102 protein-coding genes, 1 tRNA gene and 3 rRNA genes (2 of these 106 only partly in view) are annotated in these 115,343 nt (G+C 70.2%); 22 read left to right on the top strand and 84 right to left on the bottom strand.

Annotation, left to right across the window (positions count from 1 at the left end):
- On the bottom strand, positions 1-659 hold the 5' portion of the coding sequence (locus tag ABC304_RS14765) for a PHP domain-containing protein (RefSeq protein ID WP_412931752.1). The gene continues 337 nt to the left of window position 1, outside the view; 659 of the gene's 996 nt are visible here — the first part of the coding sequence; its start codon is at positions 657-659; its stop codon lies off the left edge, out of view.
- Positions 660-671: 12 nt separating this feature from the next.
- Complete coding sequence (trpD, locus tag ABC304_RS14770; RefSeq protein ID WP_412931755.1) at positions 672-1,742, bottom strand: anthranilate phosphoribosyltransferase; 1,071 nt, start codon at positions 1,740-1,742, stop codon at positions 672-674.
- Between the two features lie 179 nt (positions 1,743-1,921).
- On the opposite strand from trpD, the gene ctaE reads away from it, so the two are divergent.
- The 5 genes from ctaE to ABC304_RS14795 all read left to right on the top strand — a co-directional run bounded on the left by ctaE (position 1,922) and on the right by ABC304_RS14795 (position 6,945).
- Positions 1,922-2,566, top strand: coding sequence for an aa3-type cytochrome oxidase subunit III (gene ctaE, locus ABC304_RS14775; protein ID WP_412931757.1), 645 nt, complete (start codon positions 1,922-1,924; stop codon positions 2,564-2,566).
- A gap of 14 nt (positions 2,567-2,580) precedes the next feature.
- Positions 2,581-3,381 carry a cytochrome bc1 complex diheme cytochrome c subunit gene (gene qcrC, locus ABC304_RS14780; RefSeq protein WP_412931759.1) on the top strand — a complete coding sequence of 267 codons (801 nt, stop codon included), beginning with the start codon at positions 2,581-2,583 and terminating at the stop codon, positions 3,379-3,381.
- Between the two features lie 40 nt (positions 3,382-3,421).
- Positions 3,422-4,501: a cytochrome bc1 complex Rieske iron-sulfur subunit gene (gene qcrA, locus ABC304_RS14785; protein ID WP_127095270.1), complete on the top strand. Its 1,080-nt coding sequence runs from the start codon at positions 3,422-3,424 to the stop codon at positions 4,499-4,501.
- 26 nt (positions 4,502-4,527) lie between these two features.
- Complete coding sequence (qcrB, locus tag ABC304_RS14790; protein ID WP_412931761.1) at positions 4,528-6,327, top strand: cytochrome bc1 complex cytochrome b subunit; 1,800 nt, start codon at positions 4,528-4,530, stop codon at positions 6,325-6,327.
- Between the two features lie 171 nt (positions 6,328-6,498).
- Complete coding sequence (locus tag ABC304_RS14795; protein ID WP_412931764.1) at positions 6,499-6,945, top strand: rhodanese-like domain-containing protein; 447 nt, start codon at positions 6,499-6,501, stop codon at positions 6,943-6,945.
- A 66-nt stretch (positions 6,946-7,011) separates the two neighbouring features.
- Here ABC304_RS14795 and ABC304_RS14800 read toward each other — a convergent pair whose 3' ends face one another.
- From ABC304_RS14800 to ABC304_RS14825, 6 genes are all read right to left on the bottom strand, one after another.
- Positions 7,012-7,809, bottom strand: a complete 798-nt coding sequence (locus tag ABC304_RS14800) for a PP2C family protein-serine/threonine phosphatase (protein ID WP_412931766.1) — start codon at positions 7,807-7,809, stop codon at positions 7,012-7,014.
- A 4-nt stretch (positions 7,810-7,813) separates the two neighbouring features.
- On the bottom strand, positions 7,814-8,248 hold the full coding sequence (gene ctaF, locus ABC304_RS14805) for an aa3-type cytochrome oxidase subunit IV (RefSeq protein WP_412931768.1): 435 nt from the start codon (positions 8,246-8,248) through the stop codon (positions 7,814-7,816).
- Entirely contained in the window at positions 8,249-10,012 is a 1,764-nt protein-coding gene (ctaD, locus tag ABC304_RS14810; RefSeq protein WP_412931770.1) for an aa3-type cytochrome oxidase subunit I, read from the bottom strand.
- Entirely contained in the window at positions 10,012-10,908 is an 897-nt protein-coding gene (gene ctaC / locus ABC304_RS14815; RefSeq protein ID WP_412931772.1) for an aa3-type cytochrome oxidase subunit II, read from the bottom strand. The genes ctaD and ctaC overlap by 1 nt, the downstream gene beginning before the upstream one ends.
- A 158-nt stretch (positions 10,909-11,066) precedes the next feature.
- Entirely contained in the window at positions 11,067-11,432 is a 366-nt protein-coding gene (locus ABC304_RS14820) for a HesB/IscA family protein (RefSeq protein ID WP_412931774.1), read from the bottom strand.
- A gap of 85 nt (positions 11,433-11,517) precedes the next feature.
- Entirely contained in the window at positions 11,518-12,912 is a 1,395-nt protein-coding gene (locus tag ABC304_RS14825) for a dipeptidase (RefSeq protein ID WP_412931775.1), read from the bottom strand.
- 48 nt (positions 12,913-12,960) lie between these two features.
- Between ABC304_RS14825 and ABC304_RS14830 the strand changes: the two genes are divergently transcribed.
- Positions 12,961-13,554, top strand: coding sequence for a DUF3043 domain-containing protein (locus tag ABC304_RS14830; RefSeq protein ID WP_412931777.1), 594 nt, complete (start codon positions 12,961-12,963; stop codon positions 13,552-13,554).
- Here the strand turns inward: ABC304_RS14830 and ABC304_RS14835 are convergent.
- The 5 genes from ABC304_RS14835 to dnaE all read right to left on the bottom strand — a co-directional run bounded on the left by ABC304_RS14835 (position 13,529) and on the right by dnaE (position 21,339).
- Positions 13,529-14,569, bottom strand: a complete 1,041-nt coding sequence (locus tag ABC304_RS14835) for a quinone-dependent dihydroorotate dehydrogenase (protein WP_412931778.1) — start codon at positions 14,567-14,569, stop codon at positions 13,529-13,531. The two genes, ABC304_RS14830 and ABC304_RS14835, sit on opposite strands and share 26 nt — an antisense overlap.
- Positions 14,570-14,579: 10 nt before the next feature.
- The gene (nrdR, locus tag ABC304_RS14840) at positions 14,580-15,104 is read right to left on the bottom strand and encodes a transcriptional regulator NrdR (protein ID WP_412931780.1); all 525 of its coding nucleotides are present in this window, start codon (positions 15,102-15,104) and stop codon (positions 14,580-14,582) included.
- Positions 15,105-15,116: 12 nt separating this feature from the next.
- Positions 15,117-16,418, bottom strand: a complete 1,302-nt coding sequence (hisD, locus tag ABC304_RS14845) for a histidinol dehydrogenase (RefSeq protein ID WP_412931782.1) — start codon at positions 16,416-16,418, stop codon at positions 15,117-15,119.
- Between the two features lie 66 nt (positions 16,419-16,484).
- Positions 16,485-17,795 carry a hypothetical protein gene (locus tag ABC304_RS14850; RefSeq protein WP_412931784.1) on the bottom strand — a complete coding sequence of 437 codons (1,311 nt, stop codon included), beginning with the start codon at positions 17,793-17,795 and terminating at the stop codon, positions 16,485-16,487.
- A gap of 73 nt (positions 17,796-17,868) precedes the next feature.
- Positions 17,869-21,339, bottom strand: a complete 3,471-nt coding sequence (gene dnaE / locus ABC304_RS14855; protein WP_412932961.1) for a DNA polymerase III subunit alpha — start codon at positions 21,337-21,339, stop codon at positions 17,869-17,871.
- 175 nt (positions 21,340-21,514) lie between these two features.
- On the opposite strand from dnaE, the gene ABC304_RS14860 reads away from it, so the two are divergent.
- Positions 21,515-21,988 carry an NUDIX hydrolase gene (locus tag ABC304_RS14860; protein ID WP_412931785.1) on the top strand — a complete coding sequence of 158 codons (474 nt, stop codon included), beginning with the start codon at positions 21,515-21,517 and terminating at the stop codon, positions 21,986-21,988.
- A gap of 4 nt (positions 21,989-21,992) precedes the next feature.
- On the opposite strand, the gene ABC304_RS14865 is transcribed toward ABC304_RS14860, so the two are convergent.
- From ABC304_RS14865 to murC, 10 genes are all read right to left on the bottom strand, one after another.
- Positions 21,993-22,568, bottom strand: coding sequence for a GNAT family N-acetyltransferase (locus tag ABC304_RS14865; protein ID WP_412931786.1), 576 nt, complete (start codon positions 22,566-22,568; stop codon positions 21,993-21,995).
- A 54-nt stretch (positions 22,569-22,622) separates the two neighbouring features.
- On the bottom strand, positions 22,623-23,543 hold the full coding sequence (locus tag ABC304_RS14870) for an RluA family pseudouridine synthase (RefSeq protein WP_412931788.1): 921 nt from the start codon (positions 23,541-23,543) through the stop codon (positions 22,623-22,625).
- Between the two features lies 1 nt (position 23,544).
- Positions 23,545-24,102, bottom strand: a complete 558-nt coding sequence (locus ABC304_RS14875) for a signal peptidase II (RefSeq protein ID WP_412931790.1) — start codon at positions 24,100-24,102, stop codon at positions 23,545-23,547.
- 9 nt (positions 24,103-24,111) lie between these two features.
- Entirely contained in the window at positions 24,112-24,741 is a 630-nt protein-coding gene (locus tag ABC304_RS14880; protein ID WP_412931792.1) for a DivIVA domain-containing protein, read from the bottom strand.
- 94 nt (positions 24,742-24,835) lie between these two features.
- Positions 24,836-25,138: a YggT family protein gene (locus ABC304_RS14885; protein ID WP_127095252.1), complete on the bottom strand. Its 303-nt coding sequence runs from the start codon at positions 25,136-25,138 to the stop codon at positions 24,836-24,838.
- Between the two features lie 9 nt (positions 25,139-25,147).
- Positions 25,148-25,609 (bottom strand): cell division protein SepF, encoded by a 462-nt coding sequence (locus ABC304_RS14890; protein ID WP_412931794.1) that lies wholly within the window; start codon positions 25,607-25,609, stop codon positions 25,148-25,150.
- Positions 25,610-25,640: 31 nt separating this feature from the next.
- Positions 25,641-26,330: a YggS family pyridoxal phosphate-dependent enzyme gene (locus ABC304_RS14895; protein ID WP_412931797.1), complete on the bottom strand. Its 690-nt coding sequence runs from the start codon at positions 26,328-26,330 to the stop codon at positions 25,641-25,643.
- A 9-nt stretch (positions 26,331-26,339) separates the two neighbouring features.
- On the bottom strand, positions 26,340-27,488 hold the full coding sequence (ftsZ, locus tag ABC304_RS14900; RefSeq protein ID WP_127095249.1) for a cell division protein FtsZ: 1,149 nt from the start codon (positions 27,486-27,488) through the stop codon (positions 26,340-26,342).
- A 223-nt stretch (positions 27,489-27,711) separates the two neighbouring features.
- Positions 27,712-28,656, bottom strand: coding sequence for a cell division protein FtsQ/DivIB (locus ABC304_RS14905; RefSeq protein ID WP_412931799.1), 945 nt, complete (start codon positions 28,654-28,656; stop codon positions 27,712-27,714).
- A 54-nt stretch (positions 28,657-28,710) separates the two neighbouring features.
- Positions 28,711-30,114 carry a UDP-N-acetylmuramate--L-alanine ligase gene (murC, locus tag ABC304_RS14910; RefSeq protein WP_412931801.1) on the bottom strand — a complete coding sequence of 468 codons (1,404 nt, stop codon included), beginning with the start codon at positions 30,112-30,114 and terminating at the stop codon, positions 28,711-28,713.
- Between the two features lie 105 nt (positions 30,115-30,219).
- On the opposite strand from murC, the gene ABC304_RS14915 reads away from it, so the two are divergent.
- Positions 30,220-30,627 carry a GntR family transcriptional regulator gene (locus tag ABC304_RS14915; RefSeq protein ID WP_412931803.1) on the top strand — a complete coding sequence of 136 codons (408 nt, stop codon included), beginning with the start codon at positions 30,220-30,222 and terminating at the stop codon, positions 30,625-30,627.
- Between the two features lie 8 nt (positions 30,628-30,635).
- Here ABC304_RS14915 and ABC304_RS14920 read toward each other — a convergent pair whose 3' ends face one another.
- From ABC304_RS14920 to ABC304_RS14965, 10 genes are all read right to left on the bottom strand, one after another.
- Entirely contained in the window at positions 30,636-31,748 is a 1,113-nt protein-coding gene (locus ABC304_RS14920; protein ID WP_412931804.1) for a UDP-N-acetylglucosamine--N-acetylmuramyl-(pentapeptide) pyrophosphoryl-undecaprenol N-acetylglucosamine transferase, read from the bottom strand.
- Complete coding sequence (ftsW, locus tag ABC304_RS14925) at positions 31,745-33,013, bottom strand: putative lipid II flippase FtsW (RefSeq protein WP_412931805.1); 1,269 nt, start codon at positions 33,011-33,013, stop codon at positions 31,745-31,747. The genes ABC304_RS14920 and ftsW overlap by 4 nt, the downstream gene beginning before the upstream one ends.
- Positions 32,964-34,529, bottom strand: a complete 1,566-nt coding sequence (gene murD, locus ABC304_RS14930; protein WP_412931807.1) for a UDP-N-acetylmuramoyl-L-alanine--D-glutamate ligase — start codon at positions 34,527-34,529, stop codon at positions 32,964-32,966. The genes ftsW and murD overlap by 50 nt, the downstream gene beginning before the upstream one ends.
- Complete coding sequence (gene mraY / locus ABC304_RS14935) at positions 34,526-35,632, bottom strand: phospho-N-acetylmuramoyl-pentapeptide-transferase (RefSeq protein ID WP_412931808.1); 1,107 nt, start codon at positions 35,630-35,632, stop codon at positions 34,526-34,528. Before mraY ends, murD begins: the two co-directional genes overlap by 4 nt.
- The gene (locus ABC304_RS14940; protein ID WP_412931810.1) at positions 35,629-37,044 is read right to left on the bottom strand and encodes a UDP-N-acetylmuramoyl-tripeptide--D-alanyl-D-alanine ligase; all 1,416 of its coding nucleotides are present in this window, start codon (positions 37,042-37,044) and stop codon (positions 35,629-35,631) included. The genes mraY and ABC304_RS14940 overlap by 4 nt, the downstream gene beginning before the upstream one ends.
- A gap of 27 nt (positions 37,045-37,071) precedes the next feature.
- The gene (locus tag ABC304_RS14945) at positions 37,072-38,856 is read right to left on the bottom strand and encodes a peptidoglycan D,D-transpeptidase FtsI family protein (protein ID WP_412931813.1); all 1,785 of its coding nucleotides are present in this window, start codon (positions 38,854-38,856) and stop codon (positions 37,072-37,074) included.
- 4 nt (positions 38,857-38,860) lie between these two features.
- Entirely contained in the window at positions 38,861-39,451 is a 591-nt protein-coding gene (gene ftsL / locus ABC304_RS14950) for a cell division protein FtsL (protein ID WP_412931816.1), read from the bottom strand.
- Positions 39,448-40,401 (bottom strand): 16S rRNA (cytosine(1402)-N(4))-methyltransferase RsmH, encoded by a 954-nt coding sequence (gene rsmH, locus ABC304_RS14955; protein ID WP_412931818.1) that lies wholly within the window; start codon positions 40,399-40,401, stop codon positions 39,448-39,450. The genes ftsL and rsmH overlap by 4 nt, the downstream gene beginning before the upstream one ends.
- A 102-nt stretch (positions 40,402-40,503) precedes the next feature.
- Positions 40,504-40,935 carry a division/cell wall cluster transcriptional repressor MraZ gene (mraZ, locus tag ABC304_RS14960; RefSeq protein ID WP_412932963.1) on the bottom strand — a complete coding sequence of 144 codons (432 nt, stop codon included), beginning with the start codon at positions 40,933-40,935 and terminating at the stop codon, positions 40,504-40,506.
- A 213-nt stretch (positions 40,936-41,148) separates the two neighbouring features.
- Positions 41,149-41,520 (bottom strand): DUF3040 domain-containing protein, encoded by a 372-nt coding sequence (locus ABC304_RS14965; RefSeq protein WP_412931820.1) that lies wholly within the window; start codon positions 41,518-41,520, stop codon positions 41,149-41,151.
- Between the two features lie 66 nt (positions 41,521-41,586).
- Here ABC304_RS14965 and ABC304_RS14970 point away from each other — a divergent pair, with 66 nt between their 5' ends.
- On the top strand, positions 41,587-42,681 hold the full coding sequence (locus ABC304_RS14970; protein ID WP_412931822.1) for a polyprenyl synthetase family protein: 1,095 nt from the start codon (positions 41,587-41,589) through the stop codon (positions 42,679-42,681).
- Between the two features lie 9 nt (positions 42,682-42,690).
- Here the strand turns inward: ABC304_RS14970 and ABC304_RS14975 are convergent, their stop codons facing one another.
- On the bottom strand, positions 42,691-43,041 hold the full coding sequence (locus ABC304_RS14975; RefSeq protein WP_412931824.1) for an Rv2175c family DNA-binding protein: 351 nt from the start codon (positions 43,039-43,041) through the stop codon (positions 42,691-42,693).
- 258 nt (positions 43,042-43,299) lie between these two features.
- Between ABC304_RS14975 and ABC304_RS14980 the strand changes: the two genes are divergently transcribed.
- A complete protein-coding gene (locus ABC304_RS14980; protein WP_412932965.1) occupies positions 43,300-44,484 on the top strand; it encodes a LysM peptidoglycan-binding domain-containing protein in 1,185 nt (394 codons plus the stop codon).
- 83 nt (positions 44,485-44,567) lie between these two features.
- Complete coding sequence (gene pknB, locus ABC304_RS14985) at positions 44,568-46,517, top strand: Stk1 family PASTA domain-containing Ser/Thr kinase (RefSeq protein WP_412931826.1); 1,950 nt, start codon at positions 44,568-44,570, stop codon at positions 46,515-46,517.
- 65 nt (positions 46,518-46,582) lie between these two features.
- Here the strand turns inward: pknB and ABC304_RS14990 are convergent, their stop codons facing one another.
- The 3 genes from ABC304_RS14990 to ABC304_RS15000 all read right to left on the bottom strand — a co-directional run bounded on the left by ABC304_RS14990 (position 46,583) and on the right by ABC304_RS15000 (position 49,686).
- Positions 46,583-47,920 carry a class II 3-deoxy-7-phosphoheptulonate synthase gene (locus ABC304_RS14990; protein ID WP_127095235.1) on the bottom strand — a complete coding sequence of 446 codons (1,338 nt, stop codon included), beginning with the start codon at positions 47,918-47,920 and terminating at the stop codon, positions 46,583-46,585.
- A 62-nt stretch (positions 47,921-47,982) separates the two neighbouring features.
- Positions 47,983-48,672 (bottom strand): lysophospholipid acyltransferase family protein, encoded by a 690-nt coding sequence (locus tag ABC304_RS14995; RefSeq protein WP_412931827.1) that lies wholly within the window; start codon positions 48,670-48,672, stop codon positions 47,983-47,985.
- Positions 48,673-48,675: 3 nt separating this feature from the next.
- Positions 48,676-49,686: an ROK family protein gene (locus tag ABC304_RS15000; RefSeq protein WP_412931829.1), complete on the bottom strand. Its 1,011-nt coding sequence runs from the start codon at positions 49,684-49,686 to the stop codon at positions 48,676-48,678.
- 178 nt (positions 49,687-49,864) lie between these two features.
- Here ABC304_RS15000 and ABC304_RS15005 point away from each other — a divergent pair, with 178 nt between their 5' ends.
- Positions 49,865-51,691 carry an AMP-dependent synthetase/ligase gene (locus ABC304_RS15005; protein ID WP_412931831.1) on the top strand — a complete coding sequence of 609 codons (1,827 nt, stop codon included), beginning with the start codon at positions 49,865-49,867 and terminating at the stop codon, positions 51,689-51,691.
- 121 nt (positions 51,692-51,812) lie between these two features.
- On the opposite strand, the gene def is transcribed toward ABC304_RS15005, so the two are convergent.
- From def to ABC304_RS15020, 3 genes are read right to left on the bottom strand one after another with little or no spacing between them, the layout of a single operon-like run.
- Positions 51,813-52,304, bottom strand: a complete 492-nt coding sequence (def, locus tag ABC304_RS15010) for a peptide deformylase (protein ID WP_412931833.1) — start codon at positions 52,302-52,304, stop codon at positions 51,813-51,815.
- An 8-nt stretch (positions 52,305-52,312) separates the two neighbouring features.
- Entirely contained in the window at positions 52,313-54,325 is a 2,013-nt protein-coding gene (locus ABC304_RS15015; RefSeq protein WP_412931835.1) for a MinD/ParA family ATP-binding protein, read from the bottom strand.
- Between the two features lie 47 nt (positions 54,326-54,372).
- Positions 54,373-57,780, bottom strand: a complete 3,408-nt coding sequence (locus ABC304_RS15020; RefSeq protein WP_412931838.1) for a pyruvate carboxylase — start codon at positions 57,778-57,780, stop codon at positions 54,373-54,375.
- Between the two features lie 73 nt (positions 57,781-57,853).
- On the opposite strand from ABC304_RS15020, the gene ABC304_RS15025 reads away from it, so the two are divergent.
- On the top strand, positions 57,854-58,663 hold the full coding sequence (locus ABC304_RS15025) for a ParA family protein (protein WP_412931840.1): 810 nt from the start codon (positions 57,854-57,856) through the stop codon (positions 58,661-58,663).
- 120 nt (positions 58,664-58,783) lie between these two features.
- Here ABC304_RS15025 and ABC304_RS15030 read toward each other — a convergent pair whose 3' ends face one another.
- The 3 genes from ABC304_RS15030 to ABC304_RS15040 all read right to left on the bottom strand — a co-directional run bounded on the left by ABC304_RS15030 (position 58,784) and on the right by ABC304_RS15040 (position 60,603).
- Positions 58,784-59,329 (bottom strand): MerR family transcriptional regulator, encoded by a 546-nt coding sequence (locus tag ABC304_RS15030; protein ID WP_412931842.1) that lies wholly within the window; start codon positions 59,327-59,329, stop codon positions 58,784-58,786.
- 93 nt (positions 59,330-59,422) lie between these two features.
- Entirely contained in the window at positions 59,423-60,106 is a 684-nt protein-coding gene (gene ftsR / locus ABC304_RS15035; protein ID WP_412931844.1) for a transcriptional regulator FtsR, read from the bottom strand.
- Entirely contained in the window at positions 60,106-60,603 is a 498-nt protein-coding gene (locus ABC304_RS15040) for an FHA domain-containing protein (protein ID WP_412931845.1), read from the bottom strand. Before ABC304_RS15040 ends, ftsR begins: the two co-directional genes overlap by 1 nt.
- Before the next feature lie 252 nt (positions 60,604-60,855).
- Here ABC304_RS15040 and ABC304_RS15045 point away from each other — a divergent pair, with 252 nt between their 5' ends.
- Together ABC304_RS15045 and lpdA are read left to right on the top strand one after the other, a co-directional pair.
- Entirely contained in the window at positions 60,856-61,515 is a 660-nt protein-coding gene (locus ABC304_RS15045; RefSeq protein WP_412931847.1) for a copper resistance CopC family protein, read from the top strand.
- A 61-nt stretch (positions 61,516-61,576) separates the two neighbouring features.
- Complete coding sequence (gene lpdA / locus ABC304_RS15050) at positions 61,577-62,977, top strand: dihydrolipoyl dehydrogenase (RefSeq protein WP_412931849.1); 1,401 nt, start codon at positions 61,577-61,579, stop codon at positions 62,975-62,977.
- 79 nt (positions 62,978-63,056) lie between these two features.
- Here lpdA and ABC304_RS15055 read toward each other — a convergent pair whose 3' ends face one another.
- From ABC304_RS15055 to ABC304_RS15065, 3 genes are all read right to left on the bottom strand, one after another.
- Complete coding sequence (locus ABC304_RS15055; RefSeq protein WP_412931852.1) at positions 63,057-63,713, bottom strand: CYTH domain-containing protein; 657 nt, start codon at positions 63,711-63,713, stop codon at positions 63,057-63,059.
- Positions 63,700-63,933: a response regulator gene (locus ABC304_RS15060; RefSeq protein ID WP_412931855.1), complete on the bottom strand. Its 234-nt coding sequence runs from the start codon at positions 63,931-63,933 to the stop codon at positions 63,700-63,702. Before ABC304_RS15060 ends, ABC304_RS15055 begins: the two co-directional genes overlap by 14 nt.
- Positions 63,934-64,014: 81 nt before the next feature.
- Positions 64,015-66,489: a glycogen/starch/alpha-glucan phosphorylase gene (locus ABC304_RS15065; protein WP_412932966.1), complete on the bottom strand. Its 2,475-nt coding sequence runs from the start codon at positions 66,487-66,489 to the stop codon at positions 64,015-64,017.
- A gap of 199 nt (positions 66,490-66,688) precedes the next feature.
- Here ABC304_RS15065 and ABC304_RS15070 point away from each other — a divergent pair, with 199 nt between their 5' ends.
- Positions 66,689-67,420, top strand: a complete 732-nt coding sequence (locus tag ABC304_RS15070; RefSeq protein WP_412931856.1) for a glutamine amidotransferase — start codon at positions 66,689-66,691, stop codon at positions 67,418-67,420.
- Between the two features lie 24 nt (positions 67,421-67,444).
- Here ABC304_RS15070 and ABC304_RS15075 read toward each other — a convergent pair whose 3' ends face one another.
- The 3 genes from ABC304_RS15075 to ABC304_RS15085 all read right to left on the bottom strand — a co-directional run bounded on the left by ABC304_RS15075 (position 67,445) and on the right by ABC304_RS15085 (position 69,502).
- Positions 67,445-67,939: a prepilin peptidase gene (locus ABC304_RS15075; RefSeq protein WP_412931857.1), complete on the bottom strand. Its 495-nt coding sequence runs from the start codon at positions 67,937-67,939 to the stop codon at positions 67,445-67,447.
- An 86-nt stretch (positions 67,940-68,025) separates the two neighbouring features.
- Positions 68,026-69,096, bottom strand: a complete 1,071-nt coding sequence (locus tag ABC304_RS15080) for a YihY/virulence factor BrkB family protein (protein ID WP_412931859.1) — start codon at positions 69,094-69,096, stop codon at positions 68,026-68,028.
- Between the two features lie 109 nt (positions 69,097-69,205).
- Positions 69,206-69,502, bottom strand: a complete 297-nt coding sequence (locus ABC304_RS15085) for a DUF1905 domain-containing protein (protein WP_412931860.1) — start codon at positions 69,500-69,502, stop codon at positions 69,206-69,208.
- A gap of 50 nt (positions 69,503-69,552) precedes the next feature.
- Between ABC304_RS15085 and ABC304_RS15090 the strand changes: the two genes are divergently transcribed.
- A complete protein-coding gene (locus ABC304_RS15090) occupies positions 69,553-70,716 on the top strand; it encodes a serine hydrolase domain-containing protein (RefSeq protein ID WP_412931861.1) in 1,164 nt (387 codons plus the stop codon).
- A 65-nt stretch (positions 70,717-70,781) separates the two neighbouring features.
- Here ABC304_RS15090 and ABC304_RS15095 read toward each other — a convergent pair whose 3' ends face one another.
- Positions 70,782-71,768, bottom strand: a complete 987-nt coding sequence (locus ABC304_RS15095) for an aldo/keto reductase (protein ID WP_412931863.1) — start codon at positions 71,766-71,768, stop codon at positions 70,782-70,784.
- Positions 71,769-71,932: 164 nt separating this feature from the next.
- On the opposite strand from ABC304_RS15095, the gene ABC304_RS15100 reads away from it, so the two are divergent.
- Complete coding sequence (locus ABC304_RS15100) at positions 71,933-72,958, top strand: NADPH:quinone reductase (RefSeq protein ID WP_412931865.1); 1,026 nt, start codon at positions 71,933-71,935, stop codon at positions 72,956-72,958.
- A gap of 44 nt (positions 72,959-73,002) precedes the next feature.
- On the opposite strand, the gene ABC304_RS15105 is transcribed toward ABC304_RS15100, so the two are convergent.
- Positions 73,003-73,818, bottom strand: coding sequence for a shikimate 5-dehydrogenase (locus ABC304_RS15105; protein WP_412931867.1), 816 nt, complete (start codon positions 73,816-73,818; stop codon positions 73,003-73,005).
- A 76-nt stretch (positions 73,819-73,894) separates the two neighbouring features.
- Positions 73,895-73,968 (bottom strand) — tRNA-Pro (locus ABC304_RS15110).
- Positions 73,969-74,111: 143 nt separating this feature from the next.
- On the opposite strand from ABC304_RS15110, the gene ABC304_RS15115 reads away from it, so the two are divergent.
- A complete protein-coding gene (locus tag ABC304_RS15115) occupies positions 74,112-74,696 on the top strand; it encodes a GNAT family N-acetyltransferase (RefSeq protein WP_412931869.1) in 585 nt (194 codons plus the stop codon).
- Between the two features lie 159 nt (positions 74,697-74,855).
- Here the strand turns inward: ABC304_RS15115 and ABC304_RS15120 are convergent, their stop codons facing one another.
- A complete protein-coding gene (locus ABC304_RS15120; RefSeq protein WP_412931872.1) occupies positions 74,856-76,244 on the bottom strand; it encodes an HNH endonuclease signature motif containing protein in 1,389 nt (462 codons plus the stop codon).
- 199 nt (positions 76,245-76,443) lie between these two features.
- Here ABC304_RS15120 and ABC304_RS15125 point away from each other — a divergent pair, with 199 nt between their 5' ends.
- Positions 76,444-76,830 carry an RNA-binding S4 domain-containing protein gene (locus ABC304_RS15125; RefSeq protein WP_412931874.1) on the top strand — a complete coding sequence of 129 codons (387 nt, stop codon included), beginning with the start codon at positions 76,444-76,446 and terminating at the stop codon, positions 76,828-76,830.
- Between the two features lie 154 nt (positions 76,831-76,984).
- Here the strand turns inward: ABC304_RS15125 and ABC304_RS15130 are convergent, their stop codons facing one another.
- From ABC304_RS15130 to tyrS, 22 genes are all read right to left on the bottom strand, one after another.
- Positions 76,985-77,890: an NUDIX domain-containing protein gene (locus ABC304_RS15130; RefSeq protein WP_412931877.1), complete on the bottom strand. Its 906-nt coding sequence runs from the start codon at positions 77,888-77,890 to the stop codon at positions 76,985-76,987.
- A gap of 145 nt (positions 77,891-78,035) precedes the next feature.
- Positions 78,036-79,559, bottom strand: a complete 1,524-nt coding sequence (gene der, locus ABC304_RS15135) for a ribosome biogenesis GTPase Der (protein ID WP_412931880.1) — start codon at positions 79,557-79,559, stop codon at positions 78,036-78,038.
- On the bottom strand, positions 79,549-80,313 hold the full coding sequence (gene cmk, locus ABC304_RS15140) for a (d)CMP kinase (protein ID WP_412931882.1): 765 nt from the start codon (positions 80,311-80,313) through the stop codon (positions 79,549-79,551). Before cmk ends, der begins: the two co-directional genes overlap by 11 nt.
- Entirely contained in the window at positions 80,306-81,424 is a 1,119-nt protein-coding gene (locus tag ABC304_RS15145; protein ID WP_412931884.1) for a prephenate dehydrogenase, read from the bottom strand. The genes cmk and ABC304_RS15145 overlap by 8 nt, the downstream gene beginning before the upstream one ends.
- Positions 81,421-82,227: a pseudouridine synthase gene (locus ABC304_RS15150; protein ID WP_412931886.1), complete on the bottom strand. Its 807-nt coding sequence runs from the start codon at positions 82,225-82,227 to the stop codon at positions 81,421-81,423. The genes ABC304_RS15145 and ABC304_RS15150 overlap by 4 nt, the downstream gene beginning before the upstream one ends.
- Positions 82,224-82,862, bottom strand: coding sequence for an SMC-Scp complex subunit ScpB (scpB, locus tag ABC304_RS15155; protein WP_412931888.1), 639 nt, complete (start codon positions 82,860-82,862; stop codon positions 82,224-82,226). Before scpB ends, ABC304_RS15150 begins: the two co-directional genes overlap by 4 nt.
- Positions 82,852-83,697, bottom strand: a complete 846-nt coding sequence (locus ABC304_RS15160; protein ID WP_412931890.1) for a segregation and condensation protein A — start codon at positions 83,695-83,697, stop codon at positions 82,852-82,854. Before ABC304_RS15160 ends, scpB begins: the two co-directional genes overlap by 11 nt.
- On the bottom strand, positions 83,681-84,514 hold the full coding sequence (locus tag ABC304_RS15165; RefSeq protein WP_412932968.1) for a ParA family protein: 834 nt from the start codon (positions 84,512-84,514) through the stop codon (positions 83,681-83,683). Before ABC304_RS15165 ends, ABC304_RS15160 begins: the two co-directional genes overlap by 17 nt.
- A 169-nt stretch (positions 84,515-84,683) precedes the next feature.
- Entirely contained in the window at positions 84,684-85,607 is a 924-nt protein-coding gene (gene xerD / locus ABC304_RS15170; RefSeq protein WP_412931892.1) for a site-specific tyrosine recombinase XerD, read from the bottom strand.
- A gap of 8 nt (positions 85,608-85,615) precedes the next feature.
- Positions 85,616-86,224, bottom strand: coding sequence for an NUDIX domain-containing protein (locus ABC304_RS15175; protein ID WP_412931893.1), 609 nt, complete (start codon positions 86,222-86,224; stop codon positions 85,616-85,618).
- The gene (pyrG, locus tag ABC304_RS15180) at positions 86,221-87,936 is read right to left on the bottom strand and encodes a CTP synthase (RefSeq protein WP_412932970.1); all 1,716 of its coding nucleotides are present in this window, start codon (positions 87,934-87,936) and stop codon (positions 86,221-86,223) included. Before pyrG ends, ABC304_RS15175 begins: the two co-directional genes overlap by 4 nt.
- 47 nt (positions 87,937-87,983) lie before the next feature.
- Entirely contained in the window at positions 87,984-89,681 is a 1,698-nt protein-coding gene (gene recN / locus ABC304_RS15185) for a DNA repair protein RecN (protein ID WP_412931897.1), read from the bottom strand.
- Positions 89,678-90,625: an NAD kinase gene (locus ABC304_RS15190; RefSeq protein ID WP_412931900.1), complete on the bottom strand. Its 948-nt coding sequence runs from the start codon at positions 90,623-90,625 to the stop codon at positions 89,678-89,680. Before ABC304_RS15190 ends, recN begins: the two co-directional genes overlap by 4 nt.
- Complete coding sequence (locus ABC304_RS15195; protein WP_412931903.1) at positions 90,622-91,431, bottom strand: TlyA family RNA methyltransferase; 810 nt, start codon at positions 91,429-91,431, stop codon at positions 90,622-90,624. The genes ABC304_RS15190 and ABC304_RS15195 overlap by 4 nt, the downstream gene beginning before the upstream one ends.
- The gene (locus ABC304_RS15200) at positions 91,428-91,577 is read right to left on the bottom strand and encodes a hypothetical protein (RefSeq protein ID WP_412931905.1); all 150 of its coding nucleotides are present in this window, start codon (positions 91,575-91,577) and stop codon (positions 91,428-91,430) included. Before ABC304_RS15200 ends, ABC304_RS15195 begins: the two co-directional genes overlap by 4 nt.
- 17 nt (positions 91,578-91,594) lie before the next feature.
- Positions 91,595-92,638, bottom strand: coding sequence for an HAD-IIA family hydrolase (locus ABC304_RS15205; RefSeq protein ID WP_412931907.1), 1,044 nt, complete (start codon positions 92,636-92,638; stop codon positions 91,595-91,597).
- Positions 92,638-93,414 carry a hypothetical protein gene (locus tag ABC304_RS15210; protein WP_412931910.1) on the bottom strand — a complete coding sequence of 259 codons (777 nt, stop codon included), beginning with the start codon at positions 93,412-93,414 and terminating at the stop codon, positions 92,638-92,640. The genes ABC304_RS15205 and ABC304_RS15210 overlap by 1 nt, the downstream gene beginning before the upstream one ends.
- Before the next feature lie 1,130 nt (positions 93,415-94,544).
- Positions 94,545-94,661, bottom strand: a 5S ribosomal RNA gene (rrf, locus tag ABC304_RS15215).
- 103 nt (positions 94,662-94,764) lie between these two features.
- A 23S ribosomal RNA gene (locus tag ABC304_RS15220) occupies positions 94,765-97,874 on the bottom strand.
- A gap of 437 nt (positions 97,875-98,311) precedes the next feature.
- Positions 98,312-99,834, bottom strand: a 16S ribosomal RNA gene (locus ABC304_RS15225).
- Together the 16S, 23S and 5S rRNA genes form the textbook arrangement of a ribosomal RNA operon.
- Before the next feature lie 461 nt (positions 99,835-100,295).
- Complete coding sequence (locus ABC304_RS15230; protein ID WP_412931912.1) at positions 100,296-101,159, bottom strand: DUF4184 family protein; 864 nt, start codon at positions 101,157-101,159, stop codon at positions 100,296-100,298.
- Positions 101,160-101,164: 5 nt separating this feature from the next.
- Positions 101,165-102,469 (bottom strand): tyrosine--tRNA ligase, encoded by a 1,305-nt coding sequence (tyrS, locus tag ABC304_RS15235; protein ID WP_412931914.1) that lies wholly within the window; start codon positions 102,467-102,469, stop codon positions 101,165-101,167.
- 178 nt (positions 102,470-102,647) lie between these two features.
- Here tyrS and ABC304_RS15240 point away from each other — a divergent pair, with 178 nt between their 5' ends.
- Both ABC304_RS15240 and ABC304_RS15245 read left to right on the top strand, forming a co-directional pair.
- Positions 102,648-103,259 (top strand): DNA-binding protein, encoded by a 612-nt coding sequence (locus ABC304_RS15240; RefSeq protein ID WP_412931916.1) that lies wholly within the window; start codon positions 102,648-102,650, stop codon positions 103,257-103,259.
- Positions 103,260-103,263: 4 nt separating this feature from the next.
- The gene (locus tag ABC304_RS15245) at positions 103,264-103,872 is read left to right on the top strand and encodes a hypothetical protein (RefSeq protein WP_412931918.1); all 609 of its coding nucleotides are present in this window, start codon (positions 103,264-103,266) and stop codon (positions 103,870-103,872) included.
- 6 nt (positions 103,873-103,878) lie between these two features.
- Here the strand turns inward: ABC304_RS15245 and argH are convergent, their stop codons facing one another.
- The 9 genes from argH to pheT all read right to left on the bottom strand — a co-directional run.
- A complete protein-coding gene (argH, locus tag ABC304_RS15250; RefSeq protein WP_412931921.1) occupies positions 103,879-105,309 on the bottom strand; it encodes an argininosuccinate lyase in 1,431 nt (476 codons plus the stop codon).
- Between the two features lie 11 nt (positions 105,310-105,320).
- Positions 105,321-106,430 (bottom strand): heparan-alpha-glucosaminide N-acetyltransferase domain-containing protein, encoded by a 1,110-nt coding sequence (locus tag ABC304_RS15255; RefSeq protein WP_412931923.1) that lies wholly within the window; start codon positions 106,428-106,430, stop codon positions 105,321-105,323.
- Positions 106,431-106,449: 19 nt separating this feature from the next.
- The gene (argF, locus tag ABC304_RS15260; protein ID WP_412931925.1) at positions 106,450-107,373 is read right to left on the bottom strand and encodes an ornithine carbamoyltransferase; all 924 of its coding nucleotides are present in this window, start codon (positions 107,371-107,373) and stop codon (positions 106,450-106,452) included.
- Positions 107,370-108,623, bottom strand: coding sequence for an acetylornithine transaminase (locus ABC304_RS15265; RefSeq protein ID WP_412931927.1), 1,254 nt, complete (start codon positions 108,621-108,623; stop codon positions 107,370-107,372). The genes argF and ABC304_RS15265 overlap by 4 nt, the downstream gene beginning before the upstream one ends.
- Positions 108,616-109,524: an acetylglutamate kinase gene (argB, locus tag ABC304_RS15270; protein ID WP_412931928.1), complete on the bottom strand. Its 909-nt coding sequence runs from the start codon at positions 109,522-109,524 to the stop codon at positions 108,616-108,618. Before argB ends, ABC304_RS15265 begins: the two co-directional genes overlap by 8 nt.
- Positions 109,521-110,678: a bifunctional glutamate N-acetyltransferase/amino-acid acetyltransferase ArgJ gene (argJ, locus tag ABC304_RS15275; RefSeq protein ID WP_412931930.1), complete on the bottom strand. Its 1,158-nt coding sequence runs from the start codon at positions 110,676-110,678 to the stop codon at positions 109,521-109,523. Before argJ ends, argB begins: the two co-directional genes overlap by 4 nt.
- On the bottom strand, positions 110,675-111,733 hold the full coding sequence (argC, locus tag ABC304_RS15280) for an N-acetyl-gamma-glutamyl-phosphate reductase (protein ID WP_412931931.1): 1,059 nt from the start codon (positions 111,731-111,733) through the stop codon (positions 110,675-110,677). Before argC ends, argJ begins: the two co-directional genes overlap by 4 nt.
- A gap of 240 nt (positions 111,734-111,973) precedes the next feature.
- Positions 111,974-113,002, bottom strand: coding sequence for an NAD-dependent epimerase/dehydratase family protein (locus ABC304_RS15285; RefSeq protein WP_412931933.1), 1,029 nt, complete (start codon positions 113,000-113,002; stop codon positions 111,974-111,976).
- A gap of 43 nt (positions 113,003-113,045) precedes the next feature.
- A protein-coding gene (gene pheT, locus ABC304_RS15290; protein WP_412931935.1) for a phenylalanine--tRNA ligase subunit beta crosses the window boundary here: on the bottom strand, positions 113,046-115,343 show its 3' portion. It continues 213 nt past the right edge of the window; 2,298 of the gene's 2,511 nt are visible here — the last part of the coding sequence; its start codon lies beyond the right edge, outside the window — the gene reads right to left on this strand; it ends in the stop codon at positions 113,046-113,048.

The raw sequence follows: 115,343 nt of genomic DNA on the forward strand, positions 1-115,343 counted from the left end.
AGCACATCCATCCGCCCGCTCGAGACGGCGGCGACCAGTCGCCGCGTCATCGGCGCGCGCTCCATGCGCAGCTTCGAGTGGGCCGAGGCCACGACGACGTCGAGCTCGCGCAGCAGATCGGGCTCCTGATCGAGACCGCCGTCCTCGAGGATGTCGACCTCGATGCCCGACAGCAGGGTGAAGCCGTCGCCGCTCATCGCGGCCACCACCTTCAGCTGCGCGCGCAGCCGTTCGGGTGAGAGGCCGTTGGCCACACGCAGTCGGGGGGAGTGGTCGGTGAGCGCGAGGTACTCGTGACCCAGCGCCCGGCCGGCGTCGACCATCAGGTCGATCGAGGTGAGGCCGTCCGACCACTCGCTGTGGGAGTGGAGGTCACCGCGCAGCTGTTTCCTCAGCTGCGACGCGCGCTGCCCGCCGGCCCGCTCGCGCAGGTCCTCGAGGTAGGAGGGGGTCTTCCCGGCCAGCGCCTCCTGGATGACGGCGAAGGTCGAATCGCCGATGCCCTTCCGCCGGCGGAGCGAGGCGGCATCGCGGACCTCGGCGTCGGTGAGACCGCTGATCGCGTCGGACGCGGCGCGGAACGCCTTCGACTTGTACCGCGACGAGCGTTCGCGCTCGAGCAGCGTGGCGATCTCGTCCAGCGCCTCCCGGGGGTCCATCGCCGTTTCCGCTCAGACCGTGGCGCCGGCGAGCTCGGCGCTCACCTGCACCCACTCGTCGAGCTTCGCGACGGCTGCACCGCCGTCGACGGCTGCGGCCGCGGCATCCTGCGCCTCTGCGAGACGCTCCAGGATCGGGCGCTGCACCTGCGTGGCATCCTGCGACAGCCGGTACGCGACGATGCCGGCGGCGGCGTTGAGGAGCACGATGTCGCGCACGGCGCCGGTCTCCCCCTCGAGCATCCGTCGCACGATCGCCGCGTTGTGCGCCGGCTCGCCGCCGAGAAGCTCGTCGATGTCGGCCAGCCGGATGCCGAGGTCGCGGGGGTCGAGGTCGTGCTCGTGGATGTCGCCGCGGCTGACCTCCCACAGGCGGCTGTGACCGGTCGTCGTCAGCTCGTCGAGGCCGTCGTCGCCGCGGAACACGAGCGCCGTCGCCCCGCGGGTGCGGAACACACCGGTGATGAGCGGGACGCGGTCGAGGTGCGCGACGCCCACGGCGTTCGCCTCGGCGCGCGCCGGATTGCACAGGGGCCCGAGGAAGTTGAACACCGTCGGCACGCCGAGCTCGGACCGCGTTGGCCCCGCGTGACGGAAGCCCGGGTGGAAGGCCGATGCGAAGGCGAACGTGATCCCGGTGCGCGCGAGCACCTCGGCGACGGCCTCGGGCGACAGCGACAGGTCGAGCCCGAGCGCCGCGAGCACGTCGGAGGCGCCGGACGACGAGCTGGCCGCCTTGTTCCCGTGCTTCACGACGGGGATTCCGGATGCCGCGGCCACCACCGCCGCCATGGTGGAGACGTTCACCGTGCCGAAGCGGTCGCCGCCGGTGCCGACGATGTCGAGCACGTTGGCGTCCACGCGGAGCGGCAGGGCGGCCTCGAGGATGGCGTCGCGGAAGCCGACGATCTCATCGACCGTCTCGCCCTTCGCGCGCAGCGCGATGAGGAAGCCGGCGAGCTGCGACGGAGTCGCCGAGCCCCGCATCACCTGACGCATCGCCCACGTCGACTCGGAGACGCTGAGGTCGCGGCCCGAGAGTAGATCGGTGAGGATGTCCGGCCAGGTGTGAAGGTCCGCCATGCCTTCCGATCGTAGTGCGGAGAGGCCGGGGCGACCGGCCGCGGTCGTGCTCAGCCGACGCACATGAGGCGTTGCGAGCACTCGTAGGGGACTCCTAGCGCACACCGAGGCCGAACTAGGCCGACGTGAAGCTAAATCGTTGTCCGGGGATGGAAGCCACTGTCTGTACCTGAGTCATAATGGGGACTGTGACGACCACAACAGCGGCCTATTCCCAGGCGATGCGCTCCGTCAAGCGGCCCGATCCGGTCGCTGTGGGAACCATCGTGTGGCTCGGAAGCGAGGTGATGTTCTTCGCGGGTCTCTTCGCGATCTACTTCACCCTTCGCAGCACCTCGCCCGAGCTCTGGGCGCAGGAGACCGAGCTCCTCAACGTTCCCTACGCCACCGTGAACACCATCATCCTGGTGCTCTCCTCGGTGACGTGCCAGATGGGCGTCTTCGCCGCCGAGCGCTTCCAGCCGTACACGGTGAAGTCGAAGTCGTTCTTCCAGCGCTGGGGCATGGTCGAGTGGTTCTTCCTCACCTTCGCCCTGGGCGCGATTTTCGTCTCCGGACAGGTGTGGGAGTACGCGCAGCTCGTCGCCGAGGGCATGCCGATCAGCGCCAACTCGTACGCCTCCGCGTTCTACATCACGACGGGCTTCCACGCCCTCCACGTGACCGGTGGTCTCATCGCCTTCCTCCTGGTCATCGGCCGGGCGTACGCGGTGAAGAACTTCGGCCGTAAGGAGATGACCACCTCGATCGTCGTGTCGTATTACTGGCACTTCGTCGACGTGGTCTGGATCGCCCTGTTCCTCGTCATCTACTTCCTGAAATGAGCGGAGCTGCCCGAATGGCACGCGAGAAGAAGCATCGTCCGACCGGTCGCCGGAGCCCCTGGGCTGCGGCGGCGCTGATCGGCATCGGCCTGCTCCTCACGGGCGGCGTGTACGCCGGAGCGTCGGCAGCCATGGCGTCGACCACCGAGCCGGCGGCCGCCAGCGCGCTCACCGTCGAAGACGGCCAGAAGCTCTTCCAGGCGAACTGCGCCACCTGCCATGGTCTGAACCTGCAGGGTTCCGAGAACGGCCCCTCGCTCTACGGCGTAGGCGAGCTGTCGGTCCACTTCCAGGTCAGCACGGGACGCATGCCCCTGCAGCAGAGCGGACCGCAGGCACCGCAGAAGCCGCCGCAGTTCACCGAGGACCAGGTCGCGGCGATCGCGGCGTACGTCCAGTCCACGGCTCCCGGCCCGACCTACCCGGCGGACGAGGTCCTCGACGGACAGGGCGATTCGGCGCACGGTGCCGAGCTGTTCCGCATCAACTGCGCGATGTGCCACAACGTCGCCGGCGCCGGTGGGGCGCTCACCGAGGGCAAATACGCCCCCAACCTTCACACGGTGTCGCCGCTCAACATGTATGCCGCCATGGTCACGGGCCCGCAGAACATGCCGGTCTTCAACGACATGAACCTCACCCCGGAGGAGAAGCGCGACGTCATCTCCTACCTGGTCTACCTGCAGCAGAACGAGTCCCCCGGCGGATTCGACCTCGGCTCCCTCGGACCGGTGTCCGAAGGTCTCTTCATCTGGATCTTCGGAATCGGCACCCTGATCGCACTGACCGTCTGGGTCACGGCGAAATCCAATTGATCTTCCCTGACGCGATACGCACGGATTGACGAGGAGCACCATGGCACACGAAGTCGACGCGCTCGAGCACGAGAGGCCTTCCTGGAAGCCCTCTCCGGGGCTCACCGTCGCGGTCATCGATCCGGTGCAGCCCCCTGAGCTTCCGCCGCACCGCGAGCGTGCGACGGACAAGGACCCGGCGGTCATGAAGCGCGCCGTCCGCACGGTCTACACGCTCTTCTACCTGTCGGTCGCGGCCAGCATCTGGGCGGTCGCCGCCTACATGATCTTCCCGATTGAGAGCGGGCGGATCGTCGACATCCGCAGCAACAACCTCTTCATCGGCCTCGGCATCGGCACGGCGCTCCTGGCGCTCGGCCTCGGCGCCATCCACTGGTCGAAGGCGGTGATGTCCGACAAGGAGTACATCGAGCCCCGTCACGCCACGCGTGGCAAGGACAGCACCCGCGAGGCGGCTGTCGCCGTGTTCGAGATCGCCGACAAGGAGTCCGGCTTCGGACGCCGCGTCATGATCCGCAACTCGCTGTTCGCAGCCCTCGCGGCCTCGATCATCCCCGGCGTGACGCTCTTCCGCGGCCTCGCCCCGCAGAACACCGCGGCGAACCCCATCGCGGGCCAGCCGGTGCCGCTGCTCAGCCAGACCATGTGGACCGAGGGCGCGTACCTCACCCACGACCCGTCGGGTGAGCGCATCCGCGCCGCAGACGTGACGCTCGGCTCCGCCGTGCACGTCATCCCCGAGGAGCTGGCGTCGCTGACCCACGAAGAGGGCTACCTGGAGGAGAAGGCCAAGGCCATCGTCCTGCTGATGCGCCTTCTCCCCGAAGACCTCAACGAAGCGCCTGAGAAGGCCGACTGGTCCTATCAGGGCATCGTCGCCTACTCCAAGGTCTGCACGCACGTCGGATGCCCCGTGGCTCTGTACGAGCAGCAGACCCACCACCTGCTGTGCCCCTGCCACCAGTCGCAGTTCGACGTGGCGAACGGCGCGGCGGTCATCTTCGGCCCGGCGGCGCGTCCGCTGCCGCAGCTGCCCATCACCATCGACGCAGACGGGTACCTCGTCGCCAAGAGCGACTTCCTCGAACCCGTCGGCCCGAGCTTCTGGGAGCGGCATTGAGCACCTCGACTCACCCCACGGAGAACGTGACCACGGAGCCTGCGCTCCCTGACTCGCGTTCCACCGACCGGCCGCTCGGCGGCCGCTTCGTCGCAGGTGCGGCGAACTACCTCGACGAGCGCACGAGCATGTCGGGCATCGTCAAGGAGCTCGGTCGGAAGATCTTCCCCGACCACTGGTCCTTCATGCTCGGCGAGATCGCGCTGTGGAGCTTCGTCGCCGTGCTGCTGTCCGGCACGTTCCTGACGTTCTTCTTCCAGGCGTCGATGGTTCCGACCCACTACAGCGGCGCGTACATCCCGATGCGCGGTGTCGAGATGTCGGCCGCACTGGACTCGTCGCTGCGACTGTCGTTCGACATCCGCGGCGGACTCCTGGTCCGTCAGATCCACCACTGGGCCGCGCTCGTCTTCGTCGCCGGCATCGGCGTCCACATGCTCCGCATCTTCTTCACCGGGGCATTCCGCAAGCCGCGCGAGGTCAACTGGGTGATCGGCTTCATCCTGTTCATCCTCGCGATGGCGGAGGGCTTCACCGGATACTCGCTGCCTGACGACCTGCTGTCCGGCAACGGCCTGCGCATCATCGACGGCATGGTCAAGGGCATCCCGCTGATCGGCACCTGGATCTCGTTCCTGCTCTTCGGCGGCGAGTTCCCTGGCGACCAGATCGTCGGCCGCCTGTACACGCTGCACATCCTGCTGCTGCCCGCAATCCTGGTCGCTCTGCTCGCGCTGCACCTGATGCTCATGATCATCAACAAGCACACGCAGTTCGCCGGGCCCGCCCGTCGCAACGACAACGTCGTGGGCTACCCGATCCTGCCGGTCTACGCATCGAAGATGGGCGGCTTCTTCTTCATCACGTTCGGTGTGATCGTCCTGGTCGCGTCGCTGTTCACGATCAACCCGATCTGGAACTACGGGCCGTACGACCCCTCCCCCGTGTCCGCCGGAACCCAGCCCGACTGGTACATCGGCTTCGCGGACGGCGCGCTCCGTCTGGTGCCGCCGCACCTCGAGACGGTGCTGTTCAACAACACGTGGTCGTGGAACATCATCATCCCGCTGGCCGGCCTCGGACTGTTCATCGTGCTCGTGATGATCTACCCCTTCATCGAGGCGTGGATCACGGGCGACAAGCGCGAGCACCACATCGCGCAGCGTCCGCGCCAGGCGGCCACCCGCACGGCCATCGGCGCCGCCGGCGTCACGTTCTACGCCGTGCTGTGGGCGGCGGCATCGTCCGACATCATCGCGACGCACTTCCAGCTGACCATGGAGGGCGTCATCCACACCCTGCAGGCCCTGCTGTTCGTGGGACCGGTCGTGGCGTACTTCGTCGCCAAGCGCATGTGCATCGCCCTCCAGAAGAAGGACCGCGAGATCGCCCTGCACGGCTACGAGTCCGGTCGCATCGTCCGCCTCCCCGGCGGTGAGTACATCGAGGTCCACCAGCCCGTCGACGAGTACGAGCGCTGGCGCCTCATCGGCTTCGAGACGAACGAGCCGCTCGTGGTGCGTCCGAACTCGCGCGGCCAGATCCCCTGGCACGAGAACATCCGCGCCTCGCTGTCGCGCTGGTTCTTCGAGGACCGCCTCACGCCGATCACCCAGAGCGAGCTCGACGCCGCAGTGGCCCACCAGCACCACGAGCTGGAGCACATCGCCGCCGACGAGGCCGAGGAGCTGCAGGGTGCGCACGCCCGCGCCGGCGTCCCCGGCGCGCCGCTCACGCCGATCGACGACGGCCACTCCTCGGAGACCGCCGTCCGCCCGTCCAACGTCATCATCCCCGATGACAAGGACGGCAAGAAGAAGTCCTGAGGCACAGCCTCGAGCAACGGGAACGCCCGGGTGGATGACCACCCGGGCGTTCCCGTTTCCGCCATCGTGTCTCGGCTGCCGCGGCGCCGACGACCCGACACGGCAGGAATCCTTCGGAGTGTGACGCCCGACGGCAGGGCACGCGACGGAGGGCGACCATACGCTCGTGGCATGACCACTGACCTCCCGACCAGCGGCGCTGTGGCGAACCCGACCGTGGACGCCGCCGCGTACTTCTCCGCCAAGCTCGCGTGCGAGACCGACCCGTCGGACGTCTATGAGGCGCAGGAGACCGGCGAGAGGTTCATCCTCGTCGACGTCCGCGGATCCGACGCCTGGGCGCAGGGACGCATCCCCGGTGCCGTTCACATCCCGTACCGGGAGATCGCCGAACGGGCTGCCCTCGACATCCCGCTCGACATGCCCGTGGTCGTCTACTGCTGGAGCCCGGGATGCAACGCCGGCGCGAAGGGAGCGCTCGCGTTCGCGCACGCCGGCTACGCGGTGCGCGAGATGATCGGCGGCTTCGAGTACTGGGCGCGGGAGGGCTACCCGACGGAGGATGCGGACGGCGCGCTCCCCCGCACACGCGACCGACTCGTCGCACTCGTGCGCTGACGCGTGGCGCTCATGCGCTGAGCGCGTCGCCTCACGCGCCCGGCAACCGCCGCCGCGTCGAGGAGCCTACGCGGTCCGATCGAGGTCGTCCGGCTCCTCGCAGAAGCGAGCGGATGCCGCTCCCGAGAACCGGGCGCGATCGCTCAGGGTCTCCCCCGCCTGCACGTCGACGATGACCGCCGTGATGTTGTCCGCCGAGCCCGCGTCATCGGCCAGGCGCACCAGCTCCGTCGCAGCGTCGGCGGGCGACGTCGCTGCGCGGAGCACGTCGGCCACGAGGTCCTCCGGTACGTAGTCCGTGACACCGTCGCTGCACAGGAGCCAGCGATCGCCCTCCTGCGCGTCATGCGACTCGATTCGGACGATGTCCCGCTCGTTGCCGCTGTACGACGCGGTGATGATGTTCCGTCGGGGATGCGACCAGGCGTTCTCAGGCGCGACGATCCCGCGATCCACGAGCTCCTGGACGTAGGAGTCGTCGCGCGTCATCCTGCGGCAGTCGCCGCCGCGGAGGCGATAGGCACGTGAGTCGCCGACGTGTGCGAGCAGCAGTCGCTCCGGCTCCACATCCACGAAGACACCCGTCAGCGTCGTCGCCATACCCGCCAGAGCACTGTCGCGGGCCGTGTGCGCCCGCAGGTCCCAGTTGGCGAGGCGGATGCGCGTGTGCAGCCGCTCCTCGCCGATCTCGCGCTGCACGCCCGCGACGAGGCGGTGCACGAGTGCCGCGGACGCGAGGTCGCCGGCGGGACCGCCACCGACCCCGTCGGCGACGGCGGCTCCCCAGGATGCCGTGAAGGCGGCATCCTGGTTCACCGACCGTCGGGGTCCGACCTCCGAGACGGAGGCTCCGGTGAGCCTCATGGGATCAGCGCGCGAAGTATCCGCGGTAGTACTCGTAGACCCAGCCGACGATGGCGACGGCGAAGATGCCGAGGCCGATCGGGAACATCCACGTACCGACGGCCAGCCCGATCATGCCGATGGCCGCCGAGAAGGCGAGGATGATAGGCCACCACGACCAGGGGCTGAACTCGCCCAGCTCGGGGTCGCCGTCATCGATGTCGGCGGTCAGGATGTCGGCCGGGAGCTCGCCGCCCTGCGCGGCGTGGACGCGCTGCACGTAGAAGGCGATGAGCGAGCCCATGAGGGCCGTGAACAGCAGCGCCACGCTGCCGACCCACTCGATGCCGTGCCACCACTCCGGCTGCGGGTGCGCCACGATGTTCCACACCGTGTAGGCGACGAAGACCAGGAAGAAGAACCCGGTGAGCAGCCACCAGAGAGCCACATTGGTGCGCACTTACTTCACCTTTCCTTCGGCGAGGTCGGCCACCGGGGCGTCGGGAGCGTCCTTCGCCGGTCCCACGCCGACCGGCACGCCGGCCTCGGGGTGGTTCAGGTCGAATGCGGGCCGCTCGCTGCGGATGCGCGGGATCGACGTGAAGTTGTGACGCGGCGGCGGGCAGGACGTGGCCCACTCGAGCGACGCGCCGTAGCCCCACGGGTCGTTGACCGTCACCTTGGGCGCCTTGCGGGCGGTCACCCAGACGTTGAACAGGAACGGGATCATCGACGCGCCCAGGATGATGGAGCCGATCGTCGACAGCTGGTTCTGCCAGGTGAAGCCGTCGGCCGCGGAGTAGTCCGCGTAGCGACGCACCATGCCGTCGACGCCCAGCCAGTGCTGCACGAGGAAGGTCATGTGGAAGCCGATGAACAGCATCCAGAAGTGCACCATTCCGAGACGCTCATTGAGCATGCGTCCGGTGAACTTCGGCCACCAGAAGTAGAAGCCGGCGAACATCGCGAACACGACCGTGCCGAACACCACGTAGTGGAAGTGGGCCACGACGAAATACGAGTCGGACAGGTGGAAGTCCAGCGGCGGCGAGGCGAGGATGATGCCCGTCAGGCCACCGAACACGAAGGTGATGAGGAAGCCGATCGACCAGACCATCGGCGTCTCGAACGTCACGGAGCCGCGCCACATGGTGCCGACCCAGTTGAAGATCTTCACACCGGTCGGAACGGCGATGAGCATCGTCATGAGCGCGAAGAACGGCAGCAGCACGGCGCCGGTCACGTACATGTGGTGCGCCCACACGGCGACCGACAGGGCGGCGATCGCGATGGTGGCATAGACGAGCGTCTTGTATCCGAAGATCGGCTTGCGGCTGAACACCGGGAAGATCTCCGACACGATGCCGAAGAACGGCAGGGCGATGATGTAGACCTCGGGGTGGCCGAAGAACCAGAACAGGTGCTGCCAGAGCAGCACGCCGCCGTTCGCCGGGTCGTAGATGTGGGCGCCGAGCACGCGGTCGGCCGCGGCGGCCAGGATGGCGGCGGCCAGCACCGGGAAGGCCATCAGCACGAGGATGCTGGTGATGAGCGTGTTCCACGTGAAGATCGGCATGCGCCACATCGTCATGCCGGGGGCACGCATGGTGATGATCGTGGTGATGAAGTTCACGGCGCCGAGGATGGTGCCGAATCCGCTCATGCCGAGGCCCAGCATCCACAGGTTTCCACCCGCGCCCGGTGAGAAGCTCGCCCCCGCCAGCGGCTGATACGCGAACCAGCCGAACGCGGCCGCGCCCTGCGGGGTGAGGAAGCCGGACACGGCGATGGTGGAGCCGAAGAGGAACAGCCAGAAGGCGAACGCGTTGAGGCGCGGGAACGCGACGTCGGGCGCACCGATCTGCAGCGGCATGATCACGTTGGCGAAGCCGGCGAACAGCGGCGTCGCGAACATCAGCAGCATGATCGTGCCGTGCATCGTGAACAGCTGGTTGTACTGCTCCTTGGTGGGCACGACCTGCATGCCGGGCTCGAAGAGCTCGGCACGGATGATCAGCGCCATGACGCCACCGAGCATGAAGAAGACCACCGAGGCGATCAGGTACATGTAGCCGATGGTCTTGTGGTCAGTGGAGGTGATCCACTTGACGATCAGGTTTCCCTTGTCCTCGACCCGCGTCGAGGTCAGCAGCGCCGCCTGACGAGGGGGCAGTGTCAACGGACGGCCGGAGGACTTCTCCTGAAGCGGAAGCGTCGTCGCCATCACTCACCTTCTTCGCTGGTCGTGGCCCCGGTGCCGGGCAGGTTGCCCAGCCGGTCGTAGGCCTGTGAGATGTCTCCGGTGTTGCCTGCGGCGCGGAGGGACGCCAGGTAGTCGTCGTACTCGGACTCGCTGACGACCTTCACGTTGAAGAGCATCGCCGAGTGGAACTCGCCGCAGAGCTCGGCGCACTTGCCGGCGTACGTGCCCTCGCGGGTCGGGGTGAAGGACCAGTAGTTCTCGCGCCCGATGTACATGTCCTTCTTGTACAGGAAGTCGATGATCCAGAACGAGTGGATCACGTCGCGCGACTGGAGGTTGATCTTCACCGTCTTGTTGACGGGGAGGTACAGGGTCGGCAGGGCCGCCTGGTCGACGTCGCCGTTGGCGGTCGGGACGGCCTGGACGCCCATGGTCCACACGGCGTCCTCGTTGTCGGCGTCTTCGCCGTTGTACTGGAAGTCCCAGGCCCACTGCTTGCCGATGGCCGTGATCGACACGTCGGGGTTCTCGGTCTGCGTCTCGAGGATCGTCTGGTCACGCGCGGTGAACGCGAAGAATCCGATGACGAGGATGAGCGGCACGATCGTGTAGAAGATCTCGATCGGCATGTTGTAGCGCAGCTGCACGGGGAGCCCGGACTGGCCCTTGCGGCGACGGTACGCGAACGCGGCGAAGAGGATGAGTCCCCACGTGATCACGCCGACGGCGAGCAGGACGATCCAGGAGTTGACCCACAGACCCGACACCATCGCTGTGTGGTTCGTGGCCTGGGATCCGTCTTCCTGGAAGCCCGGCAGGAAGCCGTTGAGCTCCGTCGGGGTGCACCCGGCGAGGACGACGGCCGTTGCGATCCCGACGGGGAGAACAGCCCAGCGGATGCGGCGTTTCGACGGCACAGTGCACCTTTCCGGAGGTGAGAGAGACGCCCGCAAGTCTACGGCAAGCGCTCAGTGTATTCAGGCCAAGCGCCCAGCCGGACTCTCGACGTCGAGACGGAAACGGCCGGGTGCGCCCGCCCCTCAGGACGCGCGACCCGGCCGGCGATCCACGTGGATCAGTGGAAGCTGTCGCCGCAGGCGCAGCTGCCCGCGGCGTTCGGGTTGTCGATCGTGAAGCCCTGCTCCGAGATCGTGTCCTTGAAGTCGATGGTGGCGCCGTCGAGGTACGGCACGCTCATCTCGTCGACGACGACCTCGACACCGTCGAAGTCCACGGCGACGTCGCCGTCGAGGAAGCGCTCGTCGAAGTACAGCTGGTAGATCAGGCCCGAGCAACCGCCCGGCTGCACGGCGACGCGCAGGCGGAGGTCGTCGCGACCCTCCTGGCCGAGCAGGCTCTTCACCTTGCCGGCGGCGGCATCACTGAGCAGCACGCCGTGTGCGCGCGCGGTCTGGTCGGTCGACAGTGCGGTGTCGGTCATGGCTCTCCTTGCGAGGATCCTGGTGCGGACGGCGGTGCCGTCGTCACGATTCTACGCCCCGGTCGCCCGGGCGGCCCCGAATGGCTCAGAGCGTGCGCGCGTCGAGGTCGGCCAGCAGCAGCGCCTCGGAGACGACCGCCGCGCGGAACGTGTCGAGGTGCAGCGACTCGTTGGGACTGTGCGCGCGGGAGTGCGGGTCCTCCACCCCGGTGACGAGGATCTGCGCCCCCGGGAACTCCCGGACGAGATCGGAGATGAACGGGATGGACCCGCCCACGCCGATGTCCACGGGCTCCACGCCGTAGCCGGCGTGCAGGGCGTCGCGGACGGCGGACACCGCCCAGCCGGAGGTGTCGACGAGGAAGCCGTCGCCGAGGTCGAGGTCGCTGAACTCGAGCTGCGCGCCGAACGGGGCGTGGGCGCGCAGGTGCGTCTCCATGGCCTCGTACGCCTCGCGGGCGCTCTGCCCCGGGGCGACGCGGGCGCTGACGACCACGGACATGCTCGGCGCGAGGGTGTTGGATGCTGCGGCCACCGTCGTCGCGTCGATGCCGATCACCGTGATCGCCGGCTTGTTCCAGATACGGCTCAGGATGCTGCCGCCGCCGATCGGCTGCACACCCTCCGGGAGGCCGGCCTCCTCACGGAGCGTGGCCTCCGTGTACTCGGGAGTCGCGGCATCCCGCTCCGTCATGCCGGCGACGGCGACAGAGCCGTCCTCGTTCCAGAGGCTGTCGAGCAGACGGATCGTCGCGAGCATCGCATCGGGCACGGCACCGCCGAACATGCCGGAGTGCGAGGCGTGGTCGAGCGTGCGCACGGTGAGCGTGAAGCGCGCGTTGCCGCGGAGCGAGACGGTCACCGCCGGCGTGCGCGAATCCCAGTTGCCCGAGTCGGCGACGACGATCACGTCGGAGCGCAACGCGTCGGCGTTGTCCGCGAGGAATGCGGCGAAGGAGCGCGAGCCGTACTCCTCCTCGCCCTCGATGAAGAGTGCGACACCCAGGTCGAAGTCGTCGCCGAGCGCCTCGCGCAGCGCACGCACGGCGGCGACGTGCGCCATGACGCCCGCCTTGTCGTCTGCGGCGCCGCGGCCGTACAGCCGGCCGTCGCGGACGGTGGGCTCGAAGGGCGGCGTGTCCCACAGCGACTCGTCTCCGGGGGGCTGCACGTCGTGGTGTGCGTAGAGCAGCACGGTCGGGCGGCCGTTGCGCGCGGCCCGGGTCGCGAGGATCGCGGGCTGCCCCTGCTCGTCGGTGCCGGGGATCGCGGCGGTCTTGATCTCGACGCTCTCGAAGACGCCGGTGTCGCGCACGAGGGCCGCGATCGCCTCGGCGCTGCGGCCCAGCTGCGTCTGGTCGAAGGAGGGCCACGCGATGGAGGGGATCCTCACCAGCGCCCCGAGATCGGCGAGTGCTGCGGGGATGCCGGAGGTGGCGGCATCCCGCACGGATTCGGTTCGGGACAGGTCGGAGCTCATGCGGGTAATCTTAGGAGACCCCCTTCCGCACTCCCGAGGATGAGAACCGTGGCCAAGACCCCCGCAGCCCCCGCGCCCAGCGACGCCCCCTCGGAGGGCACCGCCCTGAACGGCGTCGCCGTCGGCGGATCGGGAAAGGGTCGTGCGACGCCGAGCCGCGCGGAGCAAGAGGCGGCCCGCCGTCGCCCGCTCGTCGCCGACACCAAGGAGGCGAAGGCCCGCGCACGCTCCGAGATGGCGGCGCAGCGCGAGAAGGCCCGTCTGGGCATGGCGGCCGGCGATGACAAGTTCCTCCCCGTGCGCGACAAGGGTCCGCAGCGCCGGTTCATCCGCGACCTGGTCGATTCCGGCTGGCACCTCGGCGAGGCGGTCATGCCGGCGATGGTGCTCGTGATCGTCGCGACGTTCATCCCGTACCCGCCGGTGCAGTACTACGCCTTCATCGTGCTGTGGATCTTCATCCTGTTCGTCATCGGCGACATGATCATCACGTCGATCCGTGCCAAGCGCGCCGCACGGGCGAAGTTCGGCGAAGAGCGCACCGAGCGGGGCCTCGGATGGTATGCCGCGATGCGCACCATCCAGATGCGCTTCATGCGCCTGCCGAAGCCGCAGGTCAAGCGCGGCGGTCGCCCCGCCTGACGGCCAGGCCGCGGTTGATCTGCCGCGCCCACAGCGGACCGCGGTAGAGGAACGCCGTGTAGCCCTGGACGAGGTCGGCGCCCGCGGCGAGCCGCTCGCGGACGTCGTCGGCCGTGTCCACACCGCCGACCGAGATGACGCAGAACTCCGCCGGCACGACGCCGCGCACCAGCCGCAGCACCTCGAGCGCGCGAGCGCGCAGCGGCGCTCCCGACAGTCCCCCCGCGCCGGCGGCCTCCACCACCGACGCATCGGTGCGCAGGCCGGTGCGCGACAGCGTCGTGTTGGTCGCCACGAGGCCGGCGAGCCCCACCTCGACGGCGAGTCGGGCGATCTCCTCGACCTCGTCGTCGGGCAGATCAGGGGCGATCTTCACCAGCAGCGGCGTGCGGCCCGCGGCATCCCGCACCGCCTCCAGCAGAGGACGCAGGGTCTGCACCGCCTGCAGGCCGCGAAGTCCCGGGGTGTTCGGGGAGGACACGTTGACCACGAGGTAGTCCGCGAGTGGCGCGAGCAGCGCGGCGCTGCGCAGGTAGTCCGCGGTCGCGTCGGCGACGTCGACCACACGGCTCTTGCCGATGTTTACGCCGACGATCGCGCGTCGAGGCCGGCGTCGCAGGCGGGCGAGGCGACCGTGGGCGGCCTCCGCTCCCCCGTTGTTGAAGCCCATCCGGTTGATGACAGCGCGGTCGGGGATGAGGCGGAACAGGCGAGGGCGCGGGTTGCCCTCCTGCGGCACGGCGGTGATGGTGCCCACCTCCACATGACCGAAGCCCAGAGCGTCGAGGCCGCGCACGGCCGTGACGTCCTTGTCGAACCCCGCGGCCACGCCGAACGGCGAGTCGAAGACGAGACCCAGAGCCTCGGTGCGCAGCGACAGCGCCGGAGAGGTGACGGCGCGGGCGATCCAGGACAGGGGCGGCACGCCGAGCGCGCGGATGACGATCACCGCCGCGTGATGGGCGGTCTCGGGGTCGAGGCGCGCGAGGACGGTGCGGAAGAGGAGGGGATACATCCCCGCCAGATTACCGGGACGGGGAGGCGTCGAACGTCTCGGCGGCGGGCGCCTCGTCGTCGGTGCGGGAGGCCCGCGGACCGCCGGCGTGATGGTCGGCGCGCAGCTGGCCGATGGCGCTCTCGAAGTCTTCCAGCGAGTCGAATGCCTGGTAGACGCTCGCGAAGCGGAGATACGCGACCTCGTCGAGCTCGCGGAGAGGACCGAGGATGGCCAGGCCGATCTCGTTGGTCTCGATCTGCGAGGCGCCCGTCTGCCGGACGGCCTCCTCCACCTTCTGCGCGAGCACGGCGAGGTCGGCGTCGGTCACGGGACGACCCTGGCAGGCCTTCCGGACACCGGACATGACCTTCTCCCGGCTGAAGGGCTCGATGACGCCGGACCGCTTGATGATGTTCAGGCTCGCGGTCTCGATGGTGGAGAACCGGCCCCCGCACTCGGGGCACTGCCGACGACGACGGATGCTGAGCCCGTCGTCGCTGGTACGGGAATCGATGACGCGGGAATCCGGATGGCGGCAGAACGGGCAGTGCATGGCAGGGAAAGACTACGCCTCGAAGCGCGCCTCGACGGCTTCGCCGTGCGCGGGCAGGGCCTCGGCGTCGGCGAGGGCGACGATCCGCTCGCGCACCTCCGCCAGCGCTGCGCGGTCGTAGTCGATGACCTGCTGGGGGCGGAGGAAGGTGCTGGCGGACAGGCCGGCGGCGTAGCGCGCCTGCCCTCCGGTGGGGAGGACGTGATTGCTTCCGGCGAGGTAGTCGCCCAGGCTGACCGGCGAGGACTCCCCCACGAAGACGGCACCGGCGTGGACGAAGTCCTCCGGGCGTGGTTCGGCGAGGTGCAGCTCGAGGTGCTCGGGGGCGTAGGCGTTGCTCACGGCGGTCGCGGCGGCGACGTCGTCGACGAGGATCACCGCGGACTGCGGTCCGGAGAGCGCGACCCCGACGCGTGCGCTGTGCCGGGTGCGCGGTGCGCGCTCGGCGAGCTCCCGTGCGACGTCGCCGGCGAGACGCTCGCTCGTGGTCACGAGGACGGCGGCGGCCTGCTCGTCGTGCTCCGCCTGGCTGATGAGGTCGGCCGCCACGAGGCGGGCGTCGGCCGAGTCGTCGGCGACGATGAGGATCTCGGTGGCGCCGGCCTCGGAGTCCGTGCCGACGAGCCCGGCCACGGCGCGCTTGGCGGCAGCGACGAAGTTGTTGCCGGGACCGGTGACGACGTCGACCGGCTCGAGGTCGAGGGCGGGCACGCCGTGGGCGAAGGCCCCGACCGCGCCGGCGCCGCCCATGGCGTAGACCTCCGTCACGCCGAGCAGGTGCGCCGCAGCGAGGATCACGGGGTGCACCCGGCCACCCTGGTCGGTCTGGGGCGGCGAGGCGAGGGCGACCTCCGACACGCCCGCGACCTGCGCGGGGACGACGTTCATCACGACGCTCGAGGGGTAGACGGCCTTGCCGCCGGGCACGTAGACGCCGACGCGGCGCACGGGCTGCCAGCGCTGCACGACGCGGGCCCCGGGAGCCAGCTCCGTCGTGCGCTCCGGGGGGATCTGCGCCGCCGATGCCGCGCGCACGCGGGTGATCGCCTCGTCGAGCGCCTCGCGCACCAGCGGATCGAGGCCTGCCAGGGCTTCCTCGAGGTGCGTTGCGGGCACGCGGATCGCGTGGCCGTGCACGCCGTCGAAGCGGTCGGCCTGATCGCGGAGGGCATCCTCACCGCGCTCGGCGACCTCGTGGACGATCGCCGCGGCCGCCGTCACGGCCGCCTCCCGCGCCGCCGTGGCGCGCGGGACAGTGGCGAGGAGCTCGGCCGTGGTTAGGTCGCGACCGCGGAGGTCGATGGTGCGGAGCATCCCTCCAGGCTACCGGCCGTGGCCGGCCGGCCGATCCGCTGTAGGGCGTCCCGACCGGCCGGATGATCAGCCGCGGGTGACGCCGCTGACGTCGTGCAGGTAGCCGACGCGACCGTCTTCATGTCGGATCACGAAGACGGAGCCGCGGTCCTCGATGACGAGGGCCCACGCCATCGGGCCGACCCGGAAGATCGGCAGGCCGCGCTCGTCGAGCACCTCCCGCTCCACCGGCGACAGGGCCCAGAACGCCTGGTAGGACGGCGCCTGCGGCTCGGCCTCGGCGGGCTCGTAGGTGCCGCGCCGCTGCTGCGGGGTCCAGGTGTCGTCGACGGAAGCGTCCGACACCGCTACGCCGCGCGCGGGCATGGTGTCGTCGGCGAGCGGCGGGTAGGCGCCGGTCTCCTGATCGTCCGCGAACGAAGACGAGCGTTGGTAACCCGGCACCTGTGCGCCGGTGTCGTGGTCTGCCTGCTCCTGCGCGTAGACGCTGTCCTGGCGGTCGCTCTGCGGGTATCCGGCGTAGCCGCTGCCGGGCTGCGCGCCATCCTGGAACGGGGCGTCCTGGTGGTGGGCGGCGCCGCCCTGGTACGGGGAAGCGGCCTGATAGGGGCCGTCATGACCGGCGTCACGGTCGTCGTGCACCGCATCGAAGACCGACGTGTGGTCGTCCGGCGCGGCCACGTTCTCGTGCCCGTCAGCCGTGGAGGCGACCGGCGGAGCGGCCTTCTCCCGCGGCGCCGGCGTGGGCCGGGGCGTGATGGCGCGGATCGGGCGCGCGTTGCGGTGGGCCGGGATCTCCGGGCGGTCGCGGAAGTCCTCCTTCAGCACGGGGATGACAGGAGCCATCACCGTCAGGACCACGCCGGCGGTCAGGAAGACGAACTCGACCCAGATGACCCACGAGCCGATCCACACCCCGCTCTCGGCGAGGGCGATGAAGCCGTTCCAGATCGAGGCGAGCCAGAGCACCGACGCGACCGAGAAGGCGACCGAGGCGAACTGGTCGATGCCCAGCGAACCGACCCGGCGGATGCCCTGGGGCGAGAAGCGGCGCAGCACGATGAGGAAGACCGCGACCGTCGGGACGCCGATCCGCAGCACCCAGTCGATGCCGCTCTCCCAGACGGAGCCGCCGTCGATCGATCGGCTGTACAGCGGGAAGAAGGACGCCACGAACGCGACCAGCCACACGCCCGCGAGGGCGACCTCCCGAATGGAGAACGGACCGACGCCGTACTGCGGCTGCGGCCCGGACGCGGTCGCCGCTGCGTTGTGCTCCCCGGCCGCGGTGCGGTCCTGGTCGACGGGCGTGCCCGACTCGTCCCGCACGTCGACCTCGGCCTGCGCCGGGTCGTCGTTCCACTGATGGTCGCTCACGGTGTTCCTCTCCGGTCGCGCTGCCGCGACTCGCGTTGGCATATTACCCAGCCGACATGAGACATCTATGAGATCAGCCGAGGCACTGCGGGCCGAGCAGGCCCTTCAGCTCGCCGTAGAGGTCAGCTGTGACGCGCACCGGCATCGGCACCTCGAACACCTTGGCGCTCGACCCCTTGAACAGCCGCAGGGTCACCTCCGTATCGCCGCGATGACGGGCGAGCACCTCGGCCAGCTCGCCGACCACGGACTCGGTGGCGCGCTGCTCGGGCATGACCAGCACGAGCGGGCCCGAGGCATCCATGGATCCCAGATCCGGCGAGAACGCCGACACCGCGTGCAGGTTGAGGCCGTCGTCGCGCCGGGAGACCCGGCCGCGGACGACGAGGATCGAATCCGCCTGCAGCGCCCCGGCGAACTCCGTGTAGGTCTTGCCCATGAACATGACGGTGACCTCGCCGTCGAAGTCCTCGACGGTGATCATGCCGTAGGGGTTGCCGCTCTGCTTCGCGACCCGGTGCTGCACGCTCGTGACCAGTCCGGCGACGGTCACCTGATCGCCGTCGGAGACGTCGTCGGAGGCCAGGAGATCGTGGATGCTGGTCGACGCGTGCTTGGCGAGCGGCACCTCGAGCCCCGCGAGTGGGTGGTCGGACACGTACAGGCCGAGCATCTCGCGCTCGAACGCCAGCTTGTCCTTCTTGGTCCACTCAGGCCGGTCGGGCACCTTGGCGGGCGCGATCTCCTGGATGTCGTCGTAGAGGCTGTCGAAGTCGAAGCCGATCGCCCCGGTCGCCTCCTTGCGCTTCGTGTCGACCGCCGCCTCCGCGGCGTCCTCGTGGATCTCCAGCAATGCGCGGCGCGTCGCGCCGAAGGAGTCGAACGCTCCGGCCTTGATGAGCGACTCGACGGTGCGCTTGTTGGCCGCCGCCGCGGGCACCTTCGCGAGGTAGTCGTGGAACGACGTGAACGGCGTCTTCTGCCGGGCCTCGACGATGCCGTCGACCACGTTCGCGCCGACGTTGCGGACCGCTCCGAGGCCGAAGCGGATGTCTTCGCCGACGGCGGCGAAGTAGCGGATGGACTCGCCGACGTCGGGCGGCAGCACCTTGATGCCCATGCGCCGGCACTCGTTGAGGTAGACCGCGAGCTTGTCCTTCGCGTCGCCGACGCTGGTCAGGAGCGCCGCCATGTACTCGGCCGGGTAGTGCGCCTTGAGGTACGCCGTCCAGTAGGAGATGAGCCCGTACGCCGCGGAGTGCGCCTTGTTGAAGGCGTAGTCGGAGAACGGCACGAGGATGTCCCAGAGCGTCTTGATCGCCGCTTCCGAGTAGCCGTTGGCCTTCATGCCGCCCTCGAACCCCGCGTACTGCTTGTCGAGCTCGGACTTCTTCTTCTTGCCCATCGCGCGACGCATGATGTCGGCCTGACCGAGGGAGAACCCGGCGACGCGCTGCGCGATCGCCATCACCTGCTCCTGGTAGATGATGAGGCCGTAGGTCGTGTCGAGGATGTCCGACAGCGCCTCCCCCAGCTCGGGGTGGATGGGCGTGATGTCCTGCTGGCCGGTCTTGCGCAGCGCGTAGTTGATGTGCGAATTCGCGCCCATGGGGCCGGGCCGGTACAGCGCGATGAGCGCCGAGATGTCCTCGAAGTTGTCGGGGCGCATGAGGCGCATCAGGCTGCGGAGCGGGCCGCCGTCGAGCTGGAACACCCCGAGCGAGTCGCCCCGGGTGAGGAGGTCGTAGGCGCCCCGATCGTCGAGCGGAAGCTCCTCCAGCACGAGCGGGTGCCCGCGGTTCGCTGAGATGTTGTCGAGCGCGTCGTTGATGATCGTGAGGTTGCGCAGCCCCAGGAAGTCCATCTTGATGAGCCCGAGCGACTCGCACGACGGGTAGTCGAACTGCGTGACGATCTGCCCGTCCTGCTCGCGGCGCATGATCGGGATGATGTCGATCAGCGGCTCGCTGGACATGATGACGCCGGCGGCGTGCACACCCCACTGGCGCTTCAGGTTCTCCAGCCCGACGGCCGTGTCGAACACGGTCTTGGCCTCGGGGTCGGTCTCGATGAGGGCGCGGAACTCAGACGCCTCCTTGAAGCGCGGGTGGTCCTTGTCGAACATGCCCTCCAGCGGCATGTCCTTGCCCATCACCGCGGGCGGCATCGCCTTGGTGAGCTTCTCCCCCATGCTGAACGGGAAGCCGAGCACGCGGCCGGCGTCCTTGAGGGCCTGCTTCGCCTTGATCGTGCCGTACGTGACGATCTGCGCGACGCGCTCGTCGCCGTACTTCTCGGTGACGTACTGGATGACCTCGCCGCGGCGCCGGTCGTCGAAGTCGACGTCGAAGTCGGGCATGGAGACGCGGTCTGGGTTGAGGAAGCGCTCGAAGATGAGCCCGTGCTGCAGCGGGTCGAGGTCGGTGATGCGCATCGCGTACGCGGCCATCGAGCCGGCGCCCGAGCCTCGCCCGGGACCGACGCGGATGCCGTTGTCCTTCGCCCAGTTGATGAAGTCGGCCACGACGAGGAAGTAGCCGGGAAAGCCCATCTGCGCGATGACGCCCGACTCGTACTCCGCCTGCCGCCGCACCTCGGCGGGGATGCCGTCCGGGTAGCGGAACTCGAGGCCCTTCTCGACCTCCTTGATGAACCACGACTCCTCGGTCTCCCCGGCGGGCACCGGGAAGCGCGGCATGTAGTTGGCGCTCGTGTTGAACTCGACCTCGCACCGCTCCGCGATGAGCAGCGTGTTGTCGCAGGCCTCGGGGTGGTCGCGGAAGACCTGCCGCATCTCCGCCGCCGACTTCACGTAATACCCGTCGCCGTCGAACTTGAAGCGCTTCGGGTCGTCGAGGGTGGACCCCGACTGCACGCACAGCAGGGCCGCGTGGCTGGTCGCGTCGTGCTGGTGCGTGTAGTGCAGGTCGTTCGTGCCGACGAGCGGGATGCCGAGGTCCTTCGAGATGCGCAGCAGGTCGCCCATCACGCGCCGCTCGATGCTCAGCCCGTGATCCATGATCTCGGCGAAGTAGTTGTCCTTGCCGAAGATGTCCTGGAACTCCGCGGCCGCGGCCCGCGCCGCGTCGTACTGCCCCAGCCGCAGGCGGGTCTGCACCTCGCCCGACGGGCAGCCGGTCGTGGCGATCAGGCCGCCCGAGTAGTTCTGCAGCAGCTCGCGATCCATGCGCGGCTTGAAGTAGTAGCCCTCCATGCTCGCCCGGCTGGAGAGGCGGAAGAGGTTGTGCATGCCCTCCGTCGTCTCGGACAGGAGCGTCATGTGCGTGTAGGCGCCGGAGCCCGACACGTCGTCGCCGGACTGCTCGGGCGTGCCCCATCGGACGCGCGCCTTGTCGGACCGGTGGGTTCCCGGCGTGACGTAGGCCTCGATGCCGATGATCGGCTTGATGCCGGCGGCGGTGGCCGCGCGGTAGAACTCGAAGGCCGCGAACGTGTTCCCGTGGTCGGTCACGGCGATGGCCGGCATCTCGAGCCGCACCGCCTCGGCGACCATGGGCTGGATGCGGGCGGCCCCATCGAGCATCGAGTACTCGCTGTGGACATGGAGGTGAACGAAGGAGTCGGATGCCACGGGTCGAGTCTACGAAGGGACCCGGACATCGACCCCGGTCGGAGACCGGAGTGGTGCTGTCGCGGGACGGACTCGCCTCACCCTCGACCTGAGGGTGCAGGTTGCCGGGGCGCCGTATCGTGAGGGCATGCCGACTCCTGACTTCGTCCTGGCGCTGCGCGAGAAGATCGGCCACGAGCCCCTGTTCCTGGCGGGTGTCAGCGCGGTCGTCCTGCATGAGGGGCGGGTGCTGCTCGGCCGACGCAGCGACGACGGTGCGCTCACGCCGATCACGGGCATCATCGACCCGGGTGAGGAGCCCGCCGATGCGGCAGCCCGCGAGGCCCTCGAGGAGGCGGGCGTCGTCATCCGCGTCGACCGGCTCGTCTGGGTGCACCAGATCCCCCGCGTCACCTACGCCAACGGGGACCAGAGCGACTACCTCGACCTGACCTTCCGCTGCTCCTGGGTCTCCGGCGAGCCGTATCCCGTGGACGGCGAGATGACCGAGGTGGGCTGGTACGACCTCGACGCCCTCCCTCCGCTCGGTGACGAGATGGAGCGTCGGATCGCCCGCGCCGTCGCCGACGAGGAGTCGGCGCACTTCGAAGGCGGCCGCTGACCGCTCACCGCAGGTCGAGGCGCATCAGGACGCGGGGGAACTCGCCGCGGGTCGAATCCGTGTCGGCCGCCTTCGTGAATCCCGCGGCTTCGAACATGCGGCGCGTGCCCACGAAGGCCGAGATCGCGTCGACGCGCCGGTCGCCGGTGTCGACGGGATATCCCTCCAGCGCCGGCGCGCCCGACTCGCGTGCGAACGCGACCGCCCCGTCCAGGAGCGCGTGCGCGATCCCCTGCTTCCGGTGGCCGCCCCGCACCTTGAAGCACCACACACTCCACACCGGCAGGTCGTCGACGGTGGGGATGACGCGCCCGTGGGTGAAGGCGTGCAGCTCCGCGCGGGGCGCGACGCCGGCCCATCCCACCGGCATCTCGCCGTCGTAGGCCACGACGCCCGGTGCGGGTGTGCGCGCACAGAGCCCGGCCACGTACTCCGCCTGATCCTGGCCCGTCATCGCGCGCCGCTCGGGATACGGCAGGCGGTACGACAGGCACCAGCATGACTGCTTGGTGCGGTCCTTGGGGCTCAGCAGGGTCGCGACGTCGTCGAAGACGTCGGCGGGACGCACGTCGAAGGCCATGCGATCACTGTGCCCGAGGCATCCGACACCGACAAGGGCTGACGCACGCGGTCGTCATTCTCCGCGCAGCACCTCGAGCGCGTGCGCGAGGTCGGCGGGATACGGCGACTCGAACGCCACGCGCTCTCCACCGGACGGGTGTGCGAACGCCAGCCGATGCGCGTGCAGCCACTGCCGGGTCAGTCCGAGGCGCGCCGACATCGTCGGGTCGGCCCCGTACAGCGGATCACCCACGCACGGATGCCGGTGGGCGGCCATGTGCACGCGGATCTGGTGCGTGCGGCCCGTCTCGAGGTGGATCTCCAGCAGCGACGCTCCGGGGAACGCCTCGAGCGTCTCGTAGTGCGTGACGGAATCCTTGCCGTCGGGCGTCACCGCGAACTTCCACGAGGAGGACGGATGCCGTCCGATGGGCGCGTCGATGGTGCCCGAGAGCGGATCGGGGTGGCCCTGCACGACGGCGTGGTAGATCTTCTCCACCTCGCGCTCCTTGAAGGCGCGCTTGAGGACGGTGTACGCGTGCTCGGTCTTCGCCACCACCATGAGCCCGCTGGTCCCCACATCGAGGCGATGCACGACGCCCTGGCGTTCGGGGGCACCGGTGGTGGCCACACGCACGCCGCCCGCGGCCAGCGCGCCGAGGACCGTCGGACCCTCCCAGCCGACGGAGGGGTGCGCCGCGACACCGGAGGGCTTGTCGACCACGACGATGTCGTCGTCCTCGTAGACGATGCCGAGGTCGGGGACGGCGAGGGGGATGATCTCGGCCTGGCGGCGTGCCTCCCACTCGATGTCGAGCCAGCCGCCGCCGGTCACGCGATCGGATTTGCCCACCACGCGTCCGTCCAGTCGGACGCCACCCGCCTCCGCGACCTCCGCCGCGAAGGTGCGGGAGAAGCCGAGCATCTTGGCCAGGGCCGCATCGACGCGCGTGCCGTCGAGACCGTCGGGGACGGCGAGTGTGCGCCGGTCCACGTCAGTGCTCGGTGACGTCGGCGTCGACGTCGTCGTCCACGCGCTTCGGCTCGCGAGTGCCGTCGAGATGGCGTCCGGTGAACACCAGCAGCGCCACGCCGATCATCATCGTCACGATGAAGATGTCGGCCACGTTGTATATCGCGGGCATCATCCACGGGGTGCTGATGAAGTCCACGACGTGGCCGACGCCGAAGCCGGGCGCGCGCAGCAGCCGGTCGGCCAGGTTGCCGAGCACACCGCCGAGGAGGAGGCCGAGCAGAACCGCCCACACCCGCGACCGCACCCGCGTGATCGCGAGGAACACGATCACGACGGCGACCGCGGCCAGCGCGATCGAGAACACCCAGGTGACCTCCGAGCCGAGCGAGAACGCGGCACCGGAGTTGCGGATGAGATAGAACACCAGCACGTCGCCCAGGATCTTCACCGGCTCCTCCGGGGGAAGGCCGTCGATCGCGAGATGCTTCGTGAACTGGTCGGCGGCCAGCACGATCGCCGCGAGAACCGCGATGATCGTGCCGGCCGCCGCCTTGCCGAGGGGGGTCCGGCTCGTCAAAAGACCGCCTTACAGACCGATGGACGAGACCGGAGTGGCGCCCGAGGAGGTGTTGGTCGTCTCCAGGTCGCGGAGCTTGCCCTCCATCCAGCTGCGCAGCTGCGTGCGGTAGTCGCGCTCGAACTGGCGGAGCTCGGTGATGCGGGTCTCGAGGATCGCGCGCTCCTTGTCGAGGCGTGCGATCTCGTCGCGGCCCTTGGCCTCGGCGTCGGCCAGGATGCTGGCGGCCTGAGCCTGGGCGTCGGAGATGAGCTGGTCGCGCTTGGAGACACCTTCGGCGACATGCTCGTCGTGCAGGCGCTGCGCCAGCTCGATGATGCCGGCGCTGGCGGCGGCGGGAGGCGTGCCGTCCGAGCCGGTCGAGGCGGCCGGAGCGGGAGCGGACTCGATGACCGGAGCGGGCTCTTCGGATGCGGCGGGCACCGGTGCCGGCGTCTCCGTGCTCTCAGCGGCGGCCGGGGCATCGCCGGACTCGAGCGCGGCGAGCTTCGCCTTCAGCTCGTCGTTCTCCGCGATGGTCTTGCGCCACTCCACGACGATCTCGTCGAGGAAGTCGTCCACCTCGTCGGGGTCGAACCCCTCCTTGAACCGGACGTGCTGGAACTGCTTGGTGACGACGTCATCGGGGGTCAATGCCATTGTTGTTTCCTCTTTCGACAGTTCAGGTCGCAGGCCGACATCGGGGGGACCGACCGCGGAACGGCCACCGTATCAGGCCAGCATAGTAGGCGCCTCAGGCCCGTGCGAGGGAGCCCGTGATGCCCAGCAGCACGAAGCAGAGCAGCATCGTGAGCGCGAATGCGAAGTCGATCGCGATCGCTCCGACACGCAGCGGCGGGATGAATCGGCGCAGCGTGCGGATGGGCGGGTCGGTCACCGTGTAGACGACCTCGGCCGCCACGAGCCCGGCGCCGCGAGGGCGCCACTCCCGATTCAGCATCGGCATCCAGTCCAGGATCAGACGAACAAGGAGGACCAGGACGTAGATGAGGAGGAGCGCGTTGAGGATCGAGGCGATGAGGCCGAGGATGTTCACCCGTTAAGGCTACGGTGTCGCGAAGGCGACAGCCTCCGGATCCGCTTGGGCGACGCCGCCCTCGCCCGACACGGCGACGTTCTCGGGCGACAGCAGGAACACCTTGCTGGTCACCCGCTCGATGCGGCCGTAGAGGCCGAGCGACAGACCACTGGCGAAGTCGATGAGACGGCGGGCGTCGGCATCGCTCATCTGCGAGAGGTTGATGATGACGGGGATGCCGTCGCGGAAGTTCTCGGCGATGACCTGGGCGTCGCGGTACTGCTTGGGGTGGACGGTCAGGATCTCGCTGACCGCGGACGGCGCCGGCTGACGCACGACCGTGGGACGGTGGAGCGGAGTCACGGGAGCGACCTCTTTCACGGCCTGGGGCTTGCTGCGGTTCGCGGGCTGCGGAGCGGGCTCCTCATAGATCTCCTCCTCGTCGGCGAGACCCAGGTACACCATGGTCTTCTTGAGCGGGTTCGACATCGGATGCTCCGTTCGTTCGTCTGTTTCGAGGTTAGCCGCGGGGTGGCCGCGGGCCGGTGATTGCGGAACCGATCCGCAGGTGTGTCGCGCCGGCGGCGATCGCCTCCGCGAAATCCGCCGTCATGCCGGCGGAGATCCAGGTTGCGTCCGGCACCACGGAGCGCACGCGCCGGGAGTATCCGGCGAGTCGTTCGAAGGCATCGGCCGGGTCTTCATCGAGCGGTGCGACGGCCATGACGCCGCGCACCCGGAGGCTGCGGCATCCCGTCGCGTGCTCGGCGAGCCGCTCAAGATCGGCCGGAGCCACCCCTCCGCGGCCGGCGTCGTCCGTCAGGTTGACCTGGAGGAAGACGTCGAGCGGATCCGCGCCGTCATCGGGTGCCGCCGCATCGAGGGCGTCGACGATCCGCGCGCGGTCCACCGAGTGCACAGCGGATGCCGCGGCGCGGATGGCACGCGCCTTGTTGGCCTGCGCCTGTCCGACGAAATGCCAGCGGAGGCCGGCGTCGGGGAGCTCCGCGCGCTTCGCGCTGAGCTCCTGCTGACGGTTCTCGCCGACGTCGCGCACGCCGAGGCGCACGAGGTCTTCGACGAGGGACGTCGGGTGGAACTTGGTGACCACGATCCTGGTGATGTCGCGGGGGTCCCGGCCGGCCCGCCGGGCCGCGTCCGCGATGCGGGCGTCGACGTCGGCGAGCCGGTCGGGCAGGTCCGGGGTCACGCGTGCGACCTACTTCAGGAAGTCGGGGATGTCGAGGTCGTCGTCGCCGAAAGCCGAGTCGTACCCCGAGTCGGAGGCGGCGACCGAGACGGTCTCCTTCTCCGGCTTCTCGGCGACGTACTCGCGGGCGACCTCGGGCGCGGGGATCGCGGGCACGACGGGGGCCGTCAGCGGACGCGACGCCGTGACCGGGTCGAGACGGAGCGTCGGCTCGCCGCTGTCGAAGCCGGCGGCTATGACCGTGACGCGCACCTCGTCGCCGAGCGTGTCGTCGATGACCGTGCCGAAGATGATGTTGGCCTCGGGGTGCGCGGCCTCCTTCACCAGCTGCGCTGCGTCGTTGATCTCGAAGATGCCGAGGTTGGACCCGCCCTGGATCGACAGCAGCACGCCGTGCGCACCCTCGATCGACGCCTCGAGCAGCGGCGACTCGACCGCCAGCTCGGCCGCCTTGATCGCACGGTCCGCCCCCCGGGCGGAGCCGATGCCCATGAGCGCGGAGCCCGCACCCTGCATGACGGACTTCACGTCGGCGAAGTCGAGGTTGATGAGACCCGGCGTGGTGATGAGGTCGGTGATGCCCTGCACACCGGCGAGCAGCACCTGGTCGGCGGTGGCGAACGCCTCGATCATCGAGATACCGCGGTCGCTGATCTCCAGCAGACGGTCGTTCGGCACCACGATGAGGGTGTCGACCTCTTCCTTCAGCTTCGCCACACCGATCTCGGCCTGGCTCTGCCGGCGGCGCCCCTCGAAGGAGAACGGCTTGGTGACGACACCGATGGTCAGTGCTCCGATCGACTTGGCGATCTTCGCGACCACGGGTGCTCCGCCCGTGCCCGTGCCGCCGCCCTCGCCCGCGGTGACGAAGACCATGTCGGCACCGCGAAGGGCCTCCTCGATCTCCTCCGCGTGATCCTCGGCGGCACGACGGCCGACCTCCGGATCGGCGCCCGCGCCGAGGCCGCGCGTGAGTTCGCGCCCCACGTCGAGCTTGACGTCTGCGTCGCTCATCAGCAGCGCCTGCGCGTCGGTGTTCACCGCGATGAACTCGACCCCTCGCAGGCCGAGCTCGATCATGCGGTTGACGGCGTTCACGCCGCCGCCGCCCACGCCGACCACCTTGATGACGGCGAGGTAGTTCTGGTTCTGGCTCATGCCGGCCTCCGTGCCCTGGACCTGATAACCTTCAACCTCTAGTAGAGGTGTAAAGTATTGCTCGGTATGCAATTCCTGACTCGAAACTAGGTCGCCCCGCCGCACGGTCCCGCAGGCGCGCGGGCGTGTCGGCGATCTCGCGCCGAATCTTTTCGGCGGCCGCGTCCGCGGCCTTCTTCGCCGCTCCGGGCGGCGTGCGGAGAGGTGCGGACGCGCGCCTCGGTCAGCGGACGACGATCGCCTCGGGTGACGATATGTCGTACGACGACACCGACCCGATCGGGAACGCCGCCATGGCCTGCTGCAGCACGACGGCCTTACGGGCGGAGTCCGCCGTGCCGCCCCACACGACCTGCGCGCCCCGGGAACCGAGGGTGAGCGTGACGTCGTCGGCGGTCGTGGCGGCGACCGCCGTCACCTGTGAGCGGATGGTGTCGGGCAGCGCCCGCATGACCGTCGCCGCGGCCGTGAACGCCGACGACGAGAGCCCGCCCGTGATGTCGAGCACGGGCTGACCGGCGGGCGCGCTCGTCGAGGTCGAGAGCACGACGCCCGCGGCGTCGACGACGGTCCACCCGCCACGGGATCGGATGGCGCCGACCGGGGTGCGCTCGACGATGCGCACGACGAGGTCGTGCGGCGGACGTGCCTCGAGCGCGTAGCTCTCCACGAGCGGGAACGCGACGAGCGCCGCCTTCACGGCGCTTCCGTCCACCGAGGCGAGAGGCGTGCCGATCTCGCCCGCGAGCGCCTGCTCGACGGCGGCCGGGTCGAGCTGCGACGTTCCCACCACCTCGATCCGCTCGACGGCGAACAGCGGACTGTAGGCGGCTCCCACCGTCACTGCGACGAGCACGACGACGGATGCCGCGGCCGCCAGCCACGCGGCGCGCCGACGTCGGCGGCGCTGCGTGAAGCGGCGCATCTCGGCGCGAAGGGCCTTGCGTCGCGCGCGCGCCGCGCGCCACACGTCGCGCAGGCCGATGTCGTCGGCGGGTGCATCGGCCGTCGGGTCCGCCGGAGGCCGGGTCATCTGGGGAGAGGCATCCGCCGCGGAGCGGGCGCCCTGGCCCGTGGATGCGTCCTTCGCGACGAGCAGGAGCGGGACGGGTGGCGTCAGCTCCCGAGGGGCGGTGTCCGGGGCGCTCCGGCCCACGCGGGTCGTCACGTCATCCGGGCGCTCAGGCGCCGGAGTCGGGATCGGGGCGGGCCGACGCACGGGTCACTCCCCCGCGTCTGCGGTCGCGAGCGCCTCGAGCACCTGCGGGATGATCAGGTTCACATTGCCGCAGCCGAGGGTGATGACGTAGTCGCCCTCGCGCGCCACCGCGGCGGTGTAGCGCGCGGCCTCATCCCAGTCGGGGACGTAGTGCACGTGGCCGGGGTCGGCGAACGCGGAGCTGACGAGCTCACCCGTCACGCCGGGGATCGGGTCCTCGCGCGCGCCGTACACGTCGAGCACGACGGTGTGGTCGGCGTAGTGCTCCAGCACGCCGGCGAACTCGGACGCCATGAGCTGCGTGCGGGAGTAGGTGTGCGGCTGGTGCAGCGCGATGAGCCGGCCGTCGCCGACCACGGTGCGCGCCGCCGCCAGCGCGGCAGCCACCTCGGTCGGGTGGTGCGCGTAGTCGTCGAACACGCTGACCCCGCGGACGACGTCGTGCAGCTCGAAGCGCCGGGCGGTGCCGGCGAAGCCCTCGACCGCGCGCAGCGCGGGCTCGACGTCGTAGCCGAGGCTCACGAGCACCGCCACGGCCCCGGCGGCGTTGACCGCGTTGTGCGCACCGGGCACGGCCAGCTGCGCGGAGAAGGAGCGCCCTTCGTGCTCGAGCGCGAAGGACACGGGGCCGTCGGTGCGGATGTCCCGCAGACGCAGGGTCGCAGCATCCGATTCGCCGAAGGTGATGACGTTCGGATGCGTGAGCAGGGCCGTCACACGCTGCGCTCCGGGGTCGTCGGCCGAGATGACGACGGCCTCGCGCGCCTCGTTCGCGAATCGCGCGAAGGCCGCGACGAAGCTGTCCTCGCTGCCGTAATGGTCGAGGTGGTCGGGATCGACGTTGGTCACGAGCGCGATCGAGGTGTCGTACAGCAGGAACGTGCCGTCGGACTCGTCCGCCTCGATGACGAAGAGGGGGTCCGCTCCGGTGTCGCTGGAAGCTCCCAGTGACGTGATGACGCCGCCGTTGACGAAGCTCGGATCGGCGCCGAGCGCCTGCAGCGCCGTGACGATCATCCCGGTCGAGGTCGTCTTGCCGTGGGCACCGGCGACGGAGACCAGCCTCCGCCCGCCGATGAGCCAGTGCAGCGCCTGGGAACGGTGGATGACCGGCATCCCGCGTTCCTTCGCCAGCACGAACTCCGGGTTCTCGGGCCAGATGGCGCCGGTGTGGATCACCGTGTCGGCGTCGCCGAGGTTCGCGGCGTCATGGCCGACGTGCACCGTTGCGCCCAGAGCCTCGAGCCGGCGGAGGCCCGGGCTGTCGGCACGGTCGGATCCGGACACGCGGATGCCGCGGGCCAGGAACATGCGCGCGAGTCCGGACATGCCCGACCCGCCGATGCCGATGAAGTGGGCCGCCTCGATCCGCTCGGGGATCGGCAGGGTGAGGTCGGGTGTGATCATGACCCTCCGATCCTAGGTCGGCCTCCTGCGCCGGACCCCCCGGCGCGCCCGGGTCGTCGAGCCCGCCCGTTTGACACCCGGTCCGGGGGCGGCGACGATGGCGCCGTGCCCGACACCACCGACGTCCCCGGACTCCGCATCGACCCCGCCTCGTCGCTCCCGCCGTACGAGCAGGTGCGGACCGGCGTCGTCGACGCCATCGGCGCGGGCCGGCTCGTGGCCGGGGCGCGTCTGCCCGCCGTGCGCCGTCTCGCCGAGGAGCTGGGCGTCGCCCCCGGAACCGTCGCCCGCGCCTACAAGGAGCTGGAGGCGGCGGGCTTCGTGCAGACGCTCGGCCGCAACGGCACCGTCGTCTCACCGCAGGGCGACCCCGCGCGTCAGCGGGCGCAGCGCGCGGCGGCGGCCTTCGCCGCGGAGATGCGGTCGCTGCGCATCGGCGACGACGACGCGCGCGCCCTCGTGGATGCGGCGCTCCGGGGCGGCGCGACGGACCTCGGCAGAGCACGCGCGTGAGGTCCTGACTACCGCGCCGGTGCCAGCGCCAGGTCGATGAGAGCCACCACGTTCTCGGCGCCCGATCGCTCGCCGGCGGTGGCCGCGGCATCCGTCATCCGCTTCCGCGCCGCCGCATCGGCCAGCAGCGGGACGATCTCCGAGCGCACGCGGTCGCCCGTGAACTCCGCGTCGAGGATGACACGGGCCGCTCCCGCCTTCACCGCGGACCGCGCGTTGAGCGCCTGCTCGCCGTTGCCGACGGCGTACGGGACATAGACCGCCGGGATGCCGAGGGCGCTGATCTCGCTCACCGTGGCCGCCCCGGCTCGCGAGACGATGAGGTCCGCGAGCGCGTACGCGAGGTCCATGCGGTCGACGTACCGGCGCATCGCGTAGCCCTCCGCCTCCGGGTCGACGAGCTCGGAGCGCTCCCCCGTCACGTGGAGCAGCTGCCATCCGGCATCGCGCACGGCGCGCCACGCCTCGCCTCCCGCCACGGGCCCGAAGGCGGCGTTCAGGCGCGCCGCCCCGAGGGAGCCGCCGAACACGAGGAGCGTGGGCAGGTCGGCGCGCAGGCCGAAGTGCGCGGCGGCCTCCGCGCGAAGGGCGTCACGGTCGAGGTCAACCACCTCGCGGCGCAGCGGCATGCCCACGACCTGCGCACGTGCCAGCGGCGTGCCGTCGAAGGCCACCCCGACGGCGGCGGCCGTCCGCGCGCCGAGCACGTTCGCGAGACCCGGTTTCGCGTTGGCCTCGTGCACCACGACGGGCACCCGCGCCCGGCGGGCGGCGACGTACGCCGGCGCCGAAGCGTAGCCGCCGAAGCCGACGACGACGTCGACGCCGCGCGTGGCGATGTGGCCGCGCACCTGCCCGATGGCGCGTCGGAAGCGGGTGGGGAAGGCGGCGGCGGCGCGATCCGGGCGGCGCGGGAAGGGCACCTTGTCGACGAAGAGCAGTTCGTAGCCGCGCTCGGGCACGAGCCGGGCCTCGAGCCCCTCGCGCGTGCCCAGCACAAGGATCTCGGCCTCGGGCTCCCGCGCGCGGAGCGCGTCGGCGACGGCCAGGAGCGGGTTGACGTGACCGGCGGTTCCGCCGCCGGCGAGCAGGTACGTGCGGGTCGTGTCGGAAGAACTCACCCGGAGATCTTCGCACGCGGCACGCGCGCGGCCGTCGGCGCTCGCAGCTCCCGGGCCCCGGTCTTCGCCGGGAGCGAGCGCGCGAACGACAGCAGCACCCCGGAGGCCAGCAGCACCGACAGCAGCGACGTGCCTCCCTGCGACATGAACGGCAGGGGGACGCCGAGCACGGGGAACAGCCGCAGCACCACGCCGATGTTGATGAGGGCCTGGCCGACGATCCACATCGTGATGCCGCCCGAGACGATGCGCACGAACGGGTCGTCGGTCTTGCGGATGACGTGGAAGGCCCCGATCGCGAAGAGGGCGAAGAGCGCGAGCACCACGGCACATCCGATCAGCCCCAGCTCCTCCCCCACGATGGCGAAGATGTAGTCGTTCGCGGCGGCCGGGAGCCAGTCGTACTTCTCCTTGGAGTTGCCGAGACCCAGGCCGAAGACGCCGCCGTTGGCGAGACCCCAGATGCCGTGCAGCGGCTGATAGCAGTCGTTGAAGTAGTCGTCGAGGCAGTTCGGGTTGAGGAAGCTGAGGATCCGGCGCATGCGGTCGGGGCTGTTGACGGCGAAGAGGAACGCGCCGAATCCCGCCGCGATCAGCGGAAGGATGAAGATCCGGAGCTTGACGCCCGAGAAGAACAGCGCGCCGAGCACGACGATGGCGAGGATCATGGCCGTGCCCATGTCGTGGCCGGCCATGACCGTGGCGATGACGAGCACCGAGACGGGCACCAGCGGGATGAACACGTGGCGCCACAGTCCGAGCAGCGTGCGCTTGCGGAAGAGGACGTAGCCGATCCACAGCGCGAGGGTGATCTTGAGGAACTCGGCAGGCTGGAACTGCAGGCCGGCGATCTGCACCCAGTTGCGGTTTCCGTTGGCCTCGACGCCGAGCCCGGGCACGAACACCAGCATCTGGAACGCCGTCGCGCCGATGAGCGAGGGCCAGGCGATGCGCTTCCAGAAGGCGATCGGCAGCCGACTCGCGATGAACATCAGCGGGATGCCGATGACGGCGAAGACCGCCTGCTTGATGACGGCCTCGTACGGCGGCTGTCCGGCGGCGGTCGCTGTGGCCGTGGTCGCCGACAGGACCATCACCAGCCCGAACCCCGTCAGCAGCAGCGCCGTGGAGGCGATGAGGAGGAACTCGCTCGGCACCGGAGCGAACACGCGGCCGAGCGAGACCCGAGCGGCGAGACCGCCGCGCGCCGGGGCCTCAGGTGGGAGAGCCGGGGGTCGAGTCCGGGTCTGCGTCGTGCCGGCCATCGGCTGCCCTCTCGATCCACTGCTTCACCGCGTCGGCGAATCGCCGTCCGCGGTCGGCGTAGGACGAGAACTGATCGAAGGATGCCGCGGCGGGGGCCAGCAGGACGACATCCCCGTCACGGGCGATTCCGGCAGCCAGTTCGACGGCCCGCGCCATGATGCTCCCAGTCTCGACGCCGTCCACCTCGAAGACCGGCACCGAGGGCGCGTGTCGCGCGAACGCTGCCAGCACCTCGGCGCGATCGGCGCCGAGGACGACGGCCGCCTTCGCCCGCGCTCCGCGTCCGGCGACGAGATCAGCGATGTCGACGCCCTTCAGCAGACCGCCCACGAGCCACACGGCGCCCGGGTAGGCGGCAAGCGACGACGCCGCGGCGTGCGGATTCGTCGCCTTCGAGTCGTCGACCCACGTGACGCCGTCGGCGACGGCGACGATCTCGATGCGGTGCGGGTCGAGCCGGAAATCGTCCAGCGCGGCGCGGATCGCCGCCGGGCTGACGCCCACGGCCCGGGCGAGCGCGCTCGCGGCGAGCACGTTGGCCACGATGTGCGGAGCGCCGAGCCCGTGGGCGGCGAGGTCCTCTACCGTGGTCAGCTCGAGGGCGCTCGTGCGGCGCTCCTCCAGGAAGGCGCGGTCCACGAGGATCCCGTCGACGACCCCCAGATCGCTCGGTCCGGGGATGCCGAGGTCGAACCCGACGGCGCGGGCGCCCTCGATCACCTCGGCGTCCTCCACCATCATCCGCGTGGCGGCGTCGGCCTTGTTGTAGACGCAGGCGATGCGGGTGTTCGTGTAGACGCCGGCCTTGGCATCCCGGTACGCCTCGAACGATCCGTGCCACTCCAGGTGGTCGTCGGCGAGGTTGAGGCAGACGCTGGCCTCGGGAGACAGCGGCTCGGGCCCGGTCTGCAGCGACAGATACCAGAGCTGGTGGCTCGACAGCTCCACCACGAGCACGTCGAACCCCTGCGGGTCGCGGACGGCGTCGAGCACGGGCACCCCGATGTTGCCGACGGGCGCCGCGCGCAGGCCGGCCGCGACCATCATCGAGGCCGCCAGGCGCGTCGTGGTGGTCTTGCCGTTCGTGCCGGTGATGAGCACCCACGGCGCGGTGGAGCGGTCGTCGCGCACGACCTTGTCGCGCACGCGCCAGGCCAGCTCGATGTCGCCCCAGAGGGCGATGCCTGCGGCGCGCGTCCATTCGATGAGCGGATGCTGCGGCGAGAACCCCGGGGAGGCCACGACGACCTCGGGGGCGAAGGCGCGCAGCTCGTGGGGCACGCTGTCGAGCGGACCCGTCCACAGGCGCGCGCCGATGACCGGCAGGAGGCTCGCGTACTCCTCGGACGCGGACTCCGAGACCACGAGCACGTCGGCGCCGAGCTCGGTGAGCGTGTCGGCGACCGAGAACCCGGTGACCGAGAGACCGAGGACGGCGACGCGCAGTCCGGCCCAGTCCGCGTGCCAGCTGGTCAGGCCGTCCAGGCGGCTCGCATCGGATGCCGGAGTGCTCATGTGCGCGCGAGCCATTCGACGTAGAACAGGCCGACACCGGTGACCGCCAGCATCCCGGCGATGATCCACATGCGCACGACGATCGTGATCTCCAGCCACCCCCGCATCTCGAGGTGATGGTGGAACGGGCTCATGAGGAAGAGCCTCTTGCCGCGCGTGAGGCGGAAGTAGGTGCGCTGCAGCACCACCGAGCCGGGGCCGATGATGTAGACGCCGGCGACCAGCACGCCGAGCAGCTCGGTGTGGGTGAGGATCGACATCGACGCGATGACGCCGCCGATCGCCATCGAGCCCACGTCGCCCATGAAGACCTTCGCCTTCGGCGCGTTCCACCAGAGGAACCCGACCAGCGAGGCGGAGAAGGCTGCCGCGACGATCGCGAGGTCGAACGGGTCGCGGACGGCGTAGCAGGCCTGGAGCGTCGTGTTCGTGCGCTCGCCGGTGCAGACCTGGTTGAACTGCCAGAAGGCGATGAGGCTGTAGGCGCCGGTGACGAAGATGCCCGCCCCCGCGGCCAGCCCGTCGAGACCGTCGGTGACATTCGTGCTGTTGGACCAGGCCACGCCGATGAACGACACCCACGCGAGGTAGAGCAGCCAGCCGAGGATCGGGCCGAGCGCCATGAGCGACAGCACCGAGATGTCGCGGAAGAGCGAGATGTACGGCGATGCGGGCGTATAGCCCATCATGTTGGGGAAGTTCAGCGCCACCACCGCGAACGGGATCGTGACGATCACCTGCCCGACCACCTTGGGCCAGCCCGACAGGCCGAGGCTGCGCTGCCGGTGGACCTTCATGAAGTCGTCGATGAAGCCGACCGTGCCGAAGCCGACCATCATCCACACGACCAGCCATCCGGAGATGGTCGGCGGATTGTTGCCGGTGAAGCTGCCGACGAGATAGCCCACCAGGGTTCCCGCGATGAAGATGGTGCCGCCCATGGTGGGCGTTCCGCGCTTCTCCCCGTGCGAGGGGTTGCGGATGTCCTCCGGCGTCCGGATCACCTGACCCCAGCCCCACGTGCGGAAGAGCCGCACGAAGACCGGAGTGAGGAAGAGGGTGAAGGCCAGGGAGATCGCTGCTGCCGTCAGAAGTGATCTCACGAGAAGAATTCTCCCAGACGATCTCCGAGGAAGCGGAGTCCCGCGGAGTTGGACGACTTCACCAGCACGCGGTCCCCGTCCCGGAGCTCGCCCGTCAGGTAGTCGTACGCCTCGTCGGCGTCGGCGAAGAAGACGGCCTCGCCGTCCCACGAGCCCTGGCTGATGGCCTCGAGGAACATCCGGCGCGCGGCGGCGCCGACGACCACGATGCGCTGGATGCCCAGGCGCACCGCGAGCAGGCCGACCCGATCGTGCTCCTCGCCGTCCCACTCGCCGAGCTCGCTCATCGCGCCGAGCACCGCGACGGTGCGCTCGTGGGGGCCGGTGATCTGCGCGAGGGTGCGCAGGGCCGCGGACATCGAGTCGGGGCTGGCGTTGTAGGCGTCGTTGATGATGCGCACGCGCTCGGAGCCCAGGGGCTCCATACGCCAGCGCTCCGCCAGCGGCAGCTGCTCGAGCCGGGCGACGGCCGCGTCGGGGGCGACGCCGAGCACGGTGGCCGTGGCCAGTGCTGCCAGCGCGTTCATCACGTGGTGCTCGCCGAGCACGCGCAGGTGCAGCGCGTGCGGCACGCCGTCGATGACGACCGTGCAGCGGGTGCCGTCGGCGGTGACCTCGACGTCGTCGGCGCGGACGTCGGCGGAGGGGCCGCGCCCGAACCACCGGACGGACATGCCGCGCTCGGCGGCGATGGAGGCCATGCCCGCGACACGCGGGTCGTCGGCGTTGAGCACCGCCGTGCCGCCGCGGCGCGTCGCCTCGACGAGCTCGGACTTCGCCTTGCGCGTCGCGTCGATGCCGCCGAAGCCGCCGGCGTGCGCCATGCCCACCATCAGCACGACGCCGATGTCGGGCTCGACGAGGCCGGCGAGGTGCGCGATCGCCCCCGGGGCGCTGGCGCCGAACTCGCTGACGAGGAAGCGGGTGCCGTCGCCGACGCGCAGCATCGTGAGCGGGGCGCCGACCTCGTTGTTGAAGGAGGCGCGCGGTGCGACCGTCTCCCCTTCTTCGAGAAGGATGCGGGCGAGCATGTTCTTGGTCGTCGTCTTGCCGTTGGAGCCGGTGATGCCGACGATGCGGAGGTCGCCGTGCGCGCGCACGCGCGCCACGACCACACGGGCGAGGTCGGCGAGGGCGGTCACGACGTCGGGGACGACGATCTGGGAGACGGATGCTTCGGCCACCACCCGCTCGACGATGGCCGCGGCCGCGCCGGCGTCGGCCGCGACCGGCACGAAGAGGTGGCCGTCGGTGGTCTCGCCGGGCTTGGCGACGAAGAGATCGCCGGGGCCGATGTTGCGGGAGTCGGTGTCGACCGTGCCGCGGACGACCGTGTCGGGCGTGTCCGCTCCGCCGAGGTGGAGCTCTCCGCCGATGGCGGAGGCGAGTTCAGTGAGTGTGAGGGCGATCATGGGTTCTCCGGCCGCGCGTGGCGGGGCTCACCCGAACGCGGGGAGCTGGGGACCCTCCGACGTCGCCGGCATCACGCGATAGGTCTTCACGACCTGCGTGATCGCCTTCTGGAACGCGGAGGCGTTGGCCGTAGACGACCTTACAACAGTGGGCTCATCGAGGGTGACGGCGACGAGGTACTGCGGGTCGTCGGCGGGGACGAAGCCGATCATGGTCGTGAAGTAGAGCCCCGCCTTGTAGCCGCCCTTGCCGTCGGACTTCTCACCCGTGCCGGTCTTGACCGCGATGCGGTAGCCGGGCACGCCGATCTCCTGGCCGTAGTTGGCCTGGGTGGCGACGTTCTCGAGCATCTCGCGCATCTGCTTCGAGCTCTCGGGGCTGATGACCTGCACGGGGTCGGGCAGGTCGGGGGTGACGACCGTGCCGTCGGGCTTGGTGCACGACTCGACCAGCGACAGCGGCATGCGCTTGCCGTCGTTCGCGATGGCGCCGTACGCGCCCAGCAGCTCGGGGACGGTCGTGGTCACAGCCTGCCCGAAGGTGGTGTTGTACGCGGTCTGCGCGCCCCACTCGTCGGCCGGGTAGAGCGTGCCGGTGGCCTGCCCCTCGTAGTCGACGGCGCTGCCCTCGCCGATGCCGAAGTTCTTCAGGTAGTCGTAGCGGGCCTGCGTGGACATCCGCTCGCTGAAGGTCGAGATACCCACGTTCGAGGAGTCGATGAGCACGCCGGTCAGCGTGTAGTTCAGGTCGGCGTGCGCGTGGCCGTCGCGGACGCGGGCGCCGTTGGCGAAGGTCACCTGATCGGGCGCCATCACCGTGGAGGTCGGCGTCTGCCCGGCGCCGTCTACGAGGGCTGCGGCCGTGAGCGACTTGAAGGTGGACCCGGGCTCGAATGTGTCGGTGAAGATGTGGCTGTAGCGGTCGGCGGGGGCGGACGCGGACACGTTGTTCGGGTCCATCGCCGGCCATTCCGCGGCGGCGCGGATCTTACCGGTCTTCACCTCGACGACGGTGATGGTCGCCCGCTGGGCCCCCATGTCCTGGCCCTGCTCGGCGGCGAGCTGCTGCAGGTACCAGTTGAGGTCCTTGTTGATGGTCAGCTGGAGAGTGCCGCCGTCAACCGCGGGATCCGTGACCTCCGTGCCGGGGATGACGACGCCGTCCTTGCCCTGCTGGAACTTCTGCACGCCGTCGGAGGCCGCGAGGCAGGCATCCTGCGTCTTCTCGATGCCGCCGAGCGCTTCTCCGTCCGACCCCATGAAGCCCACGAGGTTGCCCGCCACCGCGCCGTCGGGGTAGGTGCGGGCGGGATGCGGCGTGAAGTAGATGAACGGCAGCTTCAGGTCGACGAGCTGGCGGTACATCTCGGTGGAGATGCCCTTCTTGAGCGACGCGTACTGCGAGTCGGGGTTGGCCGCCAGCGCGTCCTCGACGATCGCGGTGACCTCCTCCGCGGTCTGACCAGTCACGGAGGCGATCTTGGCGGCGGTGTCGGCGACGGGCACGGTGACCTTGGTGCCGCTCGCATCCGTGCGCTCGAAGTTCTTGACGTTCAGGGGGCTCAGCTGCGCGTCGTAGAGCAGGATGCTGCCGGCGAGCTCCTGGCCGGACTCGTCGACGATCTCGCCCCGCGTGCCGTACAGGGTGTGGGAGTTCCCGAGGCCGAGGGCGATCGAGTCCTCGACGTGCTCGTCGGCGTTGACGACCTGGATGTCGACCAGCCGCACGATGAAGGCGACGAGGACGACCAGGACGATGAAGAGGGCGGTGACGGTGCGGCGGCGCGGGCTGCGTGTGGCTCGGGTCGTCATGATGTCAGTGTGTGGCCGGAGTCGGCAGTCCGTCGGTCAGTGCGGGCGGCGTGTTCGCGACACCGTCGCCGCTCACCTCCGGCGTCACGACCGGCACGCCGCCGATCGTCGCGTCGGGCGCGGTGATCAGAGGGGTGTCGGCGATCAGCTCGTTCGGCACCGCGCCGCGCCCGATGGCGTCGATCGAGGAGGTGGCGGCGGCCGCCTCCCCCGCGCCGAGCACGCTGGCGTCGCTGAGGCGGAGGTAGCTGGGCGACTCGTCGATCACCATGCCGAGGGCGGCCGCGTTGGCCGCCAGGTACTGCGGAGAGCTCAGCCCGGCGACGTCGTCGGCGAGGATCTGCCGCTGCCACGTCACCTCGCGCTGCTGCTGGGTGAGGGTGGACACCTCGTAGGAGCCCTGGGTGGTGAGGATCGAGAGCACCATCTGCGCCCCGCCGATGAGGAGGGCGCCGGTCAGCGCGACGACGGCGTAGGCCACGCGCGGGCGCCGGCGGACCGCGGGCGCGTCGACGGCCTGCAGCCGCCGGGCGGGCGCGCTCCGCCCCGGTGCGGGCCGCAGGGCGGGGGTCGAGAAGGCGTTCGCGGTGGTCACATCGACTCCTTGATGCGCTCGGCCGCACGCAGCCGGACAGGCGCGGCGCGCGGATTGCGCGCCACTTCTTCTTCGGAGGCCGTCTCGGCCCCCTTCACGAGCAGGCGGAAGCGGGGGGCGTGCTCGGGGAGCTCGACCGGGAGCCCCGCCGGCGCGGTGGATGCCGCGGCATCCTGCAGCACGCGCTTGACCAGACGGTCCTCGAGCGACTGGTACGACATCACGACGATGCGTCCGCCGACGCGCAGCTGCGCCAGCGCGGCGGGCACCGTGCGCTCGAGCACGGCGAGCTCGCCGTTGACCTCGATGCGCAGCGCCTGGAACACGCGCTTGGCGGGGTGCCCCGCCTGCTTCAGCGCGGCGGGCGTGGCGGCCTGGAGGATGTCGACGAGGCGGCCGGAGCGCAGCAGCGGCTCCTGGGCGCGCGCGGCGATGATGGCGCGGGCGTAGCGGCCGGCGAGGCGCTCCTCGCCGTAGCGCTCGAAGATGCGACGGAGGTCTCCTTCGCCGTAGGTGGCCAGCACGTCCGCTGCGGTGGGCCCCGTCGTCTGGTCCATCCGCATGTCGAGCGGCGCGTCCTTCGCGTAGGCGAACCCGCGGTCGGCGACGTCCAGCTGCAGCGACGACACACCGAGGTCGAAGAGGATGCCGTCCACGGGGCCTGCGCCGGCCTCCTCGACGGCGGCGGCGATGCCGTCGTAGACCGTGTGCACGAACGTGGTCCGGTCGGCGTACGGAGCGAGGCGCTCCTCGGCGATGCGGAGCGCGTCCTGGTCGCGGTCGAGCCCGATGACGTGGAGCCCGGGGAAGCGCTGCAGCAGCGCCTCCGTGTGACCGCCCATGCCGAGCGTGCCGTCGACCAGCACGGCGCCGTCGTGGGCGATCGCCGGCGCGAGCAGCTCGATGCAGCGCTCGAGGAGGACCGGGGTGTGGATGTCTCGGATGTCCATGATGTCGGGGCCCTGGTGCCCTCTGCTCCGATCCCCCTCCGTTTCGACCTGGCGCCGGGGAAGTGCGTCAGGGCAGAAACGGCTGGAGATCGCAGCCGAGGGTCAGAACAGTCCCGGGATCACCTCCTGCTCCATCTCGGAGTAGGAGTCCTCGTTGCTCTCGGCGTAGGCGGCCCACGCGTCGGAGTTCCAGATCTCGGCGTGCGCACCGACGCCGGTGACGACGAGGTCGCGGTCGAGTCCCGCGTAGGTGCGGAGGTGAGGGGGGACGGTGATGCGGTTCTGGCTGTCGGGCTTCTCGGCGCTCGCACCCGACAGGAACATGCGGAGGAAGTCGCGCGCCTGCTTGTTGGAGAGCGGCGCCTCGCGGATGCGCTCGTGGACGCGCTCGAACTCCTCGGTGCTGAACACGTAGAGGCAGCGCTCCTGGCCGCGCGTGATGACGACGCCCGATCCCAGATCGTCGCGGAACTTGGACGGGAGGATGACGCGGCCCTTGTCGTCGAGCCTGGGAGTGTGCGTGCCCAACAGCATCGCGGTCACCCCCTTCGTCTCGGCCCTCCGGGTTCGTGCTCGCCACTTTACTCCACTTTCCTCCACTTCCCTACGGCGGACGCGACGGAAACGCGCTTTTCCGCGCACGACGCGCCCAGCGGGCGCAGGGAAAAGAAAAGAGCACCGACCCGCAGGGTCGGTGCTCTCGTGTCAGCGGATCGGACTCAGTCCGACGCGCGAAGGTTCAGGTGCTCAGCGGTCGCCGCCCTGACGACGGTCCCAGCGCTCGTTCATGCGATCCATGAAGGACGTGGAGGATGCCGGCGCCTTGACCGGACGGCCCGGCTCGGCCTGGGCACGCGGGGTGCCCTTGGTCGGGGTCACGGCGAGGATCACGCCGCCCAGCATGACCGCGAACGCGATGACGCCGACGACCACGAGGGGAACGGAGACGCCGACGATGAGACCGCCGAGTCCGAGGAGGACGAGGATCGTGCCGTAGACGATGTTGCGGTAGCTCAGCGTGCGGCCATCGCGCGGCGCGCTCACGACATCCGCGTCGTTGCGCAGGAGATGGCGTTCCATCTCGTCAAGCAGACGCTGCTCCTGTTCGGAGAGTGGCATGCTTCCCCCTCTTTACGTTCGTTCCCGGCTGATTCTACCCGCGCCGTCGATCACTAGGCTAGGCCCGTGGACCCCTCTCCGGACCCGATCGAAGCTGTTTCCCAGCGACTGGACACCTTCCTCATCGCCCGCCGCCGGGAATCGGAGGAATGGGGTCCGGAAGCCGCCGTTCTCACCGACGCCGGCGCGGCCTCCCTCCGCGGTGGAAAGCGCCTTCGCGCGCGGTTCTGCATCGCCGGGTGGAGGGCTGTGGAGGAATCCTCGAACGTCCCCGCGGCGCTCGATCCGGCCGTGCTCTCCGTCGCCGCGTCGCTGGAGGTGTTCCACGCCGCCGCCCTCGTCCACGACGACCTCATCGACAACTCCGACACCCGCCGCGGGCGCCCCTCCTCGCACCGTGCCCTCGAGGCGCACCATGTCGCGCACGGGTGGGTCGGAGACGCTGCGGCGTTCGGCAGGTCGGGCGCCATCCTCCTCGGCGACCTGCTCGTGGCATGGAGCGACGATCTGGCGGAGGAGGGCTTCTCAGAGGTGGACGCCGCGGCGGCCGCCGCCGCCCGCGCCGAGTACGGCGCCATGCGCCGCGGGGTGACCGTGGGCCAGTTCCTCGACGTGGCGGAGGAGTCCGCCTTCCGCTCCGAGTCCGACGATCGACACGCCGAGCGCGCGCTGCGCGTGGCCTCGCTCAAATCGGCGCGGTACAGCATCCAGCAGCCCCTCACCATCGGCGCCGCGCTCGCCGGCGCCGACGACGCCCAGCTGGCCGCACTGTCGGGCTTCGGGCATCCGCTCGGTATGGCCTTCCAGCTGCGCGACGACGTGCTCGGCGTCTTCGGCGACGAGGCGGTGACCGGCAAGCCCAGCGGCGACGACCTGCGGGAGGGCAAGCGCACGGTGCTGATCGCCTACGCCCGCGAACGTCTCCCCGCCTCGGCGGTGCGCACCGTCGACGAGCTCATCGGCGACCCGACCCTCGACGCCGGTCAGATCACCGCCTTGCAGAACACGATCATCGACTCGGGCGCGCTCGAGCGCGTCGAGGCCCTCATCGCCGACTACGCCCGGCAGGCCGAGCGCGCGCTGTCCGGGGCGCGGCTCGGCAATGCGGCCGTCGGGCAGCTGCGCGATCTCGCGCGAGCCGCCGTCGCCCGCACCGCCTGAGACGGGGCGTCAGGCCAGGGTCGCCGCGACCCGCCGGACCTCGGTCTTGCGACCGGCCAGCAGCGCCTCGATCGGCGCCGCTCCGGTGAGCTCCTCGTCCTGGAGCAGCCAGTCGATGACCTCGTCGTCGCTGAAGCCGGCGTCCTGCAGCACGATGATCGTCCCGCGCAGCGACGTCAGCGGATGCCCGTCGACCAGGAAGATCGACGGCACGCGGAAGACGCCATGCCGGCGGCTGCCGATCAGGTGATGCTCGTCGAGCAGGCGCTTCACCCGCCCGAGCGGCTCGTCCAGAGCGGCGACGAGTTCGGGCATCGTCAGCCATTCGGTGTGGATGCTGGGCACGTTCTTCCCGGTCACGTTGCCACTATGCCATCTCCGCCTGTGGGCTCGACCGCGTGTCGTTCCCACGAAGCCGAGTGTGCTTGTGTAACAGAAGTCTCATAATTCACATGCGTCACTTTCGTTGACACCCGTCACGCCGCCGTGCCACGGTGTCCGGAGCCTACGAGAGGAAGTCCCGTGCGCCAGCCCATCGGACCCGAACCGATTCAGACGGTGCACCCGGCACCACGACGCCTGCCGACCGCCGGGCTGCCCGCCGTCGTCGCCGGGTCGATCGCGGGATCGCTCGCGCTGACGCTCGCCGCCGTGCCCGCGCACGCCGCCGATGCGCCCCGCGACAGCGAGCGACGGATGCCGCGCCTGGCGGCCGAGCCCGCCGACGCGACGTTCCGCGCTCCCGCCGTCCGCGCCGCCCTGATGGGCGCCGAGGCCGGCGATTACGTCGTGCAGCCCGGCGACACCATCAGCGCGATCGCCGCGCGCTTCGGCGTCAAGATCGCCGACGTCTTCGCCCTCAACGGCCTGGGATGGTCGTCGGTCATCCACCCCGGCCAGCACCTGCGCGTCACCGCGAGCGCGCCGGCGGCGGCCGCGGCACCCGCGCCCGCCGCTCCTGCTCCTGCTCCCGCTCCTGCCCCGTCGGGCTCCGTCACCGTCGCCGCCGGAGACACGATCAGCGCCATCGCGCGACGCGCGGGTGTCAGCACGCAGGCCGTGCTCGACGCGAACGGCCTCGACTGGTCGTCGGTGATCATGCCGGGCCAGAAGCTCGCCCTCCCCGGCAGCGCCCCGGCCGCGGCGGCGGCGCCTGCCGCGCCGGTCGCCGCTCCCGCACCGGCGCCGGCACCGCCCGCCGCGGGGTACACGATCGTGGCCGGCGACACGATCAGCGGCATCGCGCAGCGCCACGGCGTCAGCATCCGCGCGATCCTCGCGGCCAACGGCCTGGGCGCGGACTCGATCATCTACCCCGGCCAGACGCTGGCCATCCCCGACGCCGCCGCGGTGGCCGCGCTGGCGGCGGTGCCCGCGGCATCCTCCACCCCCCTCGATCTCGACGAGGAGCAGGCGGCCAACGCCCGCACCATCATCGGCATCGGCCGGCAGCTCGGCGTGCCCGACCGCGGCATCGCGATCGCCCTCGGCACGGCGATGCAGGAATCCTGGCTGCGCAACCTCGACTGGGGCGACCGCGACTCGCTGGGCCTCTTCCAGCAGCGGCCGAGCACCGGATGGGGCACCGCCGCGGAGGTCACCGACCCGGGGTACGCCACACGCGTGTTCTTCGGCGGCGCCTCGGACCCGAACGGCTACGACACCCGCGGGCTGCTCGACATCCCGGGCTGGGAGTCGATGTCGTTCGCCGACGCGGCGCAGGCCGTGCAGATCTCCGCCTATCCCGACCGCTACGCGCAGTGGGAGCAGCCCGCGACGACGTGGCTGTCGGTCCTCGGATGAGCACGATCCACCGCGGTCTCGACCTGGTCACGGTGGGTGAGCCGCTCCCCGGTGCGGCCCTCCCCCGTCCGTAGACTCGGGGCGTGAGCACGAGTCAGCAGGCCGACCCGCTGATCGGCCGTCTCGTCGACGGCCGGTACCGGGTGCGCGCGCGCATCGCGCGCGGCGGCATGGCGACCGTGTACGTCGCGACCGACCTCCGGCTCGAGCGCCGCATCGCCCTCAAGGTGATGCACGGCCACCTGAGCGACGACAGCGTGTTCCAGAGCCGCTTCATCCAGGAGGCCCGCGCGGCCGCGCGCCTGGCCGACCCGCACGTGGTGAACGTGTTCGACCAGGGCCAGGACGGCGACATGGCGTACCTCGTCATGGAGTACCTGCCGGGCATCACACTCCGCGAGCTCATGCGCGAGCAGCGCCGCCTGAACATCACGCAGACGATCACGATCATGGACGCCGTGCTGTCGGGTCTGGCCGCCGCCCACCGCGGCGGGATCATCCACCGCGACGTGAAGCCCGAGAACGTGCTGCTGGCCGAGGACGGCCGCATCAAGATCGGCGACTTCGGGCTCGCCCGGGCGACCACCGCCAACACGGCCACGGGCGCACAGCTGCTGGGCACGATCGCCTACCTCGCGCCCGAGCTCGTCACGCGCGGCACCGCGGACGCCCGCAGCGACATCTACGCGCTCGGCATCATGCTCTACGAGATGCTCGTCGGCGAGCAGCCGTACAAGGGCGAGCAGCCGATGCAGATCGCCTTCCAGCACGCCACCGACTCCGTGCCGCGGCCCAGCGTCAAGAACCCCGGGGTTCCGGAGCCGCTCGACGAGCTCGTCCTCTGGGCGACCGAGACGACGCCGGACGACCGCCCCTCCGACGCGGCCGAGATGCTGCAGCGCCTCCGCGAGATCGAGCGCGAGCTCGGCGTCGCCCCGCAGGTCGCCCGCACGCTGACGCCGTCGCGCCGACGGGTCGCCGACGACGTGCGCGACTCCGGCGAGCTCACCCGCGTGCTCCCCCCGAGCGTGACCGCGCCGATCGCCGCCGCCGAGGAGGCCGACAACGCCTCGCGCCTGCGCACGGTCGCGCGTCGCCGCGCCGCCAAGGGCGGCTGGCTCCTCGCGCTGGTGCTGCTGCTGGCGGTCGCCGCCGGCGGGGCGGGGTGGTACTTCGGCTCCGGGCCGGGCTCGATGGTGTCCGTGGCGGCAGTGGCAGGGACGCCGTCCTTCGCCGAGGCGGAGGCGGCGCTCGTCGCGCAGGGCCTCACCGCGCAGCAGCGGGACGTCTACAGCCTCGACGTGGGCGCCGGCACGGTGGTCGGCAGCGATCCGGAGGCGGGCACCCGCGTGGACAAGGGCGCGAGCGTGGCCGTACTCGTCTCGCAGGGACCTCAGCCGCGCGACATCCCCGCTCTGGCCGGTCTCAGCGCGGATCAGGCGCGCAGCACGCTGAGGGGTCTCAACATCGTCGTGACCGATCCGGATCAGCAGTCCTTCACCGACGCGGAGAAGGGCGCGGTGCTGTCCGCCTCGGTCGCTCCGCGCGACGGCGCCGAGGCGATCGACTGCACGAACGGCTGCAGCGTGCACGAGGGCGACACGGCCTCGCTGTCGGTCTCGGCCGGCCCGCTGCCCGACGTGAGCGGCAAGAGCGTCCAGGACGCCACCGCCGCGTTGCAGGAGGTCGGACTCTCCGTGGCCGGCACATACGAGGAGTTCAACGACGACCTCGACGCCGGAGCGGTCATCTACATCGCGAACCGCGAGGGCGGCGGCAACTGGGTGCCCGGCGAGTCGGTGACCCTCGCCGTCTCGAAGGGTCCGGAGCCCGTCGAGGTGCCCTCCGTGGTCGGGCTGACGCGCGACCAGGCGAAGAAGAAGCTGTCCGACCTGGGCTTCACCTACCAGTACCTCGCCACCTGGGACCTGTTCCTCGACTCCGCCACCCGGGTGGAGGCGCAGGTGCCCGCGGCCGGTCAGCTCGTGCGCGCGGGGTCCGAGGTCTCCCTCCGCTTCCAGGTCTCGGGCTGACCCCGACACCCACCTGCAGAGACGAGTAGAGCGGATGCCGCGGCATCCGCTCTACTCGTTCCGGCTCAGCGCTTCTCGAGCTCCTCGGCCACGAGGAACGCGAGCTCGAGGCTCTGCATGTGGTTGAGGCGCGGGTCGCACAGGCTCTCGTAGCGGGTCGCGAGGGAGGCCTCGTCGATGTGCTCCGAACCGCCGAGGCACTCGGTGACGTCGTCGCCGGTGAGCTCGACGTGGATGCCGCCGGGGAACGTGCCCGCGTCGCGGTGCGCGTCGAAGAACCCGCGCACCTCGTCGACGACGTCGTCGAAGCGGCGCGTCTTGTAGCCGGTGGGCGTCGTGATGCCGTTGCCGTGCATGGGGTCGGTGACCCACAGCGGCGTCGCTCCGGAGTCGCGGACGGCCTCCAGCAACGGGGGCAGCGCGTCGCGGATCTTGCCGGCGCCCATGCGCGTGATGAACGTGAGGCGTCCGGGCTCGCGGGTCGGATCGAGCTTGTCGATGAGCGCCAGCGCCGTCTCGGGCGTCGTGGTGGGGCCGAGCTTGACGCCGATGGGGTTGCGGATCTTCGAGAAGTAGTCGATGTGCGCGCCGTCGAGGTCGCGCGTACGCTCCCCGATCCACAGGAAGTGCGCGGACGTGTTGTACGGCGTCAGCGTACGGGAGTCGATGCGCGTCATCGGGCGCTCGTAGTCCATCAGCAGACCCTCGTGGCCGGTGTAGAACTCGACGCGGCGCAGCTCGTCGAAGTCGGCTCCGGCCGCCTCCATGAACTTGATGGCGCGGTCGATCTCCGACGCGAGACGCTCGTACTGCTGGTTGGCCGGATTCTTGGCGAAGCCCTGGTTCCAGCTGTGCACCTCGCGGAGGTCGGCGAAGCCACCCTGCGTGAAGGCGCGGATCAGGTTGATCGTCGACGCGGCGGTGTGGTACCCCTTCAGCAGGCGCGCCGGATCGGGTCGCCGGGAGCCTTCGGTGAAGTCGTAGCCGTTGACGATGTCGCCGCGGTAGGCGGGCAGCGTGACGTCGCCGCGCGTCTCGGTGTCGCTCGAGCGCGGCTTGGCGAACTGCCCGGCCATGCGGCCCATCTTCACCACGGGCATCGAGGCGCCGTACGTGAGGACGACGGCCATCTGCAGCACGGTCTTGATGCGGTTGCGGATCTGCTCGGCCGTGGCGCCGGCGAACGTCTCGGCGCAGTCTCCGCCCTGCAGCAGGAACGCCTGCCCGGAGGCCGCACGGGCGAGCCGCTCGCGGAGGTTGTCGACCTCTCCGGCGAACACCAGCGGCGGCAGCGTCGCGATCTCGGCGGAGACCGCCGAGACGGCGTCGGCGTCGGCCCACGCGGGCTGCTGCTTGATGGGCAGGGTCCGCCAGTGGTCGAGGGGGTCGAGCTGCTGAAGCATCCCTCGATTCTAGCCGGGGCGGGGTGACGGCGATGCCGTGTGACGGATGCCGCGGGCCGCCGTCAGCGCGGCGGGGCGGGGAGCCTGTCCTTCACGGTCGACGCGTAGACGTCCTCGTACTCCTGCTCGCCCAGTCGCTGCAGCGCGACGGTGATCTCGTCGGTCACCGAACGCAGGATATAGCGGTCGCCCTCCATCCCCGCGAAGCGCGAGAAGTCGAGCGGTTCGCCGATGACCACACCCACGCGGACGATGCGCGGGAGGGTGTGGCCGATGGGGAGCATCGTGTCGGTGTCGACCATGACGACGGGCACCACCGGCACCCGCGCCTCGAGCGCCATGCGCGCCAGGCCCGTGCGGCCGCGGTAGAGCTTGCCGTCGGGGCTGCGCGTGCCCTCCGGGTAGATGCCGAGGAGGTCGCCGCGCCCGAGCACCTGGAGGCCGGTGTTGAGGGAGGCCTCCGACGCCTTGCCGCCCGAGCGGTCGATCGGGATCTGGCCGGTCGCCTTCATGAACATCCGCGTCGCCCAGCCCTTGAGTCCCTTGCCGGTGAAGTAGTCGCTCTTGGCGAGGAACGACATCCTCCGATCGATCAGGAGCGGGAGGAAGACCGAGTCCATGACCGAGAGGTGGTTGCTGGCGAGGATCGCCGCCCCCGTCTCGGGCACGTTCCGGCGCCCCACGATCCACGGCCGCCAGATCGCCTTGACGATCGGTCCGATGACGACGTATTTCATCAGCCAGTAGAACATCGGCTAGATCCTTGCCGTGGGGGTGGACGCCGTCAAGGCGGATGCCGTCAGGGCGGATGCCGTCGGAGCGGATGCTGTCGAGGCGGATGCGCCTGCGAGGTCGGCGGCGCCGATGACCCCGGCGTCGTTGCCGAGGCGCGCGATGGCGAAGCGCGCCACCTCGCGGTCGCCGTAGCCCGGGAGAGACGTCTCGTAGGCGAGGCGCACAGGTCCGAGGAGGTCCTCGCCGAGCTCGGCGACGCCTCCCCCGATGACGTAGAGCTCGGGATCGAGGGTCGCGGTGAAACCGCCGCACGCCTCACCCAGCGCGGTGGCCACCCGCCGCAGCGCCTCCGTGGCGCCCGGGTCCCCGGCCAGCACCAGCCGCGAGATCGCCGGGCCGGAGATCTGACCGGTCTGGGCGCGCAGGGCCGCGAGGCCCGCGCCGATGCCGCCGCCGTCGGCGATCTCCTCGGCCTGCCGCTGCAGCGCGCGACCCGAGGCGTACATCTCCAGGCATCCGCTCTGTCCGCAGCCGCACAGGAGGCCGTCGCGGATGAAGCGCACGTGGCCAAGCTCGGCGGCGATGCCGTGCCCGCCCCGGTAGAGCCTGCCGTCGAGCACCACCGCGCCCCCGACGCCGGTACCCATGGTCAGCATCACCATGTCGCTCACGTCACGCCCGGCCCCGAAGCGGAACTCCGCCCATCCGGCCGCGTTCGCGTCGTTGTCGATGGTGACCGGCAGCGGGATGCGCTCCTCGAGGATCGCGCGGAGCGGCTCGTTGCGCCACGCGATGTTCGGCGCGTGGATGATGGTCGTCCCGGCCTTGTCGACGAAGCCCGCCGCGGCGACGCCGACGGCGTCCACCTCGTGCGCGGCGCTCAGATGCGTCGCCATGTTCACGACCGCATCCGCGAGCTCGCGCACGTCGACGGGCGTCTCGATTCGGAGCTTCTCGAGGATGCGTCCGTCCGCATCCACCACGGCGCCGGCGATCTTCGTGCCGCCGATGTCGATCCCGATCCTGTGCACCGTGCTCCCCTTCGATCGCGCACCCGCGTGGGCCGCTTCCCCTCGGCCGCGCCCGCGTCGGCGCCTCGAAGTCTAGTGGCGCGCGGCATTCCGCAACCGGCATCCGACTCCGGGGAGCCGGAAGCGGCCCCGGTAGACTCGGTGCACAGAGTCGTCCACCGGTACCGAAGGAGCTGCCGTGATCCAGTTCGAAGTCCCCGCCGTCGTCCCCGCCGATCCGAGCGCGAACGTCGCCGATCTGCTCGTCGAGCGGGTCAGGGCCACGCCCGATCTCGCCCTCTTCGCCGTCCCCGAGGGGGCCGGATGGAAGGACGTCTCCGCCGCTGAGTTCCAGCGCCAGGTGATCGCCCTGGCCAAGGGGTTCGTCGCCGCGGGCCTCGAGCCGGGTGACAAGGTGGCCTTCATCGCCCGCACCACGTACCAGTGGACGCTGGTCGACTTCGCCCTCTTCTACGCCGGGGCGGTCATGGTGCCGGTCTACGAGACCAGCTCCCCCAGCCAGATCCAGTGGATCCTGTCGGACTCCGGTGCGATCGCCTGCATCGTGGAGAGCACGGCCCACTCGGCGAGCCTCGACGAGGTGCGCGCCGACCTGCCTCTCATCGGCAAGGTGTGGGAGATGCACCGCGGCGACCTCGACAAGCTCGCCGCCGGCGGCGCCGGGGTGGCGGACGCGGAGATCGAGCGCCGGCGCTCGATCGCGAACTCGTCCGACATCGCCACGCTCATCTACACGAGCGGGTCGACCGGGCGGCCCAAGGGATGCGTGCTCACCCACGGCAACTTCGTCGAGCTGGCGCGCAACTCCGCGAAGGCGCTCAGCGAGGTCGTCACGATGCCGGGGGCCTCGACGCTCCTGTTCATCACGACCGCGCACGTGTTCGCCCGCTTCATCTCCCTCCTCGACGTGCACGCCGGAGTGAAGACTGGGCACCAGCCCGACACCAAGCAGCTTCTGCCCGCACTCGGCTCGTTCCAGCCCACGTTCCTGCTGGCCGTCCCCCGTGTCTTCGAGAAGGTCTACAACTCCGCCGAGCAGAAGGCGGAGGCCGGCGGCAAGGGCAAGATCTTCCGTGCGGCGGCCCGCACCGCGATCGAGCACTCGCGCCTCCAGCAGGAGGGCGCGAAGATCCCGCTCGGCACGCGCATCAAGTTCGCCGTCTTCGATCACCTGGTCTACGCCAAGCTCCGCGCGGCGATGGGCGGCAGGGTCGTCTACGCGGTGTCGGGCTCCGCGCCGCTCGGTGCGCGCCTCGGGCACTTCTTCCACAGCCTCGGCGTGGTGATCCTCGAGGGGTACGGCCTCACCGAGACCACGGCCCCCGCGACGGTGAACCTGGCCCGCAAGTCGAAGATCGGCTCGGTGGGTCCTGTGCTGCCCGGCGTCGGCGTGCGTCTGGATGACGACGGCGAAATCCAGGTGCGCGGCATCAACGTGTTCAAGGAGTACTGGCGCAACCCGGAGGCGACCGCGGAGGCCTTCGACGGCGACTGGTTCAAGACCGGCGACCTCGGGTCCTTCGACCAGGAGGGCTTCCTGTCGATCACGGGCCGGAAGAAGGAGATCATCGTCACGGCCGGCGGCAAGAACGTCGCCCCGGCGGCGCTCGAGGACCCCATCCGCTCCAACCCCATCGTCGGCCAGGTCGTCGTCGTCGGAGACCAGAAGCCCTTCATCTCGGCGCTGGTCACCCTCGACACCGAGATGCTCCCCGCGTGGCTGTCGAACAACGGGCTGCCCGCCGACCTGTCACTGGCGGCCGCAGCGACCGACGACGCGGTGCGGGCCGAGGTGCAGCGCGCCATCGACATCGCCAACAAGGGCGTCTCGCGGGCCGAGTCGATCCGCAAATTCGTGATCCTCCCGACCGAGTGGACGGAGGCGAGCGGCCACCTCACCCCGAAGATGAGCATCAAGCGCAACGTCATCATGTCCGACTTCGCCGACGACGTCGCCCAGCTCTACGCCGAGCCGGTCAACACGACCAACGTCTCGGTCGGCTGACGCCCGAGCGACCTCTGACGACGAGAGACCCGGATGCCGCGGCATCCGGGTCTCTCGTCGTCTTCCGCTCTTCTCAGGCTGCGGCATCCGTCGCGGCCGGACCGGTCGGGGTGGTGGCCGGTCAGAACCAGTCGGACTCCCGGATCTGACGCATGGCGACGCGCCGGTCCTCCGGCGAGAGGCGCTCGAGGTAGAGGCGCCCGTCGAGGTGGTCGGTCTCGTGCTGCAGCGCCTGGGCGAGCAGACCGTCGCCCTCGAGGACGATCTCCTGCCCGTCGAGGTCGATGCCGACCACCTTGGCGTGCGGATGACGGATCGCGTCGTGCCACAGCCCGGGCACCGACAGGCAGCCCTCGCCGACGGTCTCGGGCTCGCCCGACACCTCCACCAGCGTGGGATTGATGATGTACCCGATGTCGCCGTCGATGTTGTAGCTGAACGCGCGGAGGCCGACACCGATCTGCGGGGCGGCGACGCCGGCGCGCCCGGGAAGCTCGACGGTGTCGAGGAGGTCGCGGATGAGCGCGCGCACCCCGTCGTCGATGTGCTCGATGGGAGCACTGACGGCGCGGAGGACGGGGTCGCCGAAGACCCGGATGGGACGGACCGACATACCGGCGACTACGCGGCCGCGGGGAGGGCGCGCAGGCCCTCGACGACGGCTGCCGCCAGCTGGCGCGCGGCGAGGCGCGTCTCGGGCTGGAGGTCTCGGAACGTGATGGCACTTCCGGCGGCGATCAGCGGGTCGTAGGGCACACGCACCACGGCACGCACGCGCGTGCGGAAGTGCGCCTCGAGCTCGTCCGGTCGCACCATGGGCGCACCGGGCCGACCGCTGTTCAGCACGACGACGGCCGTGCGCACCTGCTCCGCGTAGCCGTTGGTCTCCAGCCACGTCAGGGTCTCGGAGGCGAGGCGCGCCTCGTCGACGCTGAGACCGGCGACCACGACGATCTGGTCGGCGACCTCGAGGGTCGCCCCCATCACGGAGTGTACGATGCCGGTGCCCGTGTCAGTCAGCACGATGGAGTAGTAGTGCGCGGCGAGCGAGGCGACGTCCTGGTAGTCCGTGTCGCTGAGCGCCTCGGACACGCGGGGGTCGGAGTCGGATGCCAGGACGTCCAGGCGCGTCTCGTCGCGCGAGACGACGGCCGAGATGTCGTTGTACCCGCGGACGGTGCTGCGCACCCGCACCAGGTCGCGAATCGTCTTGCCGCTCGCCTTCGCGATGCGCTCGGCGAGCGTGCCGCGGTCGGGGTTGGCGTCGATCGCGATGATGCGGTCGTCGCGGGCGTCTGCCAGCGCCATGCCCAGCAGGGTCGTGACGGTCGTCTTGCCGACGCCGCCCTTGCGCGAGAGCACCGGCACGAAGCGCGCGTTGCCGCTGAGCGGCACGGCGATGCGGCGGTCGAGCTCCTTGCGGCGGCGCGCGGCGCGGCCGTCGCCGAGGTTGATGCGCTTGCCCGTCAGCCGGTAGATGAAGTGGCGCCAGGCCCCCTCCGGCTCCGGCCGCACGATCATCGACGGATCGAGCAGGCGATCGGCCGTGAGGAGGTCGGACGACTCCCGGCCGACCTCGAACTCCCCCAGGCGCTTGGAGGTCAGGGCGACGTCGGGGCGGGTGGTGACGCGCTCGAGCGCCTGCGTGCGATCGGCGGGCTCCGGCGCGGGACGGCGAATCGCGCGCGCGGGCGCGGGGGCGTCCGGCACCTCGGCGGGCTCCGGCGCGGTCGCCTCGGGCGCGGGCACGGATGCCGGCTCGGGCTCGCGTGCAGCCTCGGTCTCCGCATGCTCCGCGGTGACGGTCTCTGCGGGCTCCGCGGCGGCGGCCTGCGAGGCGACGGGCTCCGCCGGCGTCTGCGCCGCGGCCGGGGTCGGCTCGGCCGCGGGCGTCTCCGACGCGGCCGGGGCGTCCGCGACCGAAGGGCTCGGCGCGGCGGACGCCGGCTGCTCGGCACGGGCCGGCTCCGCCTCGCGCGGGGGCAGCGGCACCGCGCCTGTGCGGACGGCGCGACGGCTGGTCATGTAGGGCGACGCAGGCCTCGTCGGCGAGGCGGTCGCCGCGCTCGATACCGCTGCGGCGGTCGCGGCGACGGCGGCAGCGGCCGCGGCATCCATCTCCTCGCGCACACGGGCGTCGAAGGCGGCACTCAGCGCTGCAGCGTCCGCCACGGCGCTGTCCGCCGGAGCCGATCCGTCACCGGCGATATCGGCGTCGTCGACGACCTCGACGTCCACGATCTCAGCATCGGAAGCCGTTGCGGTCTCGTTCTGCTCGGCCGCGACCGGACGGGAGTCATCCGGATCGTCGTCGTCCTCGAAGTCGACGATGACGACGTCCTCGACCGTCGCCTCCGAGTCGGCGGACTCCTCGCGTGTGGTCTCCGGGTCGGCCGGCACCGACAGTTCGGCGCCGTTCAGCTCGTCGTCGATGCGAGCGGGGTCGAGCTCGTCGTCGACCACGTCATCGTCGAGGAGGTCGTCGTCGTGGGCGGCCGGAACGATCACGCTGATCTGCTCCGTGGCGGGTCCGCCGAGGATGTCCAGCCGGGCGACATCGAGGTTCCCGGAGTCGTCGAGGACGCCGTGTTCGGTGCTGTCTTCCGGCTGCTGGTCATTGCGATCGGGCGTCACTGCGGCATCTCCAAGCGGGGGGTGGGCTTACGTCACCCCGTCCCAGGTTACTGGGAGGGGCGGATGACGACCAAAAGGTCGCCCGCCTCCACCTGCTGGCTCCCCGTGATCGCGAGCCGCTCGACGACGCCGTCGACGGTGGCGGTGATGGCCGCCTCCATCTTCATCGCCTCGATCGACGCGATGGGCTGACCGGCCTTGACCGATGCCCCCGCCTCCACCTTCACGGTCACCACGCCGGCGAACGGAGCAGCCACCTGGCCCGCCTTCGAGGTGTCGGCCCGCTCGGCCTGACGCGCCTCGACCTTGATGCCGCGGTCGCGCACGTACACCGGGCGGAGCTGACCGTTGAGGATGGTCATGACCGTCCGGATGCCCTTGGCGTCGGCCTCGCCGATCGCCTCGAGACCCACGTAGAGCTGCACGCCGGGGTCGATCTCGGCGACGTGCTCCTCCCCCGGCGTGAGCCCGTAGAGGTAGTCCGGCGTCCCCAGCGAAGAGAGGTCGCCGTAGGTCTCGCGGTTCTTCTCGAACTCCTTGGCCGGACCGGGGAACAGCAGGCGGTTGAGCGTGCGGCGACGCTGTGCCGCGTCGCCGTCGAGACCCGCGCGCTCCTCCTCGGTGAGCGGGGGCACCTCGATGGAGACCTCGCGTCCGGCGAGCACCTTCGAGCGGAACGGCTCCGGCCAGCCGCCCGGCAGGTCGCCCAGCTCGCCCGCCATGAAGCCCACCACCGAGTCGGGGATGTCGTAGTTCTGCGGGTTCTCCGCGAAGTCGGCGGGATCGGCCTTGGCGGCGACGAGGGCGAGGGCGAGGTCGCCCACGACCTTCGACGACGGCGTCACCTTCGGGATGCGGCCGAGGATGCGGTCGGCGGCCGCGTACATGTCCTCGATGAGCTCGAAGTCGTCGGCCATGCCGAGGGCTATGGCCTGCTGCCGCAGGTTGGAGAGCTGACCGCCCGGGATCTCGTGGTGGTACACGCGGCCCGTGGGGCTGGGCAGCCCGGACTCGAACGGGCGGTAGAGGTGCCGCACGCCCTCCCAGTACGGCTCGAGGTCGCTGACGGCCTGCAGGTCGATGCCGGTGTCGCGATCGGTGTGCGCAAGAGCGGCGACGAGAGCCGACAGCGAGGGCTGGCTGGTCGTTCCCGACAGCGGCGCGGCTGCAGCATCCACCGCATCCACGCCGGCGGCGCTCGCGGCCAGCAGCGTCGCCAGCTGGCCGCCCGCCGTGTCGTGGGTGTGCAGGTGCACGGGCACGTCGAACCGCTCGCGGAGCGCCGTGACGAGCTTCGCGGCCGCCGCGGGGCGCAGGAGTCCCGCCATGTCCTTGATGGCCAGGATGTGGGCGCCCGAGGCGACGATGGCGTCAGCCAGTCCGAGGTAGTAGTCGAGCGTGTACAGCCGCTCGGCGGGGTCCAGCAGATCGCCGGTGTAGCAGAACGCGACCTCCGCGACGGCCGTGCCGGTCTCCAGCACCGCGGAGATCGCCGGGCGCATCTGGTCGACGTCGTTGAGGGCGTCGAAGATGCGAAAGACGTCGACGCCGGTCGCCGCCGCCTCGCGGACGAACGCGTCGGTGACCTCCACGGGGCGGGGCGTGTAGCCGACGGTGTTGCGACCGCGCAGCAGCATCTGGATCGGGATGTTGGGGATCGACTCGCGGATCGCGGCGAGCCGCTCCCAGGGGTCCTCCGCGAGGAAGCGCAGCGCGACGTCGTAGGTCGCGCCGCCCCAGGCCTCGATCGACAGGAGCTGCGGCGTCATCCGCGCCACGTGCGGACCGACGCGCACGAGGTCGCGGGTGCGCACGCGGGTCGCGAGCAGCGACTGGTGGGCGTCGCGGAACGTCGTCTCGGTGACCGCGAGCGCGGTCTGCGCGCGCAGGGAGGCGGCGAACCCGGCGGGACCGAGGTCGTGGAGACGCTCCAGCGTGCCGGCGGGCGGCGGCGCGGCCAGGTCGCAGGAAGGCAGCTTGCTGCCCGGCGACACCGACAGGGGCTTCTCGCCGTACGGCTGGTTGACCGTCACGTCGGCGAGCCAGTTGAGCAGCTTCGTCGCACGGTCGCGCGACGGGTTGCTCGTGAGCAGCTGCGGGCGCTCCTCGATGAACGCGGTGCTGAGGTCTCCGGCGACGAAGGACGGGTCGTCCAGCACGCCCCGGAGGAACGGGATGTTCGTCGAGACGCCGCGGATGCGGAATTCCGCCAGGGCGCGCTTGGCGCGGGCGACGGCCGCGGGGAAGTCGCGACCACGGCACGTGAGCTTCGCGAGCATGGAGTCGAAGTGCGGACTGATCTGCGAGCCGGCCGCCGTGGTACCGCCGTCGAGGCGGATGCCGGCGCCGCCGGGCGAGCGGTAGGTCGTGATGCGGCCCGTGTCGGGCCGGAAGCCATGCGACGGGTCCTCCGTCGTGATGCGGCACTGCAGCGCGGCGCCCCGCAGGACGATGCGGTCCTGCGACAGCCCGAGCTCGTCGAGCGACTCCCCCGCGGCGATCCGCATCTGCGACTGGACGAGGTCGACATCGGTCACCTCCTCGGTGACGGTGTGCTCGACCTGGATGCGCGGGTTCATCTCGATGAACACGTGCTGGCCGGCGCGCTCGCCCGCGGTGTCGACGAGGAACTCGACCGTGCCCGCGTTGACGTAGCCGATGGACTCGGCGAACGCGACCGCGTCGCGATGGATGCGTCGGCGCAGCTCCTCGTCGAGGTTCGGCGCCGGGGCGATCTCGACGACCTTCTGATGACGGCGCTGCACGGAGCAGTCGCGCTCGAAGAGATGGACCGTGTGACCCGTCGCGTCGGCGAGGATCTGCACCTCGATGTGGCGCGGGCGCACGACCGCCTGCTCGAGGAACACCCGCGGGTCGCCGAACGCCGCGCCGGCCTCCCGCATCGCCTCGGCGATGGCCGGCGGCAGCTCCTCGGGGGTCGCGACGCGGCGCATGCCGCGACCGCCGCCGCCGGCGACGGCCTTCACGAAGATGGGGAAGCCGATGTCGCCCGCCTCTGCGACGAGCGTGTCGACGTCGTCGGAGGCGGGCGTCGAGGCCAGCACCGGCACGCCTGCGGCGATCGCGTGCTCCTTGGCCGTCACCTTGTTGCCGGCCATCTCCAGCGCGCGCGCCGGAGGCCCGATGAAGGTGATGCCGTTCTCCGCGGCGCGGGCGGCGAGGTCGGGATTCTCCGAGAGGAATCCGTAGCCCGGGTAGATCGCGTCGGCGCCCGACTCGACGGCGACGCGGATGATCTCCTCGACGTCCAGGTAGGCCCGGACGGGATGGCCCTGCTCCCCGATCGTGTAGGACTCGTCCGCCTTCTGGCGATGAAGCGACCCGCGGTCCTCGTAGGGGAAGACCGCGACGGTCTTGGCCCCCAGCTCATATGCCGCACGGAATGCGCGGATGGCGATCTCTCCGCGGTTCGCGACCAGGATCTTTCGGAACATGTGAACCTCGCAGAGGGACCGGGCGGTAGGCCTGAGTGTGCACACAGCCTAGGGGACGGTAACGTAGAGCCTCGTGCACGTACTCTCCGTCAGCTCGCTCAAGGGCGGGGTCGGTAAGACGACCGTGACTTTGGGGCTCGCCTCCGCCGCATTCGCCCGCGGCGTCCGTACCCTGGTCGTCGACCTCGACCCCCAGTCCGATGTCTCGACGGGCATGGACATCCAGGTGGCCGGTCGCCTGAATGTCGCCGACGTCCTGGCCAATCCTAAGGAGAAGGTCGTCCACCAGGCGATCACCTCCAGCGGATGGGCGAAGGTCCACCCCGGCACCATCGACGTGATGATCGGCAGCCCCTCCGCGATCAACTTCGACGGCCCGCACCCGAGCGTGCGCGACGTCTGGAAGCTCGAGGAGGCGCTCGCGACCATCGAGGCCGACTACGACCTCGTGCTCGTCGACTGCGCCCCGTCCCTGAACGCGCTGACCCGTACGGCGTGGGCCGCCAGCGATCGCGTGATCGTCGTGACGGAGCCCGGGCTGTTCTCCGTCGCCGCCGCCGACCGCGCCCTGCGCGCGATCGAGGAGATCCGGCGCGGCCTCTCCCCCCGTCTCCAGCCGCTCGGCATCGTCGTGAACCGCGTGCGGCCGCAGTCGATCGAGCACCAGTTCCGCATCAAGGAGCTGCGCGACATGTTCGGGCCGCTCGTCCTCTCCCCGCAGCTGCCCGAGCGCACCTCGCTGCAGCAGGCGCAGGGCGCCGCGAAGCCGCTCCACATCTGGCCGGGCGACTCGGCTCAGGAGCTGGCGGCAGACTTCGACGCCCTCCTCGACCGCGTGATGCGCACCGGTCGCATCCCGGTTCCGGGCGAAGCACGCGCCTGACCGCGCCTGACGGCGCCAGCCGGGTGCCCGCGCGGGCACCGCGCCGTGCGCGACCGCGCGAACGCGGACACCCCCGAGGGCGAATCGTCCAGTGCGCTGAACGCTCGCTGAGCGGCGGCGTCAGGCCGAGCGCACCGCGCGGCGGGCGGCGAGCTCGTCGACCGCTTCCGGCACCTGTGCGTCGAAGTCGACGAGGGTCGACTCGACCTCGCGGAGGACCTTGCCCACGGCGATGCCGAAGACGCCCTGACCGCGGCTGACGAGGTCGATGACCTCGTCGTTGGACGTGCAGAGGTAGACCGATGCCCCGTCGCTCATGAGAGTCGTGCCGGCGAGATCACGGATGCCCGCGGCGCGGAGCTGATCGACGGCCACACGGATCTGCTGCAGCGAGATCCCGGTGTCGAGGAGTCGCTTGACGAGCTTCAGGACGAGGATGTCGCGGAAGCCGTAGAGGCGCTGGGAACCGGAGCCACTGGCACCGCGGACGGTGGGCTCCACGAGCTCCGTGCGGGCCCAGTAGTCGAGCTGGCGGTAGGTGATGCCGGCGGCGCGTGCGGCCTGAGCACCTCGGTAGCCCACTTCGTCGTCCATCGCGGGCAAGCCGTCGGTGAAGAGGAGATCGGCGGCGAACGGTGTGTCGCCGGCCGCTTCGGGAGCGGTCATGCGCGTCCTCCTCATCGGTTCGGGTAGTGCCCACGCTAGATCAGCCCGGGCGGCCGGGCAACGACATCGGGTCGTCGGCGTCGGCGTGTCGCGCTAGGACAGCAGTCGCTCGAGCGAGGCGCGCACGTAGATGCCGCGCAGCTCGTCCAGACGTTTGGCCAGTTCAGGGCCCAGATCGCTCGCGCGCGCACGAGACGCGGCATCCGTCCGCCGCAGCAGCGCCGAGAGCGCGGATTCGATCAGCGCGACTTCGCGCTCGGCGCTCTGACGGAGGGTGCGCACGTGGCGCGGCTCGATCCCATGGCGATCGAGGGCGACGAGGGCACGCAGGATCGCGACGGACTGATCGGTGTAGGCGTCGGCGCCGAGCACCCCCGTGCTGACGGCGTCGTTGAGCAGCTGCGGCGAGGCGCCCGCCGCGGTCAGGAGCTCCTCGCGGCGGTATCGACGCGGCGCGGGCACGATCGAGGGCACGGCCGTGGGCGGAGCGGGATCGCGCCCCGCGTCGACGTCGGCGAGGTAGTCGCGGATGACGAGGAGCGGCAGGTAGTGGTCGCGCTGCAGGGTGAGCGCGAGACGCAGACGGTCGACGTCGGCCTGCGAGAACTTTCGGTAGCCCGACTCGGTGCGCGTCGGCGTGACGATGCCCTGGACCTCGAGGAAGCGGAGCTTGCTCGAGGTGAGGGAGGGGAACTCCGGGGTCAGCCGGGCCAGCACCTGGCCGATGCTGAGAAGACCCGCGGACGACGAACGTTCGCGGGCGGAGGCCGCCGGCATCAGCCTTCCGCGTGCAGCGGGAGGTCGGCGGGCGAGACGAAAAAGTTGAGTCGGAACTTGCCGATGCGCACCTCGGCGCCGTTGACGAGCGACGCGCGATCGACGCGCTCCCCGTTCACGTAGGTGCCGTTCAGCGACCGCTGGTCGACGATCTCGAACGCGGCTCCGTCGCGGGTGATCTCGGCGTGACGACGCGAGACGGTGACGTCGTCGAAGAAGATGTCGGCCTCCGGGTGACGGCCCACGGTCGTCACGTCGGTGTCGAGCAGGTACCGGGCGCCGGCCGTCGGGCCGGAGCGCACGAGGAGCAGCGCGGCCTGCGAGGGCAGGGCGCCGATCGCCTCGATCTCCGCCTCGTTGAGGTCGGCGCCGAACGGCACGAACGACAGGTCGGAGTCGTGCCCGAACGTCTGCGTGACATCGGTGGGCGCGTCGGGAGAGCCTGCGTCGGCGCCTCGCCGGATGTCCTCCGGTCCGGGTGTGCGGTTGTCCTCCACGGCGTACCTCCTTCGCATCCAGACTAGCCGATCGCCCACCCTCCCCACTGCGGCGTGGGCGGGTGCGCGAGGCTCCGAGTCCGGACGTTCCCTCTGATGTCCACGTGTGTCGCGCCGGGTGCTCCGCGACGGCCACGTGACGAGCCTGTCGAGTAATCGAACCTACTGAAGCCGGAGCCGCCGTGTCGAGTGCAGAGCGGCCGCCTTCTTCGCGCCCGGCTCGCGACGAGGGGGCGCCGGTAGCCTGAACGGATGCCGCACCGCTCCCCCGCCCGTCGCCCGCGTCTTCTCGCCGTCGCCGCGGCGCTCCTCGTGCTCACCGGGATGGTCGGCGGCGTGCTCGTCGCCGCTCCCGCCAGCGCGCACGACGAGCTCGTCTCCACGGATCCCGCGGCCGGTGCGACCCTCGACGCCGCCCCCGAGCAGCTCACCCTGACCTTCAGCGGAGAGCTGCTGGCCGATCCGGGGGCGACCGAGGTGCAGATCACGGATGCCGCGGGCACCTCCCTCGTCTCCGGCGCCCCCGCGGTCGCCGGCACGACGGTGACGCAGGCGGTCGACACCGCCGCAGCGTCTGCCGGAGGCGCCGTCACCGTGCTGTGGCGGGTCGTCTCCAGCGACGGGCACCCGATCTCCGGCGAACTCGACTTCACCGTGGCCGCGGCCGCACCCGCTCCCAGCCCGACGGCCTCCGCATCGGCGACCGCTGCAGCGAGTCCCGCGCCGAGCGCCACCGAAGGGGTGGAGGCGGCACCTGCGCCGTCGGCGACGACGGTCGACGCCGTGGGCGACTCCGAGGGCACGCCCGCATGGCCGTGGGTCGTGGGCGGCATCGTCCTCGTGGCGGCGGTCGGTGCGCTCGTGGCCGTGCTCGTCGGGCGGGCGCGCGGGCAGTCCCCGACCTCGCGCTGACCGCGTTCCGACGCCGTCCCGGGCCGATTCCGGCACCCCTCCCGAGCACTAGGCTGGAAGCATGCCTCACTACGACGTCGCTATCCTCGGCGCCGGCCCCGGCGGTTATGTCGCGGCCGTTCGCAGCGCCCAGCTCGGTCTTTCCGTCGCCATCATCGAAGAGAAGTACTGGGGCGGTGTGTGCCTGAACGTCGGCTGCATCCCCTCCAAGGCGCTGCTGCGCAACGCCGACCTCGCCCACGTCTTCCACGACCAGGCGGATCTCTTCGGCATCTCCGGCGACGTCCACTTCGACTTCGGCGTCGCGTGGGATCGCAGCCGCAAGGTGGCGGACACCCACGTCAAGGGCATCCACTACCTGATGAAGAAGAACAAGGTCACCGAGTACGAGGGCCGCGGGACGTTCGCCGACGCGAACACCATCGACGTCGTCAAGACCGACGGATCCTCGGAGCGCGTCACCTTCGACAACGCGATCATCTCGACCGGCTCGACGGTCCGTCTGCTCCCGGGCGTCACCCTGAGCGAGAACGTCGTGACCTACGAGGAGCAGATCCTCAACCGCGACCTCCCCGAGTCCATCGTCATCGTCGGCGCCGGCGCCATCGGCATGGAGTTCGCCTTCGTGATGGTGAACTACGGCGTCAAGGTCACCATCATCGAGTTCCTCGACCGCGCACTCCCCAACGAGGACGCCGACGTGTCGAAGGAGATCGCCCGCCAGTACAAGAAGTACGGCGTCGAGATCCTGACCTCCACCAAGGTGGAGACGGTCACCGACCACGGTGACCACGTCACCGTGACCTACACGCCCAACGGCGGCGGCGAGACCAAGTCCGTCGACACCGACCGCGTGCTGATGTCGATCGGCTTCGCCGCGAACGTCGACGGCTACGGCCTCGACAAGACGGGTGTCGCCCTCACCGACCGCGGCGCCATCGCGATCGACGACCACATGCGTACGAACGTCCCGCACATGTACGCGATCGGCGACGTCACCGCGAAGCTGCAGCTCGCCCATGTGGCCGAGGCGCAGGGTGTCGTGGCGGCCGAGACCATCGGCAAGGCCGAGACCATGACGCTCGGCGACTACCGGATGATGCCGCGTGCGACATTCTGCTCGCCGCAGATCGCGTCCTTCGGCCTCACCGAGCAGCAGGCGCGCGACGCCGGCTACGACGTCAAGGTCGCCAAGTTTCCGTTCAGCGCCAACGGCAAGGCGAACGGGCTCGGCGAGCCGATCGGCTTCGTCAAGCTGATCGCCGACGGCGAGCACTTCGAGCTGCTGGGCGGACACCTCATCGGACCCGACGTGTCGGAGCTCCTCCCCGAACTGACGCTCGCGCAGAAGTGGGACCTGACCGCCCTGGAGACCGCGCGCAACGTGCACACGCACCCGACGCTCTCCGAGGCCGTGCAGGAGGCGTTCCACGGCCTCGCCGGCCACATGATCAACCTCTGATCACCACTGCGCCCCGCTGACCGGGGCGCAGACATCGAACGCCCCGGCCGTCCATCGGACAGCCGGGGCGTTCTCGTTCTCAGCGCCCGAGGGTGCGGCCGAGCTTGGACGAGGGTCCGGCCGGTCGCCCGCCCACCGCGGTGATCGCCCTCTCGATGGCGGCGAAGAGCTCCTCGCGCTCGCCGGGGTCGGCGGGCGCGGCCGGGCCGAGCTCGACCTCCCACTCGCGCCACTCCCGCACGGTGTCGCCGCGCAGATCGGTGCCGCGCACGTGATCGTCGACGAACTCCGCGATCAGCCCGCCGTCCTCCCCGCGGAGCGCGGTGGGCACCCGCGAATTCTCGACGCGTGCGAGCGGATGCAGCGCAGCATCCGTCACCCTCTCGATCTCTGCGCGCACCGAGTCGGGGACGTCCTCATCCGGGTCGAGGCCGAGCGGCCAGGCGGACTCCACGCGGGCGCCGTCCACGAGCGGCCCCTTGATGTGCCACCCGGCGTCGTGGCCGCCGGTGCGGCGACGCAGGGCGTACCCGGCGCGCGCGAGATGCAGCTCCTCGGTGTCGAGGTAGCGCGCATCCAGCTCGCGGATCTCCTCGGGCATCACCTCGACGACGCCGGGGATGTCGTGCCAGTCGGGCAGCGCGGTCGTCGCGTCGACCTCGTAGGTGCGCTCCACCTCCAGCGACCGCACCGGCTCGCCGGTGCGGTCGGGGACGGGCTCGTCAGCGACGGTCACGCGGTTCGTCGCTGTACGGGTCGATGACGTCCTCGGACTCGACGAACCAGAACTGGGCCTCGGTGGGGCCGTCGTCCGAGCCGGTGTTCTCGAGGTCGCCCTTGCGCTCGTAGACGACCTGCGTCTCGCTGTAGGGGACGATGAGCGAATCCAGATCGGGGCTCTCCAGGGGGAGGACCTGTCCGTCGAGCGGGCCGCCGTGCAGTCGTGCGATTGTCATGGGGTCCAGCGTAGACCGAGCGCCGCCGGCGCACGGGAGACGTGCGCCGGCGGGCTCTGCGTGCTAGGCCGGAGCTGTCGCTCAGTACGCCGGCGGCGTGTGCCAGATGCGCTGGATGTAATCGCGCATCGACCGGTCGGAGGAGAAGTAGCCGCTGCGGGCGACGTTCAGGATCGCCGAGCGCGTCCAGGCGTCCTGGTCGGCGTAGGCCGCGTCGACCTTGGCCTGCTCCGCGATGTAGGAGGCGTAGTCGGCGAGCACCATGAAGCGGTCGTCGTACAGCAGGTTCGACACGATCGGCTCGAACGTGGTCCGGTCGCCGCCGGAGAAGGCACCGGAGGCGATGAGGTCGATCGCCCGGCGCAGATCCTCGTCCTTCTGGTAGAACTCGCTCGGGCGGTATCCCTCGGCCCAGAGCGCCTCGACCTCGGGCTCGGTCATGCCGAAGAGGAAGAAGTTGTCGTCGCCGACGAGCTCCCGGATCTCGACGTTCGCGCCGTCATCGGTGCCGATGGTGAGCGCGCCGTTCAGGGCGAACTTCATGTTGCCCGTGCCGGAGGCCTCCTTGCCGGCGAGCGAGATCTGCTCGGAGAGGTCGGCCGCCGGGATGACGCGCTCGGCGAGCGTGACGTTGTAGTTCGGCGGGAAGACGACGTTCAGCCGCCCCTCCACGCGCGGATCGGCGTTGACGACCGAGCCCACCGCGTTGATGAGGTGGATGATGCGCTTGGCCATCACGTAGCCGGGGGCGGCCTTCGCGCCGAAGATGAAGGTGCGCGGGGTGATGTCCTTCACGTCGACCCGGCCCGAGACGATGCCCTCGTACGACGTGACGATGTGCAGCACCTTGAGCATCTGGCGCTTGTACTCGTGCAGGCGCTTGACCATCACGTCGAGCATGTGGCCGTCCGGAACGGTGAGTCCGTCGCGGGCGAGCAGCACCGTGTTGAGGGTGCGCTTGTTGGCGGCCTTCACCTCCGCGAAGCGGGCGCGGAACTCCGGATCCTCCGCGAAGGACTCGAGCCCCCGCAGGCGCTCGAGGTCGACCGTCCACCCGGCGCCGAGCGCCTCGGTGATGAGGTCGGCGAGCTGCGGGTTGGCCAGCCGGATGAAGCGGCGCGGCGTGACGCCGTTGGTGACGTTGGTGAACTTGCCGGGGTAGAACTCGTTGAAGTCCGGCAGCACCTTGTCGCGCAGCAGCTGCGAGTGGAGCTCGGCCACGCCGTTGACCTTCGCCCCGGCGACCGTGGCCAGGTAGGCCATGCGCACCGAGCGCTCGGGGAAGTCCGAGACGATCGACATGTTGCGGATGCGCATCTCGTCGTCGCCGAACCGCTCGCGGACCGCGAGGAGGAACTCGTCGTTGATGCGGTAGATGATCTCGAGGTGACGCGGCAGCAGGCGTCCGAGGAGATCCACCGACCAGACCTCGAGCGCCTCCGGCAGGAGGGTGTGGCAGGTGTACGCGAAGCACTGCTGGGTGATCGCCCACGCGGCATCCCAGTCCATCTTCCTCTCGTCCACGAGGACGCGCATGAACTCGGGCACCGCGATGACGGGGTGCGTGTCGTTCAGCTGGAAGATGATGCGCTCGGGGAGCTTCTGCAGGTCGAAGTCCTCCGCCAGGACGTTCGTCAGGAAGTCGCGGATGGACGCCGCGACGAAGAAGTACTGCTGCTGCAGGCGCAGCTCCTTGCCCTGCGGGGTCGAGTCCTCGGGGTAGAGCACCTTGGAGATGTTCTCGGCGAAGATCTGCGCGCGCACGGCCTCTTCGTAGTCGCCGGAGTTGAAGATGCGCAGGTCGAAGGCGTTGGTGGCGACGGAGCGCCACAGGCGCAGCGTGTTGACCCGGCCGTTGTGGTAGCCGGGCACCATGTAGTTGTACGGCACCGCCTGCACGTTCCACGCGGGGATCCAGCGCGAGCGCTCGACGCCCTCGTCGTCGTAGGTCTCGGTGTGGCCGGCGAAGGAGATGGTCTGCGCGGCCTCGGGGTGCGGGAACTCCCACGGCGAGCCCAGGCTGAGCCAGGCGTCGGGCTGCTCGACCTGCTGGCCGTCGACGAAGGTCTGGCGGAAGATGCCGTACTCGTAGCGGATGCCGTAGCCGATGCTGGGCACGCTCATGGTGGCGAGGGAGTCGATGAAGCAGGCGGCGAGGCGCCCGAGACCGCCGTTGCCGAGGCCGGGCTCCACCTCCTGCTGCCGGAGGTCGTCGATGTCGATGCCGCACTTGGCGAGCGCCTCGGTGGCGACGTCGGTGAGGCGGCTGGCGAGCAGGTTGTTGTCGAGCTGTCGCCCCAGCAGGTACTCCGCGGACAGGTAGGCGACGCCCTTCGCCTGGGCCTCCCGCTGCCCGCGCTGGTCTTCCAGCCAGCGCGCCATGAGGTAGTCGCGCACGGTGTGCGCGAGTGCCAGATAGCGGTCGTTGGGACTGGACGCCGACAGCGGGACGCCCTGCGTGAAGTTGAGGTTCTTGAGGAACTCGCGGACGAAGCCGTCGACGGAGCTCGCGGGCGCGCTCACGGGCGCGAGGGCGAGCGGGTGGTCGGCGACCAGCGTCCTCCCCGAGGCGACGGGGGCGACGGAGTCGACGGGGGCGAGGTCAGCATCTTCGTGGGGCACAGTACGAAGGTACAGACCGTCGGTGGCGCCCGCGAACGATTGAGCGGTCGTACGGCGAGAGTTAACACGTTGGTGACGGAGGGCCGGACCCGCCCCGCACGGGAGCCCGGTTCCCCGCGGCTATCGTGAGGGGGTGAAACCCTTCGTGCTGCTGGCGACGCGCGCCGAGGACGGGCCGGCCGACGAGGAGTACGAGCTCTTCCTGCGCGGCACCGGACTCCAGCCGTCGGAGCTCGTGCGGGTGCGCCTGGAGGCGACGCGGATGCCGCGCTTCGACTTCGACGAGATCTCCGGCATCTTCGTGGGCGGAGGTCCGTTCAACGCGTCGGATCCGACGGAGAAGAAGTCGCCCGTGCAGCTGCGCGTCGAGGCGGAGTTCTCGGCGCTGCTGGACCGCGTCGTGCGGCGGGACTTCCCGTTCCTCGGCGCCTGCTACGGCGTGGGCACGCTCGGCGCGCACCAGGGCGCCGTCATCGACCGCACGCACTCCGAGCCGATCAGCGTCGTGCCTGTGACGCTCACCGAGGCGGGCGTCCACGACCCGATCCTCGCCGGCATGCCGGCAGAGTTCACCGCCTTCGTGGGGCACAAGGAAGCCATCCGGGTGCTGCCGCCGCACGCTGTCCTGCTGGCCTCCTCCCCCGCCTGCCCCGTGCAGATGTTCCGCGTCGGGCGCAACGTCTACGCCACGCAGTTCCACCCCGAGCTCGACGTCGACGGGATCACCACGCGCATCCACGCGTACGCCGACTTCGGGTACTTCCCCGCCGACGAACTCGAGCTGACCCTCGCCGCCGTGCGCCGCGCACCGGTCGAGCACACCGCCCGGATGCTCCGCACCTTCACGGAGCGCTTCGCCCGCTAGGCCGGGTCCGCTCCCCTGAGCCGGTCACGAGGTGACGACCGCGGTGAGGATGCCGCACCACGCGCCGGCGAGCAGGAACGGCCCGAACGGCAGAGCCGTGGAGCGTCGCGCCCGGCGCAGGGCGATCAGGATCAGCGCGCACACACCGCCGAGCAGGAAGGCGGCGACGACCCCGGTGAGCACGGCCTCCCAGCCCATCCGGCCGAGGAAGAGCCCGAGCACGCCGGCCAGCTTGACGTCGCCTCCACCCAGACCTGCAGGGCTGACCATGCGCAGCAGCAGGAAGGCGGCGAAGAGCACAGCTGCCGCGCAGACGGCGCGCAGCAGGGATCCGATGTCGCTTGTCAGTGCGGCAGCGATCGCGAACAGGACGACACCGACGGCATAACACGGCAGCACGATGCGGTCCGGGAGCCGGTGCGTCCGTACGTCCACGACGGCGAGCACCACGCTCGCGGCCGCCAGCCAGCCGTACGCCAGGACGAGCGCCACGACGGCGAGCACGTCGGGCACGGACATCGCCTCAGTCTGACCGCCGTCGGCGGCGTGCGGTGCGGCATCCGCTCGTTTGTGGAGAACCCGTGTGCGCGGCCTCGGGGCTCCCGTCAGCCGCCGGCCTTCTCGGTAGCCTTCGCGGCCGCCTTCGCAGCGGCCTTCTCCGTCGCTTCGCGCTCGGCGGCCTCGGCGGTGCGGGCGGCCTGCAGCTCGTCGGTGGCGACGCGCACCGACGCCTCCGCCTGGCGCACCCGACGCTGCACGAAGGTCGCGGCGCCGAAGCGCTCCCGCACCCGATCGCTGTCCTCCGCCATCGTCACGACGACCCAGGCGGACGCGATGAGGATCACCTGCGCGCTGAGGTTGATCCACAGCAGCAGCGCGATGAGCGTCGCGAAGACACCGAGGAGCGGGTTGGACGTGGCTCCGCCGACGAACAGTCCGGACAGCTGCTGCAGCACCGTGAGGCCGATCCCGCCGATGACCGCGCCCGTGAGCAGCGCGCGACGCGGGGGCCGCGTGCCGGAGAGGGTGCGGAACATCACCGCGACGACGATCGCATCGAGGAGGAACACCGCGATCACCGAGACCGCGCGGGTGCCGATGATCGCCGCGGGCGACGTGTCCTCGAAGCCCAGGAGGTCGGTCAGGATGCCGATGCCGGCGGTCGCGAGGAACGTCGCCGCCGCCGAGACCGCCAGAGCGCCGCCGAGCGCGATGGCCAGGAGGAGGTTGCGGCCCATGACGATGATGGGCAGCGAGTCGTCGTGGACCTTCCCGGCGATGAGCCGGATGGCCGTGCGCAGCGAGCCGATCGCGCCGATGGCGGCACCGAGCAGACCGATGAGGGCGATCACGCCGGCCACGGTGAAGCCCGCCGGCGCCTTGATCGAGTCGGGGTCGATGACGCCGCCCTCTCCGACCAGTCCGGGGATCGCGCTGTCCACGGCGTCGATGAGCGCCTGCCATGCGATGGGATTGCCGGCCAGCCAGATCGCGGCGACGGAGAACCCGAGGAGCACGCCCGCGAAGACGCTGAACAGCGTGCGGTACGTGATGCTGTCGGCGAGCATCGGTCCGCGACGCTCCCCGTAGAGCAGGAACACCCGGACGGGTTTGAGGGTAAGCGCGCGGGCGATCAGTCGGGGGATCAGTGCGGGCGACGGGGATGCCTCGGCCATGCGCTTCAGGCTAGCGGGCCGCCCGTGCGGTCTCGCCTGCTTGACAGGCGGGTCGGCCCCTCGTCAGGCGTCGAGGATCGTGAGCGCGACGGAGACGGGACCGTCCTCGCTAGACGTCGAGGATCATGAGCGCGACGGAGACGGGGCCGTCCTCGACGAGGTGCTCCGCGTCGCGGACCGAGCGCTTGAGCGGGAGCCAGTAGCGCCCGTCGGCGCTGGGGAAGATCGAGGTGCGCCAGGCGGACAGCCCGACGCGGGCGTCGACGCGGACGGAGCCTAAGCCGCGCGTCGGGCGCGGGATCTCGCGGATCAGCTCGCTGAGCTCGGCCGGGACGGCGGTGAAGAACCAGTCCGAGTCGGTGCGGGCCTCCCAGCGGAAAACGACGTCGTCGAAGTCGATGTTCACGCGCGCCTCACGCTGAGCACCCTACCGTGACCGTCTCCTAGGCTCGGGGGATGCACGACGACGTGACGCGCTCGATCGATGACGCGGTGGCCGGCGGAATTCCCTTCATCGTCGCCGGAACCACGTCGGCTTCGGAGACGACGTTCGTGCACGCGGCCGGGCGCCGCGGGGCGGTGACCGACGACGCGGCGGAGGCCGCGGCATCCGACACCGTCCTCGGCCTCTACTCCGTCACGAAGGCCTTCACGACCACCGTCGCCCTGCAGTGCGCGGAGGACGGGCTCCTCGACCTCGACGCGCCGGCGCGGGAGTACCTGCCGGCGATCGGCGAGCTGGAGGTGCTCGAGCAGCTCGACGACGACGGCCGGATCCGCACCCGACCTCCCGTGCGTGACATCACGAGCCGGATGCTCCTCATGCACACGTCGGGTCTCGCGTACGACATGTTCGACCCGCGCTACGCCGCCCTCGCTCGGGCGCGGCGCCGGAGTGGATCGACCACGCCGCTGGCGGATTCCCTGCGCACTCCCCTGCTCCACGATCCCGGCGAGCGCTGGACCTACGGCACGTCGCTCGACTGGCTCGGGCTGATCGTGGCCGCCGTGCGCGGGCAGCGCCTGGACACCGTGGTGCAGGAGCGGATCTGCGGGCCGTGCGGCATGACGTCGACGTCCTTCGACCTGCGCCCCGACATGCGGGCACGGAGCGCGGTGCTGCACCGGCGGCGTCTCGACGGCACGCTCGCGCCGGCCATCGTCGAGCCGCCCGAAGCCCCGGAGTTCGACATGGGCGGACAGGGCCTGTTCTCGACGGTGCCCGACGTGCTGGCCCTGCTGCGGGTGTGGCTCGGCGACGGCTCGGCCCCCGGTGGCCGCGTGCTGCAGGAGAAGACGATCGAGCGCGCCGTCCGGGGGATGCCGGGGCTCGAGGTCACCCCGCTGGCCTCCGCCGCACCCGGGGTCACGCGCGATGCGGAGTTCTTCCCGGGGCTGCGCACGTCGTGGGCCACGTCGTTCCTCGTGACGGACGAGGACGTGCCGGGCGGACGGCGGGCCGGCACCCTCTCCTGGGCGGGACTGGCGAACGTGCACTACTGGATCGACCGGCGCTCGGGTGTCGCCGCGGTGTGGGCGACGCAGCTGCTGCCCTTCTTCGATCCGGCCTGCGCTGCGGGCGTGGCGGCGTTCGAACGGGCGGTGTACGCGGGGCGCTGACCCCGATTCACCGCCCGCTCGGGGCTCGCTCAGAGCTCGCTGAGGGCTGCGCGAGCTCAGCCGACTCACCAGAGAGGGTGGATGGCCTCGCGCAGGTGGCGGTCGTACACCTCGTGCACGGCGGCGTCGAAGGCGTCGAGGTCGAGGCCGGCCACGGAGGCGGCCGCCGCGTTGGAGGTCGCCTGGGCCACGGTGCGGGCGCCGGGGATGACGGTCGTGATGCCGGTGCGGCTCGCGATCCACGCCAGCGTGGCGGCGGGGAGGGTCACACCGTCCGGCAGCGCCGCCGCGAGTTCGCGCGAGGCGGCGAGGCCGACCTCGTAGTCGACGCCGGAGAACGTCTCGCCCCGGTCGAAAGCCTCGCCCTGCCGGTTGTACGAGCGGTGGTCGTTCGCCGCGAAGGTCGTGTCGGCGGTGTACTTGCCCGACAGCATGCCGCTGGCCAGAGGCACGCGGGCGAAGATGGCGACACCCGCGGCATCCGCTGCCGGAAGCACCTCGTCCAGTGGCTTCAGTCGGAACGGGTTGACGATGATCTGCACGTTGGTCACGTTCGGGCGGGCGACGGCGGCGAGCGCCTGCGCGCTGGTCTCCACCGAGACGCCGTAGGCGGCGATGGCGCCGTCGGCGACCAGCGCGTCGAGGGCGTCGTAGGTCGCGTCGTCCTCGATCACCTCGGTGGGCGGGCAGTGCAGCTGCACCAGGTCGAGCGTGTCCGTGCGGAGGTTCCGACGCGACCGCTCGGTCCAGGCCCGGAAGTTCTCCGGTGTGTAGTTCTCCTTCAGCTGCTCCTGGCGGCGGCCCATCTTCGTCGCGACCGTGATACCCGCGTCGGGGCGGTCGGCGAGGAAGCGGCCGATGAGCGTCTCGGAGCGACCGTCGCCGTAGACGTCGGCGGTGTCGAAGAGCGTCACGCCGGCGTCGGCGGAGGCGGCGAGGACGGCGAGCGCGTCCTCCTCGCTCACATCGCCCCAGTCGGCGCCGAGCTGCCAGGTGCCGAGGCCGATGACGGAGACGTCGCGGCCGGTTCTGCCGAGGGGGCGCTGCTGCATGTTGTCCTCTTCCGGAGGGGTGGGGGGATTTCAGCATGGCATGGCCGCGCGACCTCGCGGCCGGTGCGCCGGGCGGCGGTGCGCCGGCCGGCGGTACACCGGTCGGCGGTGCGCGATCGCCCGGTCGGGGAATGACGCCCGGGCCGCGCGGGTTGCCAACCGGCATGAGAGCCATCGTCTACACCTCCCCCGGTGATTCCTCCGTCCTCACGCTCGTCGATCGCGAACCCGGCACGCCCGGCCCCGGCGAGGTGCGCGTGCGCATCGCCGTATCGGGCGTCAATCCCACCGACTGGAAGGCGCGCGCCGGCTCGACCCGCCGACAGGACTTCGCAGAGACCGTGCCCGACCAGGACGGCGCGGGCGTCATCGACGCCGTCGGCGACGGGGTCGAGGGCCTCTCGGTCGGCGACCGCGTGTGGGTGCACCTGGCCCAGCACGAGCGTCCCACCGGCACCGCGCAGGAGTTCACGGTCGTGCCCGCCTCCCGCGCCGTCCCGCTGCCCGCCGACGTGGATTTCGCGCTCGGTGCGAGCCTGGGCGTGCCCGCCGTGACCGCCCATCGGGCGCTGACCGTCCACGAGCAGGGACCCGCCGCGCTCTCCCCCGGATCGCTCGACGGCCGGGTCGTCCTCGTCGCCGGCGGAGCGGGAGCCGTGGGTCACGCCGCGATCCAGCTCGCGCGCTGGGCCGGCGCGACCGTCATCACCACGATCAGCTCGGAGAGCAAGGCGGCGCTCGCCCGGGCCGCCGGCGCCCACCACACCATCGACTACACCGCGGGAGACGTGGTGGCGCAGGTGCGCGAGATCGCACCCCAGGGCGTCGATCACATCGTCGAGGTGTCGATCTCGGTGAACGCGGCGATCGACGCCGAGATCGCGGCCAACCACGCGAGCATCGCGTACTACGCCGACGACGGCGGCCGCGACGACTTCGCGATGCCGGTGCGTCCGACCTTCGCGAAGAACGTGCGCGTGCAGGGCGTGCTGCTGTACACCGTCGGTGAAGAGGCTCTGGATGCTGCGGTCACCGCCATCACGGCAGCGCTCGCCGACGGCGCGCTTCCGGTGGGCGAGGAGCACGGTCTGCCGCTGACGTGGTTCCCGCTCGAGGAGATGGCCGCCGCGCACGACGCCGTCGAGGGTGCGACGGTGGGCAAGGTGCTGGTGCGCGTCGCCGAGCTGTGAGCGCGTGCCACCGGGCGAAGCGCGTGTGCGGAATGTCCCGGGCGTCAGCTCTCGCGAGAGAACGCCGACGCTCGGGCGACCTGCTCAGGGGTGATCGTGACCCCGGTGTAGCGCTCGAACTGGCGCGCCGCTTGAAGGGCGATGACCTCCGCACCCGTGATGATGTGCGCGCCCGCGGCCCGGCCGGCGCGGGTCAACGGCGTCTCGGCCGGGAACGCGACGACGTCGAACACCACCTCGGCCGCAGCGACGTGGTCGTCGCCGAACGCCTGGGTCGCGGCATCCGCCCCGTCCATGCCCAGGGGCGTGACGTTGACGATGATGCGCGCACCGGGTGCGGGCTCTTCTGCGAGGGTGGCATAGCCGTACTTCTCAGCCAGCGCGGCGCCCCTCACGGCGTTGCGGGCAAGGACGGTCACGTCGTCGAAGCCGGCGCCGCGGAAGGCGGCGACCACCGCCTTCGCCATGCCGCCGGATCCGCGGACGAGGACGGACGATGCCGGGTCGAGCCGGTGCTCGGCGATCAGCTGGGCGATGGCCTCGTAGTCGGTGTTCGATGCCGTGAGCCGACCGCCGTCGTTCACGATGGTGTTCACCGACTCGATGGCCGCCGCGGACTCCTCGATCTCGTCGACGAGGGGGATGACGGCCTCCTTGAAGGGCATCGAGACCGAGCATCCGCGGATGCCCAGCGCCCGCACACCGCGGATGGCCCCCTCGATGTCGTCGGTCGTGAACGCCTTGTAGACGAAGTTCAGCCCGAGCTCCTCGTAGAGGAAGTTGTGGAACCGCGTGCCGAGGTTCGACGGCCGCGCCGCGAGCGAGATGCAGAGCGTCATGTCCTTGTTCAGAATCGGCATGAGCCCATTGTGGCGCGCGAGCTGCGCGCGAACGACGAAGGGCCGGCTCTCGTGAGCCGGCCCTTCGACGTTTCCGTCGGGATGACAGGATTTGAACCTGCGACCCCTTGACCCCCAGTCAAGTGCGCTACCAAGCTGCGCCACATCCCGATGTTCTGTTGTCGCCACCCGCGTGCGGGCAACTCGACTATCCTACCGGGTCGCCCGCTCCCCCGCGAACGCGTGCACCCGACGGAGCAGTCCTGGCGCGGTTCGGCGTGGCGCCTGTCGTGCGGGCGGAGTACGGTCTCGGCATGACCGACATCGTCATCGCTCCCGCCACCGCTGACCGCTTCGACGACGCCGAGCACGCCCTCACCGGCGGGGGCGACGGTGCGACCTGCCAGTGCCAGTGGTGGACTATCACGAACTCGGAGTTCAACGCGAGCACGCTGGAACAGCGGGAGGGGATGCTGCGCACCGAACTCGACGGCGAGGTGCCGCCTGCGCTCATCGCCTACGTGGACGGAGCCGCTGCAGGGTGGGTGCGGGTCGGCCCGCGCACCCTCCAGCGGCGTATCGCGCGCACAAGGATGATCGTGCAGAACTCGACCGAGCCGATGGACGACGAGGGGGTGTGGGCGGTCTCCTGCTTCGCCGTGCGCAGCGAGCACCGCGGCCGCAGGCTGAACCGCCGCCTGCTCGACGATGCGATCGCCTTCGCCCGCGATCGCGGCGCCCGCGCGCTCGAGGCGTATCCCGTGGACACGGCGGTCGGAACCCACCACGCGAACGAGCTCTACCACGGACTGCTCTCGGTCTTCGAGGAGGCGGGCTTCCGCGAGGTGGCGCGCCCGAAGCCCGATCGTCCCATCGTGCTCCTCGACCTCACGAGCTAGGAGCACCGACAGACCTATCGGCGGGCGTTGCGGTGAGCCGAGCCGCTTTGTCGCGGAGCTGAAGGTGGACGCGCAGCAAGAACGACGCGCGGTCAGAACGACGTGCGGCCAGAACGACTCGGACGTCAGGACGGCGCGGGGCCGGAAGGGCCCCCACGTTCAGAACGGCGCGGCGGAGTCATCCGCCGTCACGAAGACCGGCACTCGGCGCTCGGGCGCCACGGCGTAGCGGCGTCCCGTCGGAGAGGTCCACTCGAGCGCGCCCCCGCTGCCTTCGACCTGTCGAACCTGCCACCCGCCGTGGTGCTTGACGAGATGGTGGCCCTTGCAGATGGGGGCGAGGTTCGACAGCTCCGTGGTGCCGCCGGCTTCCCATGCCACGGTGTGGTCGATCTCGCACCGACCGGCGGGCATGCCGCAGCCGGGCGCCATGCACCGATCCGCTCGCCATCGCACCAGTCGTCGCAGAGCCGGTGGCGGTCGGTACAGGTCGCGCCCCACGGAGAGGACGGCGCCGGTCTCGGGGTGCGTGAGGATTCGCATCCACCCGTCCGCTCCCCCGCACAGCGCTTTCGCCTGCGCGATCGAGATCGGGCCGACCCCTTCCACCCGCGGCATCTCGGATGACGGCGCTGAGCCCTCGATCCATCGGATCCCTGATGTCGACGCTGATCCCTCGACCCGTCGGATCCCCGATGTCGACGCTGATCCCTCGACTTCAGTGGATTGGGTATCCGGCCCGTCCAGCAGCGCGAGCACTGGCACGGTGACGGCCACGGTCGCGCGAATGCCGCGCGCCTCGGCCGGATGCGACGATGTCTCACCGTCGATCAGGAGATCGCCGACCACGTCCGCCCGCAGCTGGTCGAACGTGCGCTCCTCACCCTCCCGCCCGGCCAGGACCTTCGCCATCGCCGTGATCCTGCCGTATGCGGCATGCGCTTCAACAGCGGGCATCAGCGCCATCAGCCAGGCCATGCCGTCGGCAGCCGTCTCGACGATGACGCGTCGCCGACGCAGTGCCTCCTCGTGGCGCTCGGCCAGCGCGGCCTCTCTCACCTCGTCGACCAGCCGGCGCAGGGATCGACGCAGAGTTCCCACCGACTCGACCTCGGCGACGCCGAGCGCGCGCGCGATGGTGTCGTCGGAGAGCCGCTCGCCGAGCTGGTCGAGACTCTCGACGAGAAGCTCCGCGTGGCGTTCGGTGATCCGCGCCGCCTCCAGCGACTCCAGCACCGCGGGATACCGATGGACGAGTGCTTCCGCCGTGGTCAGAAGACGATCGGCCGCGAACTCGGTGATGCGCAGAGCCGCCGCGACCTCGAGACGGATGCCGCGCTCTACGACGTCGGTCAGTTCTCGCCCCGCACGTGCAGCGTCGTCGAGCTGCTCGCGACGCAGCGCGTCGAGGCGCACGAAACGATGCGCGCTGAAGACGGCCATCAGATCGGACGCCTCGCGGACGAGATCGACGGCGTCGGGCGGCGGCGGCCACGGATCGTCGCGCCACTCGGCCGAAGTCGGCGGTTCGGGAACGCTGTCTGTCATATCCCGAGTTTAGAACAAAGGTACGACACTCCCTTTCCCGGTCGTAGCCGCTCGGGAAGCGACACGAACACCCGGGTCTGGGGAGGAGTGGCCCTTGCGGAGACCGGACTGAACGCGTCCGCAGCCCCTCCTACGATGGAGCTGTCCCACCCCATCAGCGGCCGTGACTCCGCCGCACCAGTCCACGAAAGGACGCCCCATGACGGATGCCTCGTCCGCGCGCGTGGACGCCTGGCTGTGGGCGGTGCGGATCTACAAGACGCGGTCCGCCGCGACGGCCGCGTGCCGTGCCGGGCACGTGCGGGTGAACGGCGATCGGGTGAAGGCTGCCCAGCCGGTGCGCCCGGGTGATGAGCTGCGCGTGCGCATCGCCGGCTTCGACCGTCAGCTCGTCGTCCGACGTCCCATCAGCAAGCGCGTCGGGGCCGCCGTGGTCGCGGAGTCCATGGAGGACCGGACTCCCCCGCCGCCTCCGCGCGAATCCGTCGCCTTCGTCCCCGTGCGAGACCGCGGCGCCGGTCGCCCGACGAAGCGTGAACGCCGCGACATCGACCGTCTCCGCGGCCGCGACGCCGACGACGACTGACGGCTGACGGCTGAGAGACCGGCGAGACCGAGCGAACCAGCCCACTGTCGCGAACCCATCACGCAGGGCCGAGGACCACACCGGTCATCAACCCTGAGCCCGATCAGCGCAAAATCGCCAGCCGGACAGACAGACCCCGCACTGGACCCTGGACTCAGTTCAGCTGCCCCAGCAGCCAGCTCGTCCCCACGACGGACGCGCCCGCATCCGTCGCCCGCCCGGCCAGCTCGCGGTCGCTGGTGACGACGCGCACCTCGTGTCCCGCGGCACGCAGCTCCCTGGTCTGCGCGACGATCGCGTCGTCGCCCGACCGCTCCGCCGCGACCACTCGCACGGCATCCGTCGACGAATCCTCTGCACTCCGCCCCGCGCCCTCGACGATCGCGACGAAGCCGGGGAACCAGGTCGTCTCGGGCAGACCGAGTGCCGTGGCATCCATCCCCCGATCCGACAGCCGCTCGAGCTGGTCGATGAGCCGACGCGCGGCGCCCGCGCGGTCCTTCCACCAGCCGTCGGGCACGGAGCCGACGACGTTCGCGACGTCGACCACCACGACCGGGCGAACGTCGAGGAGGTCTCGCAGTCGGGGCCACGAGTCTTCGAAAGCCGGATGCAGCGGCAGATCATCGACCTGATCGACGGGCACCCACGCGAGAGCCCTGCTCTCCGGATCGCTGATCACCGGCTCGAAGGGCTGCACGACATCGCCGACGAGGGTCGTGTACGACCAGACGCCCAGGTCGAGCACGCTCTCGAAGCGCGAGCGGATCGCCCCGTCGGGCACCCCCGCCTCCTCGGCGGACTCGCGCAATGCACCGTCGCGCGCGGACTCGTGCTCGTGCCGAGCGCCGCCCGGCAGCGCCCACGTGTCGCCGAAGTGGCTCCACGACACCCGGTGCTGCAGCAGGATGCCGCGCTCGGCGTCGACGGCGAGCAGGCCCGCCGCGCCGAAGCGTCCCCAGTACTTCTCGCCCGAGTCGGCGACCACCCAGGCGTCCCCGGGGTCGCGAGGACCGGACGGACGGCGGGGTTCACCGGAGGCGGGCGGCACGATCGTCACCGTTCCACCCTGTCACACGGTCGCGGGCCGACGGCCGCGGTGGAAGCGCAACGACACAGACCGCACAGCGACACGGACCCCGGGCAGCGACACAGACCGCCTGCCGCCCCACGGACAACCCGCCGCACCCAGACGGCCCGCGCCGTTACCGCTGCCGCTTCTCGCGCACGCGCATGTTGACGACGATCGGCGACCCCTCGAAGCCGTAGATCTCGCGCAGCCGGCGCTGGATGAATCGGCGGTAGCCGGGGTCGAGGAAGCCGGTCGTGAACAGCACGAAGGTCGGCGGACGCGTGCCCGCCTGCGTGCCGAACAGGATGCGCGGCTGCTTTCCTCCGCGGAGCGGGTGCGGGTGCTCCGCGACGAGCTCCGACAGGAAGGCGTTGAACTTGCCGGTGGCGATGCGCTGGTCCCACGAATCGAGCGCGGTCTCCAGTGCGGGCACGAGCTTGTCGAGGTGGCGTCCGGTGCGTGCGGAGATGTTCACCCGCGGGGCCCAGGCGACGTGCGCGAGGTCCTGCTCGATCTCGCGCTCGAGGTAGCGGCGACGCTCGGCGTTCTCGTACTCGGGGGTGTTCAGCACGTCCCACTTGTTGAAGGCCAGCACCAGCGCGCGACCCGACTCCAGCACCATGTCGATGATGCGCACGTCCTGCTCGGAGATCGGCTGCGAGACGTCCAGCACCACCACGGCGACCTCGGCCTTCTCGAGCGCGGCAGAGGTGCGCAGCGACGCGTAGAAGTCCGCGCCCTGCTGCAGGTGCACGCGGCGGCGGATGCCGGCGGTGTCGACGAGGCGCCACATCTTGCCGCCCAGCTCGACGATCTCGTCGACCGGGTCGCGGGTCGTGCCGGCGAGCTCGTTGACGACCACGCGCTCCTCCCCGGCGGCCTTGTTGAGCAGCGAGGACTTGCCGACGTTCGGGCGTCCGAGGATCGCGACGCGGCGCGGTCCGGCCACCTCGTCCTTGGCGACCGCCGAGATCGCGGGCAGCACCTTCATGATCTCGTCGAGGAGGTCGGCCACGCCGCGGCCGTGGATGGCCGAGACGGGGTACGGCTGTCCGAGGCCGAGATTCCACAGCGCCGCAGCCTCGGGCTCCTGGCGCGCGTCGTCGATCTTGTTGGCGACGAGGAAGACCGGCTTGCCGCTCTTGCGCAGCAGCTTGACGACGGCCTCGTCGGTCGAGGTGGCCCCGACCTTCGAGTCGACGACGAAGATGACGACGTCGCAGAGGTCGATCGCGATCTCGGCCTGGAGCGCGACGGACTGGTCGATGCCGCGCGCGTCCGGCTCCCACCCGCCGGTGTCGACCAGCGAGAAGCGCCGGTCCATCCACTCGGCCTTGTAGGTGACGCGGTCGCGCGTGACGCCGGGGGTGTCCTCGACGACGGCCTCGCGCCGGCCGAGGATGCGGTTCACGAGCGCCGACTTGCCCACGTTCGGGCGTCCGACGATCGCCACGACCGGGAGCGCCGGCGAGTAGATCGCCTCCCCCTCGGCGTAGTCCTCGCTGTCGAGGAGGCGCGCATCGTCGTCCTCGAGGTCGTAGTCGGCCAGCGACGCGCGGAGGGTCTCGGCGCGGGCGGCGGCGAGCTCCTCATCGAGGTTGGCCATCTTCTCGGCGAGCTGGTCGGGCCCGCCCTCGTACTCTTCTTCAGCGCCCATCGGGTGCTCCTGTCTGTGGGGTGCCGAGCGAGACCGTGACGACGTCGATGACGGCCTCCACGGTGCGCTCGAAATCGAGGTCGGTGGAGTCGACGACGCTCACGCCGTCGGCGGCGGTGAGGAAGTCGACGACGGTGGAGTCGGCGGCGTCGCGGCGGTGCAGCGCGTCGGCGACGGCTGCGGCATCCTGCGTCGTGATCTCGCGGCTGCGGCGCGCGGCCCGCACCTCGGGCGCGGCGGTCAGCAGCACGCGGACGGGCGCGTCGGGAGCGACGACGGTGGTGATGTCGCGGCCCTCGACGACGACGCCGCGGCGACCGGACTCGGCCACCAGCGCGCGGAAGAGCCGGTTCACGCTCTCGCGCACGGGCCGCACGCGGGCGACACCGCTCACGGCCTCGGTCACGCGCGGCTCGCGGATCGCGTCGGTCACGTCGGTGACGCCGACGCGCACCCAGTAATCGCCGGGATCGAGCGAGATCGCGTAGTCGAAGTCGTCGGCCACGCCCTTCACGGCCTGCTCGTCGGCGGTGTCGACACCGCGCTCCAGTGCCAGCCACGCCAGCGCACGGTAGGCGGCGCCGGTGTCGAGGTAGCCGTAGTCGAGCCGCCGCGCGACCTGCTTGGACACGCTCGACTTGCCGCTGCCGGCGGGCCCGTCGATGGCGACGAGCACGGGCGCGATCACGGGAGCGTCCCCGGGCGAGGAAGCAGAGACTCGGGATGCTGCGGCCACGTCGTTCGGGTCAGTCATTGGTGCTCGCAATCTTCCAGCCGCGCGCCTGCAGTCCGTCGACGGCGCGGCGCACCGCGCCGGGCACGACGCTGATCTCGGCGAGGCCGAACTGCGCGCCCGGCGAGTGCTCCAGGCGCAGGTCTTCGACGTTCACCTCCAGTTCGCCCAGTTCGCCGAAGAGGCGTCCGAGCTGACCGGGGGTGTCGTCGACCATGACGACGACCGACTCGAAGCGGCGGTTCTGACCGTGCTTGCCGGGGAGCCGGTCGACCCCGTCGTTTCCGCGGCGGATGGCGTCGGCCACCGCGCGGCGGGAGCCCGCGGCATCCGGTTCGCGAAGCGCGGCCGAGACCGCCGACAGGTCGTCGGCGAGACGGTCGAGCACGTCCACGACCGGCGCGGCGTTGGCGCCGAGGATCTGGGTCCACAGCTCCGGGGCCGACGCGGCGATGCGGGTGGTGTCGCGCACGCCCTGCCCGGCGAGGCGCAGCGACTCGTCCGGAGCCTCCACGAAGCGTCCGGCCAGCAGGCTCGCGACGATCTGCGGCACGTGCGAGACGAGCGCGACGGCACGGTCGTGCTCCTCGGGGCTCATCTCGATCGGGGTGGCGCCGAGGTCGAGGGCGAGCGCCTCCACGACGGCGAGGTCGGCGGCGGAGGTCTCCTCGTCGCGGCACACGACCCACGGACGGCCGACGAAGATGTCGGCCCGCGCGGAGATCGCGCCGCCGCGCTCCCGCCCGGCGAGCGGGTGCGATCCGATGTACCTCGTCAGATCGGCACCGCGCCGGCGGAGTTCGCGCAGCGGCTCGAGCTTGACGCTCGCGACGTCGGTGACGACCGCCTCGGGGTGATCGGCGAGCTCCCGCTGGATGACGTCCGCGATCACGTCCGGCGGCACCGCGACCACGACGAGCGCGGGCCGGTCGTCGGCGGCGGGCAGCCGGCCCGCGCCGTAGTCCACGGCGAGGCGCAGCTGTGCAGGCGAGGCATCGGCCAGCACGACGTCGACCCCGCGCGCACGCAGCGCGTGCCCGACGGACGAGCCGAGCAGCCCCGCTCCGACGATGCGCACCGTCCCCTGAACGCGCGATGCCACGCGGGCAGGCGCGGAAGAGTCGTCGCTCACTCGGTCTCCTGGGACTCGGTCGGCGCAGCGTCACCCGCCCCGCGGCGCGACAGTGTCAGAAGCGCGCCTCTCTCCAGTTTACTCAGCTCCCGCGCGCGCCCCACGGGGAGCGTTCCCAGGTGGAGCGGGCCGAACTGCCGCCGGACGAGTTCGACGACCGGATGCCCCACCGCGGCCATCATGCGACGCACGATCCGGTTGCGCCCGGAGTGCAGCGTCAGCTCCACGAGCGAGCCGTCCCCCGCGTTCGAGGCCGACAGCAGCCGGGCCTTGTCGGCGCGGATCGGGCCGTCCTCCAGGTCGAAGCCGCGGGTGAGCGTCGCGATGGTCTGGGCGGTCACCCGACCCTCGACCTTGGCGATGTAGACCTTCGTCACGCCGAAAGACGGGTGCGCCAGCACGTGGGCCAGCTCGCCGTCGTTGGTGAGCACCAGCAGCCCGCTCGTGTCGGCGTCGAGGCGACCCACGTTGTAGAGCCGCTCGGGCCAATCCTTCGTGTACCGCCGGAGGTCGGGACGGCCGCGGTCGTCGTTCATCGAGCTGACGACGCCGGTGGGCTTGTTCAGCACGACGTAGCGCTTCGACTGGTCGAGCTGCACCGCCGTGCCGTCCACGTCGACGAGGTCGGTCTCGGGGTCGATGCGGCGGCCGAGCTCGGTGACGACCGCGCCGTTCACGCGCACGCGTCCGGCGACGATCATGTCCTCCGCGACGCGGCGCGAGGCCACTCCCGCGTTGGCGAGCACCTTCTGCAGGCGCACGCCCTCGGGCCCGGCGGCGTCGCGCGCGTCCTCGTCGCTCATCGTGCGATCCCTTCGTCGAAGCCCTCTGCGCCGTCTTCCAGCAGAGGAGAGATGTGGGGCAGCTCGTCGAGGGAGTTGATGCCCAGGTTGATCAGCAGCGCATCCGTCGTCTCGTAGTGGATCGCGCCGGTCTCGGCATCGGTGAAGGCCTCGGTGATGAGGCCGCGTGCGAGCAGCGTCCGCACGACCGAGTCGACGTTCACCGCGCGGATGGACGCGACCTGGCTGCGGCTGACGGGCTGCTTGTACGCGATGACCGCCAGGGTCTCCAGCGCCGCCTGCGACAGCCGCGACGGCGCCTGGGTGTTCACGAACTCCGACACGACGTCGTCGTGCTCGGCGCGCACGTACAGCCGCCAGCCTCCGCCCACCTCGCGCAGCTCGAAGCCGCGACGCGGTCCGCCGGTGCGGCCGTCGTAGTCCTCGACGAGCCCCTCGACGGCCTGGCGCACGGCGGCCACGGGCGAGCCCACCGCCGCGGCGAGGGCGACGAGGCTCTGCGGCTCCTCGATCACCAGCAGGATCGCCTCGAGGCGGCGCGCGACCGAGACGGGGTCCTGCGCGCGGAGCTCTTCGTCGCGAGATGCGGATGCTGCGGCATCCGTCTCCTGCTCTGCTCGGGTGTCAGCGGTCATAGTCGGCTCCCAACGTGGCGAGGTTCTCTTCGGACCAGCGCTCGGCGGTCCAGCGCAGCGTGAGCTCGCCCAGCGGCTCCAGCTGCTCGAACGACAGGGCGGCGTGGCGGTACAGCTCCAGCACCGAGAGGAAACGCGCGACGAAGACCCCCGGTTCCGCGACCCCGGCGACGAGTTCGCGGAACGACAGCGTTCCGGCGCTGCGCAACAGGGTCACGATGATGGCGGCCTGCTCCCGGATGCTCACCAGCGGCGCGTGCAGGTGATCGAGTCCCACGCGGGGGATCTCCTTCGGCGTCATCGCCATCAGGGCCAGCGCGGCGAAGTCATCGGGCGTGAGCGTCCACACGAGCTCGGGTGCGGCGCGGCGGAACTTCTCGTCCAGGCGCACCGAGCGGGCGTGCCGCCGATCTTCGGACTGCAGCCGCTCGGCGAACCACACCGACACCTGCTTGAACGCGCGATACTGCAGCAGCCGGGCGAACAGGAGGTCGCGCGCCTCGAGGAGCGCGACGGACTCGGCATCGACGAGCTCGCCCTGCGGCAGGAGTCCGGCGACCTTCATGTCCAGAAGTGTCGCGGCGACGACGAGGAACTCGGATGCCGCGTCCAGCTCCTCCTCGGTGTCGAGCCCGCGCAGGTACGAGATGAACTCGTCGGTGACGCGGCTCAGCGCGATCTCGGTGATGTCGAGCTCGTGCTGCGAGATGAGGCTCAGCAGCAGGTCGAACGGGCCGTCGAAGACGCCCAGCGAGACGCGGAACGCGCCGTCGTCGCCGGGCGACGCGGCCTCGGCCGTGCCGGTGGTGTCGTCGTCCTCAGGCGACGGCGCCACGGGCGACCAGCTCCCGCGCCAGCCTCAGGTACGCCTGGGCGGCGGGATGCTCGGGCGCGAACTCGGTGATCGGCATACCCGACACCGACGCGTCCGGGAACTTCACGGTGCGACCGATGACCGTCTCCAGCACGTCGTCGCCGAATGCCTCGACCACGCGGTCGAGCACCTCCCGCGAGTGCAGGGTGCGGGAGTCGTACATCGTCGCCAGCAGGCCGTCGAGCTTGATGGTCGGGTTCAGCCGGTCGCGCACCTTCTCGATGGTCTCGATGAGCAGCGCCACCCCGCGCAGCGCGAAGAACTCGCACTCGAGCGGGATGATGACGCCGTGGCTGGCCGTCAGCGCGTTGACCGTGAGCAGCCCGAGCGAGGGCTGGCAGTCGATGAGGATGACGTCGTAGTCGGCGGCGACCTGACGCAGCACGCGCGCGAGGATCATCTCGCGGGCCACCTCGTTGACGAGGTGCACCTCGGCGGCGGAGAGGTCGATGTTCGCCGGGATGATGTCGAGGTCGGGCGTGTCGGTGTGCACGATGACCTCGCGCGCGTCGCGCTTGGGGTCCAGCAGCAGGTCGTAGACCGTCGGGACGTCGTGGGTCTGCACGCCGAGACCGGCGGAGAGTGCGCCCTGCGGGTCGAAGTCGACCGCGAGCACACGGCGTCCGTAGTTGGCGAGCGACGCTGCCAGGTTGATGGTCGTCGTCGTCTTCCCGACGCCGCCCTTCTGGTTGCACAGCGCGATGATGCGCGCCGGACCGTGCCCGTCGAGCTTCGGCGGGGTCGGGAACCCGTGGTACGGACGCCCGGTGGGTCCCATCGGCGCGTCGTCCGCCGACTTCCGCGTCGCTGCTCGTTTCGTGGCCGCCACAGACTCTCCTGACTTCGCCCTGTCGCCTCCCGATCCTAGTCGCCCGCCCGGCCGCCGCCCGCAGGGCTGGCCCGCAGGAGCGACGATCGCGGCATCGACGACGGCGATGGGGGGATGCTCAGCGCGCGCGGGGGTGCGACGTCACGTACACGTCGCGCAGGGCGTCGACCGACACGTGGGTGTAGATCTGGGTCGTCGCCACCGACGCGTGGCCGAGCAGCTCCTGCACGACGCGCACATCGGCGCCGCCCTGCAGCAGGTGCGTGGCGAAGGAGTGCCGCAGCGTGTGCGGCGACACGTGCGCGGTGAGGCCGGCGCGCTCGGCGGCGGCGACGATGATCAGCCAGGCGCTCTGGCGCGAGAGCGGCGCCCCGCGCGCACCCAGGAACAGCCGGGGCGTCGCGGTCCCCCGTCGCGAGAGCTCCGGGCGGGCGCGCGTCGCGTACGCGTCGATCGCCGCACGGGCGTACGACCCGACGGGGACGATCCGCTCCTTCGACCCCTTGCCGCGCACGCGCAGCACGTCGCCGTGCGCGACGTCGTCCACGTCGAGCTGGACGATTTCCGACACGCGGGCGCCCGTGGCGTAGAGCAGCTCCAGCAGGGCGCGGTCGCGCAGCCCGAGGAGATCGCCCGGCGCGGCATCGGCGGGAGCCGGACCCGCGGCATCCAGCAGCTGCTCCACCTGTTCGATGGTCAGCGCCTTCGGCAGCCGCTGCGGTGCCTTCGGCGGACGCAGCCGCCCCGTCGGGTCGTCGGTCGCGAGCCCCTCGCGGGTGAGGAAGCGGTGGAGCCCGCGGATCGAGGACTGCAGCCGGGCGAGACTGGATGCCGCGGGCGGCGGCTGCGCGGACGCCCGCTCCGCCGCGAACGCGGCCACCGTCGCCGCCGACACGTCGTCGGAGTCGTCGATGCCCCGCTCGGCCAGCCACTGGACATAGCCCGCGAGGTCACGCCGGTACGCGGCGGCGGTGTGGTCGCTGAGTCCGCGCTCGAGGGAGATGTGACGCAGATACGCGTCGACGGCGCACTCCAGCCGCATCGATCCGCCTAGCGGGCGTCCCGGCGCAGTAGCTCGGCAGCCGCCAGGACCCCCGTCGCCAGGATGCCGTTGCGCATCCGCCCCGCCAGCACGGCGTCGACGACCTCGTCCATCGGCACCCATTCCACGCGGATGTCGGCCTCCTCGGCCTCCCGCGCGTGCGCGGCGTCGCGGGCGCTGATGCCCCGCGCGAGGAAGAGGTGCACGACCTCGTCGTTGCCGCCCGGCGTGGTGAAGATGCTGACCAGCGGCTCCCATGACGACGCGGTGAGGTCCGCCTCCTCCTCCAGCTCCCGGACGGCGGCCGCCATCGGCGACTCCCCCTCCATGTCGAGCAGGCCGGCCGGGATCTCCCAGTCGCGGTGGCGGATGGGATGCCGGTACTGCTGGATCAGCAGCACCCGGCCGTCGTCGTCCACCGCGACGATCGCCGCGGCGCCGGGGTGATCCACGTACTGGCGCACGAGCTCGTCGCCGTTGTAGCGGAAGGTGTCGGAGCGCACGTCCCAGACCCGGCCCTCGTAGACCAGCTCGCTGTCGACGATGTCGGGGTCGACGGGCTCGTCGTGCAGGGCGTCCGCCGCGGCATCCGTCCCCTCGTCCCGAACGTCGCTCACGCGGCGCTGCCCGCGAGGTCGTCCTCGGACTCGACGTCGTCGAAGAGCTCGCTGGAGCGGTGACGCTCGAGCGCGGCACCGACGAGGCCGCGGAACAGCGGGTTCGCGTCGGTCGGACGCGAGCGCAGCTCGGGGTGCGCCTGCGTGGCGATGTAGTACGGGTGCACCTCACGGGGCAGCTCGATGTACTCCACGAGGTCGAGGTCGGGGTTGATGCCCGAGAACAGCAGACCCGCGTCCGCGATGCGGTCGCGGTAGCGGTTGTTCACCTCGTAGCGGTGGCGGTGGCGCTCGGAGGCCGTCCGGCCGCCGTAGACCTCCGCAGCGATCGAGCCCTCGGCGAGGTCGGCGGGATACAGCCCCAGACGCATCGTGCCGCCGAGGTCGCCCTTCTCGATGATGTCGACCTGCTCCTCCATCGTCGCGATCACCGGGTGCGCGGTGTCGGGGTCGAACTCGCTCGAGGACGCGTCCTCGATGCCGGCGACGTGGCGGGCGTACTCGATGACCATGCACTGCAGGCCGAGGCAGATGCCGAGCGTCGGGATGCCCTGCTCACGGGCGAAGCGCAGCGCGCCGATCTTGCCCTCGATGCCGCGGATGCCGAAGCCGCCGGGCACGACGATGCCGTCGAGCTCGCCGAGAGCCTTTTCCGCGCCCTCCGGCGTCTCGCACAGGTCGGACGGGACCCAGCGGATGTTGACGTGCGTCTCCTGCGCGAAGCCGCCGGCCTTGAGCGCCTCCGTCACCGACAGGTAGGCGTCGGGCAGGTCGATGTACTTGCCCACGAGGCCGACGGTCACCTCGTGCTTGGGGTTGTGGACGGCCTTGAGCACCTTGCCCCAGCGGGTCCAGTCGACGTCGCCCGCCGTGTCCAGGCCCAGCGTCCGCACGATGTACGCGTCCAGGCCCTGGTCGTGGAGCATCGAGGGGATGTCGTAGATGCTGGGCACGTCGACGGCGTTCACGACAGCGTCCTCGTCGACGTCGCACATCAGCGCGATCTTGCGCTTGTTGCTGTCGGTGACGGGGCGGTCACTGCGCAGGACGAGCGCATCGGGCTGGATGCCGATCGAGCGCAGCGCCGCGACGGAGTGCTGGGTGGGCTTGGTCTTCTGCTCACCGGAGGCGCCCATGAACGGCACGAGCGACACGTGCACGAAGAACACGTTCTGACGGCCGAGCTCATGCCGGATCTGACGGGCCGACTCGATGAACGGCTGCGACTCGATGTCGCCGACGGTGCCGCCGATCTCGGTGATGATCACGTCGGGGCGGGGCTCCTCCGTGGCCTGCAGGCGCATGCGGCGCTTGATCTCGTCGGTGATGTGCGGGATGACCTGCACGGTGTCGCCGAGGTATTCGCCGCGACGCTCCCGAGCGATCACCTGCGAGTAGATCTGGCCGGTGGTGACGTTGGCCGCCTGGCTGAGCTCGATGTCGAGGAACCGCTCGTAGTGCCCGATGTCGAGGTCGGTCTCCGCACCGTCGTCGGTGACGAACACCTCGCCGTGCTGGAACGGGTTCATCGTGCCCGGATCGACGTTGAGATACGGGTCGAGCTTCTGCATGACCACGCGCAGTCCGCGGGCCGTCAGGAGGTTGCCGAGGCTCGCCGCCGTCAGGCCCTTGCCCAACGAGGAAACGACACCGCCGGTCACGAAGATGTGCCTGGTGGTGTCGTTCGATTGTCCCGGATCTGAAGTCTGCATCACGGGCTTCGAGCCTATCAGTCGAGGGTGGGAGGAATCCGTACGGTTCACGATACGGCGCGTGCGGTCTGCAGAAGCTCGCGGGCATGGAGGATCGCGGCATCCGAATCCGCCAGTCCCGACAGCAGGCGAGCCATCTCGTGCTCGCGCTCCGCGCCGTCGAGTCGCGTCACGCTGGACGCGGTCACGGAGCCGTCGTTGGCCTTGACCACCGTGAGGTGGTTTCCGGCGAAGGCGGCCACCTGGGCGAGGTGCGTCACCGCGATGACCTGCGACGACTCCGCCAGGCGCGCCAGCCGCCGGCCGACCTCGATGGCGGCGGCCCCGCCGATGCCCGCATCGACCTCGTCGAAGACGAACGTGGGCACGGGGTCGGTCGCGGCGATGACCACCTCGATGGCGAGCATCACGCGACTCAGCTCGCCGCCCGACGCCCCGCGGGAGACGGGGCGCGGCGCCGCACCGGGGTGCGGGGCCAGCAGGATCGCGACGTCATCGCGCCCGCTGGTGGATTCGGCGCCCGGCGACACCTCCACCGTCAGCGCGGCGTCCGGCATGGCGAGGGCGTGGAGCTCCTCGGTCACGTCGGTCGACAGCCGCGCGGCGGCGAGGGTGCGCGCGTCGGTGAGGGCGGCAGCGGCCGTGTCGAGGACGGATGCCGCGGCATCCCGTTCGTGTCGCAGTCGCTCGACGCGATCGCCGTCGTCGTCGAGGTCGGCCAGGCGGAGCGAGCCGGTGCGCAGCAGATCGATCGCGGCCTCGAGCGTTCCGTGGGCGCGGACGAGTCCGGCGATGACGGCGCGGCGCTCCTCGACGGCGGCCAGCTCGTGCGGACCCGACTCGTCGAGGTCGGCGAGGTAGCCGGCGAGAGAGGCGGCGAGATCGGTCGCACGGTAGCCGAGCTCGGCCGCCTGGCCGGCGAGATCCTCGAGGGCGGTGTCGCTGGACGCGGCGCGCTCCAGGGCGCGGCGCGCCTCGGCGATGAGTCCGATGGCATCGGGGGCGTCGTCTTCGGCGGACAGCACGTTGTGGGCCGTCGCGGCGGCGAGGCGCAGCTCTTCCGCGTTCGCGAGACGCTCCGCGCGCTGGGCGAGCTCGACGTCCTCCCCCGGCTGCGGCTCCGCGGCCTCGATGTCGGCGATCGCGGCGCGCAGCTCTGCGGCCTCCGCCGCGCGCGCGTCGCGGTCGCCCGTGAGCGACGCGAGCTCCCGCTCGACCCCGCGCCACGCCTCGTAGGCCGTGCGGTACTCCGCGAGTGCGGCGGCGACCGGCGCACCGCCGAAGCGATCGAGGGCGTCGCGCTGGGCGGCCGCGGTCTTCAGCCGCAGCTGGTCGGACTGCCCGTGCACGACCACCAGCTGATCGGCGAGGTCGGCCAGCACGCCGGCCGGCGCCGAGCGACCGCCGACGGTGGCGCGGCTGCGGCCCTCGCTCGAGATGGTGCGCCCGACGAACAGTTCCGCGCGACCCGCCCCCACCTGTTCGACGTCGCCGCCGGCCTCGCGGACCCGGTCGACGACGGGACCCTCGTCGGGCACGATCCAGACGCCGTCGACGGATGCCTGAGCAGCACCGGCGCGCACGGCGCCCGAGTCGGCGCGCTGCCCCATCAGGAGGCTCAGCCCGGTGACGACCATGGTCTTGCCGGCACCCGTCTCCCCCGTGATCGCGGTGAAGCCGGGACCCATCGGAAGCGTCGCCTCCGCGATCACTCCGAGGTCGCGCAGGCGCATCTCCTCGATCACGGCTGCTCCGGGTGGGTGATCGCGCCGGTCGCCGGGAAGACCGGGCCGCGCCACCCCTCGACGGGCAGACGGAACTTGCGCACGAGGCGATCGGTGAACGCGGCGGGGTGCAGCCGCGCGAGGCGCACGGGTCGCTCCGACCTCCGCACGACGACGCGGGCGCCGGGGGGCAGCTCGTGCGAGCGACGGCCGTCGCACCACAGGATGCCCGTCCCGTTGGTGCGCTCGAGGACCTCGATCGCCACGGCGGCCTCCGGTCCCACGACCAGCGGACGCGCGAAGAGCGCGTGCGCCGAGAGGGGGACGACGGCGATCGCCTCGACCGTCGGCCAGATCACCGGTCCGCCCGCGGAGAAGTTGTAGGCGGTCGAACCGGTCGGCGAGGCGACCACCACGCCGTCGCAGCCGAAGCTCGACAGCGGACGCCCGTCGACCTCCATGACCACTTCGAGCATGCGCTCACGGCTCGCCTTCTCGACGGTCGCCTCGTTGAGGGCCCACGTCTCGTAGATCACGGCGTCGGCGGAGTCCTTGACGCGCACCTGCAGCGTGAGTCGCTCCTCGACGCCGTAGTCGCGCTCGATCACGTGACGCACGGCGTCGTCCATGTCATCGCGCTCGATCTCGGCCAGAAATCCGACGTGTCCCATGTTGATTCCGAGGACGGGCGCCGTGCCGTCGCGGACGATCTCGGCCGCGCGCAGGATCGTGCCGTCGCCGCCGAGCACGATCGCCAGCTCGATGTCGGCGACCGAGACGTCGTCGCCGAGCGTGAGGACGTCGGGGAGGTCGCCGAGTGCGGCGATGAGCTCTTCCCGGTCTTCGGCGGTGACGACGGGGCGCGCGCCGGCGGAGGAGAGGGCGTCGAGGACGCGCTGCGCAGCCTCCACCGTGTCATCGCGGCGGGCGTGCGCGACGACGAGGATGTGACGCTCGTCGATCATCGCTCTCCTGCCAATCGGCTGACCGTGCTCAACCATTCTGTCGGATTGGTCCCCCGGTCAGCCGCGAAGTGCACGACGAACTCGGCATTGCCGTGCGTGCCGACCAGTGGGGAGGAGATGACGCCGAGCGTGCGCAGGCCGAGGTCCCAGGCCGCCCAGAGCAGGCCGGTCACCGCGTCGGCGCGGAGCCCGGCATCCGTCACCAGACCACCGCGCACCGCGGTGCGCCCGACTTCGAACTGCGGTTTGACCAGCAGCACGGCGTCGGCGCCGTCGGCCATGACGTCGCGGATAGGCCCGAGCACGTGGGTCAGGGAGATGAACGACAGGTCGGCCGTCACGACCTCGGGCGCCGCGTCGACGCGGGAGGCGGCGCGCAGAGTCTCGGGTGTGAGGTCGCGGGCGTTGAATCCCTCGATCACGATCACGCCCGCATCAGAGGCGACCGATGCTGCGACCTGCCCATGACCGACGTCCAGGGCGATGACGGGCTCCGCCCCGCGCTCGCGGAGCACCTGCGTGAAGCCTCCCGTCGACGCACCGAGATCCAGGGCCCTCCGACCGGCGACGGAGACCCCGAAGGCGTCGAGTCCGGCGATGAGCTTGTGCGCGGCGCGGCTGACGTAGTGGTCCGCACCCGCCACCACCAGCACGCTCTCATCCGTCACCGGGGCGGAGGGCTTGACCACGCCGCGTCCGTCGACGGTCACCAGGCCCTCGGTGATCAAGGTGGCCGCGTGTGTGCGCGACCGCGCCAGCCCGCGGCTCGCGAGGGCGGCGTCGAGCCGCTGCGATCCGGCGGTCACCGTGGCGGCGCGGACTCGAGCCGCTGGGCGAGCTCGTCGTGGAGCGCGGCGTACGCGTCGGCTCGAGCCGCCAGCGGCTGCTCCTCGATGACGCGCAGACGGCTGACGAGCTCGCGGGCTTCGTCCGAGGAGGGCGCATCGCTCATGCGCCCAGCGTACGCCGCTACGGCCGGTGGAACGGGTCGTGGTAGAGGCGCTCCGGAACCCGGAAGCCGTAGATCGCGCGTCCGCTCCCCCAGATCGCCGCGGCACCGGCGCGGACGAGGTCGATCGGCCGATCCCCCTCGCTGACGATGCGGATGTCGGCCCCGTCGATCTGCACGGACGCGCCGCGGACGGTCGTCACGTCGCCGTCGGTGGTCGCCCGCGGATACGGCTCGTGCAATTCGCGGAGATCACCCACGATGAAGTCCGGCCGCGAGTCGGGTCCGGCCGCCAGCACGTGCTTGGGCCGGTCGATGCCCGTGAGGACGAGGACGGACGGGATGCCCGCCCGCCGCGCACCGACGATGTCGGTGTCGAGACGGTCGCCGATGAAGAGCGGATGCTGCGCACCGAACCGCGCCACCGCCTCTTCGAAGATGGGTGTCTCGGGCTTGCCGGCGACGACGGCGAGGCGGCCGACCGCCGTGTGGACAGCCGACACGAGCGTGCCGTTGCCCGGCGCGATGCCGCGGGCCTGCGGGATCGTCCAGTCCGTGTTCGTGGCGATCCACGGGATGCCGCCCTCCTCCTCCGGGAGGGCGAGCGCGTAGGCGGCCTCGGCCAGCTGCGCCCACCCCACCTCGGGGGCGAAGCCCTGCACCACGGCCGCGGGTGCGTCGTCGGCGCTGCGCGTCACCGTGAAGCCGGCCTTCTCGACCTCGACGACGAGGCCTTCGCCGCCGACGACGAGGATCTTCGATCCGGCGGCGACGCGCGGCGAGAGGAGCCGCATCGCGGCCTGCGGGCTGGTCACGACGTCCTCGGGGCGGACGTCGAGACCGAGCACGGTCAGGTGAGCTGCCACCGACGCGTCGGTGCGCGACGCATTGTTGGTGATGTAGCCGAGGCGGCGCGTGCGTCCGGCGAAGTTCAGGCTCTCGACCGCATGGGGCAGCGCGCCGGGGCCGGCGTACACGACACCGTCGAGATCCGCGAGCACCGCATCGACGCCGTCGAGCGGAGTCGCCTCCGCCGGAGCCTTGCTTCGGGAGAACAACGCCATCAGCCGCGGCCGCCGTCCTCGGCTGGCGCGTCGCCGAAGTCCCCGTCCGGCGCGTCGTCACCCGGCGCGTCGTCACCCGGCGCGTCCTCGCCCGCCGCGTCCTCGGCCTCGAAGACCTCTTCGACGACGATGACCTCGTCAGACCCTTCGTCCTCGTTGAGTCCGAGCGCGTCCTCAGCGACCTCGGCGCGGGCGCGCCACTGCTCCGCCTCGTCGCTGCGACCGAGCTCCTCGAGAACCGACGCACGGGCGGCGAAGAGCGCCGGGCTCCACTCGAAGGCGCGGTCCGGATCCAACTCGGGGATGTCGAGCTCCGTGAGCGCGCGCTCCGGCTCGCCGAGGTCGAGACGGGCTCCCGACATCGCGATGGCCAGCTCGACCCGAACCTGGGCGGGAAGCGTCGAGCGGTCGACCGATCGGCCGAGCTCGAGGGCGCGGTCGGAGCGTCCGACCCCGCGCTCGCTGTCGACCATGAGGGCGATCTGGTCGTCCTTGCCGGAAATGCGACGGTAGGTGCGCAGCTCGCGCAGAGCAAGCGCGTAGTCGCCGATCGTGTACGCGGTGATCGCGAGCGTCTCGCGCACGATCGCGATGCGTCCGGCCCGGCGGGATGCCGAGACGGCATGCGCGTGCGCACGCTCCGGGTCGTCTTCGATGAGACGGGACGCCATCGCAAGGTGGCGCGCCACCCACTCCGCGTTCTCCTTCGACAGCGTCTTCAGCTCGTTGCGGGCACCCTTGTCCAGGGAGTCGGGCGTGACGTCGTCAGGCAGCACGGGGTCGTCGTGGAACGACCGGACCGGACGAAGCTCGTCCTCCGGGCGGTACTCGCGATCACGACCGGCTCGGGGCGCATGCGACCGCGCCTGCCCGTCGCGCGGCGGATACGAGGTCCGCTCACCATCGCGAGGCGGGTACGACTTCCGCTCACCGTCACGCGGCGGGTACGACCGACGCTCGCCGTCACGGGGCGGGTACGACTTCCGCTCGCCGTCACGGGGCGGGTACGACTTCCGCTCGCCGTCGCGGGGCGGGTACGACTTCCGCTCACCATCGCGGGGCGGGTACGACCTGCGCTCACCGTCGCGAGCTGCGTAGGGCCGGTCACCGTCGCGCTTCTCGTACGGCCTCCGCTCACCATCCCGAGGCGGGTACGACCGACGCTCGCCGTCACGCGGCGGGTAGGACTTCCGTTCGCCGTCACGCGGCGGGTACGACTTCCGCTCACCGTCACGCGGCGGGTACGACCTGCGCTCACCGTCACGGGGCGGGTACGACTTCCGCTCACCGTCACGGGGCGGGTACGACTTCCGCTCGCCATCGCGGGGCGGGTACGACCTGCGCTCGCCATCGCGGGGCGGGTACGACTTCCGCTCACCATTGCGGGGCGGGTACGACCTGCGCTCACCGTCGCGAGCTGCGTAGGGCCGGTCGCCGTCGCGCTTCTCGTACGGCTTCCGCTCGCCATCGCGAGAAGGGTACGACCTGCGCTCGCCATCACGTGGCGGGTACGACTTCCGCTCACCGTCGCGAGAAGGGTACGACTTCCGCTCGCCATCACGTGGCGGGTACGACTTCCGCTCACCGTCGCGAGAAGGGTACGACTTCCGCTCGCCATCACGCGGCGGGTACGACTTCCGCTCACCATCACGCGGCGGGTACGACTTCCGCTCACCATCACGCGGCGGATACGACTTCCGCTCACCATCACGGCCGGGACGCGCGCCACTCGAGGCGTCGCGCGCAGTGAAAGGACGTCTGCCACCCGTAGACCCGGATCCGGAACGCCGTGCGCGATCGTTGCGCTGCTCGTCTTCGGCCATGGGGGATCCATCCTTTTCACTGTGAGGTTGTTAACGCGAAATGGCCACCCGCGGGGTGGCCATTTCGTGTTTTCAAAGAGGTTGTTCGGCGGTGTCCTACTCTCCCACAGGGTCCCCCCTGCAGTACCATCGGCGCTGAGAGGCTTAGCTTCCGGGTTCGGAATGTGACCGGGCGTTTCCCTCTCGCTATGGCCGCCGAAACACTTGTGATGTTTCAATCGTGCACACAACAACAGTTGTTGGTGCGGTTCTCGACCGTACATCGAGAACCACTCAGTGGACGCAAACACCTCAGAACGGTGTGTTATCAAGTCATCGGCTTATTAGTACCGGTCAGCTTCACGTGTTGCCACGCTTCCACATCCGGCCTATCAACCCAGTAGTCTGGCTGGGAGCCTCTCACCATAAATGGTATGGAAGTCTCATCTTGAGGCCGGCTTCCCGCTTAGATGCTTTCAGCGGTTATCCATCCCGAACGTAGCTAATCAGCGGTGCTCCTGGCGGAACAACTGACACACCAGAGGTTCGTCCAACCCGGTCCTCTCGTACTAGGGTCAGATCCTCTCAAACTTCCTGCGCGCGCAGCGGATAGGGACCGAACTGTCTCACGACGTTCTAAACCCAGCTCGCGTACCGCTTTAATGGGCGAACAGCCCAACCCTTGGGACCTACTCCAGCCCCAGGATGCGACGAGCCGACATCGAGGTGCCAAACCATGCCGTCGATATGGACTCTTGGGCAAGATCAGCCTGTTATCCCCGAGGTACCTTTTATCCGTTGAGCGACAGCGCTTCCACAAGCCACTGCCGGATCACTAGTCCCGACTTTCGTCCCTGCTCGACCTGTCAGTCTCACAGTCAAGCTCCCTTGTGCACTTACACTCGCCACCTGATTACCAACCAGGTTGAGGGAACCTTTGGGCGCCTCCGTTACTTTTTGGGAGGCAACCGCCCCAGTTAAACTACCCACCATGCACTGTCCCTGAACCGGATCACGGTTCGAAGTTAGATATCCAGAGTGACCAGAGTGGTATTTCAACAATGACTCCACATGAACTGGCGTCCACGCTTCAAAGTCTCCCACCTATCCTACACAAGCCACACCGAACACCAATACAAAGCTATAGTAAAGGTCACGGGGTCTTTCCGTCCTGCTGCGCGTAACGAGCATCTTTACTCGTAATGCAATTTCGCCGAGTTCGCGGTTGAGACAGTTGGGAAGTCGTTACGCCATTCGTGCAGGTCGGAACTTACCCGACAAGGAATTTCGCTACCTTAGGATGGTTATAGTTACCACCGCCGTTTACTGGGGCTTAAATTCTCAGCTTCGCCTTGCGGCTAACCGGTCCTCTTAACCTTCCAGCACCGGGCAGGCGTCAGTCCGTATACATCGTCTTGCGACTTGGCACGGACCTGTGTTTTTAGTAAACAGTCGCTACCCACTAGTCTCTGCGGCCACCACACCCTTTTCCAGGCAAGCTGGTATAAGTGGATGGCCCCCCTTCTCCCGAAGTTACGGGGGCATTTTGCCGAGTTCCTTAACCACGATTCTCTCGATCTCCTTGGTATTCTCTACCTGACCACCTGAGTCGGTTTGGGGTACGGGCGGCTGGAACCTCGCGTCGATGCTTTTCTTGGCAGCATAGGATCACCCACTTTTTATCCGCATCGTGTCTCAGCCTTAATGAGTGACGGATTTGCCTATCACTCGGCCTACGCACTTGCCCCGGGACAACCATCGCCCGGGTTGGGCTACCTTCCTGCGTCACACCTGTTAATACGCTAACCGCACCAGCATGGGGTCGTGCGCTAGGCCCAACGCTCTCACCCCGAAGGGATCGATGCACTGGGATTCAGGCACTTAGCACCACTGGATTAGCTTGGGCGGTTCTTCGCCGGTACGGGAATATCAACCCGTTGTCCATCGACTACGCCTGTCGGCCTCGCCTTAGGTCCCGACTTACCCAGGGAAGATTAGCTTGACCCTGGAACCCTTGGTCTTTCGGAGGACGTGTTTCTCACACGTCATTCGCTACTCATGCCTGCATTCTCACTCGTGTAGCCTCCACGGCTGGTTCACACCGCCGCTTCGCTGGCCACACGACGCTCTCCTACCCATCAACACGGCTGGACCACGAAGGCCTACCAAAAATGTCAATGCCACAACTTCGGTGACGTGCTTGAGCCCCGTTACATTGTCGGCGCGGAATCACTTGACCAGTGAGCTATTACGCACTCTTTCAAGGGTGGCTGCTTCTAAGCCAACCTCCTGGTTGTCTAAGCAACTCCACATCCTTTCCCACTTAGCACGCGCTTAGGGACCTTAGTTGGTGGTCTGGGTTGTTTCCCTCTCGACTATGAAGCTTATCCCCCACAGTCTCACTGCTGCGCTCTCACTTACCGGCATTCGGAGTTTGGCTGACGTCAGTAACCTTGTAGGGCCCATCGGCCATCCAGTAGCTCTACCTCCGGCAAGAAACACGCAACGCTGCACCTAAATGCATTTCGGAGAGAACCAGCTATCACGAAGTTTGATTGGCCTTTCACCCCTATCCACAGCTCATCCCCTCAGTTTTCAACCTAAGTGGGTTCGGTCCTCCACGACGTCTTACCGTCGCTTCAACCTGGCCATGGATAGATCACTTCGCTTCGGGTCTAGGACATGCGACTGAATCGCCCTATTCAGACTCGCTTTCGCTACGGCTACCCCACACGGGTTAACCTCGCCACATATCGCTAACTCGCAGGCTCATTCTTCAAAAGGCACGCTGTCACCCCTACTAAGGAGGCTCCAACGGTTTGTAAGCAAACGGTTTCAGGTACTATTTCACTCCCCTCCCGGGGTACTTTTCACCTTTCCCTCACGGTACTTGTCCGCTATCGGTCATCTGGGAGTATTTAGGCTTATCAGGTGGTCCTGACAGATTCACACGGGATTTCTCGGGCCCCGTGCTACTTGGGATACTCTTCACGCCAAGACAAGGCATTTCGACTACGGGGTTCACACCCTCTATGACCAGGCTTTCAATCCTGTTCGTCTATACCTTCTTGTCACGCCGGCTGCTCGGCAGAGCAGCCCGAAAAGTCCCACAACCCCGAATACGCAACTCCTGCCGGATATCACACGTACTCGGTTTAGCCTGTTCCGGTTTCGCTCGCCACTACTAACGGAATCGCGGTTGCTTTCTCTTCCTGTGGGTACTGAGATGTTTCACTTCCCCACGTTCCCTCTACCCGCCCTATATATTCAGGCGGGAGTCACTAGGTCGGCACGCCGCCCAGCGGGGTTTCCCCATTCGGACACCCTCGGATCACAGTGTGCTTATCCACTCCCCGAGGCTTATCGCAGATTGCTACGTCCTTCTTCGGCTCCAGATGCCAAGGCATCCACCGTTTGCTCTTAAAGACTTGAAATCACATGAGTTCATCAAAGAATCGGACCACACCCAAAGGTGTGACTCGAAATTGACTAATGATCTTTAAGATCATCAAAACAAGACAACCCTTACAGGTCATCTTGAAGATGCTCGCGTCCACTGTGTAGTTCTCAAAGTACGGGCGGTACCCCACCCCCACCACCATCCGGTGACAGAAGGCAAGGCCCAGAGGAAAGAAGCAACCACCCGAAAGCAGTCACGATCGGTCCCTCAGGACCCAACAGCGTGCATGTGCCACCCCGACCACCCCGAACCTTTCCCACCGCAAGCGGCGTACTCAGCCCGGAACAACCCGAACAGCACCTCGTCATATGTTCCACCCATGAGCTACCAGCGAGAACATTCGTCTCGAACTGGCGCCTGGACAACCACACGACCCCCAAAGGAGGACGCCAGCTGCCAGATGCTCCTTAGAAAGGAGGTGATCCAGCCGCACCTTCCGGTACGGCTACCTTGTTACGACTTAGTCCTAATTACCGATCCCACCTTCGACGGCTCCCTCCACAAGGGTTGGGCCACCGGCTTCAGGTGTTACCGACTTTCATGACTTGACGGGCGGTGTGTACAAGACCCGGGAACGTATTCACCGCAGCGTTGCTGATCTGCGATTACTAGCGACTCCGACTTCATGAGGTCGAGTTGCAGACCTCAATCCGAACTGGGACCGGCTTTTTGGGATTCGCTCCACCTCACGGTATTGCAGCCCTTTGTACCGGCCATTGTAGCATGCGTGAAGCCCAAGACATAAGGGGCATGATGATTTGACGTCATCCCCACCTTCCTCCGAGTTGACCCCGGCAGTATCCCATGAGTTCCCACCATTACGTGCTGGCAACATAGAACGAGGGTTGCGCTCGTTGCGGGACTTAACCCAACATCTCACGACACGAGCTGACGACAACCATGCACCACCTGTTTACGAGTGTCCAAAGAGTTGACCATTTCTGGCCCGTTCTCGTATATGTCAAGCCTTGGTAAGGTTCTTCGCGTTGCATCGAATTAATCCGCATGCTCCGCCGCTTGTGCGGGTCCCCGTCAATTCCTTTGAGTTTTAGCCTTGCGGCCGTACTCCCCAGGCGGGGAACTTAATGCGTTAGCTGCGTCACGGAGACCGTGGAATGGCCCCCACAACTAGTTCCCAACGTTTACGGGGTGGACTACCAGGGTATCTAAGCCTGTTTGCTCCCCACCCTTTCGCTCCTCAGCGTCAGTTACGGCCCAGAGATCTGCCTTCGCCATCGGTGTTCCTCCTGATATCTGCGCATTCCACCGCTACACCAGGAATTCCAATCTCCCCTACCGCACTCTAGTCTGCCCGTACCCACTGCAGGCTGGAGGTTGAGCCTCCAGTTTTCACAGCAGACGCGACAAACCGCCTACGAGCTCTTTACGCCCAATAATTCCGGATAACGCTTGCGCCCTACGTATTACCGCGGCTGCTGGCACGTAGTTAGCCGGCGCTTTTTCTGCAAGTACCGTCACTTTCGCTTCTTCCTTGCTAAAAGAGGTTTACAACCCGAAGGCCGTCATCCCTCACGCGGCGTTGCTGCATCAGGCTTCCGCCCATTGTGCAATATTCCCCACTGCTGCCTCCCGTAGGAGTCTGGGCCGTGTCTCAGTCCCAGTGTGGCCGGTCACCCTCTCAGGCCGGCTACCCGTCGACGCCTTGGTGAGCCATTACCTCACCAACAAGCTGATAGGCCGCGAGCCCATCCCGAACCAAAAAATCTTTCCAACCACCAACCATGCGGCTGTGGTTCATATCCGGTATTAGACGCCGTTTCCAGCGCTTATCCCAGAGTCCGGGGCAGGTTGCTCACGTGTTACTCACCCGTTCGCCACTGATCCACCAAGCAAGCTTGGCTTCACCGTTCGACTTGCATGTGTTAAGCACGCCGCCAGCGTTCATCCTGAGCCAGGATCAAACTCTCCATAAAAAAATGATGCACAACCCCCACCGGAAAAAGGCGAAAAGTCATGCGAGTTCAACCTGACCAAAAGAATGCCATCACTGACAATTCAATTAATCTCAAAGAAATCTCACCAACCAACCCAAAAAAGGATCAGTTGCGAGGTTCATTGGCATATGACAAGTGCACACTGTTGAGTTCTCAAGGAACGGACGCACCCCCCGTCGACACTCGCGTGTCTGCCGGAAGGGCAACTTCACAAACCTACCCCCGATTGGTCATGTCGATCCAAGAGACCGTCCATGTGCTTCGAGAGGCGAACTGCTGCTCGCACTGCTCGGAGGGGGATTTCCATCGTAGACCCGGAGGCCCGCGATCCTCAAGTGGCCCGGCTGAAACCGTTCCAAGGTGAGGCGTGTTCGCCAACGTGAGGGGGTGAAGCTCTGAGCCTCTCGCAACCCTGTGGGGCGAACAAGTAATACGTTACGTCAGGCTCCGGGAGTCGGCAAATCAGGCGTCGTCCCGGGCGTGTCGGATCGCTTCGCGCGCTCCCCCGGCCGCAGCACAGCGCGGCGCACGACGACGACGACGGTGCACAGCAGGAGCGTGAGGACACCCCACACCGCGCACGCCGGCGGCAGCACGCGGTATGCGAGATGCGCGACCGTCCATGTCGGCGACAGCGGACCATAGATGACCAGCCCCGTGCCCCACGCGAGGACGAGGACGGCGGGGAGGGAGAGCCACCAGCTGAACCGCACGGCCACAGGGAGCAGCCGCTCCGGTCCCCAGCCGGCGGGTCTCCTGCGGAGAGCCCACGCAGCCCAGACGGCGATGACGACCAGGCCGACGACGCTCGATCCGTGCTGCAGCCACTTGTAGCCGGTGAGCGGACCCCAGTCCTGGTCGAGCACCGGCAGCAGCTCCGTACCCCAGCGTCCCTCGTGGGTGAACACGTCCCAGGCGATGTGACTCGCCACTCCGAGGGCCAGCGAGATCAGCAGCAGAGCGGTCGAGCGGAGCTTGCTGCCGTCCGTGCCGCCGAACGTCTCCCGCAGTGCGGCGACCGGGCCCGTATCCCAGTCCGCCGGGATCCGGCGCGCCACCGTGCGCGGCAGCAATTCGCGGACGGCCGGACGCAGCAGGCAGCGCCAGACCAGCAGCAGTGCCAGCGCCACGAGCATCGTCACCGGCAGCCAGGACAGGCTGTGCGTGCGGCCGTAGTCGATCCCCCACCCGCGGAGGAACAGCGGGAGGTCGGGCGTCATCGCCCCGATCGCGATGGCCGCCGGCACGAGCGGCGTGCGCACGAACGCCAGCGCGACGACCGCGTGGCTGGCGGTGAAGGGCATGCGCGTCAGCTCGAGGAGACGAAGACGCCGGCGAGCGTCTTCTTCCCGCGGCGCAGCACGGAGGCGCCACCGGGCAGCGCTCCGGCGATGACGGTGTTCTCGTCGTCGACCCGATGCCCGTCCACGCTGACGCCGCCCTGGGCGACGGCGCGCCGCGCCTCGGACAGGCTGGCGGTCAGTCCCGTCGCGACGAGCGCCTGCACGACCGTCGTCGGCTCCGACACCCGGGTGTGCGGAAGCTCCTCGAGCGCGCTGCGGAGGGTCGCGGCATCCAGCGCCGTCAGATCCCCTTGCCCGAAGAGCGCCTCCGAGGCCGCCACGACGGATGCCGCGGCATCCGGACCGTGGACGAACGCCGTCACCTCGCGGGCGAGCCTCTTCTGGGCCTCGCGGCGGAACGGCTCGGCGGCGACGAGCTCCTCGAACTCCTCGATCTCCGCCTTGGAGAGGAACGTGAAGATCTTCAACCGCGAGATCACGTCGGCGTCATCGGTGTTGAGCCAGAACTGGTACATCCGGTACGGGCTGCACATCGCAGCATCCAGCCAGATCGCATTGCCCTCGCTCTTGCCGAACTTCGTACCGTCGCTGTTGGTGATCAGCGGCGTGCCGATGGCATGCACGGACACGCCCTCGACGCGGTGGATGAGATCGGTTCCGCTTGTGAGGTTGCCCCACTGATCGCTGCCGCCGGTCTGCAGCCTGCACCCGTACTGGCGGTACAGCTCCAGGTAGTCCAGACCCTGCAGGATCTGGTAGCTGAACTCCGTGTAGCTGATGCCCGCCTCGGAGTTGAGGCGTGCCGCGACCGCGTCCTTGCGGATCATCGTGCCCACACGGTAGTGCTTGCCGATCTCGCGCAGGAAGTCGATGGCGCTGAGCGGCGCGGTCCAGTCGAGGTTGTTGACCATGCGGGCGGCATTCGGTCCGTCGACGTCGAGGAAGCGCTCGACCTGCGCCCGCAGGTATCCCACCCACTCCTCGACCGTCTCGCGTTCGTTCAGAGTGCGCTCGGCCGTCGGCCGGGGGTCGCCGATCAGGCCGGTGGAGCCGCCGACCAGCCCGAGCGGGCGATGACCGGCCAGCTGCAGACGGCGCATCGTGAGCAGCTGCACGAGATTGCCGAGGTGCAGGCTCGGGGCCGTCGGGTCGAATCCGCAGTAGAACGTGATCGGCTCTCCGCCGAGCATGGTGCGCAGCGCCTGCTCGTCGGTGGACACCTGCACGAGGCCGCGCCAGACGAGCTCGTCCCAGACGTTGTCGAACGACGGATCGTTGGCGGGCGCGGTCGGGATCACTGCGGCTGACACGGGTCGAGGTTATCAGCGGCACCTCCGTCGTCTCGGCCGTCGGACGCGGCGTCTGATGAGGTGACAGGGCTTCAGTGGAAGAGGATGAAGCCTGCAAACCTCAGACGTATCGTCCTGGACCTTACTTATGCTTCATGACATAATCGGCCAGATAGTAAGTCTGTGGACTGGAGCGAGCATGTTCGTCATCACCGCTGACCAGCGCGGCAGCCGGACCAGCGACGATCTCGTGCCCTCCGCGCTCGCCGACGTCACGCGCCGGGCGGGTCGCCGACTCGCACTCGCTCCGGACCGCAACGCCGGCGACGAGGTGCAGGCGGCCACGGACGACGGGCGGACGGCCCTGGACGTCGCCCTCCACCTCGTACGGACGGGCGTCTGGAGCGTCGGGATCGGGGTCGGCGAGGTGCAGCATCCGCTTCCCGACGACATCCGCGCGGCTCGCGGACCCGCGTTCATCCATGCCCGCGATGCGGTCGACCGGGCGAAGCCGTCGCAGTGGCGGCTCGCGCTGACGGCCGCCGACGCCGCGGAGGCCGACGGAGCGGAAGCGCTCATCCGCCTCCTCCTCGAGCTGCGCGAACGCCGAACCGGCCCGGGATGGGAGGTCGCCGATCTGCTGTCCGAGGGTCTGACGCAGAAGGAGATCGCGGCACGGCTGGGCATCACGGAGACGGCGGTCAGCCTGAGGGCGAAGGCCGCGGGACTCCGCGCCGAGGAGGCCGCGATCCCGGCGCTCGCGGCGGTGCTCGACGCGCTGAACCGGCGTCCGGGGCCCATGCGAGACTGACGGAATGGTGCTCGTTCCCGACGCGATCCTCACGGCGATCCTGTCGATATTCCTCTACCTCGCGCTGAGCGGAGCGCTCGCCCTCGTCACCGTGAGCCTGCGCAAGCCCGCGAACGCCCCCCTGATCACCGCGGCCGGCCTCGTGGTGGCAGCGCTGCTCGTCGTGGCCATCGCTCCGGCGAACGTGCCGATCTGGGTCGGTCTGGGGCTCGCCATGCTCGGCACCGCCGTCGCCGTCGTCGGCGGCGACTCGGTCACCCGGCGCATCCTCGACATCGCGACGCGCGGATCGGTCCGCGAGGGCATCGCGGGCGGCATCCTCGTGCAGGCTCCGCCGCGCCCCGGAGCGGAGGACGACCCGTCGGCGATCGCCTCCACGCGGGAGGTCATGCGCGGCGGCACGACGATCGGCTACCTCGAGCGCACCGCCGTCGCCGTGGCCATCATCGCCGGCTTCCCCGAGGCCATCGCGGTCGTCGTGGCGGTGAAGGGCGTCGGACGGTTCTCGGAGCTGTCCGAGGCCCAGTCGCGCGAGCGCTTCATCATCGGCACGCTCTCCAGTCTCCTGTGGGCGGCCGTGCTGGGCGGGCTGATCCGCCTCGCCATCTGGTGACGGCCGTCAGAGACCGAGGGCGTGCGTGACCGCCTGAGCCCGCGCCACGAGTTCCGCGCGCTGCTCGTCGACGCGCACGCCGGCGGTGCCGCCCACTCCGGAGCGGCTCGCGACGGAGCCCTCGATCGTGAGCACATCGCGCACGTCCGGGGTCAGGTCGGCCGAGATGCCCGCGAGGGCGGCGTCGTCCGCCTCGTGGAGCTCGAGCCCCCGCTCCTCGCAGAACTTGACCAGCGCGCCGGAGATCTCGTGCGCCTCGCGGAACGGGCGTCCCTTCCGCACGAGCCAGTCGGCCACGTCGGTCGCCAGTGAGAATCCCTGCGGAGCGAGCTGCGCCATGCGCTCCGTGTCGAACCGCAGCGTGGCGATCATGCCGGCGAAGGCCGGGAGCAGCACCTCTAGGGTGACGACGGAGTCGAAGACCGGCTCCTTGTCCTCCTGCAGATCGCGGTTGTAGGCCAGCGGCAGGGCCTTGAGGGTCGCCAGGAGTCCGGTGAGGTTGCCGATCAGACGCCCGGACTTGCCGCGCGCCAGCTCGGCGATGTCGGGGTTCTTCTTCTGCGGCATGATGCTCGAACCGGTCGAGTACGCGTCGTGCAGCTGCACGAAGCCGAACTCCCGCGTGTTCCAGATAATGATGTCCTCGGCGAACCGCGAGAGGTCGACGCCGATCTGCGCGGAGATGTACGCGAACTCCGCCACCACGTCGCGTGCGGCGGTGCCGTCCATCGAGTTCTCAGACGGACGCGCGAAGCCGAGTTCTTCGGCGACGAGCTGCGGGTCGAGCCCGAGCGACGACCCGGCGAGCGCGCCCCCGCCGTAGGGCGAGACCGTCGCGCGCGCGGTCCAGTCGCGCAGGCGCTCGAGGTCGCGCACGAGCGGCCACGCGTGGGCCTGCAGGTGGTGCGCGAGAAGCACCGGCTGGGCGTGCTGGAGGTGCGTGCGACCGGGCATGATGGCCGCCGGGTGCGCGTCGGCCTGGGCGACGATCGCGTCGACCAGTCGCAGCACGTCGCGCGCGATGACGCGCGAGTGGTCGAGGAGGTAGAGCCGCACCAGCGTCGCGATCTGGTCGTTGCGGCTGCGACCCGCGCGCAGCTTCCCACCGAGTTCGGGGCCCACCTCGACGATCAGCGCCTGCTCCAGCGCACCGTGGACGTCCTCGTCGTCGGGTCCGGCCACGAGCGTCCCGGCGGAGACCGCCGCGGCGAGCGCGTCGAGACCGGCGTGCATGCGCTGCTCCTCGTCGGCGGTGAGGTAGCCCGCCGCCGCCAGAGCCTTCGCGTGCGCGTGGGAGCCGGCGATGTCGTACAGCGCCAGCGCCCAGTCGAAGTGCGTCGAGCGCGAGAGCGCCGCGAGCTCCGGTGAGGGTCCGGAGGCGAATCGGGCGCCCCAGAGGGCGCCGTCGTTCGTGCGGTCGTTGGTCTCGTCGCTCACGATCGACCAGCCTAGCCGCGCGACGGAACGAGGCGAGCGACGCGGTCGAGCACCCATTCGAGGGGTCCGCGGCCGATCAGCAGCGCCCACGCCGTGCACCCGGCGATGGTCGCCAGAGTGATGACGGGGAAGGGATCCAGCGCGCGGAAGCCGCTGAGGTCGCCGGCGTCGCCGAGCACCGATGCCGCCCAGACCGCCCACACCACCAGCTGCGCGGTGTATGCGGTGAGGGGCATGGCTCCGGTGGCCCGCAGGGGCAGCACGACGACACGGAGGCCCGTGCGGCACAGGAGAAGGCAGAGCCCGGTGACGGCGATCGCGAAGCCGCCGGAGCCGATCACCTCGAGCACCCCGCTCGAGTGCGGCGCCGCCGTCCAGACCTGCGCGGCATAGGCGTCCGCGGGGGTGCCGAGCGCAGCATCCGCCCCGTACCCGACCGCGGCCAGAGCGGCACCGGCGCCGACCATCCAGAGCTGCACACGCAGACGGTCGACGCCCGCGCGCGCGATGCCGAGTCCGGCGAGCACGAAGGCGATCCAGACGGTGAACGGGTAATGCCACCCGATCGCGAAGGACAGCGTCTCCCCCGCGCGGCCCGACCAGACCGGCTGCTCGTCGAGGATCGGCTGCACGAACGGCAGGATGACGGCGGATGCCGCGGCGACGACGAGGAGCACGGGGGCGCCGAGGCGGAGGAAGGGCACGGCGAGCACGAAGAGGAGCGCGTAGGCGGGGAGGATGACGTACACCGGGACGCCGGTGAGGATCAGTGCGATCCCGAGGATCCAGAGGACGGCGGCCCGCACGAGCAGGCGGAGCCGTGCGACGCGGAGGGCATCACCCGTCCGCCGCCGACGGCCGCCCGTGGCGAGCCCCAGCGACACGCCGGCCAGGGTCGCGAAGAGGATCGACGACCGTCCGTCCACGACACCCGCCCAGGTGGACGGGTCGCCGAGGACGAGGATGGGGACGATCAGCAGGTGGGCCGCCAGCATCCCCACGACCGCCAGCCCGCGCGCGAGGTCGACACCGGCGACACGGTCCGCGCCGTCGATGCGATCGAGGTTGCGCTTGAGCAGGCCGCGGGTCGGGGCGACGGCGGTCCTCCCGACCGCCGTCACCCGTGCCCGCCGACCCGGCTCACGGCTGTCGGAGCAGCCAGACCAGCAGCGCCTTTTGGGCGTGGAGGCGGTTCTCCGCCTCGTCCCAGACGACGCTCTGCGGGCCGTCGATGACGTCCGCGTCGACCTCGTACCCGCGGTCGGCGGGGAGGCAGTGGATGAAGATCGCCCTGGGGTCGGCCAGGTCCATGGTGTCCTGCGTGACCTTGTAGCCGCCGAGATCGCGGAGGCGTGCGAGCTTCTCCTCCTCCTTGCCCATCGACACCCACGTGTCGGTCACGATGACGTCGGCACCGGCGGCCGCCTCGTTCGCATCGGTCAGGAGCGTGACGGAACCGCCGGTCTCGGCGGCTCGGCGGTCGGCATCGGCGATCACGTCCTCGCGCGGTGCGTAGTCCTCGGGCGAGGCGACGCGCACGTGCATGCCGGCCGTGACGCACGCGAGCACGTACGAGTGCGCCATGTTGCTGCGGCCGTCGCCGAAGAACGCGAGGGTGAGGCCGGCGAGGTCGCCCTTGTGCTCGCGGATGGTCAGCAGGTCCGCCAGCAGCTGGCAGGGGTGGAAGTCATCGCTCAGCGCGTTGACGACGGGCACCCGCGTGCCCCGTGCCATTTCCTCGAGCCCCGCCTGGGCGTAGGTGCGCCACACGATGGCGGCGACCTGGCGCTCGAGCACGCGGGCCGTGTCGGCCGGGGTCTCCTTGCCGCCGAGCTGACTGTTGGCGGTGGAGATGATGAGCGGCGACCCGCCCAGGTCGGCGATGCCCACCGCGAAGGAGACGCGCGTGCGCGTGGAGGACTTGTCGAAGATGACCGCGACGGTCTGCGGTCCTGCGAGGGAGCGGTCGGACCAGCGGTCCTTCTTGAGCTCGAGGGCGAGATCGAGGATCTCGCCCTGCTCGGCCTGCGTCAGGTCGTCGTCGCGCAGCAGGTGACGGGTCATGCCGGCACCGCCCCGGAGACGGGGGCAGCGTCCGCCGACTCGAGGAGCAGCGCGTCCTCGACGGACGCGAGGGCTGCGGCGAAGAGGCGGAGGAACTCTTCGACGTCCGCATCGCCGATCGTGAGCGGCGGCACGAGGCGGATGGTCGTGTCGTTCGGCGCGTTGACGATGAGCCCGTGCTCCTGGGCGGCCGCAACGACGGCTTTCGCGACGGGATGCTGCAGCGCGACGCCGATGAGGAGGCCCTGGCCGCGGCATCCGGCCACCAGCGACGACCCGATCGCGGCGATCCCCTCGCGCAGCTGCGCGCCGCGTCGCGCCGCGTTGCGCACGAGGTCGGCGCGCTCGATCTCGGCGAGGACGGCGCCGGCCACCGCGGTGCCCAGGGCGTTGCCGCCGAAGGTCGAGCCGTGGGTCCCGGGGTAGAACAGCTCGCTCGCCGCGCCGAAGGTGATGAGTGCGCCGATGGGGAAGCCGCCGCCGATGCCCTTGGCGACCGTGATGGCGTCGGGGATGATGCCGGCGTGCTGGAAGCCGAACCACTCCCCCGTGCGCCCGGCGCCCGTCTGGATCTCGTCGACGATGAGCAGCGCGCCGTGACGCTCCGTGAGGGCGCGCGCGGTCTCGAGGTAGCCGTCGGGCAGGGGCATGACACCGGCCTCGCCCTTGATGGGCTCGACGAACAGCGCGGCGACGCGATCGTCGATGGCATCCTCCAGCGCCTCGATGGTGGAGTCGATGAACTCGACACCGGGCACCATGGGCAGGAACGGCTCCTGCATCGCCGGCTTCCCGGTGAGGGCGAGCGTGCCCATGGTGCGGCCGTGGAAGGCGTTCTTGAGCGACAGGATGCGGGTGCGACCGCTCGCCGCGCCGTGCAGGCGCGCGAGCTTGAACGCCGCCTCGTTGGCCTCGGCGCCGGAGTTGCCAAAGTAGACCCGGCCGCTCTCGCCGGTGCCCGCGAGCCGCTTCAGCCGGCCGGCCAACGCGAGCTGGGGCGGCGTGGCGAAGTAGTTCGACACGTGCGCCAGCGTTGCGGCCTGCCCGGCGATGGCCTCCACGAAGACCGGGTGGGCGTGCCCGAGGGAGTTGACGGCGATCCCGGCGAGGAAGTCGAGGTACTCACGCCCCTCGGCGTCCCAGACCCGGGCGCCCTCCCCTCGCACGAACATGGCCATGCGGTCTCCGAAGCTCCGCACGAGGTCGCGCCCCGCGTCGTCCTGCCACGTCGGACCTGCCTGTTCAGCCACCGCGCACCACCTCTGTTCCGATTCCCTTGCTGGTGAAGATCTCCACGAGCACCGAGTGCGGCACCCGCCCGTCGATGATCGCCGCCGTCTCGACGCCGCCCTCGACGGCGTCCAGGCAGGCCTGCATCTTCGGGATCATGCCCGACTCGAGCTTCGGCAGCATCGCGCGCAGCTCGGTGGAGGTCAGGTGGGAGACGAGCGAGTCGCGGTTCGGCCAGTCGGCGTAGAGACCGGCGACGTCGGTGAGGACGACGAGCTTCGCGGCGCCCAGGGCGACCGCGAGGGCGGCGGCCGCGGCATCCGCGTTCACATTCAGAGAGTTGCCGGGGTGGTCGAGATCCGGCGCGATGCTGGAGACGACCGGGATGCGCCCCGCGTCGAGCTGGTCGAGGATCGGCTGCGGGTCGACCTCGGTGACGTCGCCGACGCGACCCAGGTCGTGCTCGACGCCCTCGATGACCACGCCCCGACGGCGGCCGCCGAAGAGGCCGGCGTCTTCTCCGGACAGCCCGGTGGCCAGCGGTCCGTGCGCGTTGATCTTCGCCACGAGCTGCGGGTTGATCTGACCCGTGAGCACCATCCGCACGACCGAGATGGCTTCGGTGCTCGTGACGCGATAGCCGCCCTTGAACTCGCTGGGGATCGCCAACCGGTCCAGCATCGAGGAGATCTGCGGGCCGCCGCCGTGGACGACGACCGGTTTCACGCCGACGTAGCGCAGATAGGCGATGTCGGCGGCGAACGCCTCCTGCAGCTCGTCGCTGATCATCGCGTTGCCGCCGTACTTGACCACCACGACCCGGTCGCGGAACTGCCGCAGCCACGGCAGCGACTCGATCATCGCGGCGGCCTTGACGCTGGCCTCGGCCGGGTCGGTGTCCTGGAGGTCGATGCCGGTCATGAGGCGTACGCGCTGTTCTCGTGGACGTAGTCGTGGGTGAGGTCGTTGGTGAGGATCGTCGCCTCGGCGTCGCCGACCCGCAGGTCGATGACGAGGTCGGTGGCGCGGGGCGTCAGGTCGACCTCCTCGCGCGGCCGGTCGGGGCCGCCCCCGGTGCAGACGCGGACGCCGTTCATCCAGACGTCGACGTCGTAGGGGTCGAAAGCCGCGTCGGTCGTGCCGATCGCGGCGAGCACGCGCCCCCAGTTCGGGTCGTTGCCGAAGATGGCCGCCTTGAAGAGGTTGTTGCGGGCCACGGAGCGGCCCACCTCCACGGCGTCGTCCTCGGATGCCGCGTGCACCACGTGGATGGAGATGTCGTGGCTCGCGCCCTCCGCGTCGGACTGCAGCTGCTCGGCGAGGTCGAGGCACACAGCGGCGAGCGCGTCGCCGAAGGCGTCGGCGTCGGGAGTGATGCCGCTGGCACCGCTCGCCAGCAGCGTCACCTGGTCGTTGGTCGACATGCAGCCGTCCGAGTCGAGGCGGTCGAAGCTCGTCCGCGTCGCGCGGCGGAGATGCTCGTCGGCCTGCTGCGGCGTCAGGACGGCGTCGGTGGTGATGACGACGAGCATGGTGGCGAGGCCGGGGGCCAGCATCCCGGCGCCCTTCGCCATCGCGCCGACGACCCAGCCGTCGCGCTCGAGCACGACGCGCTTCGGCCGCGAGTCGGTCGTCATGATGGCCAGGGACGCGTCGACGCCGCCGTCGGAGCCGAGCGCCGCGATGGCGTCCTCGGTGCCCGAGAGCACGTTCGCGCGGAAGGTTTCGTCGCCGACGCCGATGAGGCCGGTCGAGCAGACCTGGATGTCCCCGGCGCTCACCCCGAGCAGCTCCGCGGCCTTCTCGGCCGTCTGGTGGGTGGTCTGGAACCCGAAGCTGCCGGTGAAGCAGTTGGCCCCGCCGGAGTTCAGCACGATGGCCTCGACCACCCCGTCCTGGATCGCCTGCTGCGACCAGATGATGGGATTGGCCTTGGCCCGGTTGCTCGTGAACACCGCGGCGCCCACCTTGAGGGGGCCGCGGTTCACGACGACGGCGAGGTCCGGCTTGCCGGTCGACTTCAGACCCGCGACGACGCCGGCCGCCTCGAATCCCTGGGGCGCGGTGACGCTCACGGCGCGACTCCGTTCACGGTGAGGGCGCGGTCCTCGGGCAGGCCGAGCGCAATGTTCATGGACTGGACGGCGGCCCCCGCGGTGCCCTTGGCGAGGTTGTCGACGGCGGTGACGACCTCGACGCGCCCGGCGTCGCGGTCGATCGCGATGCCCATGAGCGCGGTGTTCGCGCCGAGGACGTCGGCGGTGCGGGGGAACTCCCCCGCGGGCAGCAGCTGCACGAAGGTCTCGTCGCCGTAGGCCGCCTCCCACGCGGCGCGGACGTCCGCGTCGGAGACGCCCTCGACGAGCGGGGCGCTGGAGGTGGCGAGGATGCCGCGGGACATGGGCACGATGACGGGTGTGAAGGAGATGCGGATCGGGGCGTCCGGCGCTCCCGCGGGGCGCGCCGCGCGCAGCGCCTGGCGGATCTCGGGGATGTGCCGGTGGGTGCCGCCGACGGCATACGGGTTGGCCGAGCCGAGGATCTCGCTCGCCAGCAGGTTCGGCTTCAGGCTCTTGCCGGCACCGCTCGGCCCCACCGCGAGCACCGTGACGATGTCGGCGGTGTCGATCACGCCGGCCGCCACTCCGGGGGCGAGGCTGAGGCTCACGGTGCTGGCGTTGCAGCCGGGGGCGGCGATGCGGGATGCCCCGATCAGCCGTTCACGCTGGACTCCGCCGCCGACGGGCAGCTCGGGCACGCCGTAGACCCACGGATCGTGGAAGGAGCCTCCGTAGAAGCGATCCCAGTCCTCCACCGACTCCAGTCGGTGGTCGGCGCCCGCGTCGATGACGAGCGCCGTCTCGGAGAGCGCGTCGGTGTACTGGCCGGACTGTCCGTGCGGGAGGGCGAGGAAGACGATGTCGTGACCGGAGAGCACCTCCGGGGTGGTCTCCTGCAGCTCGAGGTGACGCAGCGACCGCAGGTGCGGCTGGTGCGCGACGAGCGGCTGCCCGGCGTTGGAGTGCGCCGTGACGGTGCGGATCTCCACGTCGGGGTGCGCGGCGAGGATGCGCAGGATCTCGCCGCCGGCGTAGCCGGAGGCGCCGGAGACGGCGACCGAATAGGTCATGGATTCCACCTTAAGGTGCGGGCGCCTGCACGCGAGGCGGCGCGGCGCGGGATGACGGGCGGGAGCGAGGGCGGCGACGCACTCGAACCCGCCGGCACGGCGGAAGAGCGGGTCGTCGCCTAGAGTCGGCGTCCGGCCCGGCGTCGGCGCGCGGGAGCGATGCTCACGGGGAGCATCTGCAGGTCCGGGGCGGCCGAGGGCATGCGCCGACGATAGCGGCAGTCGCGGCGGTCGGCCAAATCAGGCGATGTCGCCGGTCGGGCCGGTGTCACGCCGGCGCGCGTCGTGCTCCGCCCGGTGGTCGGCGAGGAGCACCTCCTCCTCGGCGCGCGTGAGCCCGCTGCGGCGGTCCCGGTCCAGCCCCCGCGCACGCTCGTCGGCCAGGGTGTCGGCGAGGGTGACGCGCAGGTCGCGGAGCGTCCCGCCGAGCAGTCGGTAGACGGTGTTGGTGCGCGTCGTGAAGCCGGGCATGTCGCGCGGCAGCCACAGCGGCAGCGATCGGGGACCGGCCCAGTGCTGCACGTCGTGCTGCTCGAGCCACGCGTCGTCCGCGACGACGAGCTCACCGGTGTGACCGGCCGTCTCGCGGGCGAGCTCCAGCAGACGCGCGAGCGGCACGGGGTCGCCGACCGCGTTCATCGTGCCGACCCAGCGCTCGCGCCCCAGGGCGACGATCTCGTCCGCCAGATCCCGCACGTCGATGACCTGCGCCATCCGGTCGTCGCCCTCGGGGAGGAGGACCGGCTCTCCCCCGGCGAGCGCGAAGCGGGCGGGCCAGTAGCCGAAGCGGTCGCTCGGATCGCCGGGGCCGACCACCAGACCGGGGCGCACGACCGCGGCACGGCCGCCGAGGGCTCGGCGGACGGACGCCTCGCAGGCCGCTTTCGCGCGGGCGTAGTCGTACGGCTCGCCCGCCTCGGCGGGGTCGGCGAGCGCCGCGCCCTCGTCCTGCCCGGCGACGTCCGACGAGGCGTAGACGGAGACGCTCGACACGTACGTCCAGTGCCGGGTGCGGCCGGCGAGCGCGGTGAGGGCCGCCTCCACGTGCGCGGGGTCGGACGAGACGTCCAGCACCTCGTCCCACTCGCGATCCGCCACGCGCGCGTACGCCGCGCGGTGCTCGCGGTCGGCGGCCACGAGCGCGGCACCGAAGGGGGCTTCGCGCGCGCCGCGGGCGAGGCAGGTGACGCGGGCTCCGGCATCCATCCACCGACGGGCCGTCGCGCCGCCCAGCCAGCCTGTTCCACCGAGGATGAGGACGTCGGTCATGTCCCCATCCCAGCAGAGCGGATGCCGCGGCGCGAGGCCCCGGCTACTCGCGCAGGGTCGCGCCGAAGCGCTGGGCGGCGACGGCGACGCCGGCCAGCTTCGACTCCGTGGCCTCCGCGGCGGTCAGCGTGCGGTCCGGAGCCCGGAAGCGCAGGGCGAAGGTGAGGCTCTTCGCACCCTCCGGCACCCCCGCGCCCCGGTAGTCGTCCACCAGGCGCAGCGACTCCAGCAGCGCGCCGGCACCGTCGTGCAGAGCCGCGCCGACATCGGCCGCGGGCACCTCGGCATCCAGCACCAGCGAGACGTCCTGGGTGGCGGCCGGGAAGCCCGAGAGGGATGCCGCGACCACGCGCTCGCCCGCGAGCGACAGCGCGAGGTCGAGGTCGAGCTCGGCGACGATCACCCGTCCCGGCAGCTCGGCCGCCTCCGCCACCGCGGGCAGCAACTCGCCGGCGTAGCCCACCTCCCTGCCGTGCACCGACAGCACCGCGGTGCGTCCCGGGTGCAGGGCGGCGCGGCGGGTCTGGGCGACGTCCACCGTCACCCCGGCGGCGGCGGCGATCGTGCGGACCGCGTCCAGCGCGTCGGCGACGTCCGCGGCGACGGACGGGTGACCGGGCTGCTTGGGCGAGACGTTGCCCGTCAGGAGCACCGCCACGTGCCGCGGCTGCGGCGGGATCGCGTCATCGAGCGCGGCGAGGGTCGCCGCATCCGGCCGCGTCGCCAGCGGCGGCACGGTGTCGGTGCCGTAGGTCACGCCGGGCGCGGGGAGGAAGACCATGCCCGTCTCGAAGAGGGCGAGGTCGGTGAAGCCGCGCGAGACGTTGCGGTGCGCGACCTCCAGCAGACCGGGCACGAGCGAGCGGCGCAGGAACGGCGACTGCCCGTCGAGGGGGTTGGCAAGCTTGATGCTCGGCAGGTGCTCCCCCGACTCGGAGCCGTGCAGGTCGTTCGCGGCCTCGGTGGTGAACGGGAACGACGGCGTCTCGACGTAGCCGGCCGCAGCCAGGGCGTTCGCCGTTCGGCGCCGACCCTGCTGGGCGAGCGTGAGCCCGCGACCCGAGGGCGGCGTGGGCAGCATCGAGGGGATGCGGTCGTAGCCCTCGATGCGGGCGACCTCCTCGGCCAGCGTCCACCTGTCGGTGAGATCGGGTCTCCACGTCGGGGGCGACACGGCCCAGCCGTCGGCACCGGCTGTGACGCGGCATCCGATCATCTCCAGCGCAGCGACGATCTCCTCCGGCGTGTAGGCGACGCCGATGAGACCCGGGACGAAGCCGCTGGGCAGGTCGATGCCCGGCGTCTCGTACGCGCGCAGCAGCGCGCCGCCGGCGCGCGTGTCGGTGCCGCCCGCGTAGGCCACCATGAGCTCGGCGACGCGCGCGGCGGCCACGAACGCGATCGCCGGGTCGACACCGCGTTCGAAGCGACGCGAGGCCTCCGACGGCAGCTTGTGGCGCCTCGCCGTGCGGGCGATCGACACGGTGTCGAAGGTCGCCGCCTCGATCAGGACGTTGCGGGTGGCATCCGTCATCTCGGTCGTGCCGCCGCCCATGACACCGGCCAGGCCGATGGGGCCGGACTCGTCGGTGATGAGGAGGTCCTCGGGGTCGAGCGTGCGCACCTTGCCGTCGAGCGTCTCGAGGGTCTCGCCCTGCTGCGCGCGGCGCACGGTGATGCCGCCGGTGAGGCGATCGAGGTCGTAGCCGTGGATCGGCTGACCGAGCTCGATCATCACGTAGTTGGTGATGTCGATGAGGATGCCGAGCGAGCGGATGCCGGCCAGCGTCAGGCGGGCGACCATCCAGGCCGGCGTCGGCTTGGTCGGGTCGACGTCGCGCACGATGCGGGCGACGAACTCCGTGGCCCCCTCGCGTCCGCGGATCGGCGCCCGGTCGTCGACGGCGACCGAGAACGCCTGCTCGTCGTGGAGGTTGACCTCTCCCCACGGCCGCAGCCCCGGGTCACGGAAGGCCGCGCCGGTGGCGTGGGAGTACTCACGGGCCACGCCGCGCACCGACAGGGCGTAGCCGCGGTCGGGGGTGACGTTGATGTCCACGGCCACGTCGTCCAAGCCGAGGAGGGCGATGGCGTCGGTGCCGACGGGTGCGTCGATTCCGAGCTCGACGAGGCGAAGGATGCCGGAGTGCTCGTCGCCGAGGCCGAGCTCCTTGGCCGAAGCGATCATGCCGTCGGACACGTGACCGTAGGTCTTGCGCGCGGCGATCGGGAAGGGCCCGGGCAGCACGGCGCCCGGGAGCGTGACGACGACCTTGTCACCGGCGAAGAAGTTGCCGGCGCCGCAGACGATGCCGCGCACTCCCCCCTCGGCCTCGCCGAC

Source organism: Microbacterium jepli (assembly GCF_047237905.1).
Classification (GTDB): domain Bacteria; phylum Actinomycetota; class Actinomycetes; order Actinomycetales; family Microbacteriaceae; genus Microbacterium.

Coding starts and splice junctions, on each gene's coding strand:
- trpD (WP_412931755.1), bottom strand. CDS start 1,742: ATGGCGGACCTTCACACCTGGCCGGACATCCTCACCGATCTACTCTCG.
- ctaE (WP_412931757.1), top strand. CDS start 1,922: ATGGGGACTGTGACGACCACAACAGCGGCCTATTCCCAGGCGATGCGC.
- qcrC (WP_412931759.1), top strand. CDS start 2,581: ATGGCACGCGAGAAGAAGCATCGTCCGACCGGTCGCCGGAGCCCCTGG.
- qcrA (WP_127095270.1), top strand. CDS start 3,422: ATGGCACACGAAGTCGACGCGCTCGAGCACGAGAGGCCTTCCTGGAAG.
- ABC304_RS14795 (WP_412931764.1), top strand. CDS start 6,499: ATGACCACTGACCTCCCGACCAGCGGCGCTGTGGCGAACCCGACCGTG.
- ABC304_RS14800 (WP_412931766.1), bottom strand. CDS start 7,809: ATGAGGCTCACCGGAGCCTCCGTCTCGGAGGTCGGACCCCGACGGTCG.
- ctaD (WP_412931770.1), bottom strand. CDS start 10,012: ATGGCGACGACGCTTCCGCTTCAGGAGAAGTCCTCCGGCCGTCCGTTG.
- ABC304_RS14820 (WP_412931774.1), bottom strand. CDS start 11,432: ATGACCGACACCGCACTGTCGACCGACCAGACCGCGCGCGCACACGGC.
- ABC304_RS14825 (WP_412931775.1), bottom strand. CDS start 12,912: ATGAGCTCCGACCTGTCCCGAACCGAATCCGTGCGGGATGCCGCCACC.
- ABC304_RS14835 (WP_412931778.1), bottom strand. CDS start 14,569: ATGTATCCCCTCCTCTTCCGCACCGTCCTCGCGCGCCTCGACCCCGAG.
- nrdR (WP_412931780.1), bottom strand. CDS start 15,104: ATGCACTGCCCGTTCTGCCGCCATCCGGATTCCCGCGTCATCGATTCC.
- hisD (WP_412931782.1), bottom strand. CDS start 16,418: ATGCTCCGCACCATCGACCTCCGCGGTCGCGACCTAACCACGGCCGAG.
- dnaE (WP_412932961.1), bottom strand. CDS start 21,339: ATGCTCGATGGGGCCGCCCGCATCCAGCCCATGGTCGCCGAGGCGGTG.
- ABC304_RS14860 (WP_412931785.1), top strand. CDS start 21,515: ATGCCGACTCCTGACTTCGTCCTGGCGCTGCGCGAGAAGATCGGCCAC.
- ABC304_RS14865 (WP_412931786.1), bottom strand. CDS start 22,568: ATGGCCTTCGACGTGCGTCCCGCCGACGTCTTCGACGACGTCGCGACC.
- ABC304_RS14880 (WP_412931792.1), bottom strand. CDS start 24,741: ATGGCATTGACCCCCGATGACGTCGTCACCAAGCAGTTCCAGCACGTC.
- ABC304_RS14890 (WP_412931794.1), bottom strand. CDS start 25,609: ATGTCGAACCCGCTCAAGAAGACCATGGTGTACCTGGGTCTCGCCGAC.
- ftsZ (WP_127095249.1), bottom strand. CDS start 27,488: ATGAGCCAGAACCAGAACTACCTCGCCGTCATCAAGGTGGTCGGCGTG.
- murC (WP_412931801.1), bottom strand. CDS start 30,114: ATGATCACACCCGACCTCACCCTGCCGATCCCCGAGCGGATCGAGGCG.
- ftsW (WP_412931805.1), bottom strand. CDS start 33,013: ATGGCCGGCACGACGCAGACCCGGACTCGACCCCCGGCTCTCCCACCT.
- murD (WP_412931807.1), bottom strand. CDS start 34,529: ATGAGCACTCCGGCATCCGATGCGAGCCGCCTGGACGGCCTGACCAGC.
- ABC304_RS14940 (WP_412931810.1), bottom strand. CDS start 37,044: ATGATCGCCCTCACACTCACTGAACTCGCCTCCGCCATCGGCGGAGAG.
- ABC304_RS14945 (WP_412931813.1), bottom strand. CDS start 38,856: ATGACGACCCGAGCCACACGCAGCCCGCGCCGCCGCACCGTCACCGCC.
- rsmH (WP_412931818.1), bottom strand. CDS start 40,401: ATGGACATCCGAGACATCCACACCCCGGTCCTCCTCGAGCGCTGCATC.
- mraZ (WP_412932963.1), bottom strand. CDS start 40,935: ATGCTGTTGGGCACGCACACTCCCAGGCTCGACGACAAGGGCCGCGTC.
- ABC304_RS14965 (WP_412931820.1), bottom strand. CDS start 41,520: ATGCCACTCTCCGAACAGGAGCAGCGTCTGCTTGACGAGATGGAACGC.
- ABC304_RS14990 (WP_127095235.1), bottom strand. CDS start 47,920: ATGCTTCAGCAGCTCGACCCCCTCGACCACTGGCGGACCCTGCCCATC.
- ABC304_RS14995 (WP_412931827.1), bottom strand. CDS start 48,672: ATGTTCTACTGGCTGATGAAATACGTCGTCATCGGACCGATCGTCAAG.
- def (WP_412931833.1), bottom strand. CDS start 52,304: ATGTCGGTCCGTCCCATCCGGGTCTTCGGCGACCCCGTCCTCCGCGCC.
- ABC304_RS15020 (WP_412931838.1), bottom strand. CDS start 57,780: ATGTTCCGAAAGATCCTGGTCGCGAACCGCGGAGAGATCGCCATCCGC.
- ABC304_RS15030 (WP_412931842.1), bottom strand. CDS start 59,329: ATGACCGCTCCCGAAGCGGCCGGCGACACACCGTTCGCCGCCGATCTC.
- ftsR (WP_412931844.1), bottom strand. CDS start 60,106: ATGCCGGCGGCCTCCGCCCGCGAACGTTCGTCGTCCGCGGGTCTTCTC.
- ABC304_RS15045 (WP_412931847.1), top strand. CDS start 60,856: ATGCCGCACCGCTCCCCCGCCCGTCGCCCGCGTCTTCTCGCCGTCGCC.
- lpdA (WP_412931849.1), top strand. CDS start 61,577: ATGCCTCACTACGACGTCGCTATCCTCGGCGCCGGCCCCGGCGGTTAT.
- ABC304_RS15060 (WP_412931855.1), bottom strand. CDS start 63,933: ATGACAATCGCACGACTGCACGGCGGCCCGCTCGACGGACAGGTCCTC.
- ABC304_RS15075 (WP_412931857.1), bottom strand. CDS start 67,939: ATGTCCGTGCCCGACGTGCTCGCCGTCGTGGCGCTCGTCCTGGCGTAC.
- ABC304_RS15080 (WP_412931859.1), bottom strand. CDS start 69,096: ATGGCCGAGGCATCCCCGTCGCCCGCACTGATCCCCCGACTGATCGCC.
- ABC304_RS15090 (WP_412931861.1), top strand. CDS start 69,553: ATGCACGACGACGTGACGCGCTCGATCGATGACGCGGTGGCCGGCGGA.
- ABC304_RS15095 (WP_412931863.1), bottom strand. CDS start 71,768: ATGCAGCAGCGCCCCCTCGGCAGAACCGGCCGCGACGTCTCCGTCATC.
- ABC304_RS15100 (WP_412931865.1), top strand. CDS start 71,933: ATGAGAGCCATCGTCTACACCTCCCCCGGTGATTCCTCCGTCCTCACG.
- ABC304_RS15105 (WP_412931867.1), bottom strand. CDS start 73,818: ATGCCGATTCTGAACAAGGACATGACGCTCTGCATCTCGCTCGCGGCG.
- ABC304_RS15115 (WP_412931869.1), top strand. CDS start 74,112: ATGACCGACATCGTCATCGCTCCCGCCACCGCTGACCGCTTCGACGAC.
- ABC304_RS15120 (WP_412931872.1), bottom strand. CDS start 76,244: ATGACAGACAGCGTTCCCGAACCGCCGACTTCGGCCGAGTGGCGCGAC.
- ABC304_RS15125 (WP_412931874.1), top strand. CDS start 76,444: ATGACGGATGCCTCGTCCGCGCGCGTGGACGCCTGGCTGTGGGCGGTG.
- der (WP_412931880.1), bottom strand. CDS start 79,559: ATGGGCGCTGAAGAAGAGTACGAGGGCGGGCCCGACCAGCTCGCCGAG.
- cmk (WP_412931882.1), bottom strand. CDS start 80,313: ATGACTGACCCGAACGACGTGGCCGCAGCATCCCGAGTCTCTGCTTCC.
- ABC304_RS15150 (WP_412931886.1), bottom strand. CDS start 82,227: ATGAGCGACGAGGACGCGCGCGACGCCGCCGGGCCCGAGGGCGTGCGC.
- scpB (WP_412931888.1), bottom strand. CDS start 82,862: ATGACCGCTGACACCCGAGCAGAGCAGGAGACGGATGCCGCAGCATCC.
- ABC304_RS15165 (WP_412932968.1), bottom strand. CDS start 84,514: ATGGGACCCACCGGGCGTCCGTACCACGGGTTCCCGACCCCGCCGAAG.
- xerD (WP_412931892.1), bottom strand. CDS start 85,607: ATGCGGCTGGAGTGCGCCGTCGACGCGTATCTGCGTCACATCTCCCTC.
- pyrG (WP_412932970.1), bottom strand. CDS start 87,936: ATGCAGACTTCAGATCCGGGACAATCGAACGACACCACCAGGCACATC.
- ABC304_RS15190 (WP_412931900.1), bottom strand. CDS start 90,625: ATGATCGACGAGCGTCACATCCTCGTCGTCGCGCACGCCCGCCGCGAT.
- ABC304_RS15200 (WP_412931905.1), bottom strand. CDS start 91,577: ATGAGCGATGCGCCCTCCTCGGACGAAGCCCGCGAGCTCGTCAGCCGT.
- ABC304_RS15205 (WP_412931907.1), bottom strand. CDS start 92,638: ATGGCGTTGTTCTCCCGAAGCAAGGCTCCGGCGGAGGCGACTCCGCTC.
- ABC304_RS15230 (WP_412931912.1), bottom strand. CDS start 101,159: ATGCCCTTCACCGCCAGCCACGCGGTCGTCGCGCTGGCGTTCGTGCGC.
- ABC304_RS15240 (WP_412931916.1), top strand. CDS start 102,648: ATGTTCGTCATCACCGCTGACCAGCGCGGCAGCCGGACCAGCGACGAT.
- ABC304_RS15245 (WP_412931918.1), top strand. CDS start 103,264: ATGGTGCTCGTTCCCGACGCGATCCTCACGGCGATCCTGTCGATATTC.
- argF (WP_412931925.1), bottom strand. CDS start 107,373: ATGACCCGTCACCTGCTGCGCGACGACGACCTGACGCAGGCCGAGCAG.
- argB (WP_412931928.1), bottom strand. CDS start 109,524: ATGACCGGCATCGACCTCCAGGACACCGACCCGGCCGAGGCCAGCGTC.
- argC (WP_412931931.1), bottom strand. CDS start 111,733: ATGACCTATTCGGTCGCCGTCTCCGGCGCCTCCGGCTACGCCGGCGGC.
- ABC304_RS15285 (WP_412931933.1), bottom strand. CDS start 113,002: ATGACCGACGTCCTCATCCTCGGTGGAACAGGCTGGCTGGGCGGCGCG.